Origin of the sequence: Nodularia spumigena CCY9414, from assembly GCF_000340565.2 — a bacterium.
GTDB lineage: Bacteria > Cyanobacteriota > Cyanobacteriia > Cyanobacteriales > Nostocaceae > Nodularia > Nodularia spumigena.
The window spans coordinates 1699545-1814887 of sequence record NZ_CP007203.1 but is presented as its reverse complement, the minus strand read 5'-3'; the positions used below and the strand labels follow the sequence as shown (position 1 = coordinate 1814887).

The 115343-nt window shown below is 41.3% G+C and carries 110 protein-coding genes, 1 tRNA gene and 2 pseudogenes (1 of these 113 only partly in view); 65 read left to right on the top strand and 48 right to left on the bottom strand.

Annotation, left to right across the window (positions count from 1 at the left end):
- On the top strand, window positions 1-68 hold the end of the coding sequence (gene csaB, locus NSP_RS08055) for a polysaccharide pyruvyl transferase CsaB (RefSeq protein WP_006194745.1). It extends 955 nt beyond the left edge of the window; the window shows 68 of its 1023 coding nt (coding positions 956-1023); its start codon lies off the left edge, out of view; the stop codon is at window positions 66-68.
- Between the two features lie 330 nt (window positions 69-398).
- Here the strand turns inward: csaB and NSP_RS08050 are convergent, their stop codons facing one another.
- Entirely contained in the window at window positions 399-872 is a 474-nt protein-coding gene (locus NSP_RS08050; RefSeq protein WP_017803969.1) for an ABC transporter permease, read from the bottom strand.
- Window positions 873-918: 46 nt separating this feature from the next.
- On the opposite strand from NSP_RS08050, the gene NSP_RS08045 reads away from it, so the two are divergent.
- A complete protein-coding gene (locus NSP_RS08045; protein WP_006194747.1) occupies window positions 919-1218 on the top strand; it encodes a serine hydrolase in 300 nt (99 codons plus the stop codon).
- A 398-nt stretch (window positions 1219-1616) separates the two neighbouring features.
- Here NSP_RS08045 and NSP_RS08040 read toward each other — a convergent pair whose 3' ends face one another.
- Complete coding sequence (locus NSP_RS08040; protein WP_006194748.1) at window positions 1617-1841, bottom strand: DUF5615 family PIN-like protein; 225 nt, start codon at window positions 1839-1841, stop codon at window positions 1617-1619.
- A 2-nt stretch (window positions 1842-1843) separates the two neighbouring features.
- Complete coding sequence (locus tag NSP_RS08035) at window positions 1844-2059, bottom strand: DUF433 domain-containing protein (protein WP_006194749.1); 216 nt, start codon at window positions 2057-2059, stop codon at window positions 1844-1846.
- A 58-nt stretch (window positions 2060-2117) separates the two neighbouring features.
- Here NSP_RS08035 and NSP_RS26775 point away from each other — a divergent pair, with 58 nt between their 5' ends.
- Window positions 2118-2354, top strand: coding sequence for a hypothetical protein (locus tag NSP_RS26775; RefSeq protein WP_006194750.1), 237 nt, complete (start codon window positions 2118-2120; stop codon window positions 2352-2354).
- Window positions 2355-2463: 109 nt separating this feature from the next.
- On the opposite strand, the gene NSP_RS08025 is transcribed toward NSP_RS26775, so the two are convergent.
- The 4 genes from NSP_RS08025 to NSP_RS08010 all read right to left on the bottom strand — a co-directional run bounded on the left by NSP_RS08025 (window position 2464) and on the right by NSP_RS08010 (window position 3866).
- Window positions 2464-2537 (bottom strand) — tRNA-Pro (locus tag NSP_RS08025).
- A 51-nt stretch (window positions 2538-2588) separates the two neighbouring features.
- Window positions 2589-2954, bottom strand: a complete 366-nt coding sequence (locus NSP_RS08020; RefSeq protein ID WP_006194754.1) for a DUF1818 family protein — start codon at window positions 2952-2954, stop codon at window positions 2589-2591.
- A gap of 62 nt (window positions 2955-3016) precedes the next feature.
- Complete coding sequence (locus NSP_RS08015) at window positions 3017-3604, bottom strand: hypothetical protein (protein WP_006194755.1); 588 nt, start codon at window positions 3602-3604, stop codon at window positions 3017-3019.
- Between the two features lie 22 nt (window positions 3605-3626).
- A complete protein-coding gene (locus NSP_RS08010) occupies window positions 3627-3866 on the bottom strand; it encodes a DNA-directed RNA polymerase subunit omega (protein ID WP_006194756.1) in 240 nt (79 codons plus the stop codon).
- Between the two features lie 146 nt (window positions 3867-4012).
- Between NSP_RS08010 and NSP_RS08005 the strand changes: the two genes are divergently transcribed.
- On the top strand, window positions 4013-4432 hold the full coding sequence (locus tag NSP_RS08005) for a fasciclin domain-containing protein (RefSeq protein WP_017803968.1): 420 nt from the start codon (window positions 4013-4015) through the stop codon (window positions 4430-4432).
- A gap of 4 nt (window positions 4433-4436) precedes the next feature.
- Here NSP_RS08005 and NSP_RS08000 read toward each other — a convergent pair whose 3' ends face one another.
- Window positions 4437-5882, bottom strand: a complete 1446-nt coding sequence (locus NSP_RS08000) for a glycoside hydrolase family 13 protein (protein ID WP_006194758.1) — start codon at window positions 5880-5882, stop codon at window positions 4437-4439.
- 509 nt (window positions 5883-6391) lie between these two features.
- Between NSP_RS08000 and NSP_RS07995 the strand changes: the two genes are divergently transcribed.
- From NSP_RS07995 to NSP_RS07985, 3 genes are all read left to right on the top strand, one after another.
- Complete coding sequence (locus NSP_RS07995; protein ID WP_006194760.1) at window positions 6392-7681, top strand: glucose-1-phosphate adenylyltransferase; 1290 nt, start codon at window positions 6392-6394, stop codon at window positions 7679-7681.
- 59 nt (window positions 7682-7740) lie between these two features.
- On the top strand, window positions 7741-8250 hold the full coding sequence (locus NSP_RS07990) for an AAA family ATPase (protein ID WP_006194761.1): 510 nt from the start codon (window positions 7741-7743) through the stop codon (window positions 8248-8250).
- A 122-nt stretch (window positions 8251-8372) separates the two neighbouring features.
- Window positions 8373-9377, top strand: coding sequence for a DnaJ C-terminal domain-containing protein (locus NSP_RS07985; RefSeq protein WP_006194762.1), 1005 nt, complete (start codon window positions 8373-8375; stop codon window positions 9375-9377).
- 106 nt (window positions 9378-9483) lie between these two features.
- Here the strand turns inward: NSP_RS07985 and NSP_RS07980 are convergent, their stop codons facing one another.
- Together NSP_RS07980 and NSP_RS07975 are read right to left on the bottom strand one after the other, a co-directional pair.
- A complete protein-coding gene (locus NSP_RS07980; protein WP_006194763.1) occupies window positions 9484-10431 on the bottom strand; it encodes a 50S ribosomal protein L11 methyltransferase in 948 nt (315 codons plus the stop codon).
- Window positions 10432-10572: 141 nt separating this feature from the next.
- A complete protein-coding gene (locus NSP_RS07975; protein ID WP_006194765.1) occupies window positions 10573-11439 on the bottom strand; it encodes a bile acid:sodium symporter family protein in 867 nt (288 codons plus the stop codon).
- A gap of 197 nt (window positions 11440-11636) precedes the next feature.
- Between NSP_RS07975 and NSP_RS07970 the strand changes: the two genes are divergently transcribed.
- Window positions 11637-11843, top strand: coding sequence for a type II toxin-antitoxin system HicB family antitoxin (locus NSP_RS07970; protein WP_006194766.1), 207 nt, complete (start codon window positions 11637-11639; stop codon window positions 11841-11843).
- A complete protein-coding gene (locus tag NSP_RS07965; protein WP_006194767.1) occupies window positions 11836-12081 on the top strand; it encodes a type II toxin-antitoxin system HicA family toxin in 246 nt (81 codons plus the stop codon). Before NSP_RS07970 ends, NSP_RS07965 begins: the two co-directional genes overlap by 8 nt.
- A gap of 94 nt (window positions 12082-12175) precedes the next feature.
- Here NSP_RS07965 and NSP_RS07960 read toward each other — a convergent pair whose 3' ends face one another.
- Window positions 12176-13534 (bottom strand): DUF3370 domain-containing protein, encoded by a 1359-nt coding sequence (locus NSP_RS07960; RefSeq protein ID WP_006194768.1) that lies wholly within the window; start codon window positions 13532-13534, stop codon window positions 12176-12178.
- A 41-nt stretch (window positions 13535-13575) separates the two neighbouring features.
- On the bottom strand, window positions 13576-14088 hold the full coding sequence (locus NSP_RS07955; RefSeq protein ID WP_006194769.1) for a pyroglutamyl-peptidase I family protein: 513 nt from the start codon (window positions 14086-14088) through the stop codon (window positions 13576-13578).
- A gap of 58 nt (window positions 14089-14146) precedes the next feature.
- On the opposite strand from NSP_RS07955, the gene hisH reads away from it, so the two are divergent.
- The 5 genes from hisH to NSP_RS07925 all read left to right on the top strand — a co-directional run bounded on the left by hisH (window position 14147) and on the right by NSP_RS07925 (window position 16676).
- Window positions 14147-14782 (top strand): imidazole glycerol phosphate synthase subunit HisH, encoded by a 636-nt coding sequence (gene hisH / locus NSP_RS07950; protein WP_006194770.1) that lies wholly within the window; start codon window positions 14147-14149, stop codon window positions 14780-14782.
- 108 nt (window positions 14783-14890) lie between these two features.
- Window positions 14891-15439, top strand: a complete 549-nt coding sequence (gene rsmD, locus NSP_RS07945) for a 16S rRNA (guanine(966)-N(2))-methyltransferase RsmD (RefSeq protein ID WP_006194771.1) — start codon at window positions 14891-14893, stop codon at window positions 15437-15439.
- Between the two features lie 22 nt (window positions 15440-15461).
- Window positions 15462-15665: a type II toxin-antitoxin system HicB family antitoxin gene (locus NSP_RS07940; RefSeq protein WP_006194772.1), complete on the top strand. Its 204-nt coding sequence runs from the start codon at window positions 15462-15464 to the stop codon at window positions 15663-15665.
- A 288-nt stretch (window positions 15666-15953) separates the two neighbouring features.
- Window positions 15954-16268, top strand: a complete 315-nt coding sequence (locus NSP_RS07930; protein WP_006198429.1) for a hypothetical protein — start codon at window positions 15954-15956, stop codon at window positions 16266-16268.
- Window positions 16269-16274: 6 nt separating this feature from the next.
- Window positions 16275-16676, top strand: a complete 402-nt coding sequence (locus tag NSP_RS07925) for a toxin-antitoxin system TumE family protein (RefSeq protein WP_006198430.1) — start codon at window positions 16275-16277, stop codon at window positions 16674-16676.
- Between the two features lie 127 nt (window positions 16677-16803).
- On the opposite strand, the gene NSP_RS07920 is transcribed toward NSP_RS07925, so the two are convergent.
- From NSP_RS07920 to NSP_RS07900, 6 genes are all read right to left on the bottom strand, one after another.
- Window positions 16804-18201: an AtzE family amidohydrolase gene (locus NSP_RS07920; RefSeq protein ID WP_006198431.1), complete on the bottom strand. Its 1398-nt coding sequence runs from the start codon at window positions 18199-18201 to the stop codon at window positions 16804-16806.
- A gap of 26 nt (window positions 18202-18227) precedes the next feature.
- On the bottom strand, window positions 18228-19091 hold the full coding sequence (locus tag NSP_RS07915) for a polysaccharide pyruvyl transferase family protein (protein WP_006198432.1): 864 nt from the start codon (window positions 19089-19091) through the stop codon (window positions 18228-18230).
- A 79-nt stretch (window positions 19092-19170) separates the two neighbouring features.
- Entirely contained in the window at window positions 19171-19341 is a 171-nt protein-coding gene (locus tag NSP_RS23970) for a DUF4089 domain-containing protein (protein ID WP_017803965.1), read from the bottom strand.
- Between the two features lie 49 nt (window positions 19342-19390).
- The gene (locus NSP_RS07910) at window positions 19391-20914 is read right to left on the bottom strand and encodes an AbgT family transporter (RefSeq protein WP_006198434.1); all 1524 of its coding nucleotides are present in this window, start codon (window positions 20912-20914) and stop codon (window positions 19391-19393) included.
- Window positions 20911-22776, bottom strand: a complete 1866-nt coding sequence (locus NSP_RS07905; protein ID WP_006198435.1) for an ABC transporter ATP-binding protein — start codon at window positions 22774-22776, stop codon at window positions 20911-20913. Before NSP_RS07905 ends, NSP_RS07910 begins: the two co-directional genes overlap by 4 nt.
- Window positions 22777-23144: 368 nt before the next feature.
- Window positions 23145-24320 carry a homospermidine biosynthesis protein gene (locus NSP_RS07900; protein ID WP_006198436.1) on the bottom strand — a complete coding sequence of 392 codons (1176 nt, stop codon included), beginning with the start codon at window positions 24318-24320 and terminating at the stop codon, window positions 23145-23147.
- 205 nt (window positions 24321-24525) lie between these two features.
- Here NSP_RS07900 and NSP_RS07895 point away from each other — a divergent pair, with 205 nt between their 5' ends.
- Together NSP_RS07895 and cobO are read left to right on the top strand one after the other, a co-directional pair.
- A complete protein-coding gene (locus NSP_RS07895) occupies window positions 24526-24999 on the top strand; it encodes a lipocalin-like domain-containing protein (RefSeq protein WP_006198437.1) in 474 nt (157 codons plus the stop codon).
- A 468-nt stretch (window positions 25000-25467) separates the two neighbouring features.
- Window positions 25468-26154: a cob(I)yrinic acid a,c-diamide adenosyltransferase gene (gene cobO, locus NSP_RS07890; RefSeq protein WP_006198438.1), complete on the top strand. Its 687-nt coding sequence runs from the start codon at window positions 25468-25470 to the stop codon at window positions 26152-26154.
- Here cobO and NSP_RS07885 read toward each other — a convergent pair.
- Complete coding sequence (locus tag NSP_RS07885) at window positions 26151-26948, bottom strand: hypothetical protein (protein ID WP_006198439.1); 798 nt, start codon at window positions 26946-26948, stop codon at window positions 26151-26153. The genes cobO and NSP_RS07885 overlap by 4 nt on opposite strands.
- 395 nt (window positions 26949-27343) lie before the next feature.
- Between NSP_RS07885 and NSP_RS07880 the strand changes: the two genes are divergently transcribed.
- Entirely contained in the window at window positions 27344-28585 is a 1242-nt protein-coding gene (locus NSP_RS07880; RefSeq protein ID WP_044482741.1) for an RNA-guided endonuclease InsQ/TnpB family protein, read from the top strand.
- Between the two features lie 287 nt (window positions 28586-28872).
- On the opposite strand, the gene NSP_RS07870 is transcribed toward NSP_RS07880, so the two are convergent.
- Window positions 28873-29856, bottom strand: coding sequence for an RNA polymerase sigma factor, RpoD/SigA family (locus NSP_RS07870; protein WP_006199248.1), 984 nt, complete (start codon window positions 29854-29856; stop codon window positions 28873-28875).
- A gap of 832 nt (window positions 29857-30688) precedes the next feature.
- The gene (locus NSP_RS07865; protein WP_006199299.1) at window positions 30689-31096 is read right to left on the bottom strand and encodes a universal stress protein; all 408 of its coding nucleotides are present in this window, start codon (window positions 31094-31096) and stop codon (window positions 30689-30691) included.
- Between the two features lie 89 nt (window positions 31097-31185).
- On the opposite strand from NSP_RS07865, the gene NSP_RS07860 reads away from it, so the two are divergent.
- On the top strand, window positions 31186-32388 hold the full coding sequence (locus tag NSP_RS07860) for a phosphoglycerate kinase (RefSeq protein ID WP_017803962.1): 1203 nt from the start codon (window positions 31186-31188) through the stop codon (window positions 32386-32388).
- A gap of 170 nt (window positions 32389-32558) precedes the next feature.
- Here the strand turns inward: NSP_RS07860 and NSP_RS07855 are convergent, their stop codons facing one another.
- The 4 genes from NSP_RS07855 to NSP_RS07840 form a co-directional block, all read right to left on the bottom strand.
- On the bottom strand, window positions 32559-32777 hold the full coding sequence (locus tag NSP_RS07855) for a type II toxin-antitoxin system HicB family antitoxin (RefSeq protein WP_017803961.1): 219 nt from the start codon (window positions 32775-32777) through the stop codon (window positions 32559-32561).
- Window positions 32774-33001 carry a type II toxin-antitoxin system HicA family toxin gene (locus tag NSP_RS07850; protein WP_017803960.1) on the bottom strand — a complete coding sequence of 76 codons (228 nt, stop codon included), beginning with the start codon at window positions 32999-33001 and terminating at the stop codon, window positions 32774-32776. The genes NSP_RS07855 and NSP_RS07850 overlap by 4 nt, the downstream gene beginning before the upstream one ends.
- A gap of 157 nt (window positions 33002-33158) precedes the next feature.
- Window positions 33159-35288, bottom strand: coding sequence for a serine/threonine-protein kinase (locus tag NSP_RS07845; protein ID WP_017803959.1), 2130 nt, complete (start codon window positions 35286-35288; stop codon window positions 33159-33161).
- A gap of 195 nt (window positions 35289-35483) precedes the next feature.
- Window positions 35484-37175 (bottom strand): serine/threonine-protein kinase, encoded by a 1692-nt coding sequence (locus NSP_RS07840; protein WP_006197600.1) that lies wholly within the window; start codon window positions 37173-37175, stop codon window positions 35484-35486.
- 146 nt (window positions 37176-37321) lie between these two features.
- Here NSP_RS07840 and NSP_RS07835 point away from each other — a divergent pair, with 146 nt between their 5' ends.
- Both NSP_RS07835 and NSP_RS07830 read left to right on the top strand, forming a co-directional pair.
- On the top strand, window positions 37322-38839 hold the full coding sequence (locus NSP_RS07835) for a phenylacetate--CoA ligase family protein (RefSeq protein ID WP_006197601.1): 1518 nt from the start codon (window positions 37322-37324) through the stop codon (window positions 38837-38839).
- Between the two features lie 134 nt (window positions 38840-38973).
- Complete coding sequence (locus NSP_RS07830) at window positions 38974-39144, top strand: chlorophyll a-b binding domain-containing protein (RefSeq protein ID WP_006197602.1); 171 nt, start codon at window positions 38974-38976, stop codon at window positions 39142-39144.
- A 259-nt stretch (window positions 39145-39403) separates the two neighbouring features.
- Here NSP_RS07830 and NSP_RS07825 read toward each other — a convergent pair whose 3' ends face one another.
- Together NSP_RS07825 and NSP_RS07820 are read right to left on the bottom strand one after the other, a co-directional pair.
- A complete protein-coding gene (locus NSP_RS07825) occupies window positions 39404-39703 on the bottom strand; it encodes an RNA recognition motif domain-containing protein (protein WP_006197603.1) in 300 nt (99 codons plus the stop codon).
- Window positions 39704-40576: 873 nt separating this feature from the next.
- Complete coding sequence (locus NSP_RS07820; RefSeq protein WP_006197604.1) at window positions 40577-41257, bottom strand: fasciclin domain-containing protein; 681 nt, start codon at window positions 41255-41257, stop codon at window positions 40577-40579.
- 484 nt (window positions 41258-41741) lie between these two features.
- On the opposite strand from NSP_RS07820, the gene NSP_RS07815 reads away from it, so the two are divergent.
- From NSP_RS07815 to NSP_RS07805, 3 genes are all read left to right on the top strand, one after another.
- A complete protein-coding gene (locus NSP_RS07815) occupies window positions 41742-42533 on the top strand; it encodes a glutathione S-transferase family protein (RefSeq protein WP_006197605.1) in 792 nt (263 codons plus the stop codon).
- 127 nt (window positions 42534-42660) lie between these two features.
- Window positions 42661-44370 carry a helicase HerA domain-containing protein gene (locus NSP_RS07810; protein WP_006197606.1) on the top strand — a complete coding sequence of 570 codons (1710 nt, stop codon included), beginning with the start codon at window positions 42661-42663 and terminating at the stop codon, window positions 44368-44370.
- 606 nt (window positions 44371-44976) lie between these two features.
- Window positions 44977-46065, top strand: coding sequence for a formylglycine-generating enzyme family protein (locus tag NSP_RS07805; protein WP_373567446.1), 1089 nt, complete (start codon window positions 44977-44979; stop codon window positions 46063-46065).
- Between the two features lie 314 nt (window positions 46066-46379).
- Here NSP_RS07805 and NSP_RS07795 read toward each other — a convergent pair.
- Both NSP_RS07795 and hemW read right to left on the bottom strand, forming a co-directional pair.
- Window positions 46380-46929 (bottom strand): annotated as a pseudogene (locus NSP_RS07795) (REP-associated tyrosine transposase).
- A 246-nt stretch (window positions 46930-47175) separates the two neighbouring features.
- Window positions 47176-48357 (bottom strand): radical SAM family heme chaperone HemW, encoded by a 1182-nt coding sequence (hemW, locus tag NSP_RS07790; RefSeq protein WP_006197610.1) that lies wholly within the window; start codon window positions 48355-48357, stop codon window positions 47176-47178.
- A gap of 244 nt (window positions 48358-48601) precedes the next feature.
- Here hemW and NSP_RS07785 point away from each other — a divergent pair, with 244 nt between their 5' ends.
- Complete coding sequence (locus NSP_RS07785) at window positions 48602-49678, top strand: PIN/TRAM domain-containing protein (RefSeq protein WP_006197611.1); 1077 nt, start codon at window positions 48602-48604, stop codon at window positions 49676-49678.
- Between the two features lie 224 nt (window positions 49679-49902).
- Window positions 49903-51453 (top strand): B12-binding domain-containing radical SAM protein, encoded by a 1551-nt coding sequence (locus tag NSP_RS07780; RefSeq protein ID WP_006197612.1) that lies wholly within the window; start codon window positions 49903-49905, stop codon window positions 51451-51453.
- A gap of 263 nt (window positions 51454-51716) precedes the next feature.
- Here the strand turns inward: NSP_RS07780 and NSP_RS07775 are convergent, their stop codons facing one another.
- Together NSP_RS07775 and NSP_RS07770 are read right to left on the bottom strand one after the other, a co-directional pair.
- The gene (locus tag NSP_RS07775) at window positions 51717-53024 is read right to left on the bottom strand and encodes a vWA domain-containing protein (protein WP_006197613.1); all 1308 of its coding nucleotides are present in this window, start codon (window positions 53022-53024) and stop codon (window positions 51717-51719) included.
- Window positions 53021-54277, bottom strand: coding sequence for a vWA domain-containing protein (locus NSP_RS07770; RefSeq protein WP_006197614.1), 1257 nt, complete (start codon window positions 54275-54277; stop codon window positions 53021-53023). Before NSP_RS07770 ends, NSP_RS07775 begins: the two co-directional genes overlap by 4 nt.
- 381 nt (window positions 54278-54658) lie before the next feature.
- Here NSP_RS07770 and NSP_RS07760 point away from each other — a divergent pair, with 381 nt between their 5' ends.
- The 6 genes from NSP_RS07760 (at window position 54659) to NSP_RS07735 (ending at window position 58718) form a co-directional block, all read left to right on the top strand.
- Window positions 54659-55321 (top strand): ATP-dependent Clp protease proteolytic subunit, encoded by a 663-nt coding sequence (locus tag NSP_RS07760; RefSeq protein WP_006197616.1) that lies wholly within the window; start codon window positions 54659-54661, stop codon window positions 55319-55321.
- A 109-nt stretch (window positions 55322-55430) separates the two neighbouring features.
- On the top strand, window positions 55431-56024 hold the full coding sequence (locus NSP_RS07755; RefSeq protein ID WP_006197617.1) for an ATP-dependent Clp protease proteolytic subunit: 594 nt from the start codon (window positions 55431-55433) through the stop codon (window positions 56022-56024).
- Window positions 56025-56648: 624 nt separating this feature from the next.
- Window positions 56649-57311: a phosphoribosyltransferase gene (locus NSP_RS07750; protein ID WP_006197618.1), complete on the top strand. Its 663-nt coding sequence runs from the start codon at window positions 56649-56651 to the stop codon at window positions 57309-57311.
- Window positions 57312-57380: 69 nt separating this feature from the next.
- Entirely contained in the window at window positions 57381-58010 is a 630-nt protein-coding gene (locus NSP_RS07745) for an HPF/RaiA family ribosome-associated protein (protein ID WP_006197619.1), read from the top strand.
- Window positions 58011-58014: 4 nt separating this feature from the next.
- On the top strand, window positions 58015-58233 hold the full coding sequence (locus NSP_RS07740) for a hypothetical protein (RefSeq protein ID WP_006197620.1): 219 nt from the start codon (window positions 58015-58017) through the stop codon (window positions 58231-58233).
- 14 nt (window positions 58234-58247) lie between these two features.
- A complete protein-coding gene (locus NSP_RS07735) occupies window positions 58248-58718 on the top strand; it encodes a YbhB/YbcL family Raf kinase inhibitor-like protein (RefSeq protein WP_006197621.1) in 471 nt (156 codons plus the stop codon).
- 225 nt (window positions 58719-58943) lie between these two features.
- On the opposite strand, the gene NSP_RS07730 is transcribed toward NSP_RS07735, so the two are convergent.
- Entirely contained in the window at window positions 58944-59396 is a 453-nt protein-coding gene (locus tag NSP_RS07730; protein ID WP_006197622.1) for a pyridoxamine 5'-phosphate oxidase family protein, read from the bottom strand.
- A 246-nt stretch (window positions 59397-59642) separates the two neighbouring features.
- Between NSP_RS07730 and NSP_RS07725 the strand changes: the two genes are divergently transcribed.
- From NSP_RS07725 to NSP_RS07715, 3 genes are all read left to right on the top strand, one after another.
- Window positions 59643-59942, top strand: coding sequence for a sunset domain-containing protein (locus tag NSP_RS07725; RefSeq protein WP_006197623.1), 300 nt, complete (start codon window positions 59643-59645; stop codon window positions 59940-59942).
- 161 nt (window positions 59943-60103) lie between these two features.
- On the top strand, window positions 60104-60604 hold the full coding sequence (locus tag NSP_RS07720) for a hypothetical protein (RefSeq protein WP_006197624.1): 501 nt from the start codon (window positions 60104-60106) through the stop codon (window positions 60602-60604).
- Window positions 60605-60763: 159 nt separating this feature from the next.
- Window positions 60764-63772, top strand: coding sequence for a cation-translocating P-type ATPase (locus NSP_RS07715; protein ID WP_006197625.1), 3009 nt, complete (start codon window positions 60764-60766; stop codon window positions 63770-63772).
- A 39-nt stretch (window positions 63773-63811) separates the two neighbouring features.
- Here the strand turns inward: NSP_RS07715 and NSP_RS27185 are convergent, their stop codons facing one another.
- Window positions 63812-63946 (bottom strand): hypothetical protein, encoded by a 135-nt coding sequence (locus NSP_RS27185; RefSeq protein WP_269454118.1) that lies wholly within the window; start codon window positions 63944-63946, stop codon window positions 63812-63814.
- 11 nt (window positions 63947-63957) lie between these two features.
- Window positions 63958-64122: a histidine kinase dimerization/phospho-acceptor domain-containing protein gene (locus tag NSP_RS26770; RefSeq protein ID WP_269454117.1), complete on the bottom strand. Its 165-nt coding sequence runs from the start codon at window positions 64120-64122 to the stop codon at window positions 63958-63960.
- Window positions 64123-64576: 454 nt separating this feature from the next.
- Here NSP_RS26770 and NSP_RS27585 point away from each other — a divergent pair, with 454 nt between their 5' ends.
- The 3 genes from NSP_RS27585 to NSP_RS07705 all read left to right on the top strand — a co-directional run bounded on the left by NSP_RS27585 (window position 64577) and on the right by NSP_RS07705 (window position 66411).
- Window positions 64577-64762 carry a hypothetical protein gene (locus tag NSP_RS27585; protein WP_006197627.1) on the top strand — a complete coding sequence of 62 codons (186 nt, stop codon included), beginning with the start codon at window positions 64577-64579 and terminating at the stop codon, window positions 64760-64762.
- Between the two features lie 396 nt (window positions 64763-65158).
- Window positions 65159-65404, top strand: coding sequence for a hypothetical protein (locus tag NSP_RS26760; RefSeq protein WP_071839282.1), 246 nt, complete (start codon window positions 65159-65161; stop codon window positions 65402-65404).
- A gap of 11 nt (window positions 65405-65415) precedes the next feature.
- On the top strand, window positions 65416-66411 hold the full coding sequence (locus NSP_RS07705) for a hypothetical protein (protein WP_373567427.1): 996 nt from the start codon (window positions 65416-65418) through the stop codon (window positions 66409-66411).
- 526 nt (window positions 66412-66937) lie between these two features.
- On the opposite strand, the gene NSP_RS07700 is transcribed toward NSP_RS07705, so the two are convergent.
- On the bottom strand, window positions 66938-68101 hold the full coding sequence (locus tag NSP_RS07700) for a PAS domain-containing protein (RefSeq protein ID WP_006197630.1): 1164 nt from the start codon (window positions 68099-68101) through the stop codon (window positions 66938-66940).
- 1368 nt (window positions 68102-69469) lie between these two features.
- On the bottom strand, window positions 69470-70702 hold the full coding sequence (locus tag NSP_RS07690; protein WP_006197538.1) for a glycosyltransferase family 4 protein: 1233 nt from the start codon (window positions 70700-70702) through the stop codon (window positions 69470-69472).
- A 146-nt stretch (window positions 70703-70848) separates the two neighbouring features.
- Here NSP_RS07690 and NSP_RS07685 point away from each other — a divergent pair, with 146 nt between their 5' ends.
- From NSP_RS07685 to NSP_RS07665, 5 genes are all read left to right on the top strand, one after another.
- Window positions 70849-71802, top strand: coding sequence for a glycosyltransferase family A protein (locus tag NSP_RS07685; protein WP_006197539.1), 954 nt, complete (start codon window positions 70849-70851; stop codon window positions 71800-71802).
- Window positions 71803-72078: 276 nt separating this feature from the next.
- Window positions 72079-72921: a hypothetical protein gene (locus NSP_RS07680; protein WP_006197540.1), complete on the top strand. Its 843-nt coding sequence runs from the start codon at window positions 72079-72081 to the stop codon at window positions 72919-72921.
- 54 nt (window positions 72922-72975) lie between these two features.
- Window positions 72976-74976 carry an ATP-binding protein gene (locus tag NSP_RS07675; protein ID WP_006197541.1) on the top strand — a complete coding sequence of 667 codons (2001 nt, stop codon included), beginning with the start codon at window positions 72976-72978 and terminating at the stop codon, window positions 74974-74976.
- A 30-nt stretch (window positions 74977-75006) separates the two neighbouring features.
- Entirely contained in the window at window positions 75007-77622 is a 2616-nt protein-coding gene (locus tag NSP_RS07670; protein WP_006197542.1) for a DNA translocase FtsK, read from the top strand.
- A 153-nt stretch (window positions 77623-77775) separates the two neighbouring features.
- Window positions 77776-78660, top strand: coding sequence for a ParA family protein (locus NSP_RS07665; protein ID WP_006197543.1), 885 nt, complete (start codon window positions 77776-77778; stop codon window positions 78658-78660).
- 311 nt (window positions 78661-78971) lie between these two features.
- On the opposite strand, the gene ileS is transcribed toward NSP_RS07665, so the two are convergent.
- A complete protein-coding gene (gene ileS, locus NSP_RS07660; RefSeq protein ID WP_006197544.1) occupies window positions 78972-81848 on the bottom strand; it encodes an isoleucine--tRNA ligase in 2877 nt (958 codons plus the stop codon).
- A 178-nt stretch (window positions 81849-82026) separates the two neighbouring features.
- On the opposite strand from ileS, the gene NSP_RS07655 reads away from it, so the two are divergent.
- Window positions 82027-83154 (top strand): three-Cys-motif partner protein TcmP, encoded by a 1128-nt coding sequence (locus NSP_RS07655; protein ID WP_006197545.1) that lies wholly within the window; start codon window positions 82027-82029, stop codon window positions 83152-83154.
- On the opposite strand, the gene NSP_RS07650 is transcribed toward NSP_RS07655, so the two are convergent.
- On the bottom strand, window positions 83144-83920 hold the full coding sequence (locus NSP_RS07650; RefSeq protein ID WP_006197546.1) for a DUF5131 family protein: 777 nt from the start codon (window positions 83918-83920) through the stop codon (window positions 83144-83146). The two genes, NSP_RS07655 and NSP_RS07650, sit on opposite strands and share 11 nt — an antisense overlap.
- A gap of 135 nt (window positions 83921-84055) precedes the next feature.
- Between NSP_RS07650 and NSP_RS07645 the strand changes: the two genes are divergently transcribed.
- From NSP_RS07645 to NSP_RS07625, 6 genes are all read left to right on the top strand, one after another.
- Window positions 84056-84283: a DUF4926 domain-containing protein gene (locus tag NSP_RS07645; RefSeq protein WP_006197547.1), complete on the top strand. Its 228-nt coding sequence runs from the start codon at window positions 84056-84058 to the stop codon at window positions 84281-84283.
- An 86-nt stretch (window positions 84284-84369) separates the two neighbouring features.
- On the top strand, window positions 84370-84621 hold the full coding sequence (locus tag NSP_RS07640) for a hypothetical protein (RefSeq protein ID WP_006197548.1): 252 nt from the start codon (window positions 84370-84372) through the stop codon (window positions 84619-84621).
- Window positions 84618-84779: a hypothetical protein gene (locus NSP_RS26240; protein ID WP_006197549.1), complete on the top strand. Its 162-nt coding sequence runs from the start codon at window positions 84618-84620 to the stop codon at window positions 84777-84779. The genes NSP_RS07640 and NSP_RS26240 overlap by 4 nt, the downstream gene beginning before the upstream one ends.
- A gap of 292 nt (window positions 84780-85071) precedes the next feature.
- Window positions 85072-85443 carry a type II toxin-antitoxin system VapC family toxin gene (locus NSP_RS07635; RefSeq protein ID WP_006197550.1) on the top strand — a complete coding sequence of 124 codons (372 nt, stop codon included), beginning with the start codon at window positions 85072-85074 and terminating at the stop codon, window positions 85441-85443.
- A 104-nt stretch (window positions 85444-85547) separates the two neighbouring features.
- Window positions 85548-85883, top strand: coding sequence for a DUF433 domain-containing protein (locus NSP_RS07630; protein WP_006197551.1), 336 nt, complete (start codon window positions 85548-85550; stop codon window positions 85881-85883).
- Complete coding sequence (locus tag NSP_RS07625) at window positions 85873-86235, top strand: DUF5615 family PIN-like protein (protein ID WP_006197552.1); 363 nt, start codon at window positions 85873-85875, stop codon at window positions 86233-86235. The genes NSP_RS07630 and NSP_RS07625 overlap by 11 nt, the downstream gene beginning before the upstream one ends.
- Before the next feature lie 67 nt (window positions 86236-86302).
- Here the strand turns inward: NSP_RS07625 and NSP_RS07620 are convergent, their stop codons facing one another.
- Both NSP_RS07620 and NSP_RS07615 read right to left on the bottom strand, forming a co-directional pair.
- Window positions 86303-87037, bottom strand: coding sequence for a Ycf66 family protein (locus tag NSP_RS07620; RefSeq protein WP_006197553.1), 735 nt, complete (start codon window positions 87035-87037; stop codon window positions 86303-86305).
- Between the two features lie 53 nt (window positions 87038-87090).
- Complete coding sequence (locus NSP_RS07615) at window positions 87091-87699, bottom strand: VWA domain-containing protein (RefSeq protein WP_006197554.1); 609 nt, start codon at window positions 87697-87699, stop codon at window positions 87091-87093.
- Between the two features lie 678 nt (window positions 87700-88377).
- Here NSP_RS07615 and gndA point away from each other — a divergent pair.
- Window positions 88378-89808: an NADP-dependent phosphogluconate dehydrogenase gene (gene gndA / locus NSP_RS07610; RefSeq protein WP_006197555.1), complete on the top strand. Its 1431-nt coding sequence runs from the start codon at window positions 88378-88380 to the stop codon at window positions 89806-89808.
- A gap of 333 nt (window positions 89809-90141) precedes the next feature.
- Here the strand turns inward: gndA and patX are convergent, their stop codons facing one another.
- The 3 genes from patX to NSP_RS07600 form a co-directional block, all read right to left on the bottom strand.
- Entirely contained in the window at window positions 90142-90351 is a 210-nt protein-coding gene (gene patX, locus NSP_RS23950; RefSeq protein WP_071839281.1) for a heterocyst-inhibiting protein PatX, read from the bottom strand.
- 107 nt (window positions 90352-90458) lie between these two features.
- Window positions 90459-92234, bottom strand: coding sequence for an FAD-dependent oxidoreductase (locus NSP_RS07605; RefSeq protein ID WP_006197556.1), 1776 nt, complete (start codon window positions 92232-92234; stop codon window positions 90459-90461).
- Between the two features lie 145 nt (window positions 92235-92379).
- On the bottom strand, window positions 92380-93771 hold the full coding sequence (locus NSP_RS07600) for a protein kinase domain-containing protein (protein WP_006197557.1): 1392 nt from the start codon (window positions 93769-93771) through the stop codon (window positions 92380-92382).
- 173 nt (window positions 93772-93944) lie between these two features.
- On the opposite strand from NSP_RS07600, the gene NSP_RS07595 reads away from it, so the two are divergent.
- From NSP_RS07595 to hetR, 6 genes are all read left to right on the top strand, one after another.
- Entirely contained in the window at window positions 93945-94385 is a 441-nt protein-coding gene (locus NSP_RS07595; protein WP_006197558.1) for a helix-turn-helix domain-containing protein, read from the top strand.
- A gap of 19 nt (window positions 94386-94404) precedes the next feature.
- Window positions 94405-94959, top strand: a complete 555-nt coding sequence (locus tag NSP_RS07590; RefSeq protein ID WP_231859590.1) for a PIN domain-containing protein — start codon at window positions 94405-94407, stop codon at window positions 94957-94959.
- Window positions 94960-95015: 56 nt separating this feature from the next.
- Entirely contained in the window at window positions 95016-96062 is a 1047-nt protein-coding gene (locus tag NSP_RS07585; RefSeq protein WP_006197560.1) for a zinc-dependent dehydrogenase, read from the top strand.
- A 119-nt stretch (window positions 96063-96181) separates the two neighbouring features.
- Window positions 96182-97471, top strand: a complete 1290-nt coding sequence (locus NSP_RS07580) for an inorganic phosphate transporter (RefSeq protein WP_006197561.1) — start codon at window positions 96182-96184, stop codon at window positions 97469-97471.
- Window positions 97472-98079: 608 nt separating this feature from the next.
- On the top strand, window positions 98080-100641 hold the full coding sequence (locus tag NSP_RS07575) for an EamA family transporter (protein ID WP_006197562.1): 2562 nt from the start codon (window positions 98080-98082) through the stop codon (window positions 100639-100641).
- 854 nt (window positions 100642-101495) lie between these two features.
- Window positions 101496-102395, top strand: a complete 900-nt coding sequence (gene hetR, locus NSP_RS07570; protein ID WP_006197564.1) for a heterocyst differentiation master regulator HetR — start codon at window positions 101496-101498, stop codon at window positions 102393-102395.
- Window positions 102396-102816: 421 nt separating this feature from the next.
- On the opposite strand, the gene NSP_RS07565 is transcribed toward hetR, so the two are convergent.
- Window positions 102817-103452, bottom strand: a complete 636-nt coding sequence (locus tag NSP_RS07565) for a hypothetical protein (protein WP_006197566.1) — start codon at window positions 103450-103452, stop codon at window positions 102817-102819.
- Between the two features lie 187 nt (window positions 103453-103639).
- Between NSP_RS07565 and NSP_RS07560 the strand changes: the two genes are divergently transcribed.
- Window positions 103640-104293 carry a hypothetical protein gene (locus NSP_RS07560; RefSeq protein ID WP_017803952.1) on the top strand — a complete coding sequence of 218 codons (654 nt, stop codon included), beginning with the start codon at window positions 103640-103642 and terminating at the stop codon, window positions 104291-104293.
- On the opposite strand, the gene NSP_RS07555 is transcribed toward NSP_RS07560, so the two are convergent.
- Window positions 104280-105275 (bottom strand): CHAD domain-containing protein, encoded by a 996-nt coding sequence (locus NSP_RS07555; protein WP_006199271.1) that lies wholly within the window; start codon window positions 105273-105275, stop codon window positions 104280-104282. The genes NSP_RS07560 and NSP_RS07555 overlap by 14 nt on opposite strands.
- 536 nt (window positions 105276-105811) lie before the next feature.
- Here NSP_RS07555 and argJ point away from each other — a divergent pair.
- Entirely contained in the window at window positions 105812-107104 is a 1293-nt protein-coding gene (gene argJ, locus NSP_RS07550) for a bifunctional ornithine acetyltransferase/N-acetylglutamate synthase (RefSeq protein WP_017803951.1), read from the top strand.
- Window positions 107105-107394: 290 nt separating this feature from the next.
- Here argJ and NSP_RS07545 read toward each other — a convergent pair whose 3' ends face one another.
- The 3 genes from NSP_RS07545 to NSP_RS07535 all read right to left on the bottom strand — a co-directional run bounded on the left by NSP_RS07545 (window position 107395) and on the right by NSP_RS07535 (window position 109968).
- Entirely contained in the window at window positions 107395-107778 is a 384-nt protein-coding gene (locus NSP_RS07545; RefSeq protein ID WP_006199266.1) for a GxxExxY protein, read from the bottom strand.
- Window positions 107779-108190: 412 nt separating this feature from the next.
- Entirely contained in the window at window positions 108191-108520 is a 330-nt protein-coding gene (locus tag NSP_RS07540) for an EVE domain-containing protein (RefSeq protein WP_269454135.1), read from the bottom strand.
- Window positions 108521-108534: 14 nt separating this feature from the next.
- On the bottom strand, window positions 108535-109968 hold the full coding sequence (locus tag NSP_RS07535) for a hypothetical protein (protein ID WP_017803950.1): 1434 nt from the start codon (window positions 109966-109968) through the stop codon (window positions 108535-108537).
- 532 nt (window positions 109969-110500) lie between these two features.
- On the opposite strand from NSP_RS07535, the pseudogene NSP_RS24705 reads away from it, so the two are divergent.
- The 7 genes and pseudogenes from NSP_RS24705 to NSP_RS07495 all read left to right on the top strand — a co-directional run bounded on the left by NSP_RS24705 (window position 110501) and on the right by NSP_RS07495 (window position 115045).
- A pseudogene (locus NSP_RS24705) lies at window positions 110501-111510 on the top strand (IS701 family transposase).
- A 284-nt stretch (window positions 111511-111794) separates the two neighbouring features.
- Complete coding sequence (locus tag NSP_RS07520) at window positions 111795-112022, top strand: AbrB/MazE/SpoVT family DNA-binding domain-containing protein (RefSeq protein ID WP_006195957.1); 228 nt, start codon at window positions 111795-111797, stop codon at window positions 112020-112022.
- Window positions 112019-112411 carry a type II toxin-antitoxin system death-on-curing family toxin gene (locus NSP_RS07515; RefSeq protein ID WP_006195958.1) on the top strand — a complete coding sequence of 131 codons (393 nt, stop codon included), beginning with the start codon at window positions 112019-112021 and terminating at the stop codon, window positions 112409-112411. The genes NSP_RS07520 and NSP_RS07515 overlap by 4 nt, the downstream gene beginning before the upstream one ends.
- A gap of 66 nt (window positions 112412-112477) precedes the next feature.
- On the top strand, window positions 112478-112768 hold the full coding sequence (locus NSP_RS07510) for a nucleotidyltransferase family protein (RefSeq protein WP_006195959.1): 291 nt from the start codon (window positions 112478-112480) through the stop codon (window positions 112766-112768).
- Entirely contained in the window at window positions 112758-113117 is a 360-nt protein-coding gene (locus NSP_RS07505; RefSeq protein ID WP_006195960.1) for a HepT-like ribonuclease domain-containing protein, read from the top strand. The genes NSP_RS07510 and NSP_RS07505 overlap by 11 nt, the downstream gene beginning before the upstream one ends.
- Before the next feature lie 36 nt (window positions 113118-113153).
- Complete coding sequence (locus NSP_RS07500; RefSeq protein WP_006195961.1) at window positions 113154-113495, top strand: type II toxin-antitoxin system HicB family antitoxin; 342 nt, start codon at window positions 113154-113156, stop codon at window positions 113493-113495.
- Between the two features lie 344 nt (window positions 113496-113839).
- Window positions 113840-115045 (top strand): IS1634 family transposase, encoded by a 1206-nt coding sequence (locus NSP_RS07495; protein ID WP_086000857.1) that lies wholly within the window; start codon window positions 113840-113842, stop codon window positions 115043-115045.
- Window positions 115046-115343: the final 298 nt, after the last annotated feature.

Here is a 115343-nt window from a genome sequence, read left to right as displayed (position 1 = left end):
ATCCGCTATCATCTGACCAAATTCAATCGTTAGTAGATCGCGCTTTAATGCACAAAGATATTTTATAACGGTATGCACTCGAATGAAATCTATCATAGCCCCCTCCTCGCTTGCCTACCGTGTACACACAAGTCGGGAAATCCCACCTAAAGCTTGGTTTCGTCGTCTGTCGTTCTAGCCTGTCATTGCGAGGAGGAACGACGAAGCAATCACAACGACCAGGGGACAATGCGATTACTTCGTTCCGCTATCGCTGCACTCGTAATGACAGTTTAAAGGGTTTAGAAAGCTTGAAACCTTTGCGGACTTTACTTGTGTGTACACAGTGGTTCCTCGCTTGCGGGTTGGGGGTGGGGTCTTTGTATCTCACTTAACTGATAACCGCTCTATTCAACTATTCAAAAAATATCTTTCCGCTTTTGTAAACTAAATGCAACTGTTAAATAAACGACTGTATGCAAGCACAACATACCCCAATTTAAACCCAGATTTGACCATGTTGGCTCATAAACAGATGTGACTTCAAATGGTTGCGGAACTATACTACCGTTAGCTAGTTGCATTGGTTCAGGAACTAGCCCATTCAGATTAACTAAAGTCCCATAAGCACCAACTGACCAACGACTTAGCATTAACCAAGAAACGACACTTACCGCATTTTCTATTTTAAATAAAACACCAGAAAAAATAATTTGTGGGAGTAAAAGCAGGGGTAAAGCACTATTAGCTTGACTAATATTCTTAACAAATGTTGAAACTAATAAACCTAGACTCATACTTGTTAAAAGTGTGAGAAAATTAGTAATTAACAAACCCAATTGCCAAGGAATCAATTCTGGTTGTGGTGATTTAAAACAAATTAAAATAACCATAACTATTAATACAGCTTGCAAAAAAGCCAAAGCCGATAGTGAGAGAATGGCAGACTGGTTATCAATAGATGCTGCTACCAGAATTGAGAAAAGAAAAGAGCAAAATCCTAATGTGTTTAACCCGGTACGGGGTTTTTTCAGCGAGTCATTACCCACAGATGTTTACTTCGGTGGTAAAGCTGGATGGACCTCTGGTTCTCGTCAAGAAGCTGCATACATAGCAACCAGAGATGGATCTGCTGCTTACATCCTGGTTGTGTTTGGAGAAGATCGTGCTTATGCTTATGATTGGAAAATATTTCCCAAGATATCTAATTTAGTATTGGAACGTATGTCAAAAATGTGAATTAGGGCATCAGTGGAATCTCATAACCGCATGAAGATAAAGTAAATCGGCTCATGGAAGAATTACAAATGCCAGGATAGGATTTAGCCAGTTTACCAGATAACCCCAATCTAATGAGTTAGGACTTACGCACAAGTTACGGAAATTACGGAATAACGAACCACACCAGACGCAGAGGACACAGAGTCAAGAGGGTTTGAGAGGGTTTTTGCGTAAGTCCTGTGAGTAAAACTTGGCTTTAACATTATACCAATGGAGATCCGCTATCATCTGAGCAAATTCAGTCTTTAGTAGATCGCGCCTTAATGCACAGAGATTTCTTTATAATCACAAAATTCAGTGTTATTAATAATAGAACAAATTTTATCAACTTGTGTCCTAATTTTTGGCCATGAAGTTCACAGTAAAACTACAATTGTAATTTGACGTTCGCTCAAATTCTGTTGATAACGCAAATTCTTATCCGTTGTAACAAGTATTTGATATCCTTTATTTTCAGCAGCTTTTAATAAATCTCCATTTGATAAATTAGACCATCCTTCTTCATAAGCTGTTGTTACAGAATGTTCTGTTAAATATTTTCGTAGTGGTACTGGAGTTCCCTGATCAAAAAGAATTTTCATATCTAAGCAGCTAACGCTTCAAGCTCATAATTAAGTACAGCTTCAATTTGTGATCTTTGCACAGGTGGAAACCACTCCAAAAATTCATCTACTGTGGCACCATCGCGCAAATTTTCAAATAATGCAGTCACCGGAACTCTTGTTCCTCGAAATACCCATGCTCCACTGACTTTATCAGGTTGTCTTTCTATTGCATCTAAAGTTTCCCATCCCTTCATGACTGATTCCTCTTTGGTAAATGGAAAAGTTACACTTGCATCAATTATAAACTAGCAATTGTCAGAATCAGGATATCCAGGATTTAAGGATTTACAGGATAAAGATTTTGTAGGGTGTGTCAGATTCGATGATTTGGTAATAATGAAGAGATTTTTAACATCTGACGCACCGGCTGATGATTTTTTGTCTGCATCAGGATTTACAGGATTCAAGGATTTTGTAGGGTGTGTCAGATTGGATAATATCTTGCTTATGCTTATGATTGGAAAATATTTCCCAAGATATCTGATTTAGTATTTCAACGTATTTCAAAAATGTGAATTAGGGAATCAGAAGAATTTTAAACATTGAAAAGCCCGCTAATCTTTGAGTTAAAGAATAGCGGGCTAGGGTCTTTTGTCTATCGGAGCGGCGGGATTCGAACCCACGACCTCCACTACCCCAAAGTGGCGCGCTACCAAGCTGCGCTACGCCCCGTCTCAGAATTTCCATTGTACTGCAAAGTTTTAAAATAATCAAGGGGTTAATTTAAAAAACTTTCAGCATCCCAGATGCTTGTAGTAACCCTGGTACTGCGGCAGCATCCCATTTACCTTCTACGCCTCTGCCTGTATTCAGAATCAAGCGCAAACTGTAAGCGTGAGCATAGCCTTCTACCTCTAGCCATAATAAGTCGCTTTCAGCTTCACAGGCAATTTTCTCTTCTGCCATTAATTCGGCTGCGAGTTGTTTCATGGTGTCTGCTAATTGTGCCAGTAGTCGGCAAAAATCGTTTAATTCGGCTTCTGTTAGTTCGATAGCCCAATCTTCTGTTCCTATTAATCCTTTGAATTCGGGTGCGTTGGGGTTCGAGCCAATTCGCCAACCCAGTCCATTTTTTATGAGTTGTTCCATGAGTTGAGTTTTGAAACGCAAAGGTGCGCGGAGGTTAACGCAAAGGGGCGCAGAGAGGTTTTTTATTTGAGAAGTTCAGCGCTACCTCTTTGTTGGGGTGGTTGTGGTGTGCTGGGTGTGGGTGTGGTCTCCCGTTTGGGTGTTTGGGTGTTCTCAGGGTTGGGATTAAAGATATCGGCTAAAACTTGCACTAGGGCGTTTCTCTGGTGGCGGTTGAGCCGGGAAATGGCGGCGCGATCGCCTGCTAGCGGATTTTGCTGTAATGTATCATTACCCGGATAGGATTGATCATATATCATCTCATTCGCTTCTAAATAATCAGCCAGAGTCAGTTTCCAATCTAGGCGATAGTTGGGGGCGCGTCCTTTTCGATAAATGTGATAAGTAATTAGGCGACTTGCTAAGGTGTTATTCTCGGCAACCTCTCCCGTGTTTTTACTTTTATATTGATTTTCTTTAGGAAAGTCTGGCAATTGCTGATATACTTGCTGCCAAACATCTCCAGGGCTAATTAGTTGAGCTTTAGCAGGTTGAATGCCAAACAGGTTTGTTTGTATTAATTTAACTTTCCCTGAACTCAACAGCACTACACCCACCACCATAAAAGCAGTGAGTGTTTGCCAAGGCTGGAACGATAAATTTTTGCTCATCCTCACCTGTGGAAAAGTCTGATTATAGTTCGCCAATGATTTCTGGCTGAGTCAGTTCATCGGACATTTCGATAATTGCCCTCAGCACTGGCTTCATCATAATATCTTCCGATGGGCTATCAAAGTCTTCATAACGCCGACGCTTGGCACGGTTCGCCACCTGAACTGTAATGCGGTAGCGATTGGAAGCTGCACTAATCAAATCTTCAGAACGGTGCATGATTTGAGACTGAGTGGTCTCGAACTTAGAACGCTTTAGCATAGTCAGTGGTTCATGAGGTCATCCCCCAGTTTAGCAGTACTGAGAGTTTATTGCTTGGTATTTTTGTCTCTGTTGATAGAGGCTAGCAGCTTTTTTTGACTTTATAACTATGTTGTGTAAGCAAATTCATGAATAAACTTAAGTTTATGGCTGATATTGTTGAAACTGCGATTAATGCCGGAAATTTCCAGGCTCTACTCAAAGCGGCTACCACCGCAGAAATCATCGAAACTCTGAAAAGTCCCGGTTCTTTGACTCTTTTTGCACCCACAGACGATGCTTTTGCTCAATTACCACAGAATACTTTAGATTCACTACTGCAAGACATCCCCACGCTGAAAAAGATATTAATGTATCATGTCGCTTTTGGGGATGTCAGGTTTGAAGATTTGCAGCAGATTTCAGAAGCACCAACTCTGGAAGGATCAGTGGTGGCGATTGATTCTGATCAAGGTGTGATTAAAATCAATGATGCTCATGTCCTCGTAACTGATATAATTGCTGACAATGGCGTAATTCATGCGATTGATCAGGTATTGATGCCCGCAATGGTTGCAAAAGGATAGAAATCTAACCCAGAATACAGCCACTGCGTGGGGGAAGAGTTAAGGAAAGTTGTGTACTATCCCACTCAAATTCGGCAACGCCATATAATAGGGCGTGGGGTTGAGTATGCAAACTCGCTGGATCTATATTTGCTGTTGCTAAGGCTGTACCAGCGTTAACGGCAATAATTAATTCTTCTGTCTCTAAAATCCGGGTAAAAATATACAGTTCTCCCTGGGCGAACAGAACTTGGTAAGCTCCTGTACGCAAAGCTGGGTATTTATGGCGCAGAGCAATTAATTGGCGGTGAGTTTTGAGGATTTCTTGATTCCAATGCGCTTCCAAGGGAAAACCACGCCGGGAGTCGGGATCTATCGCCCCAGGTAAACCAACTTCGTCACCATAATAGATACTGGGCGCACCGGGAAAGGTGAGTAACAGTAAAGTTGATAATTCCACACTAGCTTGATCGTCGCCAGCAATGGTAATTAATCGGGCTGTATCGTGACTTGCTAATAAATTCAGTTGCGTGAGTTGAATTTCCCAAGGATAAAGTTGCAGTAATTCCTGGATTTTGACAGCGTATTCAGCCGCAAATAATGGTGGGTAGGGTTGATAGTCACGGGTTTGCACTTGTTCTAAGACTACGCGATCGCCTGCGGTAAAGGCAACAGTCGGCGCGGTAAATAAGTAATTCATTACCCCGTCAAATTGCGTACCATCGAGCCATTCACGGGAATCTCCCCAAACTTCTCCCACTATATAAGCTTCGGGGTTAATGGCTTTGATGCGATCGCGGAATTCTTCCCAAAAACCCGGTGTTTTAATTTCAAATGGCACATCTAACCGCCAACCATCAATACCAAATTTCAGCCAATATTCGCCAATTTCCATGATATATTCCCGCACTTCCGGATTATCATGGTTAAAAACTGGTAAAGCGCGATTACCAGCCCAACCCTCGTAATTTGCTGGTAAATCTCCTGTATAAGGCGCAAGGGGCCAATCCGTAATTTTAAACCAGTCCACCCAAGGAGAATGAGGTCCATTTTCCAGAATATCATGAAAAAAGAACAAGCCGCGACTAGCGTGATTAAATACTCCATCCAGCACCACTTTGATCTTGCGTTCATGGGCTGCGTCTAGCAATTCCCGAAAAGCCTCGTTACCACCCAACAACGGATCAACCTGATAATAATCGTGGGTGTGATAGCGGTGATTACTCGCAGATTGAAAAATAGGAGTAAAGTAAATCGCATTAATCCCTAAGCCCTGAATATAGTCTAATTGCTCAATAATACCCCATAAATCCCCGCCTTTGTAGCCTTGGAGTGTAGGCATAGCCTCCCAAGCTTCCCAACGCGCATCACGTAACAGTCGTTTGTGAGGCTGCTTGCTTCTGGCAAAGCGATCTGGGAAGATTTGGTAGAAAACAGCGTGTTTAACCCAGTCTGGCGTTTGAATTTGCATGAAATTTTTAGACCCTTATCAGTGATTGTGGCAAATATTCGTTAATTTACATCTCTGACTGATGATAGAAAATTTTTCCGTTCTTCTGATTTTCTCAGGTTTTTGGGGTGTTTTACAGTATGCGCTGCGCTAATGTCAAAAAAATAACTATGTATAAAGATAGGTAATCAAAAGTCAAAAATTTGATAACTTGGTTGTAGGCTGGCTGAAAAATTGCCTCTGAGTGCAGTATCGGTTAAATATCTCCAAAATTAGTTGTGGCTATTTTGACCAAAAAAATATTTCGCAACCTTTCTCTAAAGACTTTGTGGGTATGTACTGAAGAATAACAGGAGCGCCGATACTATGGAAAGATGAGTCAAATTTGCTACTGTTATCTCGGAGATTCATCCATTACTAAGAGCATTCTGTCAATTTGGCTAATTATTAATCTGTGATCCCCCCTTACCAGTGGTCTCAGACAGTCCTAAACTGAAGGTGAGAGTTGAAAGGCAGTTGGGAGAAATCTTGTGAAAAAAGTATTAGCAATCATTCTCGGTGGTGGCGCGGGTACTCGTCTGTATCCGCTTACAAAAATGCGTGCTAAACCAGCCGTACCAGTTGCTGGTAAGTACCGTTTGATAGATATTCCTGTCAGTAATTGTATCAATTCTGAGATATTCAAAATCTACGTCTTGACACAATTTAACTCAGCATCCCTGAATCGCCATATAGCCCGTACCTATAATTTTACCGGTTTCAATGAGGGGTTTGTGGAAGTGCTAGCGGCACAGCAAACGCCAGAAAACCCGAACTGGTTCCAAGGTACGGCTGATGCTGTGCGTCAGTACCTATGGCTGTTAAACGAATGGGATGCTGACGAGTATTTGATTCTTTCAGGAGATCATCTATACCGCATGGACTATCGCCAGTTTATCCAGCGCCATAGGGAAACAGGCGCTGATATTACCCTTTCGGTTATCCCTATAGATAAAAGCCGGGCTTCAGACTTTGGTTTAATGAAAATAGACCAGTCTGGGAGGGTGATTGACTTTAGCGAAAAGCCCAAAGGTGACGAATTAGACCGGATGCAGGTTGATACTAGCGTGCTGGGATTATCGCCAGAACAAGCGAAATTACAGCCATATATCGCCTCGATGGGGATTTATGTCTTTAAGAAAGATGTTTTGATCAAATTGTTGAAAGAGTCTTTACAAAGTACCGATTTTGGTAAAGAAATTATTCCTGATGCGAGCAAAGATTACAATGTCCAAGCTTACTTATTTGATGATTACTGGGAAGATATTGGGACAATCGAAGCTTTTTATCATGCGAATTTAGCTTTAACTAAACAACCTTTACCTCCTTTTAGTTTCTACGATGAGAAAGCGCCAATTTATACGCGTCCACGTTATTTACCTCCGAGTAAACTCTTAAGTTGTCACGTCACAGAATCGATTATTGGCGAAGGCTGTATTTTGAAAGATTGCCGCATTCAGCATTCGGTTTTGGGCGTGCGATCGCGCATTGAAGCTGGCTGTGTGATTGAAGAATCACTACTCATGGGGGCAGATTTTTATCAACCTTTTGTAGAACGTCAATGTAACTTAGAAAAAGGTGACATTCCCGTAGGTATTGGTACGGATACGATTATTCGCCGTGCCATTATTGATAAGAATGCCTGCATCGGTCATGATGTGAAAATTATCAATAAAGATAACGTCCAAGAAGCCGAACGGGAAAATCAAGGCTTCTACATCCGGAGTGGAATTGTTGTTGTCCTCAAAGGTGCTGTAATTGCTGACGGAACTATAATTTAGTCATTAGTCATTGGTCATTAGTCATTGGTTAATAATAGTTAAAAACTGACAGATGGCAAATGACTAAACTTCAGTTACTAATTGGCCTTCCTGGTAGCGGTAAGTCAACTTTGGCGAAACAATTAGTCTCAGAATGCCCCCAAATGCTGCTGATTTCAACGGATGCCATTCGGGGGCAGCTTTTTGGTTCGGAAGCAACTCAGGGACATTGGGGGCTGATTTGGCGAGAAATAGCAGGGCATTTTCAACAAGCAGTAGCGGCTGATCAAACAACTATTTTTGATGCTACTAATGCCCAAAGAAGCCAGCGCCGGGAAATTATCGCCTTAGCCCGTGAGGTGGGTTTTACTCACATTACCGGGCTATGGGTGCGAACTCCTGTTTGGCTGTGTTTAGCCCGCAATCAACATCGTCAGCGCCAAGTTCCCCCAGAAATCATCTTGCGGATGCATCGTCAACTCCGGGATGCTCCCCCCAGCTTAGAAGAAGGAATAGACCACCTGATTTGTTTTCCCGAAAAGAGGGAGTACGGAAATTGCGCTGGTGCAGTGAGCAGGAACCACACTTGAATTGCTGTAATGTCTGTTAATTTAAAATCAGAGTTTTTTCTGGTAGAGATTTGAGTCAGGAAAACACTAAGTTCACATTTTACGAAAAAAACTTAACAAAAATTTTTATAGGAGGCTGGTAGATGGCTGCAACCGACTTCAAAGACTATTATGCAATTTTGGGAATCAGTAAAACTGCCAGTCCAGAAGACATTAAACAAGCTTTTCGGAAACAAGCCCGTAAGTATCACCCTGATGTTAATCCAGGGAACAAGCAAGCTGAGGCTACTTTCAAAGAGGTGAATGAAGCCTACGAAGTTTTGTCAGATGTTGATAAGCGCAAGAAGTACGATCAATTTGGTCAATACTGGAAACAAGCTGGTGAAGGTTTCCCATCCGGTGGCGCTGGTGTGGATATGGGGGGCTTTGATTTCAGTCAATACGGCAGTTTTGATGAATTTGTCAACGAGCTATTAGGGCGCTTTGGTGGTCCTAGTCCTCGTGGTGATGGTGGACGACAAAGTTATTCTTATCAGCGTAGTTCCGCCGGTAGACCCAGTGGTTATAGTGGCTTTAATGATTTTGGTTTTCAAGATGTAGGTTCGGGTACTGCTCCAGACACGGAAGCTGCGATCGCTTTAACTTTTACTGAAGCTTTTGCTGGTGTGAAAAAACGCTTTAGTTTAGGTAACGAAACCATTGAAGTGAGTATTCCCTCTGGGGCTAAAACTGGTACTCGTCTGCGGGTGCGTGGTAAAGGTCAACTCAACCCCATGACTCAACAACGGGGTGATTTATATTTAAAAGTTGAGCTTCAGCCACATTCATTCTTCCAATTTGAAGGTGATAACCTCGTCTGTGAAGTTCCCATCACTCCAGATGAAGCTACCTTGGGAGCCTCAATTGATGTCCCGACACCCGATGGCTCTGTGAATGTCAAGTTACCTGCGGGAGTGCGTTCTGGTCAATCTTTACGGTTGCGGGGTAAGGGCTGGCCTTTAACCAAGGGTGGACGTAGCGATCAGTTTGTGAAGGTGGCGATCGTTCCACCCAAAGACCTCAGTCCACAGGAGCGGGAATATTATGAAAAAATTCGGGCTATACGTACTTATAATCCCCGCAGTCATTTACAACAATTCAAACTTTGAGCTTCCCTAACTAGAGACGTTTCGCCCAAACGTCTCCAATACATACCTATTTACGGCACATCTGATCTGAGTCGGTGCAAGGCGGGCAGGATGCCCACCCCACGAATTACGAATTACACTGATGGGTAAGGGCAACCCATTCGTTTAATCGTTCACAATCGATTACTTCAAATCCGGCTTCTGTCAAGGCTGTGGTGACACTTTCTTCATGATCTGTCGTGAATCCAGCTGTAATTAATAGTCCTGGTTGTGCTTGATTTTGACGTAAAGCTTCCCTAAAATCATCAGCTAGGGCAATATGTACCCGTGCAAATATATTGGCAACAATTAAATCAAATGTGTCTTTTGCTTCAACTTTTGACACATCATTAACAGTATTTACACCCATCCAATGCCCTAGTTCACTGCCACATCCCAGGCTACCTTGGATCACCTGTACTTGCTGCTCTACATTGTTCAGAGATACAGTTTCCTGAGTCGCTGCTACCGCCACACTATCATTATCTAAAGCTAAGACATTCGCCCCTAGTTTCGCCATAGCGACACTCAAAATACCCGAACCTGAACCAAAATCCAACACCTGCATTTGAGGCGTTATGTAGCGTTCTACCAGTCGGAGACTAACAATGGTAGCTGGATGTAAACCACTACCAAAGGCAAGGGTTTTTTGCAGTTTTAATGTAATTTTATCTGCTATTTCAGATTGAGGAGGTGTATCAGAATTGACTATAATAAATCTTTCCCCAATGGGATGCACAAGCGGTTTCGGCGCATCTGTGATTTTATTTTCAACAATATTTGTCTGAATTGCTGTTGTCATTCCAGTTCGATGCAAAGGCGAAAGCAGATTTTCAATTTTTTCTACACCTGTCCGCGCGCTGACATCGTAGGGTAAATATAACCGCATGGTAAATGTCCAATCAGAATTAGCCGAATCTGATTCCGCATATTGTGTAATATAAATATCATTGATATCAATAGTTTCGGCTAGTAAGGTACAAACCCAATCTACAGCCTCATGGGTTGTATCTAGACTTAATTCCATCCAAGACATATTATTTTCCTTTGAGCTAGCGCTGCTTCCCTACAACTCCTTGTATTATTCTTTATTACTTTGCGCCTAACGCACTTCGTGCTAGAGCTTACAGCACGCTACGCGAACGCTTCGCTGATGCGCCTACCCTGCACCGAACGCCTAACGGCGAATGCGTGAGACAAAAAATGCAAATCCAACACCAGTCACAAACATGAGCAGACTATAAATAGCTGCTGGAACAGCCATTGTAGAATTATTCAGCAGTGTGGGGGAAGATGCGATCGCGATCGCAAGAGTTCCATTTTGAATACCTACTTCTACTGTAATTGCCCTAGCGCGTTTTTCTCCTAATTTTGCTAAAGTAGCGATCGCAAAACCTAATGTCATTGTCGCCACATTTAAAACCAGAGTTACCCAGCCCACAGCCATCACAGAAGGAATCAAATTATCTCTTTCTTGCAGCATTATCCCAGTCAGCACCACGGACAGGAAAAATAGAGATAGCCACTTTACAGGTTTATTGGCCTTTGCTGCAATTCCAGGAGCATATCGATTAATTCCCATCCCCATTGCTAAAGGTAAAAGCGTCATCACCGCAATCTGCAAAACTGTATTTAAAACAGGTAACTGTAGTGTTGTCCCTGCTCCCAAAAATGTCTGCATTGCAAAATTGACAACCAGAGGAATAGTAAAAACCGTAATTAAACTACTGATAGCTGTGAGGGTAACAGAAAGAGCCACATCTCCCTCAGCTAAAAACGTAATCATATTAGAAGTTGCGCCACCAGGACAGGCGACTAAAATCATCACGCCTACTGCTAATTCTGGGTTGAGGGGAAACATCGACGCAATGCCAAAGCCCACAATTGGTAACATGACTAACTGCGACACCAAGCCAATTACCACCGCTTTGGGATATATTAAAACTCCCTTATAGTCGTCTAGGGTCAAGGATAACCCCATGCCTAGCATGATTATAAATAGAGCCAAGGGCAGAAAAACAGCCGTGAGAAAATTTCCTTCCATCCTTAACCCGCATTAGTGAAAGTAAAATCCCTTTGGATATTAACATATTCAGGGATAAATTGGGATTATTGCTGACTATTCGACTATTTTTATCAAATCTGCTATTGATAATCTACAGATCCAGCAAATATAGAGAAAGTGGCTGCTATTATTGAGTTGGTCATCCTGGGGCGATCATCGCGCCATAAAATTGGATTATGAATCGCACATTTACGGCAATTGTCTATTGGGAAGAAGATGTTTACGTCGCTGAATGTCCAGAAGTGGGAACAGCTAGCCAAGGGGAAACCATAGAAGAGGCTCTTGCTAATCTCAAAGAAGCAACTGAACTTTATCTAGAAGAAGTTTCCCTTCCTCAAACAAATCCACGTTTGTTAACTACATTTGAGGTGATAAGTGCCTAAGCTACCACGAGTACCTGCTGCGGAAGTGATTCGTGCATTGGAACGCTTAGGATTTGTCCAAACAAGACAACGAGGAAGTCATGTCATCTTAAAAAAGCAATTAGTTGATGAAAATGAAAATTCCACTGAAATAGTTTGTGTTGTCCCATTACATAAGAAAACCTTAGCAGTGGGAACACTCAAAAGCATTTTGAATCAAGGGGATATTTCAGTGGAAGAACTTTTAGATAATTTGTAAAATTTATTACTTTATGGCCAAATAAAACCAAGTCATATATGTAGTTAAACCCACAGTTTTTAAAGCTGTGGGCGTTTTTGCTAAATCTGTATATTTACTCTTGAGTAGATACAGTTAATACCTGCGGTGGTGTCGCATCTGGGGGATAGATCAAGTCTACTTCTACTAATCTGCGATCGCCTGGTTGCATATTCAATAAAACCAAGGGTTCTCCCTGTTGACCTCGCCGTTGCACTAAATGAGTAAACTGAGTTTTGGCGTGACCTTGGTCATCTGTGTAACGTACCCGCACTGACCCCCGGAAAAATACTTGCGGTGCTGTGGTTGTAAAAAAGCGTAATCCCTGTTTTACCAAATTATCTTCCTTAATTGGCGTTTGCACAGATACACTCACGCTTTGATTTTTTTCAGTATTATTATGTAGTGGTAATTGCAAACTATATTGAATGCCATAGTTACCATGAGCCATATAAGCGGTATCAGGATAACGTACCAGCATGGGCGCAGTCTGAATTTGCTTTGTGCCTAAAGTGCCACCATGTAGGCTACTTAAAGGATAGGAAAATCCTTGACCAGCTTGAGGAATGGTTAAATATCTCGCTTCGGGATTATCCACAACTAAAGATTTCCACTGAGAACCTTGAGCAACTCCGGCGACACGTCCATAAATTCTCCCTTGATTAGTTGCTTCTAAAGGTGTGGGAACTTTATCCCGTGGAGTTGACAATTCACCACTATTAACTAAATTTTCCCATTCTGCTAAAGTCGGGGCGCGTTCACTACCATCGGCATTCTGACGGGCAAATAAAGCCATACTAGCTGCATAAACAGTACCATTACTCTGCAACCGCATCAAAGTAGAGCGACCATTTAAAGGTGGTGTTAATTCTTTGACAGGAATGGGTAAATTTAGCAACATCTGATTTTCCCCTGGAGGAATGACAATTTGGGCGGGGAAATTTTCTTGTCGTCTTCCTCTTAAGATATCAGACACAGCGCGATCGCCTGGCCCTGCAAAAATATTACCTAAAATATTCTGACTTGTAGCTGGTAACTGAATAAATGGTGCATCAGGTTGACTTAAATAACTTGCTGCTTGCAATATATTCACCGTTACTGGTTCGGTTCCAGGGTTATGCAGCATAATTCCTAAATGCAGCGACCTTAAATCCTCTGGTGGTTCAGCCTTAGCAACGTGGTGAGCAAAAACATCAAATCGCCCGTTAAACGGATAATTCAAATGCGCCTCTGGAACCTGTTTACCATCTGCGGGAAAAGTAGAGAGTAAAATACCTTCTTTTAAAACCAATTCTGGACTATTACTGTTAAAAACAGGCACATTATCCAGTTTTCCTGGTAAAGGGCGAACTTCTTGAGATTTTACCACTTCTTCCGGGGGTGGGGTAGCAGGTGCTGATTGGCCGAGTAGGAAATTTAGTAAAAATGACAACATAATACTGAGAAAATGGCTTCACCTAAGAGACGCTGACGACTTTATGAAAGTGCCAAATTGTTAATAATTAATAAGAAATCAGCCAAGACGGTGGGCAAATTTTCCGAATTTAACACTGGAACATGGACAAAAATACATGGTGTTGGCAGTTGATTTTGGCACAAGTGATTTAAAACGGCATAATACAAACCCTCACAAACAAATTTACCGCAGTCGTGGCTAATCTCAATATTTGTTGCACCTGTTACTAATTTTTCCAAATTAACAGATGTAGGCAAAACAGTTGACTCGAAGCTAGCAACCGCTTCCAGACTTAGTTTTGTCCTGCTAGCAGCCATGCCAGAACAAATAATATAATCAGGTTGCAGTTCCGAGATTTTTTGAATTACTTGGGAACTAGCCAGATGGATATCTACAGGTAAACGCCGCAAAAATTTCAAATCATGAGGGAGCGAGTCAAGTTTGATCACTTCCAGTAATAAATCATCAGAAGAATTTGACAGTTGATCGCTCAACCAAACTTCAAAAGAAGTTAATAGTATTCTTTTCGCCATAAGAAATATTATTTAGAATAGAAACACCCTCCATAATAAACTTACAAGGAGCAGGTCAATGCCAGTCATTGCAGTTGTAGATTACGATATGGGAAATTTGCACTCAGTCTGCAAAGGTTTAGAAAAAGCTGGAGCAATTCCTCAGATTACTCATTCTGCTAAGGATTTAGAAAGGGCAGATGCTGTAGTCTTGCCAGGAGTGGGAGCATTTGATCCCGCAGTCCAACACCTGCGATCGCGTGGTTTAGAGCAACCCATTAAAGATATAATCGCATCTGGTAAACCCTTCTTAGGCATTTGTTTGGGATTACAAATTTTGTTTGAATCCAGTGCCGAAGGAACTCAACCAGGGCTAGGAATTATCCCCGGAAAAGTGCGACGATTCCGACCAGAAGCAGGGATTACTATTCCTCACATGGGATGGAATCAACTAGAGTTCACACAACGAAAAAGCATTTTGTGGGAGCATTTGCCAGTTGATCCTTGGGTATACTTTGTGCATTCTTACTATGTTGACCCAATTGATCCTGAAGTTCGAGCCGCGACTGTTACCCACGGTTCTCAAAATATCACAGCTGCGATCGCGCGTGATAACTTGACAGCAGTGCAGTTTCACCCGGAAAAGTCTTCTAATATAGGGTTGCAAATTCTATCTAATTTTGTTGCACAAGTCCGCGAAAAAATTGCCGCATAATCCCACTTTTAATTTGAAATTTTGTCGTTTGTTGTTTGTCCTTTGTCGTGGTTTTTCCCCTGACTAATGACCAATGACTAATGACCAATGACCAATGACTAATGACCAATGACACTGAGAATTTACGGGAATCGCCAAATTAAAACTTTATCAGGGCAAGCTACCAGACCCACCAGTGCCAGGGTCAGGGAGGCAGTGTTTAATATATGGCAGGGAGAAATTACTGGGTGTTGTTGGCTAGATGTGTGTACTGGTAGTGGTTCAATGGGTGCAGAGGCTTTGTGTAGAGGAGCCAGTTTAGTAGTAGGGATAGAAAAATCAAGCCAAGCGAGTGCCATTATTCAACAAAACTGGCAACAAGTGGCGCATGGTGAGCAAAAATGGCAACTCTTGCGAGGAGATGTCATGCAGCAATTAAAAAAGTTATCAGGAAAGCAGTTTGACAAAATTTACTTTGATCCACCTTATGCTAGTGGATTATATCAGCCTGTTTTAGAGGCGATCGCACATTATGATTTATTAGCTGTGCATGGTGAAATAGCTGTAGAACATAATCCCCAAGGTTGGACACCGCCGGTTATACCCACTTGGGAAATTTGCCGCCAAAAGGTTTACGGTAACACTGCGCTGACTTTTTATAGAATTATCAGCGATTGATCTTAGTACGGAGCATAATTAAGTGAAAATTAAAGCAATCATTCATCCAGCTGACGAAGGTGGCTATTGGGCAGAAGTACCAGCGCTTCCTGGTTGTATTACTGAAGGAGAGACAATGGAGGAAGTGATAGCTAATTTAAAGGATGCTATTCAAGGTTGGCTTGATGTTGCCAATAGTTGTGATGTCATTGATGCAACAGATAAAGTTGTAGAAATTGCTGTATGAAATCTATTTCTGGCAAACAGCTGTGTAAGATTGTAGAGCAAAAGGGTTGGATTTTAACAGGACTTACGCAAAATCATGAAAAAACGAACCACATTCGCGTAGCGTCTCCCCTTCTCCCAAAGGGAGAGGCTAGCGCCAAGGGAGAAGAACGCGTTGGCGCGTAGCCTCTCCCCTTCTCCCAAAGGGAGAGGCTAGCGCCAAGGGAGAAGGACACGAAGGAAAGAGGGTTGCAGAGAGTTATTGCGTAAGTCCTAAGATATAAACATTATCTAAAAGTAAGAAGTAATAATGACAACTCAAGCAGAAATAATCAATCAATTAAAAGCTCTTGAAGCACTTTCTCAACAAGGAGGATATAGTGATATCTTGGCTTCATCACTCAGAAAGATTATCAATCAAGAAAGAGAAAATATTCAACAGCAAATTAAAGAATTAGAAAATGATTTACAAGCATTTGAACAACAGTATCAATTATCATCTACAGATTTTTATCAACAATTTAAAACAGGTCAATTAGGAGATGAAGCAGATTTTGTGGAATGGAGTGCTTTTTATCAAATGTGGTCTGATTTAGAAGCTCGTTTAATGTTACTTCAATCTTAATTGAATATGATAGTTCAGGATTATTTAACAGAAATAAAAGCTAAATTAATTACCAGTTCGATAATTGATAAGATTGTTATTGTTAAAGAAAGAACATTATCCGATCAAGGTTATTTTCGGGCAAGATTGAATTTAACGAATGGTGATTTTTTAGAAGTGGTGGAATTTTTTAAAGTCAAGGGAGATCAATGTATTACAGAAACCTATCGTTATCAATGGATGGATGGTACTAGAACCCAGTTAAGAAAAAGATGGGATAATGTAGAGCATTTTCCTAATTTACCAAATTTTCCTCATCATGTCCATATTGAGGAAGAATCTCATGTTTATGCAAGTGTTTGTAGGAATATTTTAGAAATTATTGATTTAATTAGTCAGGAAATTAAAGAGGAAGTATTAAAGTTCTAAACCTCACATTATTCATTTCGGCGATTTTCTTCAAGAAGTCGGAAATCTCTGGTATCAAAGGCAAAAATGCCATGTCTGGTGTTGACACGGCTAGAGTTTAATAATATTAAGCGGTGGTGAAATAAATTTAACTAAGGCAAGTCCCTGATTCACCAGTAATCACACCTTGGGATTCCAATACAGCTGCAACTCGTAAAATTAAGGCTTCATTGTAGGGTGCGGCGATGATTTGCACACCCAAAGGTAAACTATCAGGAAGCTGAATTGGGACTGATAAGACGGGTAAGCCAATGAAAGATAATGGTTGTGTGAATAAGCCTAAATGAGGACGCACCGAAATTTCTTCACCATCTAAAATCATGGTTTTTTGACCAATTAGCGGTGCAGAAATCGGTGTGGTGGGGGCGAGAATTATATCTACATTTTGCCATATTTCTCGCAGGCGATCGCCATACCACCTTCTAAACCTTTGTGCTTGTAAGTACCAACTACTCGGTATTAATGCCCCAGCTAAAAAGCGATCGCGTGTCGCCGGATCAAAATCCTGGGGACGTGATTTTAATGACTCTAAATGCAGATTTGCTCCTTCACTAGCTGTAATCACAAAGGCTGCTGCTCTGGCGCGGTGGGCTTCTGGTATGGTTACATACTCAGTTACACTTAAAGCCTCTGCTACTTTTTGTACTGCGGCTAAGGCTTCTGGTGATGCACTTTGAGTAAAATAATCATCGGCTACGGCTATTCTAATTTGAGAGATATCTTGATATAATTGTGGTACACATAATTCGGGAGAGCGTTTTGTACAAACAGGATCACGCTCATCTTCACCTTGCAGCACATCAAAAGCAGTAGCAATATCCTCCACCGAACGCGCAAAAGTGCCAACATGGTCAAGACTGCTAGAAAATAACGCCACCCCAGCACGAGACAAGCGCCCATAAGTGGGTTTAAAGCCCAACACGCCACATAAAGCCGCCGGAACCCGAATTGAACCATTCGTATCAGAACCCAGCGTCAGGGGGACTAAACCCGCCGCTACAGCCGCAGATGAACCACCAGAGGAACCGCCAGCTATGCGTTGTAAATCGTGGGGGTTGTGGGTAGCACCGTAATGAGAGTTTTCTGTAACAAAGCCATAGGCGTACTCATCCATATTTAAAGCGCCTACCAGCACCGCACCGGCTTGTTTTAACTTGGCTACTGCTGTCGCGTCTTGGCTAGCTGGGGGATTTTCGGTATTGATTTTTGACCCGGCTAAAGTTGTTAAACCAGCAATATCATAGAGATTTTTCACTGCAAAAGGCACACCAGCTAATAAACCGGGATTTTTACCTTGAGCAATTTTCCGGTCAATTTTAGCTGCATCTATTAAAGCAGTTTCCGCCGTTATCGCCGTAAAACAGTTGAGTTGAGGATTTTGTGCAGCAATTCGTGTTAAAGCAGCCTGGGTAACTTCCACCGCGCTAACTTCGCCTGTACGCACAGCAGCAGCTATGGATACAGCATCATCTGAGTTAATATTCATGGATAAATCGGGTTGAGTTGGGAAATTTAGGCATATATTCCTTGGGAAACATCCTGTTTAAATTCCTCAAGTCTGGCGTTCATTTCCTCGGTGAGGTTTTCTATAGATTTATCACTACTTAAACTCGGCGGTGTAGTCTTGGTAATCTGAAGGAATTCTGATTTAAATTCTTGTAATTTTAGCCAATCACGAGCTTTACGAATTGGAGTTAATATATCTCGTTTTTTATTGGGATATTTTAAAGGTTTTATATATGATGGTTTATATTCTACACCTATAGATTTACACCAATCTTGCCATTTAAATTCCAAAATAGTTGAGTCAGTTTTTATGGGTATCCAAGGTATCCGCAATGCGTCAGCAATAATTGCACCATGCATCGCCTCTGCTAATAAAACTTCTGTTTGGCTCATACATGATAAAACTTTTTCTATTGACCAACATGGATCAATATATCCAAATCCCAGACTATCACAAATTAAACGCCAATTTTCTCCCGCTAGCCGATGATGAGGCATATAGGAAAATTTATAGACCTTCTTTTGATTTTCCGGTTGAAAAAAGTTTCTAATTAGAATTGCGCCATCTGTAACTGCTAACTTTTCAGAAACACCTAAACTTTGGGCTGATAGCGGACCACGAAGACAATAAATTTTATATGAATCATCTAATGGTGGTAATCCTTTTCCATAACCTACCCCCGTACTAAATATAACTCTCAAACGAGCGTTTTGTGTCCTCATTGGTAATAGGTCATTAAAAAGAGTACCTATACCGACAAAAGTATTTGTTTCGTCATTATCCAGGATACCTGGGATTAACTTTTGCCATAACCAAGGATTAAGTTGATCACCAAAATTATTGCCTGGTTCGTAATAAAAAAGCTTCATATTTTTGGACTTGCTATTTTTTAATTTTTATATAATACTGGGAATACTCAAAAATCTCCAAACGGAATAGAACACGTTTTTATTCTGGTTCAAACATTGGCGCTGGTTCAACATCTTCCGGTAAAGGAAACTCATTCACTAATTGAGCGATCGCCTTAATTATCTCAAAATTCTGCACCACCCCATCAACATATTCATCCCCAAGCTGTAACCCCAACAACAAAGCCATTTCCTCAACATAACTCCTCATTTCTCCTCCTGGTGCGTTCTCTGCGCCTCTGCGTGAAATAAATCAATGCTTAAATCCTCATCAAAGCCCCAGGGCCCAGAGGTAAACCCAAAACAAACCAGATAATTAATAGAATAGACCACCCCAACAAAAAAGCGATCGCATAAGGCAACATCATAGCTATTAACGTCCCCATGCCTAAATTTTTATCATACTTCTGCCCAAAAGCCACCACCAAAGGAAAATAAGGCATCAACGGCGTAATAATATTAGTAGTAGAATCACCAATGCGGTATGCAGCTTGAGTCAACTCCGGAGAATAACCCATTAACATAAACATTGGTACAAACACAGGAGCCATAATAGCCCACTTTGCCGAAGCAGAACCCACAAATAAATTCAGCAGCATACTAACTAAAATAAATAATATCAATAATGGTGCGCCAGTAATGCCCGTAGACTTGAGAAAATCTGCCCCATTTATCGACATAATTGCACCCAAATTACTCCAACTAAAATAGGCAATAAATTGAGCCGCAATGAATGCTAAAACGATATAATATCCCATAGCAATCATGGAATTACTCAAAGCTTTAGCAACATCTTTATCATTTTGAATAGTGCCAGCAACCTTACCATAAAAGATACCCGTAATCAGAAACGCTAAGGCAATGATAAACACAATACTATCCAGAAAAGGTGAAGGAATAATTGTGAAAGTTTCTGGATGTCTTAAAATTCCTTGGGGTGGTAAAACCATCACCAGTAAAAATGCCAGGAATGCTAATAAAGCATAACCAGCCCGTCGTAAACCTTTATTTTCAGAGGCGCTGAGTTGTTCCATTTCAAAATCAACTTCTCCCACATAATTACCCAATCTTGGTTCCACAATTTTCTCTGTGACAAACCAACCAATTGCAGTAATTAAAAAGGTGGAAACTGCCATAAAATAATAATTAGCAGTAGCATTCAGTTGATAACTAGGATTAATTAATTCGGCTGCACTTTGGGTTAATCCAGCCAGCAACGGGTCAAGGGAGGTAATGAGTAAATTTGCACTAAAACCACCAGAAACCCCCGCAAAAGCCGCAGCTAACCCAGCTAAAGGATGTCGTCGAAAGGCTAAAAAGATAATTGCTCCCAGGGGTACAAGTACCACTAAACCAGCATCAGCCGCAATGTTTGCCATGATACCAGCAAATACCACCACGGGACAAATAAATTTACTAGGGGCAATTAACACTATTTTCCGTAGTAATGCGGAAATTAACCCAGAGTATTCGGCAACCCCTACACCCAACATAGCCACCAATACAACCCCCAGAGGCGGAAAATCGGTAAAGTTTTTGACAGCAGAAGTGAAAATGCGGCGGATACCTTCAGGGGTAAGTAAAGATACTGCAAGGATGGTTTCACCGTTTCCGGGATGGATAACAGAGAGGTTGAGAGCTTGCGCGATCGCACTAACTCCAATTACCATTAAAGATAAGAGGAAAAATATCGTCAGTGGGTCGGGGAGTTTATTTCCGACAAATTCAATGAAGGTTAAAGCTTTTCCCAACCAAGCAAATTTGAGACTTTTTTGAGAATTCATAATGTCCGTAATTGTCTAGCGCGTACCCGTTCAGCACTACCAGTAGGAATGGAAGCAATTAATTTTTGGGTATATTCTTCCTTGGGTTCGAGGTAAATACTTTCGGCTGTACCTTGTTCAACAATTTGACCACGATTCATCACTAAAATGCGATCGCTCATAAATTTGACTACACTTAAATCATGAGAGATGAAAATATAAGTCAGTTGAAATTCATCTTGTAATTCCTTCAGCAGATTTAACACCTGCGCCTGTACAGAGACATCTAACGCCGAAACAGACTCATCGCAGATAATAAACTTCGGATTTAAAGCCAAAGAACGCGCAATACAAATTCGTTGGCGTTGACCTCCAGAAAACTGATGGGGATAGCGGTGTATTGCATCTGCACTTAAACCCACCCGTTCTAACAGTTCCACCGCACGTTCTCGGCGTTGTTGCTTGGTTTTCCCCACAGAGTGAATTAACAACGGTTCCATCACCGCATCCCCAATTTTCATGCGGGGATCTAGGGAACTAAAAGGATTTTGGAAGACAATTTGCATTTCTCGCCGCAATTTCTGCAATGCTTCGCCTTTGAGGGTAGTAATATTTTGACCCTGGAAAATAATTTCCCCACCCATCGGTTCAATTAAACGCAGCAAACTTCTACCCAAAGTAGTTTTACCACAACCAGATTCTCCCACCAAACCCAGTGTTTCCCCTGGCTTGACATCAAAAGAAACATGATTAACCGCCATGTTGTAGCGTTTTGTCCGACCAAATACACCCCGCACCGGAAAACCTACCTGGAGGTCGCGAATTTCCAATAAAGGTGATTTAGCATTGAGGTTTTCCCATCTTTGAGATATTTCCTCAAGGCTGATTTCTGGGGGATGTGGGGGTTCTTTCCCCTGAATGATTTCCTGACCATTTGGCGTTTCTTCCACAGTCATATAGTCAGAAACGGTCAGCAATTTATGAGGACGGCGGTTGAGTGTGGGGCGACAAGCTACCAAACCTTTAGTATATGGATGTTGAGGACTGTGAAAAATCTGTTCTGCTGTACTGTATTCGACAATTTTACCTTTGTACATTACCGCTACTTGGTCAGCAATTTCCGAAATTAGTCCCAAGTCGTGGGTAACAAAAATCATCGCCATTTCACGGCTTTGCTGCAATTCTGACAACAACTCAATAATAGTTGCTTGCACTGTCACATCTAAAGCCGTAGTTGGTTCATCCGCAATTAACAGCAAAGGGTTACAAGAAATCGCCATTGCAATCATCACCCGTTGTAGCTGACCTCCAGAAAGTTGATGCGGGTAACGTTCGAGGATAGCTTCTTTGTGCTGTTTGACTAATTTAGCCAAGTTGAATTTATTTGAATTACCGGAATTTTCAATACACTGCTGTTGTATAATCTCATCATTAGGTAAAAGTTTGACTTCTTGTAAAAGAGCGATCGCAATGCGTTTGGCTTCAGCTGCTGAGACATTCTGATGTCGCATAATCGCTTCAGCTAACTGAAACCCAATAGTATACACCGGATTGAGCGAACTCATTGGTTCTTGAAAAATCATGGCGATATCGCCACCTCGGTGTAGTTGCATTTGTGCAGACGGTAATTCTACCAAATTAATCGGTTTAGCACCAGGCTGGGTACGAAACCAAACTTCACCACCGCTAATTTTACCCGGACTTTGCAACAAACCCATCACAGCCAATGATGTCACCGATTTACCACTACCCGATTCCCCCACTATACCTAGAGTTTCACCGCGATTAATCTCAAAAGATATATCATCCACAGCTTTGACACAGCTACCATCACTGGAAAAATCAACTTGTAGATTACGAACCTCTAGGACAGTTTCTTTCATAGGAATCAGGTGATGAATATTTAGGAAAAATTACTTGGATTTTAGCAATACTTGTGATGTGCGATCGCCTTCGGCAGGGCTTTGCCCATCGCCAAAGTGAGAATTTGTACCCAATCTTATCGCAATTTCATCAAATCACGTTAGTGCAACCACCTTTCCAGACAAAGAACAGCTCCTTCTTCCTTCTTCCTTCTTCCTTCTTCCTTCGTGTACTTCGTGTACTTCGTGGTTCGTTCCTCATAAATCCTCAGTCCCCTAGTCCACAAACTAAATAATTCCCCCCAATTCCTCACATTCGCTGACGTGAACCAGAAAAACAAAATTTTTACTCCCTCTCCTTACTAAGGAGAGGGTTGGGGTGAGGTTCTCTAAGAATTATGAGGAATCACTCTACCGCAGGGATAAGTTGCTACCTCTTGGGATATCATATCAGCGACAGCAGCCGGGACTTTATCTGATGGCTGTGCTAAAGCTGCTAAGTAATCTGTTTGTAATTTCGCAAACATTGCTTCTCGTCTGTCGTATAACCGCTTAAGAGTCCGAGGTTGACACTGATTGAGAACATAAGCTGTAACTAACGGTAAAGCGATCGTGCTATCTGTATAACAAACAATGGTGCTGGGTAACTCTTCCGGGTCAATTTTACCCCAGCTGACAGCTTCCGAGGGAGTTGCTCCTGATAAACCACCGGTATCTGGTCGCGCATCAGTAAACTGGATAAAGTAATCATGTCCCCGTTCTTCCAGTCCTAATACCTCGTGAATCTGCGGTTGTGTTTGTAGCAAAAAGTTTTTCGGACTCCCACCGCCGATAATTACAGCCGCACTTTTCCCTTCTGATTCTCTCGCAGCATAGGCGATCGCCGCCGTCTCATTCACATCAATTGAAGGATCTATAACTAACTTGGAACCTTCCAAAGCTAAAGCCGCCACATTCATCCCAATAGAACTATCACCAGGAGAAGAGGTATAAATGGGTACGCCGCACTCATAAGCCGTCGATAACAAACAAGAATGCTTAACTCCCAACTGCTTTTCAACTTCCCAAACAGACTTACCTAAAAGATAGTGAAACTCAGCCGTTCCCATGCGTTTTTGAAACGGTTCAGCTTGGAGAATCTTACGGATAAAAGCATCAGTTTCCAGCAGGACATCATAGCCAAAGATAATGTCATAAATCCTAATAGTACCGTCTTGGCGCAGCTTGACATCATCCAAAAACGGATTTCCGGCAAAAAGTTCAAAACCCAACCCATAGTGCATATCATGGTAAAGATTTGCACCTGTACTAATCATCCAGTCAATAAAACCATTGCGAATCAAAGGTGCGAGTGCAGAAACCCCAAAGCCGGCTGGTGTCATCGCACCCGAAAGGCTAACTCCTACAGTAACGCCATCCTTTAACACATCGTTAGTCATGAGTTTGCAGATTTCCCGCAAACGGGCTGAATTGTACGCTGTGAAGTAATTATTAATTAAATCCACCACCCCGATATCCGTTGACATGGGTATAGGTGAGATTTTTTGACCTACTTGTTTAGACATTTTGGCACTCTGTGAATGATAAACACGCCGAATCTAATGTTATCTAGATTTCAGGCAATTCTGACATTACCCATAGGGAAGAATTACCCACAACCAACACAAATTATACTCATGTAACAATAGAAATTTTGCTGGTGCGTTCTATTGGAAAATGGGAAAACTATCTAAGTAGGTAGAGCAGGCTAAACAAATCAGTATATACAAGATGAATAAAAACAATTTTGTCGGAACTTGGAAGCTAGTATCTTGGGAAACTAAATCTACAGATGGTAAAATTATTTACCCATTTGGGAAAAATCCTATTGGTTATATTACATACACCGAAAACGGTTATATGTCTGCAACAATTATGAAACCCCATCGCCTCAATATTGAGGTTTCCTTAGCAGACCTGATGAATGCTAGAAGAATATTTTTAAAACCCTGGCTTTTAGTCACTGCTTTTAAGTATATTAAAGCAATTATCAGATATGTTCAAGCATCTGCTAACTATGTTTCTTATAGTGGTAAATATGAAATCCAAGCAGAAACAGTAATTCATCACGTTGAAGTTAGCCTTATACCTGATTGGGTGGGAACAAAGCAAGAACGTAAATTCCAATTCATCGGTCATAGGCTGGTCTTAGTCACGCCTCCCATAGGTGGAAATCCTCAATCTTTGACCTGGGAGCGCCTCTAATATCAAATTGGGAGCGAGGATTTATCATCTACAAAGCTTTGTCAGGATTTGCTCAAAACTTAAATCAAGCTTGGCGAGAATTTTGCTTTGGTGAGGTTCTCGAAACATTCAATTAATAAAAACCTCCTAAAATGTAGACAATCAACATTTTTAGCGATCTCAAAGCCATATTATTGTAAATTAACACAGCATTCCTAAATTATTGGTAATAAATGAGAAACTTGGTATTTTGCAGATACCGAAAGTTTGAGATTTTTGCCAGTAAATAGGATTTGTCTAGTTACAGCTAACTTAGAAAACGATGAGTTTTTTTTGTATGTTTAGAAAGCGAAATCAAATGAAAACAAACTTGGTATCCTACCTAAACAAATCCAATCTTCTCAATCCTAACTCTCCGCGCCTCTGCGCCTCTGCGTGATAAATTTCCATATTTTACTGATTGCAGCAGTTATTTTTCAGGTAAGGTTGATGAAAAGTGATACACCATTCGGGTTAGACTCAGATAGAGAAATTGAACGCTTAATAGACGAAGTTATGTCCTCAACCCTAACTGACTTAACTGATGAACAGTACCGCAAAAAGATGCAACGGCGAAAAGAAGTACAGGATCGCCGGATATCACAGTCTGTACCTGAAAAAGGTTTAATTATCGTCAATACTGGTAACGGTAAAGGTAAAACCACTGCGGCTTTGGGAATGGTGTTGCGATCGCTCGGTCATGGTTATAAAGTAGCCATTGTCCAGTTCATCAAAGGTGCTTGGGAACCATCAGAAAAACAAGTTTTCAGCCTTTGGGAAGACCAGATCGAATTTCACGCTATGGGCGAAGGTTTTACCTGGGAAACTCAAGATCGCGATCGCGACCTCGATAAAGCCAGCGCCGCTTGGGAAAAATCCTTAGAATATATCCGTAATCCCGACTTCCAGCTAGTGCTGTTAGATGAAATCAATATTGCCCTGAAAATGGCTTATTTACAAGTAGAAGACGTTTTAGCAGGTTTGGCACAAAAACCACCAAACAAGCACGTAATTCTCACAGGTAGAGGCGCGCCAGCTGCTTTAATTGAGAAAGCCGATTTAGTCACCGAAATGACTCTAATCAAACATCCTTTCCGGGATCAAGGCGTGAAGGCGCAACCAGGGATTGAGTTTTAATTAGCACCACTGTAAACTTCTTTACACATTTCCAAAATGCGTTGGTCGTTAGTGCTGATGGAGTTGAGCTGATGATAGTCTTGCAATGCTACAGAGTAAGGATAGCTGACCATCTGATCATCACTGTAGCTAGGTATTTGGAATTGATTACCTGTAGCTAGTTGATTTGTCCCAACTTCACCAGGAGAAGTAGTAACTGTCATCGCCAATTCTCCTGATTGGTCTATAGCACCTTGAAAGCAACTAAACTCCGATTGTGGCATATACAACGCACCGGTTATTCTACCGTCGCGGTTCTCAAATAAAACATAGGCTTGCCCAATCTGGTTCGCTACTGGCGATTGTCCATAGAGATAAGTCCCATCTTTAGTGGGGAAATTTGCTCTGACAGATTCTGGACGGGTAAATAGAGAGGTGGGTTGAGGTGCGGTATTTATATTATTCAGTAATTTGGCAGAGGATACAAATCTAGAACGCTGTTGAACTTGACTGTTGTCAGTATTTAAGCTATCCGGTGGCGATTGTTGAGGATTTTGGCTATTTTGACGTTCAGCAGCCATTTTCTGGATGAGATTTCTTTGTTCTCGAACTTGTCTCAGGCGAGATAATACAGGCGCTTGATTACTTGATTCGGCAAAATTAGCATCTACTTCCATTGCTCCAGATGCTGTTTCGATTTGGTTACTCCATACAGGTTTAGTTTGTTCACCCACAACCCCTAGTGTGAGCAGTAAAACAAGAATGGGAAACCTCCACTGACGCGCAGTTAAAAATTTAGTAATGTTGTTAAGCACCCGATTTCTCCTGTTAAAAAATTAACTGTTTCCTCTGCGACTTACTTAAACCATAACCAAATACTGATTGTTCAAGGCTCTGTCAAAGGTTTGATATATATATCTATTGTCTAGAATAAAAACTTCCGAAAACTTCAGTTTTTATCTAATTTTAACCTAAAATTGCATATTAATATTATTTAAGCCCTTCAGACTTCCCCCAACAGGTTCATCCTTTGGGAAGATGAAAATAAAAAAAGCATATTTTTCATAAGACCTTGCGGTAAGCGGGCAACTCAGTGGCTTTAGCCCTGAGAGGGAAGCGAGACGGGCGATTTTAATCGCCGTGGCGTTTCTATGTCTTGACAATTTCCTGGAAGTTTCGCTAGGATGACTACAGTTACAGCGAAAGTCAAATGTATCTGACTCAAAAAAATCAAATACGGGGGCTAAAAACCAATGAATTTACAGCGTTGAAAGAACTCTGTAGGCTGAGTAAAAATCTCTACAATGTAGGACTTTACACAGTTAGACAGTATTACTTTCAAGAACGGAAGCATCTGAAATATGAATCCAACTATCACCACTGCAAAGGAAATGAGAACTATCGAATGCTTAACACCGATATTGCTCAACAAACGTTGAAAGTGGTTGACAGAACTTTTCGCAGTTTCTACCGATTGATTACCTCAGTTAAATCTGGGTCTTACAGCCGCAAAGTCAGACTACCTCATTACTTGCCCAAGGACGGATATTTTCCTTTGATCATGCCAAGAGTTCAGGTCAAAGATGGGAAATTGCGGATTCCTATGTCTGCTGCCTTCAAGGCTGAATATGGTGAAATCTGGATACCATTCCCTGAGCGATTAAACCAAGAAACTCTCAAAGAAGTCCGCATACTCCCAAAATATAATGGGCGATTTTTTGAGGTGGAATTTATCTCTGAAGCTGAAGAAACACCGATTGAGACTAAACCAGAAAGTGCTATTAGCATTGACTTGGGACTTGATAATCTAGCAACTTGTGTTGATACCAATGGGGCATCCTTTATTTTGGATGGCAAACCACTTAAATCTTTTAACCAATGGTTCAACAAAGAAAATGCTAGACTGCAATCTATTAAAGATTTGCAGAAAATCAAGGGGACTACCGAGCGCCAAGCTAGACTGGCTATTAATCGTAATGCCAAAGTTCGAGATTATTTGAACAAAGCGGCTAGATATGTTATCAATCACTGTATTGAGCATCGTATTGACAAGTTGGTAGTTGGCTTCAATATTGAGATGAAACAATCCATCAATATTGGTTCTCGCAATAATCAGAACTTCGTACAGATTCCCCACAGCAGTTTTAGATTTAAACTGAAAGCTCTTTGTGAACGATACGGAATCAAATACGTAGAACAAGAAGAGTCTTATACCAGCAAGGCTAGTTTCTTGGACAATGACACTATTCCTGTTTTTAATGCTGACAATCCCAAGAAGTATGAGTTCTCTGGTAGACGAGTTAAGCGGGGACTGTATCGTACTCAGCATGGGATTTTAGTGAATTCAGACTGCAACGGTGCGGCCAACATTCTCAGAAAAAGTAAGCACAATGCCCTAAGCGGAGTGTCTAGGGGCTGTTTGGCACAGCCTTTACGAGTGAAAATCTCTTAAGAATCTCAGTGTCTTTAGACCTGAGAGTGTCAAAATGTTGTCATATAAAAAGCTACAACAGCAAATATGCCGATTCCGCATGAGTGCAGATATTCTTTTCATACAGCAACCGCCCACTCCCCAGAAGAAGCAGGGGCGCACCGGAGCAGGGAGCAAGGGGGAATTTGAAACAAAATGCATTTATAGCTATAGCCCCCTGCCCCCGTTCCTCTTCTCCCCACTCCCCAGCTATACCAAAAAAATCGCCCCCTGAGTTCAGGAGGCGCGTCACCGAAAGCGATCTGCTTTTAGCTAGCAACGTACTCTTTAACATTGGCGCGACGACGACGTAAATGAGCAAGAGCCTGATGTTCTAACTGGCGAACGCGCTCACGGCTAAGATTTAAGCGTTCACCCACTTTGGCTAAAGACATTTCGTTACCGTCTTCTAAACCAAAGCGCAGGGCTAAAACTTGTCGTTGTTGCGGGGTGAGTTCGGCTAACAAGTTATTCAGGTCTTGACGCAAGAATTCTTGGGTGGTGTAATACTCTGGAGATGGTCCTTCATCTTCGAGCATTTCTTGCAATTCTGTATCCTGATTATCGCCGACTTTCACATCTAACGACACTGGTTGACGAGCCATGTTTAGATACTCGCGAATCTGCATCGGCTCTAGTTCTAGCTCGTGAGCAATTTCAGTCGGTGTCGGCGATCGCCCAAATTTTTGCGCTAGTTCTCGCTGTACTTTCTTGATTTTGTTGAGTTTCTCGGTGATATGAATCGGTAAACGAATGGTGCGTCCTTGTTGAGCGATCGCACGGGTAATCGCTTGGCGAATCCACCAGTAAGCATAGGTGGAAAACTTATAACCCCTTGTGGGATCAAACTTCTCTACACCCCTTTCTAAACCTAGAGTTCCTTCTTGGATTAAATCCAAAAACTCCATGTTGCGCTTTTGGTATTTTTTAGCGATCGCCACAACCAAGCGCAAGTTCGCTTCAATCATCTTTTGCTTGGCTCGTTTACCTTGAGCCACAATCTGTGTCACCTCTTTTTCCGGTAGGTTAACCTGCGCTGCCCATTCTGGTAAACTAGGATCATGATCTAGCTCCTTGGCTAAAGCCTGTTTAGCATCGAGAAGCGTCATCATTTGTTGTACCTGCTTCCCAAAAATAATCTCTTCATCTCGAGTTAGCAAGGGTACACGACCAATTTCCCGCAGATAGGTTCTTACCATATCGGCCGTGAATTTGGTATTCAGATTTTCAGTTTTGGTGTTAACAATAGCCATTGGTGCGTTGTCCTCTACTCCGTAAACACGACGGATCTTTAATAACTAAATCTGGTCTGGAAAGGTAGTACACATATCACGGAACATAGGGCGCTACCAAAAGAAGTCAATTCATACACCGCGTATGGAAGATGAAGATGCATCCTGTGATATAGGTTCCTTTACCTTCCCTAAATTTTTGAATCTCTTAGAAGCACACTTAGTTATTTGTGAAAATTTTTGTTATCCTCAGTCGCTATCTGCAACCGTAAAATATGAAGTCGATATGAGTTCTACTTATTCTATATTAAGACAAATCAACAAGATAGTAAAGTATCTTAGACAAATCTCTCAATTATAATCGAAAAGTGTTCCGTTAAAAAAAAAAAAAATTCCCCCAATTTCACGAACTATATCTATAGTGACGCTAAAACCCCCTCCTCAGTTGCTGATAAGTAGCCGGATAACCGAACTGTGTCGCCTGTCAAGATGGAGGGATGTTACGAATCAGTTATTCAGTTATCAGTTATCAGTTATCAGTTAAATCCCTGCTGAAACACCACCGCAATTGCTGGTAAGCGTTAGTGATGAGTCGAAATCCCCATAAGGGCAGGTTTATTCATCACCAGAGGGATGTTTGATCATATCTGTAAACCCGCCCCTACCGCCTGATATAGCAAAAGTCAAAAGTCAAAAGTCAAAAGTCAAAAGTAGGGGCGGGTTTACTCATATCCTCGTTGATATTGAATGATATCTATGAACCCGCCCCTACGGTAACTGGGTTTTAGGCTTTTGCCATGTCCTAACAACCTTGGCGGTTGCTATAACTGTTCACTGATAACTGTTCACTGATTTAAGGCACAATCAGCACTGGGCAAGGCGAAAGATTAATTACACGCGTGGTGACGCTATCACCTGCTCCCTCTTCAGTCAAACCTAACCCTCTACAGCCCATGATAATTAAATCTGCCCCAATGTCATCAGCAACATCACAGATAGTAAACGCTGGTTTGCCCTCTCTTTCGAGAATCTCAGCTTGAATTCCTTGTCCAGAAAACAAAGATTGGGCATTTTCCAGCAGTTTAGCCACAACCTCTGATGACACCATTGGATCTGCACTAGGCGCATCTGCGGGCGATTCTTCCACCACAGACAGCAATACCAAGCGACTACCATACTTCTGCACAACATTGGTAACAACGTCAGCAGCTTCCCGCGCTTCCCGGCTTTGATCAATTGGAAATAGGACTGTTTTAAACATCTCTCTCACCTAGCACCCCTGACTCCGGTAAAATCTTGATGGTTCTACTTTCAAAACAATAACAAAAAGGCAATCAGGAGAGTCTATCTATGTCCAAAAAAACTTTAGCAAATTTATCTGCTGCTGATATCTCAGGTAAACGCGCCTTAGTTCGAGTTGATTTTAACGTGCCTGTGGATGACAACGGTAACATCACAGACGATACTCGCATTCGCGCTGCACTGCCCACCATTCAGGATTTGATGGAAAAAGGAGCTAAAGTAATTTTAGCTAGCCATTTTGGTCGTCCCAAGGGTGTAGATGATAAGTTGCGTTTGACCCCAGTTGCTCAACGTCTCTCGGAATTGCTCGGTCAAGAAGTCGTCAAAACTGATGACTGTATCGGCGATGCAGTTACTGCCCAAGTTGGTGCTTTACAAAATGGACAAGTTCTGCTGTTAGAAAATGTCCGATTCTACAAAGAAGAAGAGAAAAACGACCCAGAATTTGCGAAGAAATTGGCAGCTAATGCTGATTTTTATGTAAACGATGCTTTTGGGACTGCACACCGCGCCCATGCTTCCACTGAAGGTGTAACTCATTATTTGAGTCCTTCTGTGGGTGGATATTTGATTGAGAAGGAATTGCAGTATCTGCAAAGCGCCATTGAAAATCCCCAACGTCCTTTAGCTGCGATTATTGGCGGTTCTAAAGTTTCCAGCAAAATCGGTGTGATTGAAACACTGCTAGATAAGTGCGACAAGCTAATCATTGGCGGTGGAATGATTTTCACCTTCTACAAAGCTCGCGGTTTGAGTGTTGGTAAGTCTTTGGTGGAAGAAGACAAACTAGAACTAGCCAAGACTTTGGAAGCTAAAGCCAAAGAACGTGGTGTGGCTTTACTGTTACCCACAGATATCGTTTCAGCCGATAAGTTTGCCCCCGATGCCAATGCTACCACTGTCAGCATTGAAAATATTCCTGCTGATGGCATGGGTTTGGATATTGGTCCCGATTCGATCAAAGTGTTCCAAGCAGCTTTGGCTGATTGCAAAACCGTGATTTGGAACGGCCCAATGGGTGTATTTGAGTTTGATAAATTTGCCGCAGGTACTGAAGCGATCGCTCATACTCTGGCGGAAATCGGTAAAACTGGTACAACCACGATCATCGGTGGTGGTGACTCCGTAGCGGCTGTGGAAAAGGTCGGTTTAGCTGACCAAATGAGCCACATTTCTACTGGTGGTGGCGCAAGTTTGGAACTGCTCGAAGGTAAAACCTTACCTGGAATTGCTGCTTTAGACGAAGCGTAATCAGTTAACAGTTAACAGTTAACAGTTAACAGTTAACAGTGATCAGTCTGAAACTTTGATGGCTGATCATTGTTAACTTTAATACAAAGTACCGTCTTTGTGTGTGAATACAATATGTCCATATAATTGCTTGAACATCAATCGCAGTTTACCCACTTACATTACGATGATCAGGCAACTTGAAGCGTTATAGGTTCAGGTATAGGCTCACCTTCTGCTTGCCAAGCTTCTAAGTACATTTCAATAACTTCTTCACCGTTGTGAATTGCTTCTTCACGGGTTTTTCCGTGAGTACAAGGCATCACAACTAGATCAGAAAATTCTGGGATTGTCACTAGGAAAAGCTGATCTTCATCAGACCATTGAATAATCATGCTATATCGACTCATAAATTTTCGCCCTCCTCTTTTAACACTTCTAGTTCAGTGAGTAACTTGTCTAGTTGTTTTTCTAGGTAGAGTGGGACATCATCTCCATCCTTGCCGGGGATTGTCAGTGTTTTTCTCAGCAAAGGATGCCGCCAACGCTCATGACTGCCCTTGCCACGCTTGGGTAAGTACTTGAATCCTTCACGTGCAATCTGAGCTTTCAACTCTCGAATTTTTCTGGGCATGAATTATGATCTTGGGACTCTACTCTATTTTCCCACTTTGACACCGTAAAATAACTGAAACTAAAGCACTACTGTGAAAATTCAACTTTTAACTTTTTGGGTCTGGTGTAGTTGTATTGCTTGAATTTCGATCATCAATTGTTCACCAGATTCAATTTTAGTTGGATTGAATATCAGTAGGTGTTGGGGTTTCTGTGGGTGTGGGTGTAGGTGTGGGTGTGGGTGTAGGTGTGGGTGTGGGTGTAGGTGTGGGTGTGGGTGTAGGTTCTGGCGTAGGTTCTGGTGTAGGTTCTGGTGTAGGTTCTGGTGTAGGTTCTGGTGTAGGTTCTGGTGTAGGTTCTGGTGTGGGATTTTCCGCCGCAATGCTGAGTTGATAACTGAGTGGTTCTGATGCAGTGGAAGTAATCACAAACTCATAAAATCCCGATTCTGGTAATTTAGCTGATAAATTACGTTCTGTAGAATCTTCTAAAAATTTGACTTGTCCAGAAGGAGAATAAACCGAGAGCAAAACTTGAGAATTTGCTTGTAGCTTCACTGTCATCAATTGATTCTGCGCCAAGTTAGCAATGAAAACTTTCCCACCAGCCGGGTGAACAGCCTCTTGCAAATTGCCACTCACTGTTTTACTGGTAGCACCTGAATCAAATATAATTTTTTGGAAAGCGGTACGCGATCGCAAAGCATTGAGTTTATCGCTAACAAAGCCGTGCCAAACTTGCCCAATGGGTTGATTCAGAAAATCTTGGCTTCGCTGTTCCGGAAATGTGTTGAAAAAGGCAGCGTCACCTAAATCATATAAAGAAGTACTACTAACATTGATTTGGTTAACTTCAACTCGCCACCGTTCGCGTTCTGCTGCTGCGTAAGTACCCAATTGTCGCCGCGCCCTACTACTCAATGGAGCCAGTTTTTCTAGTAATTGGGCGGCTGTTTTATCCCATTCTGCCCGCAAACTCTCATCTTGGGGTTCATCGCTGACAGTGCTTCCCCGTAAACTGGGGTTATTGTTCCAAAAGACTTGATTTACCAAGTTGACGTAAAATCTCAAGTCAATACCCAATTGTTCACGGCGATTTTCTAATCTTTGTTTGCGCTGACGTTCTGCTGCGGAAAATTTATCTGAGGAATCAGTCGGTTGCTCAACTGTGGGGGTGGGTGTGGGTTGAACTTCTCCAGGATTGCGATCGCCATTACCGAATCCCCACCAAATTCCGCCCACAGTACCCACAACTAACAGTACTGCTACCAGGCCTGTTACTGGTGTCAACCAGGATGTTGGGGGCGGTGATGAGGGATATGTGGACGATGGCGATGGGGAAGATGGAGGCGCTGGAGGCGGTGGAGAAACCGCAACTGTGGCCGATGTTGGGGGTGGGGTGGTGGGATATTGCGTTGGGGGATAGCTGGCTGGTGGCTGGTTGAGGGCTTGCAATACGTGACGCGCTGATTGATAGCGATCGCCTGGTCTGGGAGACAACATTTTATCCAATATCTGTCCCAAAGCCGGATTCAGACTCACTTCTTTTCGCCATTGCCAAGTCAGATTATAATTATCAATTAGTTGTTGCGGCTGTTTACCTGTTAATAAAACTAGCATTGTCACAGCCAAGGAATACAAGTCGCTGTGAGTAGACACCAAACCCGTTTGCATCTGTTCTGGAGGTGCGAATCCGACTTTACCTAGTAAGGTGGGTGATGGACGAGATGCATATTGTTCCGGTTGGTAATATTCCGAAGCCACCGTTGCAGCTACCTGTTTTACACCGCCAAAATCAATTAATATGGGTAATTGGTCAATGGTGCGAAGAATTAAATTATCTGGTGAAATATCCCGATGAATTACCCCCATTGAGTGGATATATTCCAAAACTGGGAGAATTTGTAGTAATAATTGCCTAACTTCCCACTCAGTAAAACGCAACCCTTGCTGTTTACGCGCATCTAATAAGGAACTGTAAGTTTGTCCTTCGACATAATCCTGCACCAAAAACAGGTATTTTTTACCTTCTAAGTTAATTCGCAGCAGTTCCCGAAAGCGGGGAATTTGGGGATGTTGCAGCTTGTAGAGAACGCTGGCTTCTCGCTCAAATAATTCTTCGGCTTTTTGCACAACATAGTCGGTTTGAACTTGAGGGGAAAATTCCTTTAAAACACAAGGTTCACGAAAGCGGTTAGTGTCTTGGGCTAAATAAGTCCGTCCAAAACCACCTTGACCAATTTGACGGATAATTACATAGCGATCGCTTAAAGTTAGACCCGGTTGAATACTATTATTTATATACATAAGTTATTGGTCATTAGTCATTGGTCATTGGTCATTGGTCATTGGTCATTGGTCATTAGTCATTGGTCATTGGTCATTAGTCATTAGTCATTGGTCATTGGTCATTGGTCATTGGTCATTAGTCATTAGTCATTAGTCATTAGTCATTGGGGAAATTATTTCACCAATCAACCGTCAACCGTCAACCGTCAACGATTATTTGATTTTTACCTTGCTGACTTGATCAGCTGCGATCGCATACCACAATTGACCGAAAGTTTGCTGATTCAGTTTCCCACGGTCTTGTCCTGGAAACAACTGATCAAATTTTTCATTTGTATCTTTTTTCAGTTGGTCTATCGTATAATTCCTCCATTGTCCGGCTCTAGCTTCTTGTCTCCAAATTCTCTCATTTTCTGAACTATATCCTCCCAATTGCCGACGAGCTGCTGTACTCAGATTAGCCCGTTCTATTTGAGTTAATAACTCCCCTGCTATCCCCCCCCATTCATCCCTTAATTCAGCGTCGTTTTGCCCCGCAGTCAGTCTGCGTCCATTTAACTCTGGTTTTTGAGCATAAAATAAATTATCCACAAACTGGATAAAAAATGTCTCTGGGACTTCTAGCTGTTGGCGACGTTGTAAAATTTGGCTGATGTCATTAGAACCTCTGTCACTGACTGGCCTCCCCAAAGGATTGGGTAAAGCAGGGATTTCAGGTAGGGAAATTGAGGGTACGGTAATTGAAGAGACGCTACGAATGATTGAATTTACCACAGCCCAAGTACCAGCGCCAGTTAAAACCACTAAAGCTGTTCCCCCAAGACTGATCACAAAAGGGCGCATCCAAACTGGTAGAGTAATATTTTTACTAATTATTTGCGTTTGATTGTGGAATTTACTGGCAATAGCATTGGCGCGTTTTCTGCCAGGAGCAACCACCATTGTTTTCAGCTTGGTAACGTATGTATTTTGGGGTGTGGCGGTAGTGTTAGAAGATAAATCTTGCAGTATTTGGTCTGCTCTTTCATAGCGATCGCTCGGCTTATAAGCAAGCATTTTTTTTAACACAGACTCAAAATTACTACTGACTCTAATTTCCTTTCCCCAGTACCAAATTCCCTGATAGCTGTCATAGAGTTTTTGAGGTTCCTTACCTGTCAGCAACACTAAAACTGTAACCGCCAAAGAATATAAATCGCTATTAAAAAAAACTTTACCTTGTCGTAGCTGTTCCTCTGGTGCGTAGCCCTTTTTACCTAGCAAAGTGTTATTACCACCCAAATGAGTCAACCAAAAACCTTGAGCCGCCGGTAATTGCTTCACCCCACCAAAATCAATCAGCATCGGCATATGATCAGAACGTCGCCAAATTAAATTATCAGGAGAAATATCACGATGAACCACATCTCCTGAGTGGATATAAGACAACACAGGTAAAATTTGTTCCAATAAAGTGATTATTTCCCCTTCGCTAAAAGCTGTTCCTTGACTTTGGCGCTGCTCTAACAATTGGTCATAATTAATACCATCTATATAATCCTGCACTAAAAAGAAAAAATCTTTACTTCCTATCTGCACCTGTAACGAAGCGTGAAAACGGGGAATTTGGGGATGTTGGAGTGTTTTGAGAACATTAGCTTCCCGCTCAAATAATTCTTTAGCTTTGTCTAAATCCTGCTGTGCTTGCACTTGGGGAGCGAATTCCTTCAACACACAGGTTTGCTGGGATTTATGGTTATCTTCCGCCAAATAAGTCCGCCCAAAACCACCTTGACCTAATTGACGGATAATGCGATAACGATTATCTACAACCGTACCTAAAGCCAGAGGTAATGGCTCACCACAGTGAATACAAAAACGGTTCCCACCGATGTTTGTGTGTTGTTGACTGCAATATACCTGCATCATGCTTAAGGCTCAACTAAGATTTTATTAACTTACTACAACGAATGCAGTGTCAATTACGGTGATGATTCCGCAATTTGCCTGCTCAAAAGTTTGAAGAAATCAGATAATGGCTAACATACGGGTAACAGATAACAATAAACGTCATGAAAGACAAATCACAAACAACGCGAGCTATTAAGGCATTTGAAGATTTTGTCTCTACTCCCTTAGAAACATTACTACAACAACATCAAAAAATTCCCAGCCAATCAACAGCCTTAAATTTATTTCATGCTGTAGCTACCAATGTACCTGCTTACAAAGCTTTTTTAGCAGCACAAGAAATTGATCCCACCGCTATCCAAACATTTGCAGACTTTCAGAAACTACCAGTAATTAACAAAGAAAATTATATATCCCGTTATCCTTTAGCCCAATTGTGCCGTTACGGAAAGTTAGAAGCCTGCGATATGATAGCAGCTTCCTCTGGTTCCACAGGTAAACCCACATTTTGGCCGCGGTTCTTCACTGATGAACTGCAAATTGCTACAAGATTTGAACAGATTTTCCATGATAGTTTTCATGCAGATATTAGACGTACCCTAGCTATAATTTGTTTCTCATTAGGCACTTGGGTAGGTGGAATGTTCACCACCAATTGCTGTCGCTATCTTGCCAGTAAAGGGTATCCTCTGACTGTAATTACCCCCGGTAATAATAAAGCAGAAATTTTGCGGATTGTACAGGAAATCGGTGCAGATTTTGAGCAAGTCGTATTACTCGGATATCCGCCATTTCTCAAAGATGTGATTGATACTGGTACTGCCCGTGGTGTGGAGTGGCAACAATATCAGATTAAATTAGTAATGGCGGGAGAGGTATTTAGTGAAGAATGGCGGAGTTTGGTGGGTGAGAGAATTGGGGCGCAAAATCCCTGCTACGACTTTGCTTCACTTTACGGTACTGCGGACGCAGGTGTTTTGGGCAATGAAACACCCTTGAGTATCTGCATTCGTCGTTTTTTGGCAGAACATCCAGATGCAGCTAAAGCTTTATTTGGCGAATCTCGTTTACCTACATTATTACAATACGACCCCAGTAGTCGCTTGTTTGAAGTTGAAGATAATACATTGCTATTTTCAGGAGATAATGGTGTTCCCTTAATCCGCTATAACATCATGGATACTGGGGGAATCATTAGTTACGATACCATGCTTGAGTTCTTGGCTGAGTGGGGATTTGATCCTGTGGCAAATCTGCGTTCTCAGACTCAGGAGTTACCCAGAGGAATTCATCCCTTACCTTTTGTCTATGTTTTCGGACGCTCTAACTTTACAGTTTCCTACTTTGGCGCGAATATTTATCCCGAAAATGTCACAGTGGGATTAGAACAAGGCGGAATTACAGAATGGGTGACAGGGAAGTTCGTGTTACAGGTGAAAGAAGATGCAGATAAAAACCGCTTTTTATCTATAGTTGTGGAGTTAGCGCCAGGGGTAGAAGGTGGTGAAGAGCAGCGACAAGCCATTACATCCTCAATTCTTTCCCAACTGTTGCGCCTCAACAGCGAGTTTGCTAATTATGTTCCTTCAGAATATCAAACCCCACAAGTTACATTAGCTTCAATGGGTGATTCTGAATATTTCCCCATTGGCGTGAAACATCGTTATACACGCCGATAGTAGTTGAAATTTGCGATCGTATACGGTAATTACTGCAATTAATATTGGGTTTTTGTATTGCATTTTCGTAAATGTCTGTTACATTAGTTTACATAACCGCAATTTTTGCCAGATAAAAACTAGGAATACTAATTATGCCAGATACTAAGAATGCAGCTTCAAATGATCCTAATGCTTTACGTTGGGGATTCACTTCTCAAAGCGAAAACTGGAACGGTCGTTTTGCAATGATTGGTTTTGTATCGGCTATTCTTTTGGAAGTGTTCTCTGGTCAAGGCTTTCTCCACTTTTGGGGTATCCTATAAATTTATATAGGTTTTTCCCATTTTACGTAAAAAATAAAAAGCTCCGAACAAGGACTAGTCCTCGTTCGGAGTTAAAGTATTTAATCCCAGGTTTGAAAACCTGGGAATTAGGGAATGGGGAATGGGAATTAGGGAATGGGGAATGGGGAATGGGAAGTTTTTTCTCCCCTACTCCCTACTCCCTACTCCCTACTCCCTACTCCCTACTCCCTACTCCCTACTCCCTACTCCCTACTCCCTACTCCCTACTCCCTACCTCTTAATAGCGGTCACGAGAGCCACCACCACGGCCACCACCAAAGGAACCGCCTCTATCTTCTTTGGGTTTAGCTTTATTAACTTTCAAGTCGCGTCCCATCCATTCAGCACCGTCTAAAGCCTCAATAGCTGCTGCTTCTTCAGCATCTGAACCCATTTCTACGAATGCAAAGCCACGTACACGACCTGTTTCACGGTCAGTAGGTATTTGAACCCGTCTTACAGTACCGTACTCTGCAAAAACACCGCTTAGAGCGTCTTGGGTAACGTCATAAGAGAGATTGCCTATATAAATTGACATTGATAGTCTCCAAAATCGCAAATGTGTAGAGATTTAGATTTCGGAGAGAAGTCTGTAAATACCACAAGGAAAAAGCCTGTCAATACTAAAAACAAACGCTGTCGCCGAATTAATTCTCAAACTGATTGTGACACATAATTTCAACTATCAGGGGGGGAGCTAAAAAAAACTGTTACAAAAAGTTATGTTAAGTGAATTTTTATTCATTTTTTTTAAGTCTACCCCCTTTTGGTAGATATTTCCGAATGACAAAACAATCCCGACCAGAATGAACATCTGAACGGGATTTATAGCAACGGACAGGGCGCTTAAGATATGACAAAATTCCCAAACCAATTCACAGTGAGCTTTTAACTTTTGAGCAATAGTTCCTTAATGGTACAAGCCCCCAGATTTATCTGTGGAATCAATCGAAAATCCCAAATCTAAAATCCTCAAGCCCGTAGATTTATCTGTGGGGTCAATCTAAAATCTAAAATCTAAAATCTAAAATTGTTTGACAAAACAATCCCGACCAGAATGAACATCTGAACGGGATTTATAGCAACGGACAGGGCGCTTAAGATATGACAAAATTCCCAAACCAATTCACAGTGAGCTTTTAACTTTTGAGCAATAGTTCCTTAATGGTACAAGCCCCCAGATTTATCTGTGGAATCAATCGAAAATCCCAAATCTAAAATCCTCAAGCCCGTAGATTTATCTGTGGGGTCAATCTAAAATCTAAAATCTAAAATCTAAAATTGTTTGACTTTTGCTATAATACCCCTACCTAGGAAATGTTGAGGTAGGGGTAAAACGGCTAAAAGCGTAGCACCCTATGACTCTAGCTAGAATTTTAGTTGGGGTACTGATTGTACCTGAGCCTCAAACCTATAAGTCAGGAGGCAAAATTACCTGATCAATGGCGTGTATGACACCATTACTACCTTTAATATCTGCCTGAACTACGTTGGCATCATTTACCATTACACCATTAGAACCGACTTTAACGGTGATTGCACCACCTTCGAGGCTTTGCACTTCCCCAGAGGACAAATCAGTAGATAAAACTGTACCATTGACAACATGGTAAGTTAACAGCTTCAGCAAAATTTCTTTATTCTCTGGCTTTAACAAATCTCTGACAGCATCTTGCGGTAATTTGGCAAATGCAGCATCTGTAGGAGCAAAAACTGTTAGTGGATTTTGACCTTGCAATGCGTCTGTTAATCCGGCTGCTTTTAAGGCTGCTGTTAAGGTTTTAAAGTTAGGGCTAGACTCTGCCAATGATAACAAGGTTTGGTTTTGAGTTCCAGGTGTCCCTACTCCCGGAGGAGTTGTGCGGGGTGTTCTTGGCGTGGGTGTAACCGAAGGTGTACTCCGAGTACCACGGTTATAGGGAGGTTCATTGAAAATACTGGGTCGAGGATTTAGGACTCCACTTCCTGTCTGTGCTATTAAATTATTAGTTGTCTCATTGGCTGTAGATGGTAAAGTGATCAGGAGACTCACGCTCGCTAACCCGACTACGCCTGCCAATTTGGTCAACAATTTGCTGTAATTTGTCTTCATAAATTTTGTTTGTCTTTGAGTTTATACAGGTCACATAAAGATTTATAACACTTCGCTATGCAAAATATCTAAATCAAGCCTCTCGATTGTTGGTGCAAAGGACTATGTACGGTTAGTAGTTATGTTTTCAAGATTTTAATCAATTAGAAAATAAGTTTTTGATCATAGGACTTACGCACACTGTACATTTTCTTGGCGTTCTTCTACCTTGGCGCTAGCCTCTCCCTTTGGGAGAAGGGGAGACGCTACGCGAAGGCGGCTTGGCGGTATGCGCTTCGCGCAAGCTACGCGAACGATAAATCAAGATTTTTGGCAATTATTGCGTAAGTCCTGGATCAAAATCACGTAATTGCCGACAATTACCTAATAAATTACCTATTTTCTCTATCACTTTTGAGATAAATTGCGGAATTTCTCAGGAAAATTACTCGAACTAAAGATACAATGAGAGCGTTGTGCAATTCATCTGTTAAAAGTATAGATTATGTTGGAATTATACCAATGGGAATTATCTCACTACTCAGAGAAAGTTCGGTTAATCTTAGATTATAAAGGGCTAGATTACCGTAAAATAGAAGTTACACCGGGGATGGGACAAGTAGATTTATTCCGGCTGACTGGTCAAAGACAAGTGCCAGTTTTAAAAGACGGGAGTAGATATATTGTTGATTCTACGGAAATTGCTAAGTATTTAGATTTAGAATATCCTGAGCGCCCACTCATACCTCAAGATTCTAAGCAACGGGGTTTATGCTTGTTGATGGAAGAATGGGCAGATGAGTCTATCGGTGTCAAAGGTAGGAAGGCTCTGTTTTCGGCTATTAGTCAAGACCAAAATTTTCGCAAATCTTTGTTACCTAATTCTACACCTGATGTCTTCAAAACTCTCGTGGCTGGAGTCCCCAGTGATGTGTTGACTGTTTTGGGTTTTGGGGTGGGTTATAGTCCAGATGTGATTAAGTCCGCGATCGCTGACTTGAAACAAGACTTAGAATCGTTAACACTAATATTGGCGGATAGTCCCTATTTAACCGGCGATGAGCCAACTTTAGCTGACTTAGCTGTGGCGAGTTTATCTATATTGCTGAAGTTCCCCGATGTCCCTTATCTCGATTTACCCGCAAGTCTGCTAGGTAAAGGTGTCCCAGGTTTGGCAGATAATCCTAATTATGAACTATTCTTTTCTTGGCGCGATCGCCTTTATGCTCAATTCCGGAAACCATTAATCGGTACACCTACAACTGGATCAGCCCCAACTTCTATTCAAATTGAATAGATGATGAGATGATGGAGTGAGGGGATTTTTAAGAAGTTATCAACCACAGATGTAGACGCGTTAGTGGCTTACCGTAGGCTACACAGATGAACACAGATAAATACAGAGAACTTTGTCACTAATTCAAATGAATTCGTCACAACCATTAGGTTCGGTAATAGAAGGTTCTCTGACTGGGGGACTAGAAGTACGACTACACCCGGATATTTCTGTTGAGGATATGCGGGTGGGTAAATTTTTAGTTGTGCATGGACTGCGATCGCACTTTTTCTGTATGCTGACTGATGTAGCATTGGGAACGGCGAATGATCGCATTATCGCTAGTCCCCCTAATTGGGAAGATACTTTTTTACGCGAGGTTTTAGCCGGTAGTGGTACTTATGGTACGATCAACCTCTCACCGATGTTGATGTTCACTCCTGAATCTGATGAATCTTTATCGTCAAGGAATGGTAAATCAGCTAATGGTTTAGCGTCATTTCAGGCTCAAACCAGTACCACAATGGAATTACTACCGGTTAAAACTATTCCCAGTCATTTTAGCCAAGTTTACGAAGCCACTGAAGAGGATTTTCGCCGCGTATTTGGTTGGGAAGATGACCCCCAAAGGCGAAATTTTTCTATCGGTAAACCCTTAGATATGGATGTGCCAGTTTGTATCGATTTAAACCGCTTTGTTGAACGGAGTAATGGAGTATTTGGTAAATCTGGGACTGGTAAATCCTTTCTCACCCGCTTACTTTTAGCTGGGGTGATTCGCAAGAATGCGGCAGTTAACTTGATATTTGATATGCATTCAGAATATGGCTGGGAAGCAGTCGCCGAAGGTAAAAATGTTAATACTGTTAAAGGCTTAAAGCAACTATTTCCTGGTAAAGTAGAAGTCTACACTCTTGATCCTGAATCTACAAAGCGTCGGGGTGTGCGTGATGCTCAAGAACTTTATCTGAGTTACGAGCAAATTGACGTGGAAGATATCAAGTTATGCAGTCGAGATTTAGGACTGTCGGATGCAGCTTTGGATAACGCCAATATTTTGTATAGCGAGTTTGGTAAAACTTGGATTGTCCAGTTGCTGAATATGACTAACGAAGAAATCGAAACTTTTTGCAACGAAAAGCGGGGAAATAAATCTTCAATTATGGCATTGCAGCGTAAACTGATGCGTATGGATAGCTTAAAGTATATGCGAGCTGCTTGCCCCCATAATTATATCAGTAAAATTGTGCAGTGTTTGGAAGCTGGGAAAAACGTAGTTATCGAATTTGGTTCTCAGTCTAATATGCTTTCTTATATGTTGGTGACTAATATGATCACCAGACGGATTCATGCACATTATGTCAAAAAAGCCGATACATTTTTACAAAGCAAGAATCCATGCGATCGCCCCACGCCATTAATGATTACAATTGAAGAGGCGCACCGTTTCCTAGACTCAGCAGTGGTACAAAGTACAATCTTTGGAACTATCGCCAGGGAACTGCGAAAATATTTTGTAACTTTGTTAGTTGTAGACCAACGCCCATCAGGGATAGATAATGAAGTTATGTCTCAAATTGGGACACGGATCACCGCTTTGCTCAATGATGATAAAGATATTGATGCTATTTTTACAGGTGTATCTGGTGCGGGTGGTTTGCGGTCAGTATTAGCCAAATTAGATTCAAAGCAACAAGCCTTAATTTTAGGTCATGCTGTCCCCATGCCAGTGGTTGTGAAAACTCGTCCTTATGACGCAACTTTCTATGCAGAAATCGGAGATGCTGCTTGGGAAGAAAAACCAGATGCAGAAGTATTCGCTGCTGCTGAACTAGCAAAAGCTGACTTAGGTTTTTAGGTGTTTTGTTTTATCTATGTAGGTTGGGTAGAGGAACGTTAACGTAGTTTGCCGAAGGCGTAACCCAACATTTGGGAGGGTGTGTTGGTGTTGGGTTTCACTGCGTTCAACCCAACCTACAATCTGCAAAACTAATTGACTTAAAAACAAGATTTACAGCGATTTTCAGCTAAATGAACCACATCTTTATATCTCACGCAAAGGCGCATCAGCGTTCGCGTAGCGTGCCGGAGGCTCTAGCGAAGCACGAAGTGCGTTAGGCGCAAACGAAGAAAGAAAGACAGATATCGGCGCGTGTTTTAAATACCTGAAAACTGCTGTAAGCGGAAATCTAGTTCCCCTCCTCGCTTGCACCGGAGGGGTTAGGGGTGGGGTCTTATATGTGTGTACACCGTAGCCCAAAGAAAGACGCTAGCGCCAAAGTGGTTCGTTTCATAAAAATGTGAAAACAGGAAAATTTTATCTGGTAACGGTTTTAAAATGTGTTTCTTGAGAGTATCGCGTTTGCAGTAGCAAGGTAGCTAATAACACTCAAATTTTGTGTATAATGCTTTTGGGTAGCAAAATATCACTACCCTGACATCCGAACAATCCTCACCCCCAGACATGATGAACATGATCTACTGTCTGAACCCAGACTGTCTGCACCCCAACCCCGATAATTTTAAATACTGTCAGAAATGCGGTAGTAAGTTAGTGCTGACAGAAAGGTATATACCCCGATCAATTAAACCTTCTTCTCCCCCAAGTATTCAAACTCCACCTCCTTCTCGCCCAAGTATTCAAGCTCAAACTCCTTCTTCCCCAAGTATTCAAACTCAGTCTTTTGAATTTGATACGGCTACCATAACGGTAATAAGTAAAAGTTTTTTAGGTATAGTGAAAAGCTATGAAATTAACCGCAGTCGGCGAAGCGGCGAGTTTTTTACAGAAAACTTGGGTAATGGTGTAGTTCTAGATATGGTGAAAATTCCTGGGGGTAAATTTCTCATGGGTTCGCCAGAAAATGAGCCAAAACGATTTGAGAATGAAAGTCCTCAGCACAGCGTCACCATTCAACCATTTTTCACGGGGAAATTTACCATTACTCAAGCTCAATGGGCAGCAGTTGCAGCTTTTGATAAAGTAAAAATTGATTTAAATCCCGACCCATCCAATTTTAAAGGTGCTAATCGACCTGTAGAATCGGTTTCTTGGAATCATGCGGTTGAGTTTTGCGCCCGAATATCTCAAAAAACTGGAAAAACCTATCGTTTACCCAGTGAAGCAGAATGGGAATATGCTTGTCGGGCGGGAACGACTACGCCGTTTTATTTTGGTGAGACACTTACCACGGATTTGGCTAATTACGACGGCAATTACACTTATGGTTCTGCACCAAAGGGTGAATATCGAAAGCAAACAACCGATGTAGGAAAATTTTCTGCCAACCCCTTTGGTTTATATGATATGTGTGGTAATATATGGGAATGGTGTCAGGATGAGTGGCACAAAAATTATGATAATGCACCAGCAGACGCTAGAGTTTGGTTAATTAAGAATGATAATCCTTTTCGGCTGCTGCGCGGTGGTTCGTGGTACGACTTTCCTGGGGACTGTCGTTCTGCCTATCGCAACAACCTCTACCCAGACCTCGCGTACGGCACTTTCGGTTTTCGGGTTGTGTGTGGTTGTGGTGCTGCGAGGACTCTTTAGCCCTTTGCACTTTTCCACTCTGCACTCTGCTCTTTTTTCTTTGCCCTTCTTACCGTCTCGCGCTTGGCGCAATCAAAATATTTTTTTATTTTTGGATGAGTAATTAATATAATACATAATCCCAGCCATTTAATCAAGTAGGGTGTGTTAGCGACAGCGTAACGCACCGTCTCGTCTGGTAAGCATAACGCACATCTGGTAAAATTACGGGCTATTCTGCTGACACCACATAGCATATTTAAGAGGTGCGTTACGGACTATCGTCCTAACACACCCTACTAATACGAATATGAGAGATAGCAAAAGCATGATATCTATTCAAACCCCACATTACTAGGTATATTTGGTACGGCTTCACTACCCCAATCTTCTGGATAAATTCCTTGTGCAACAAATCGATGAAAACTGGAAAACTCCCATTGATTTGGAGCTTGACAAAATCCATGTTTCACCGGATTGTAATGTATGTAATCACAATGGGCGGCAAAATCAGCTTCATCTCGTAGCGTGTTCCCAAAATCGGCGTTGCCATAAGTTACTTTCCCGGCGTTTATGGCGTGAATCGGTTAGTTGTGATTCAATTGCCAATTTTTCGCTACATTGTTTGGTCACAAAGGTTTTGATTAGTCGCCAACGAGTTGTATAGTTAGTATCGCCATCGGGTAAAGTCCAAATACAATGAAGATGATTTGGTAATAAAATCAGCGCATCAATTGAAAACGGATAGTTTTGACGGACATCGTTAATTGCTTTACGCAATGTAAAACGACCAATATCGCTACATAACCAGGGGCGACGTTGATAAGTCACTTGGGTGAAAAAGTAAGTCCCGCCTGGAATTATGAGTCTTCTATAATTAGGCAAAGAATTTTATTAATGTAGATGACAAGGTTAGTGTACCCATTTGGGGTGTAATGTTGGTGCGTTAGAGATGTTTTCGGTGCGTTACGCTGTCGTAAATTTATCAGGTTAGTCTACCTGTTTGGGGGGTGTAATTTTGGTCAATGCTCGTTTTAGTGAGATGTTTTTGGTGCGTTACGCTGTCGCTAACACACCCTACTGAGGATTTATTGTCTTTGCGTCCTTTGCTCCTTCGTGGTTCGTTCCTCTTCAACCCAACTTTTCAAACAAATCAGCCAACACCACATTAGAAAACAAAAACCCTTGGGGATCAGATAAACGCAACCTTCCCCCAAAGACTTCTACCCAACTGTTTTCTAAATAAGGTTGTAAACATTGGTGAATTTCTTTTAATTTTTCTTCCCCAAACTTCTGGGTTAACATTGCCAAACTCACACCCTCAGCCAAACGCAACCCCAACATTAAAGTTTCTAATAATACCTCTTTCGGTGGTGTGACTTCACAATCAATTACACCCCCAGCTTTTACCCACTGGTAATACTCCTGAGTTTTGCGCGGACGAGTGAAGCGCTTCCCTTCTATATAACTCGCCGCACCCATCCCAAAAGCATAATAAGGGCGGTTTTCCCAATACACTCGATTATGCTGACATTGATGCCCAGGACGCGCATAATTAGAAATTTCGTAATGTTCATAACCCGCACTTGTCAAAACTTGCTGTGCGGTTTCGTACATTTTGACAGTGGTTTCATCCGTTGGTAATGGCTTGTCCCCCGGTTTGTAATAACGACCAAAAGCTGTCCCCGCTTCTATGGTAAGGTCATAGATAGATATGTGAGTAGGCATCAGCGTTACTGCTTGCTTGAGAGAATCCTGCCATTGTTCCAAAGACTGATGCGGCAAACCTGAGATGAGGTCTAAGCTAAATTCGGCAATTTCTACTTGGTGAATTAACTCCACTGATGTGAGAATATCTACAACAGAATGCGATCGCCCCGCAACCTGCAACAATTCCTGTTGAAACGCTTGTACACCCAGACTTACCCGATTTACGCCCACGCTACCATAGCCAGATAGATGTGCTAAATCAAACGTACCTGGGTCTACTTCCATAGAAATTTCTGCACCAGCAGCAATACCAAACTGTTTTTCCAGGGTTACTAATATCTGTTGTAACTGTTCTATAGATAGTAAAGAAGGAGTCCCACCACCAAAAAAAATCGTTTTCAGAGGTTCACCAGATGCTGCCGTCATGGCAATTTCTTGGCATAGCACCTCTACATATTGAGAGATTGTACCAGATGTTTCTCCCCGGAGGCGATCGCCCACCACATAAACAGGGAAATCACAATAAAAACACCGCCGTCTGCAAAAAGGAATGTGGACATAAGCAGAACTGACAATACCAGAAATATTAACTTTTTGACTCATTATGAGAAAGAATTAATTAATTTAACTGAAAAATTAAAACAGCGAAAATAAGAAGTTTTTTGACAAAATTTTAGCGTTTTACAACAAAATCATGAAAAATATTAAGAGAAATCACTTTGGTTATAATATTTGCAGATATTCCCTGCTTCAACGCCTAGTCTAAGTCAATATTGATCAATCGCTCTAACCGATGAAAAATACTTGACTTTATAGGATCACACAATCGCAGGAAAACCACAAAACTATGCTTGATGCCATTATCATTATCTCATTCATCCTAGCTGCTGCGGGAATAGGGTTCTATAGCATTGAACTACTACCCGATGGCTCCCTAGACGCGGTAACAAATTTAGAAGCCTTACGCTTAGTTGTAGCCGTCTTTGCCGCTATTATTGGCGGTGCAATCGGACTGAGTTTCCAAACGTCATATCGGCGCTTAGAAGTACAAGTCCGAGAAATGCCCCTAGAAATGATTTTAACTCGTGCTATTGGCTTGGTAATTGGGCTATTGCTAGCTAACTTAATGCTAGCCCCATTATTTTTGCTACCGATTCCCACAGATTTTGGCTTTATCAAGCCATTGGTAGCAGTGGTGGGAAGTATATTACTAGCCGTCACCGGGATGAATTTAGCCGATACCCACGGGCGGGGTTTATTGCGGTTTATTAATCCCAACACCGTAGAAACAATGGTAGTGGAAGGAACACTCAAACCTGCCCATACCAAAGTTTTAGACACCAGTTGCATTATTGATGGTCGCATTGAAGCCTTACTAGAAACCGGATTTCTGGAAGGACAAATTTTAGTCCCACAGTTTGTCTTGCAGGAATTGCAACAAGTAGCCGATGCGAGTAAAGACCAAAAGCGGGTACGGGGACGGCGCGGATTAGAAATTCTCACCCGCATTAAGAAAGAGTACCCAGAGCGCATCTTGATTAACCCCGTTGACTACGAAGATACTGCCACAGTCGATGCTAAATTAGTCCGTTTTGCCCAAGAAATCAACGGTACACTACTGACTAATGACTACAACTTATCGAAAGTAGCCAGCGTGCAGAAAGTGCCTGTTTTGAACGTCAATGACTTAGTGAATGCTGTACGTTCTACTTACTTGCCTGGTGATAATCTTGACCTGAAGATTCTCAAGGAAGGCAAAGAACCCAGTCAAGGAGTTGGCTACCTAGACGATGGCACAATGGTTGTGGTTGAAGAAGGTAGTAATTATGTCGGTGGCGAACTGCGGGTAGTCGTCACCAGTGCTTTGCAAACCTCCGCCGGACGGATGATATTTGCTAAACCCCAAGCTTCAGCTTTGGCGTGAGGTAAATGTTAGGTGCTATTAGAGTTAAAATGTGCGATACTAATGACAAAGGATAAATGACGACTCTATCCTAGTGGAGACGTTACGCGAATACCAGTTAACTTTATTAACGCCCACTTACTTATAGGCATTAATTTGTTTAGAGCAGCATTTCAGTTCACGAGCAGATCACTTTGGCTATTGATAGGTGTTCGAGATACGAGAAGTTTTGCAACCAGGATTTTATGAAAGCATTATTGCTCTACCCTCAGTTTCCCCAGTCCTTTTGGTCTTATGATCGCTTCATGGAAATCGCCGGACTTAAAGCCGTCCTGCCGCCACTAGGAATTATTACAGTTGCAGCACTATTACCCCAGTCCTGGGAAATTAAATTTTGCGATCGCAACGTCAATCTGGAAACAGAAGCTGATTGGGAGTGGTGTGACCTCGTAATCCTTTCGGCAATGCTAGTACAAAAACCAGATTTTCATAGCCTCATTCAAAAAGCAGTGCGCTTAGGCAAAAAAGTGGCAGTCGGTGGCCCTTACCCCACATCAATCCCACAAGATGCCCTGGACTCTGGAGCGCATTATTTAATTTTAGATGAGGGAGAGCTAACAGTTCCTAAGTTTCTGGAAGCCTTAAAAGACGGAAAAGAACAAGGAATCTTTCGCTCTCAGGAAAAACCTGATGTCACCCAAAGCCCAATGCCCCGTTTTGACTTGTTGCAACGGAATGCCTACTTGATGATGGCTATCCAGTTTTCTCGCGGTTGCCCCTTTAACTGCGAGTTTTGCGATATTATTACACTCTACGGTCGCAAACCACGCACAAAAGAGCCACAACAAACCATAGCCGAATTACAGGCTCTTTATGATTTAGGCTGGCGAGGGTCACTGTTTATCGTTGACGACAACTTTATTGGCAATCAGCGTAATGTCAAACGCCTCCTGCGTGAGTTGATTCCGTGGATGAAGCAGCACAACTATCCCTTCACCTTCATCACTGAAGCTTCTGTAAATTTAGCCGAAGATGCAGAACTGTTGCAATTAATGAATGAAGCTGGTTTCTATGCAGTTTTTCTGGGTATAGAAACTCCTGACCAAGACAGTTTGCAAGCAACACAAAAACTGCAAAATACTCGAAATTCTCTCGTGGAAGCTTGTCAGAAGATCAATGAAGCAGGAATGCTGATTTATGCGGGGTTTATCCTCGGTTTTGATGGAGAACGCCCAGGAGCAGGAGAAAGAATCCAAGCTTTTGTTGAACAAACTAGTATTCCTCAACCGATGTTGGGCATCCTTCAAGCTTTGCCCAATACTGCTTTATGGAACCGTCTGCAAACAGAGCAGCGTTTATTGGCGAGTCAGGGTATTGATGGCACTCCAATGGGAGACCAGAATACCTTAATGAATTTCATGCCCTCTCGCTCTATCGATGAAATCGCTAAAGAGTATGTAGAAGGCTTGTGGACATTATATGAACCCAAAAATTATCTCAGACGATGTTTTCAGCAATGTCTGAGTATTGGCTCCTTAGCGCAGCGAAAGCAAACCATGCAATTTTCTCCAGGTCAGGGTTTGCGGCTCGTTGCTCAGTTAATCTGGCATCAGGGCTTACAGCGACCTGAAATTCGTGGGCAGTTCTGGCAACAACTATGGCAAATTCTGACCACAAGGCCTCAAGTTCTCAATATGTATTTAGGACTATGCGCTGCTGGAGAACATTTTTGGGAGTACCGCGTTTTAGCTAGACAACGGATTACTCAACAACTAGGTTACGACCCAATACTGTAAAGTTCAGTCTCATCCGCCGAAAATGCTATGTATCAGCAATTACCCACGCTGACTTTTATGATTATTTTTCATTTATAGCAAGCGCCAAGGACGTTAGGACATAAACTGAACATAAAAGTTAGACACCGAAAGGCTTTTACCCCACTCCCCACGGACCAGCTATAAAGGGCAGGCAAGACTTGTACTGAGCTTGCCGTAAAGCCTACGGCATAGCTGCGCTTACCGCGTAGCGTGGCGTTAGCCATAGTATGCCCACCCTATACTTAGGAATCTTGTAGAACTGTTTTTGATACGATGCGAGTTTTTTTGAGGTCGGCTTCTGACAGTTGTTCTCCTGCTTGTAGACGGGTGGCGGAGGTTTGTAAGACTGTGGCTGCGGCTTGATCTCCGATTTTTAAGGCGGTGTTAGCAGCAGTTTGTAACATTGTCGCAGCACCAGAGCGATCGCCTTGTTGTAATTTCGTTTCGGCTAACTGTGTTTGTCGATACTTAGCTAATGCCAAAATAGACTGCTGCACTGAGGGATTGGGTGCTGGTCGATAGGGTTTGACCACATCTGCATATATGGCTACCATCGGTGAAACTAATCCCTGTTGATTTACAGATGGATCATCGTAGCGGATTTGTAAATGTCCGATGACTTGTTTACCTTCTGGCAATTGTCCCAGATAAATATTCGCCAAAACCACCCTTTCCATATCTTGCATTAAATCACCCAAGCGCACGGCAAAGCCTCCATGAGTTTCTGTTTCCACTGGTAATTCAATGGTGTCTGGGGAAACTTGGGCTATGGGTTTCAATTCTGCGAGGCGGACATGAGGAACAAAAGATAGCAACAGGTAGGCATTGGTGAGCCTCACAGACTGGATGCGCTGCAATAAATGACGAAACTGCTCTAATGCTTGTTCAGGTCGCTCAATGTAGGCTAGAGTGCCACCTCCTGCATCAGCAATTTTTTCCAATAAATCCTGGTTCCAATCATTACCAAAACCAAGGGTGTTAATAGTTAGGTTGATTTTTGTGGCTTTGTGGGCAAATTCTAGACAGCGCTTATTGTCATCTTTGCCAATTTCAAATTTCCAAATCTTTAAACTGCTTTCACCATGACCATCTGTGAGCAGAAATGCTTGGGAAACTGCTCCTTTTGTCCCTTTCATCAGTTCTGTGATTCCCAGTTGTAAACCTTCGGCAATTGCTGTACCGCCGCTAGCTTTGAGTTTCTTGTGAATCTGGGCTTTAATACTGGCGGTGTCTTGGAGGGTTTGGTTGGGGATAATTACTTGGGCTTCCCCAGCAAAGGCTACAACCGAAATGCGGTCGCCAGAGGTGGGCGTTTCGCTATCACTTGGCTGTAGCCGATCTAATAATTGCTCTACGGCCTGAATTACTGTGGCGATGGGTTGACCATGCATGGAACCACTTTTATCTAGAATTAAGCATAAGTTGAGTGGTAAATGCTGGGCAAGTTCATCGGCGATCGCAGAAATTGAAATAGATAGTTGACGTTGGTTGCTCGATTGAGCCGCATCAACATTAGTATCATTTAAGGCACAGAGCAATTGAACTTTCATTGGTGAGGAGTATCTTGCAACACGGTTTTTGAGACAATTCTGGTTTTCTTGCGATCGCTCTCTGATAATTCACCACCAGATTGAAGTTGTGTAGCTGAAGTTTGTAACACTGTCGCCGCACCTTGATCTCCCATTTGCAAAGCAGTTTTCGCCGCAGTTTGTAGCATAGTAGCTGCACCCGCGCGATCGCCTTGTTGTAATTTCGTCTCAGCTAACTGGGTTTGGCGGTATTTGGCTAAGGCCAAAATAGACTTCTGCACACGAGAATCTATCTGTGGTTGGTAAACCCCAGTCACATTGGCATACACTGGGATATTATCTGTTAATAAACCCATTTTATTTTGAGCCGGGTCATCGTAGCGGACTTGGACTTGAGCGATCGCCTGTTTACCTTCTGGTAACTGTCCCAGATAAATATTAGCTAATATCACCCGTTCTGCATCTTTCATTAAATCTCCCAAGCGCACAGCAAAGCGTCCATCTGCTTCTTGCTGTATGGGTAACTCAATGGTGTCTGGGGCTACTTGGGCTATGGGTTTGAGTTCCGCTAGCCGGATATGAGGTTTTAGGGAAATGAGTAAATAAGCATTGGTTAATCCCACCGTTTGCACTCGGCTGAACAGGCGGTTAAACTCATCTGCGGCTTGTTCTGGTTTTTGAATGTGGGAGAGGCTACCTAAGCCAGCATCAGCGATTTTTTCTAAAACATCCTGATTCCATTTGTCACCAAATCCTAATGTGTTCAAAGTCAAATTATAGCCAGTCGCCAGTTGAGCAAATTTCAAACAGCGTTGATTATCACCGTGTTCATTTTCGCCATCAGTTAATAAAAAGGCTTGAGAAACAGTTTCTTTTTTGCCCTTGGCTAATTCCTCAATTCCCAAACGTAAACCTTCATCAATGGCTGTTCCACCATCGGCGGTGAGGCTGTTAATTTGTTTTTTAATCTGTCCTGGGTTGGTAATCGTTTGATTAGGGACTAAAACTGTGGCACGGTGGTCAAAAGCGACAACACTCAGGCGATCGCCCGGCTTGAGTTTATCAACCAAACCAATAGCGGCTTGCTTGACAGTTTCTAGGGGTAGCCCGTGCATCGAACCACTATGATCGAGAATTAAGCAGAGATTTAGCGGAATATTGCGGTCTTGAATTTCTGCGATCGCCGAAATCGAAACAGCCAACTGACGTTGACTACTCGGTTGATGCGCGTCCAAATTACCATCATTCAAGGTAGGCTGCAAATTGACCTTCATAACCCAAAATTCCTATTTAGCATATTTATATAAATAACTTCAAAACGCCACATCAGCACTACGGAAAAATTAGGAGTGGGGGAGAAGAGTCAGGGGGGCAGGGTGCAGGGTGCAGGGGGGAAAGAGGCAGGGGGGCAGGGTGCAGGGTGCAGGGGGGGGAAGAGGCAGGGGTGCAGGGTGCAGGGGGGAAAGAGGCAGGGGTGCAGGGTGCAGGGTGCAGGGGGGGGAAGATGACCAATGACCAATGACCAATGACTAATGACCAATGACCAATGACTAATGACCAATGACTAATTAGCGAGAAATCCACACTTGATGTAGGTTAGCATCGCGTTAGGATGTATTACAGTTAACGGCATAGTTTCAGGCGATTCAGTTGCTATGGACAATTCCCCCATCAAGGCTGTGCAAGCCCCTTATCAAGGTGATAGTTTTTACCGGACACCGCCGCCAGATTTACCTTCCTTATTAATGAAGGAAAGAATTGTATATCTGGGAATGCCATTAGTGCCGGCGGTTACGGAATTAATTATCGCCGAATTGCTTTATTTACAGTCCGACGACCCCGAAAAGCCCATTAAAATCTACATCAACTCAACGGGGACTTCCGGCTACAGTGGCGAACCCATTGGCTTTGAAACCGAAGCCTTCGCCATCTATGACACCATGAAATACATCAAGCCTCCCATCCACACCATTTGTATTGGTTCGGCAATGGGTATGGCCGCGATGCTACTCAGTGCTGGTACAAAAGGTTGTCGCGCCAGCTTACCCCACTCCTCTATTATCCTGCATCAACCCAAGAGCTACGCCCAAGGTCAAGCAACGGATATTCAAATTCGGGCTAGGGAAGTTCTGATCAACAAAGCTTCCTTAGTTGATATTCTGGGTCACACCACAGGACAAGCACCCGAAAAAATTACCAAGGACATGGATCGTCTGTTATACATGACTCCTTATGAAGCCAGGGACTACGGTTTAATTGACCGAGTTTTTGAGAAAGAAGAACTCGCCAATCCCCCATTACCTGCCAGTGTTCTCTAAATACAGTGGATAGTCATTATGCTTTGGGAAATTCACCAATGACTAATGACTAATGACTAATGACCAATGACCAATGACTAATGACTAAATTACAAGCGGAGTAACGAAGATGCCTATAGGTGTTCCTAAAGTTCCTTACCGGATGCCCGGAGGACAATATACAGATTGGATTAGTATTTACGATCGCCTTTACCGGGAACGAATTATTTTCCTGGGACGAGATGTTGATGATGAAATTGCTAACCAAATTATCGCTGTCATGCTGTATCTGGATTCAGATGATCCAGGTAAGGATATTTATTTATACATAAATTCTCCCGGTGGGATGGTGACATCCGGCATGGCAATTTTTGACACCATGCAACACATCAAATCAGATGTGGTGACAATTTGTGTAGGTTTAGCCGCCTCAATGGGTTCATTCCTGTTAGCAGCCGGCACCAAGGGTAAACGCATGGCATTACCTCATTCTCGGATTATGATTCACCAGCCTTCCGGCGGTACTCGTGGACAAGCCAGCGATATCGAAATTGAAGCCAGAGAAATTCTGCGGATTCGTCACCAGCTAAACGGTATTTATGCTGAGAAAACTGGTCAGGACATATCTAAGATTGAAAAAGATATGGATCGTGACTTTTTCATGTCTGCTGCTGAAGCCAAAGAATACGGTTTAATCGACCGTGTAATTGAAGAGCGTCCGTAGAATCATGGGAGTTAGGAGTAGAGAATCGCAAATTTCCTCACTCCCCATTTCCCAGACAAAACCCTCAATTAAATAACCTGCAAATCTGGTTTTTAACCTCACCCCGTTTTTAACTTGCATCAAAGCCTCCCCTCTCCTTAGCAAGGAGAGGGGCTGGGGGTGAGGTTCTATATTTTATTAAATCCCCACACCGTAGCTAAATATTTGCTAACTATAGGAATCATATTTGATTTATGAAAAAAATAAGTATTGTAGGGTGCGTTAGGATGAAATCCGTAACGCACCATTATTAAGGGTTTGGTGCGTTACGCTACCGCTAACACACCCTACGTGTTTGTTCAATAATCAAATAGTAGTCCTATATTATTAACTAATATTGACTCCCTGCACCCTCCCCCCTGCCCCTTTTCCTCCATTAGATAGATAGATAGATTGATCATGTCGCCTCGTTAGTCAGAGGTTATGCAACGTATTGCTTTCTATGATCAATTTAGAAGCAGTAGCAGAACTTAGTGACTGGTATTAGTAACCATCACCAGTTGAGCGCGCAAATAAATCTAGAGGAAAAATACCCGTTAATATCTAAAACCTCATTTTTGAGACAAATACCAGGAGAGTGATACCATGCTATTCAAAAATCGCACAATAGCAGGTCAAATTTTAGCCGGGGAATTAGCAGATTATACTAATCGTTCAGATGTGATCGTATTAGCTCTACCCAGGGGTGGTGTACCCATCGCCTATGAAGTGGCAAAAGCCTTAAATGCTCCTTTAGATGTGCTTGTGGTGCGTAAATTGGGTGTACCTGAGCAAGAAGAATTGGCAATGGGTGCGATCGCATCTGGCGGAGTCCGGATTATTAATGAACATATTACCAACTTGGGGAACATCTCCGAGGACACAATTGCCAGAGTAGCAGCACAAGAAGAACGAGAATTAGAACGTCGCGAACTTCTTTATCGAGGCGATCGCCCATTCCCCGATTTAGAAGGACGCATAGTCATCTTAGTAGATGATGGTTTAGCTACAGGCGCAACCATGTGGGCGGCGGTAGCATCTGTGCGGCGACAAAACCCCGCGAAAATTGTCATTGGTGTACCCGTGGCTGCTAGCGCCACTTGCCAAGAGTTACAAGTTGCAGTGGATGAAATTGTCTGCGCTGCCACACCCGACCCCTTTTATAGTGTGGGTTTATGGTACGAAGACTTTCCCCAAACGACAGATGATCAAGTTCGTGAGCTGCTAGCAAAAGCCCAAACCAGCCATGAACCATTAACTCTTACCTAAACAAGCTTTGGCCTTTGGGAATATCAAGATTGATTTTTGCCAATAGCCTATTTGGAATATCACAAAAATATGAAAGTACCACCAGAAATTACTTATCGCAATGTCGAGAAAACAAATGCGATTGATAACCTAGTGCATGAAAAAATCGCCAAACTAGAGAATGTTTGCGATCGCATAAGTAGCTGCCATATATCCATTGAAAAGATACATGATCGCCCCCGTAGTGGTTCACCTTACCGTGTGCGGATTGATATGACTGTACCCCCCGGTCACGAACTCGTAGCAGAAAGAAATCCCGCAGAGAGTAATCAATACGACCCTTTAGATGCAGTGATTCGGGACGCTTTTAATGCGGCTCGTCAGCAACTAGTTAAACTCAACCAACGACAACACGAAAGCCAGCGCCCTCAAAATCAAGAACAAGCCGAAGAAACAACGGCACTTGTCACCAAACTATTTAAAGATAGGGGCTATGGCTTCTTAAGAACTTTAGAAGGTCGAGAAATCTACTTCCACCGTAATAGCGTGTTACATCATGACTTTGAACGCTTAGAAATTGGTACAGCTGTGCATTTTGCCCTAGAAATGGGTGAAGAAGGCCCCCAAGCTAGCACCGTCAAGATTGTTGATAAGCCAGGTGTTCGCGCAGGTAAGTCTGAGCAGACCTTAATTGAACCACCATTAGAGTGGAGGGAATAAGCCTGTGAACTCACAAGTTAATGAACTCAAACAAACGGCATCGCAACTATTAGCCGCCATGCTATCCAACCCCCATATTTACCCAAAAGTCAGCGATGAAGGTAGCAGTGGACGCATGGAACAGCAATTAATTCTTGTCGCCGTGGAGATGGCTCAAAGTTTAAACCAACACATAGAAAATCCTCATCCCCAAGGTGCAACCCAACTAAACCAAAAAAACTGAATTATTCATCGCTTATGGAACTTCAAAGCCTAGCTTTTTTCATCGGCAGTACAATTCCCTTCAAATACACCTGCGATGGCGAAAATATTGCCCCTCCCCTAGCTTGGGATAGCCCACCCGCAGGTACTGTAAGTTTTACATTGGTAATGGAAGATCCAGATGCCCCCAAGGAAACTTTCACGCACTGGGTAATTTACGATTTACCTGCAAATCTGCGCCACCTACCAGAAGGGATTACAAAAGAACCTCATTTACCTCATGGCGGTGTGCAAGGGGTAAATGATTTTGGTGAGTTGGGTTATGGTGGCCCCTGTCCACCTGATGGAACCCATCGCTACTTTTTTAAACTCTACGCTCTTGATCAATTATTAGGGTTGCCACCAAGGGCGAGTAAAACTGAGGTACTGGCAGCTATGAAAGGTCACGTTTTAGAGGCTGTAGAACTGATGGGACGCTATAGCAGGGAAGCTCCTGTGAATGTTTGAATCCCCTATGCGTTTATTCCCAATCCTTTTTTTGTAGGGTGTGTTGTCGCGTAGCGCAACGCACCATCTTAAAATATCGGTGCGTTAGGACTAAAGTCCATAACACACCCTACCTAAATGAAAGGTTTTTAGACTTGTGTATACAGTAGGTCATAGTGTGGGGAGGATTTCAAATCAATTCAAAATTCAAAAAAAGTTAAGCAGTTTGATATTGTGAATATAGATTTATCTGGAATTAACTCCAATGGTTTGGGGGTGAATGCTGGATGGACTATCCCAATAATCAACTTTGTGAATATTCACTTTGAGTAAAACCAAGTCGGGTTCGTCTAGTCCTTTGGGTAGCCAAGTTTGAAGTTCTGGCTGCCATTGTTCTTGCATTTTGTTACGGTCTTTAACGAGTTCTGCTGTACCTGAAACAGAAACATATCTCTGTTTATCAGGTGAGGTGAAACTAACGTTTACTTGCTGATTGCGTTTAATATCATCCGCTTTCTGAGTATTGGCGGAGGTAAAGAACCAAATTGCGCCTTCGGAGTTAATGTCACCACTTTTGTACATGGGACAACTGTGCAAACGGCCATTTTGATCAATTGTGGTTAACATCCCACAACTAATGTCTGCAATCAGTTCACGCAGTTTTTGGATTTGTTGACCTCGGTCTGTAGAAGTTGTCATGACTCTTTTATGTATCTAACTTTTCTAGACTAATAAGCAGTGAATTTTAAAATCTGTTGCTTGATTTTGGATAATTGCTCTAAGTTGTTCTTATTATTAACGATGTTTATGATTAATTACGTGACTCTAGAGGTGGAGTTATATGAAATTTCTTTCTTTCATGTATACCTCTAGAGGTAAAATATATATGATTAGATGTATTACAGGTTGAAAATAAATTCGCTGAAATTCTTATGAGGTTATTTTATGGAACCTGTCATCAATAAAAGTCTAGGGTCAACTGTTTTTATTATGGGGATTGTGGTTGTATTGGCGCTTTTGACAATGAAGTCTAGTCCTCGTTCTTCTGCCTCTGTGATTGCATCCATCAAAACACCAAAATGCACTATCAAGGGCAATATCTCTATGAAAACAGGTAGTAAGATTTATCACCTTCCGGGTATGAAATATTATGAATCCACAGTTATCAATCCAGCCGTTGGAGAAAGGTGGTTTTGTACAGAGTCAGAGGCGATCGCAAATGGTTGGCGTAAATCACGCAGGTAGCATAGTAAAATTTATTTTATCGCCAGGTGGGGAAAATTACTGTTTTTTTGCCTCGGAGAAATTCCATAGGATCTGATTTTGCAACTTTAGGCTGATGTAAATAAAGGTAAATTTAATCAATCTTGATATACAAAGGCCCTACTTTCGGAGAAAATTTGCAGATGACATCTACCTTCGACTGGCAAAAAGTTAATGTACCTGAAATTGTCGATAGTCTCACGACAATAATTTTCTCTCCGCTCATTATTCCTGTTGCTGAAGCTGTTAAACAACCTGTAATCAGGAATACCATCAAAGAAGGTATGGCTTTATCTCAAAGATGTCAGGAAGTCGTTAACGAAGCAATGGAGAGATTTGAAAATAGGGCAGCAGAAGTAAATACCCAAGACTATCTGACAGATGGTAGATCATCTGTGGCTGAGGATTTTGTCAATGTCATGTCTGACCTCAATGCCGATGTTGATAGAATGACGAACGGTGTTGTGGATTTAAGGTTGCTAGTCCCTCTAGCTTTGAGTATACTTGCTATCCGACAATTGTTGAAACAGGGTCTAAAACTTGAAGAAATTCCTTGGTATATATTAGCATGGTTTGCTTTTGATAGCTTCGTAAAACTTAACGATAAAGACGAAATTAAGTTAGTTAACTTACCAAAAGATTAGGGAAGTATAATAGAGGTATATTACCTTTATTTTTTGGATCTTTGCAAGTCTTAATGGTAGACTTATTCATTAGCTTGCTTTTGGCAACTATAATAATGATCGAGCATAGAAATTAGAATCTGATTAGTTATTAGGGGCGCTACAGGAGCAAAACTTGCTGTGATTCAAGCTATACACAAGAGAGTTAAAGGGAGAGCTAGATACAAAGTTAATCAACTTTATCGTTCACCATCTTTAGCCAGATATTTGGAGCGATCGCTTGCAAATTACCCAGAAATATTGTATGTTTCGGCTAATTCATTAACAAGCAATATTCTCGTCTGTTTTCAAGCTGAAAATAGCTGGCATGACATCGGCTTACTCATTGACAAAGCTGTAAAAGATTATCAGAAATTTCCTAATTTATCTCCAACAGAAAAAGTATCAAAATCTTTAAAAAAACAGAAGTTAGCTGTTAACAATGCCCAAGACCAAAAAATAGAAAATTGGCATTCAATCACAGCAGATACAGTTATAGATATATTAAATACTTCCAAAACATCAGGATTATCTAGTGAGTCTGCCACAATAAATCTGACTAAATACGGTTCTAATATTTTATCGACAATACCAACCCGTTCCCCTGTAAATATTTTAATTGATCAGTTTAGATCTCTGCCAGTGGCTTTACTGGGAGCGGCGGCGGGAATTGCCATTATTACTGGCGGCGTGGTCGATGCTGTGGTAATTATGGGTGTTGTTGGTTTAAATGCGGTGATTGGATACATCACAGAAAGCCAATCAGCCAAAATTATTCAATCTCTCCAAAATCGGGAACAAATATTAACTTGGGTAATTAGAGAAAATCAGCAGGTGGAAATTCCTACAGAAAATGTGGTTGTAGGAGACATTTTATTTCTCAAACCTGGTATTTATATAGCAGCAGATGCCCGACTCATCGAAGCGGATAACTTGAGTGTAGACGAATCTGCTTTGACTGGCGAAAGTATTCGGACTACAAAAACTACTGCGCCTGCGTCTGATGAAAATATCCCCTTAGCTAACCGTTTGAACATGGTTTATAAAGGGACTTTTGTTACTAGCGGTGAAGGATTGGCTGCGGTTGTCGCCACAGGTAAATTTACAGAAATGGGCAAAATCCAACAACTTGTGAATGAGGCGATTTCTACAGAAACTCCCTTAGAAAGACAACTAGATCAGGTGGGAAGTCAACTGGTTTTAGTCGGTATGGGAATTTGCAGTTTTGTCTTTGGTTTGGGAGTGCTGCGGGGATATGGTTTAGTGACAATGATGCAATCATCTATATCCCTCGCAGTAGCTGCGGTTCCCGAAGGTTTACCCACAATTGCAACCACTACCCTCGCTTTAGGTATCCGTGCAATGAGGAAAAATAATGTCCTGGTTCGCAGTCTCAGTGCGGTGGAAGCTTTGGGTTCTGTGCAGACAATTTGTTTGGATAAAACCGGGACAATTACCGAAAATAAAATGTTAGTGGTGGAAATCCGGACAACTACTCAACAAATTACCGTGGGTTCAGAAAATATTAATCCCTATACTAACGATGAACTGTTAAAGCTGATGCATATATCGGTTCTCTGCAATGAAAGTGAAGTCAGTCAACAGGAGAATGGTGAGTATGTGGTTACAGGTTCGCCCACGGAAAATGCTTTGATTAATTTGGCAATTAGTGCTGGGGTGGATGTTATACAACTCAGACAAAAGTATGCACTGATAGAAACCAACCTGCGAACCGAAAACCGTAACCTCATGAGTACAATTCATGAGACTAATAATCACCACAAATTGATTGCAGTTAAAGGTAATCCCGCCGAAATGATTGAAATATGTCAATGGGGGATGAAAAATGGAGAAATATTGCCTTTAACAGCAGAAGACAAGCGGGCGATCGCAATAGAAAATGACCGTTTGGCGGGAAAAGCACTGCGAGTCTTAGGAGTAGCCTACAGCCATATTCATCATGATCACAACGGCAATAATCATGAAACAAACCTCACCTGGCTGGGTTTGGTAGCGATGACAGATCCAATTAGAGTGGGGGCGAAAAAATTGATTGGGGAGTTTCATCAAGCTGGAATTGATACAGTGATGATGACCGGCGATCAAAGTTCAACTGCTTATGCGATCGCGCAAGAATTAGAATTGAGTCGAAATAACCAACTAGAAATTCTCGATGCTACTAACCTTGATCATCTCACACCAGAGGCACTAACAACAGTCAGCGACAAAGTTAACGTTTTTGCCCGCATCAGTCCTAGTAATAAACTGCAAATCGTCCAGGCTTTGCAAGCAGCCGGAAAAGTCGTGGCCATGACCGGGGACGGAATCAATGATGCACCGGCACTGAAGGCGGCACAAGTGGGCGTTGCGATGGGTAAAGGCGGAACCGATGTAGCCCGTGAAGTTGCAGATATAGTCCTCGAAGATGACCGACTAGAAACCATGATCATTGCAGTCAGTCGGGGGCGGACTATCTATAACAATATTAGAAAATCTGTGCATTTCCTCCTGTCTACCAACCTCAGCGAAATCATGGTAATGACAACCGCTACAGCTGCTGGTTTAGGCGAACCCTTAAATGCAATTCAACTGCTGTGGCTAAATTTAGTCACTGATATTTTCCCTGGTTTATCCCTAGCAATGGAAGCACCAGAACCTGACGTATTGAGTCAACCACCCCGCAATCCTGATGAACCCATCATCAAAGATTCTGACTTTGGTAGAATTATGTTTGAATCAGCCACAATTTCTGTCAGTACCTTAGCAGCATACAGCTATGCCCTCCTCAAATATGGCATTGGGGCGCGCGCCAGCACAGTTGCTTGTATGACCCTAATAACGGCACAATTACTACATACAATTAGCTGTCGTTCTGAAAATCACAGCATATTTAGTCAAGATAAACTACCCAATAATCCTTACTTAAATACTGCCATTATAGCTTCTTTTGCCATTCAACTATTAGCTGTAGCCATCCCCCCACTGAGGAACATGTTAAAAATTACCCCCATTAGTATGATAGATACTGCTGTCATCGGAAGTGGTGCTTTATTACCCTTCCTCCTCAACGAAGCGACAAAAACAAGCGATGAAAATCAAAAAGCAAATCTCTCCAACTCTTCCTCTCCGCGCCTCTGCGCCTCTGCGTGAAACACATCCCTCCATATAAAATCGAAATTTCTCAAATATTCAGGGATTATCCTTTAAACTTAAATGCCTTTCCAGATTTTCAATTCTTTGGCGTTGATGGGTGATTGTCTCTAGATGGTTATTCGATTCATTTTCTAGTTCTGCAATTCTGCCCTTAGATATAGAAATCTTCAAATTTCGTTTAATCACACTAGGCAATGATTCATTAATTTAGCTGAAGACTGAATCCGGTAGAGATTTTTTACCGGCTGCTCATCTACCACTTCCTTCAGAGTTTCACTTAACAATTGAGACGACAGCAAAATAATACTCAAAGGTGTGCGAAATTCATGAAAAATCATCGCAAACAAGCGCAGTTTTAACTCACCGAATTCTTTTTGTTGAGCCAGAGAAACTTCTAAAGACTCAATTTGATCGCGTTTTACCCATTGACGATCAAAAAGACACTTTGCATCAAGTATAAACCGACAGCAAAGTGTCTAAATTAAAGCCAAACTTCATCCTAAAATATTTCTCAAGGTAGATTATAAAATCATTTTTATGTTGTCTGGTAAAAGTATACAGCCTGTCCTAGTACCGCAAGGCGGAAGTCAAAAGTCAAAAGTCAAAAGTCAAAAAGCTTATAAAATGGGCTTTTCAGGGATTTTGAATGGTCTGTTTATTTACGCCGTCTTGTACTAGTCTACTAGGGACTATATTATCTGTGTTTATCTGTGGTCGAATAATTCCTGTAGGTGGGAGCTATATCTTTAACCAAAGAGATGCAGTTAGGCGTTAGCATACATAGCACAGATATGCTGATTTGTGAACATTATTAAAATCAGTGAATCTGAAGTCAAAACCCCTGGTGGAATAGTCATACCTGACACAGCTAAAGAAAAACCCCAAATGGGAGAAGTTGTGGTAATTGATCAGCCTGAGCTGCAACACAAAGCGGCTGTCTCTCCTGGTGCTATGATGGGAGAGACATTTGGCTATGAGACAATATAATCTAAAAATCAAATATCTGTCTTGGGTGAACCTTTGTAGAGACGTTGCATACAACGTCTCTACATTCTTGATCACCAGATGTCTATGGCATTTTCACAAATAGCATAAAAACCCATAATCTTAAGTGCAATATGAACACTCCAGCCAATTTGTCATAAATTTTCCCGAAAATCTGTCTAATTTCTATATTTAGTACCCCAGAGGTATAGAAGCAATAGACACTTGAATGGTGATAATTAACTATATGTATCTCAAAAAGATCGCCTATTGGTTACTCCAAGTTACTCTGAGCCAAAATCAGTGATTTGAATAAAACTTACAATTGAACATACACGGATCACATTTCATTTGCTTGAATAGCTATATTGATAGAAACAAATTCACTCTTCACCGATTATGACTAGTAAATACATTCATGTTAGGGAATATACTGTCCGGGCGCATAAAAGACAGATTCATACTCGTGTTTTCCATTTTGTCTGTAAGCAATGCGACCAAACTACACAACGCGAAACTTTTGGGCCTCGTCCATTATATTGCGAGCAATGCCGACCACCGCAAGCCCCAAAGAAATCTCATCAGTCATCTCAAAAGGCAAAACCTAGAGCCATGACTTACAAAAGTGATATCGATTTAGGATGATTTTAAGTTTGATGAATAATCTATTACCATTGGAACCCCCTGAAGCTTTTATCTCTCCACTGTTAGAGTTACGAGACTACTATGCTAGCCTCGTCAAAGAGTATGAAAGCTTATACAGACAGGCGCGATCGCAACTCGATCATGTAGATGCTTTATTGTCTAACGGCTCTTCTTCGTCAGATACTAACGGTAATCTGGCAAAGTTTAAGATGCTTCCACAGGTTTCCGCTTCATATCAAGAAGATTCATTATTATCCGTAGCTGATGAAACTCTTGATTCTACCCAGTCTGAGTTTCCAGAATCAGACAACTTGGATATAGATAATTTCGCTGCGACAACTACAGAGATTCCAGAGTCGTCAACATCAACTGACGCTCAAGATCAATCAATCAAAGTGCCAGATATTCCCATGCTACCTGAGTATCAACATGAAAGTCGCATGGAAGCTATCAAGAGTCTTCTGCGCGAACATCTTGGTACTGTTTGTCATATCGATTTTATTGTGCGATCGCTTTATGGAGAATTAGAGCCAGCCATCTTCAAAGTCGTCAAAGGTAGAGTCCAATCCTCACTGACACAAGGTCGAGAAAGGCGTGTTTGGTCAGGTATTCCTGACGAACCTGGTTGTTACACTCTGAATTTAAGTTTAGTCACCTCCAACAAAACCAAAGGTTACTCTCAAGCCGGGAAATACAAACAGAAGAAACCGCAGACAATCTCCCAGACAAATGTCGTCCCCATGCTTGCAGAATTTGAGGGTTTATTTTTAATAGATGCTCTTTCTGATTTCTTAGAAAAACATTCGGGGAGAATTTTCAGTGTTGCTCAAATCATCACCGGTCTTTATGGAGAACTAGATGAGCAGGAAGTTCGAGAGGTGAAAACCAAGGTGCTAAATGAACTATCACGAGGCTATCGCACCGGGCGATTTTCTAGAGTCCCTGAAAAAATTGGCTACTACACTTGGGATTCAAAGTTGATGTTAGAAACCAGCCGAGGGAGATGAAGTGGGGAGGTGGGGAGAACTATAGCAAAAGTCAAAAGTCAAAAGTCAAAAGTCAAAAGTAGGGGCGGGTTTACTCATATCCTCGTTGATATTGAATGATATCTATGTAGCTTGCGTGGCGTAGCCATACCCGCCCCTACGGTGACTGGGTTTTAGGCTTTTGCCATGTCCTAACAACCTTGGCGGTTGCTATAGCTGCTATCGTTCTTCCTTCTGCTATATAAAACCTAGACAAAACTAGACTTTACTTTCTACTTCAACGGGAGCATGGGAGCAGTTATCCCTCAGTAGACTTTCACGCCTTAGCCAGACGCGATTGTGTTCCAATTAAGTTTCTGAAAAAGACTACCACCATCATTGCTTGGTTTTCGCGTCGGCAATAGTCTCAATTCAATACTTGATATCACCGTATTATATATCAAGTAGTTGATTTTTTCCTAAAATATATATTGATTTTTGTCAATATAAGTATAGTTTTGTCTATGAAATTGTCAACTTAGGACTTGCTCTCCCTTCTCGTCCTGACTCACTCCTTCAAAATAATATATTTTTTGGAGTCAAAACTAATTAAACCTTGTTGTTGTAACTTTCCCATCAATCGGGTAATTGTCACTCTGGTAGTACAGCACGCACTAGCGATATCTTCATGAGTTAAACGAACACTTAAGCGAATTCCTTCTGGTACAGGCTCACCAATTTGCTGTTTTAAAAGTTGCAAAAGATGGTATAATCTTTCCTCAACCCGCCGTTTGCCAGCAATAACTAAAAAAGATTCTGTCTGTTGTAACCGTTGATTGATTTTTGGTAACAAAATATGGCTCAACATTGGGTTAACTGCTATTTCTGCTACGTAAATTGAGGATAATTCCACATCGCATAGGGCTGTGGCTTGATAAATGGGTAGAGAAGTCATGTTAGAGCCAAAAACCATATCTTGTGTCGCTAATCCAATCAATATTTCTTCGCCAGTTTCACAAAAAGTATTCAGCTTAACTAACCCCTGGCGAACATACCAAACTACTAAAGGATTGAGGAGAATAGTTTCTCCTTTAGTATGTTTATGTACAGGGCGCTCCTCAATTAAATCACTGTTATTATTGATTAATTCTGTTTTCTTTTGCTGACGTTCATTGATGTTACGCAGCAACCAACGCAGAGAGTTGGCGTTACCCTGTTGATTACGCACCACCGCCACAGTAAAAGCTGCGTCAAAATCCTCGCCATTATTTTGTTGCAGACGCACTACTAATTCTCTCACTCTGTCCGATTGGCGTAGCTGGTTGAGTTCACTGCGAAAGGGTTCTCGTTCTTCCAGGCGGACAAAATTAACTATTGGTTTACCTACGAGTAATTGTCTGGAAACGTTGAGCAATTGCGCTGCGGCTAGATTAGCTTCTTGGATGATTCCTTCGGTATTCGTGACTAAATAGCCATCTGGTGCAAACTCGAATAAATCTTGGTAGCGTTGGCGTTCGGTTTCTAGCCAATTTCGGGTTTCAATCAGTTCCTCATTTTGCAGATAAAGTTCCTCGGCCGCTAATTGCACCATTTTGGAGGTGCTATAGAGTTCCTTAAAAGCTTGGGGTAGCAGTTCCGGGGGAATCCAAGGTAATACGCTAGCTGTTTGGTACAAATCTGCTAAACGGCTGTGCAGTGCTTCTGTGCTTTGAATGAATTGTTCTATGTTCACCTTAAATTCCCGCTACTTGCTTGCAGAGGTTGAGCAAAAAAAGTCCACTAGATCAATACTGGGATCAATTGCACCACTCTTGAAGATGCCCAATGATCAAACTTTGAATCAGCTGCAACTGCTGCCCAAATCAACCCTGAATATCTACATATATATACTCAGGACTTACGCAACAATTGCCAAAAATCTTGATTTATCTAACCGCCTTCGCGCAGCGTATGCCCCCAGGGCTTTAGTCGCCCGCGCGCAGCGATGCCCGCAAGGGCTGTAGAACGCCAAGAAAACGTAAATTATGCGTAAGTCTTAATACTAATTCTCCAAGCTACCACAAAATCGGTATCTGGTGAACTTGCGGAATTACTTAACTGTTTGCAATACTTTAGCCATTTTTGGTAGTAGGGGTTAAGCGACAGCACAACCCAAGGCATTTGTTGGGTTTCATGCTTCAACCCAACCTACGAATCAAGGCTTTTTTCAATTTGGCTCAGGTATTGTGTTTGTAGATGGCATATTATCTTTATTTACATAGTTTTCTCCACTTCAAAGTTTACATTTTGTGATGAAAAGTTACTTCTACCTTTGGTGAGACAATAAAAGGCTAATTAATAAGCCAATTAACAGTAAAAAGTATGGTGGTTCGGGAAGTTTGAATAATACAAAGTCTTGGAATTGTTGTAGGTTTTTAGACCAGTCCATAATAAATATGCCGTCAATCAGATTTTTACGCTATTTAAGGGTTTTTCAGCAATTTAATTTGTGTTTCTCTATATCTCAGGCTCGAAAAATTGACTCTTGGTTTAACTGCTTTGTATCTAATCTTTGTGATGATTATTGCCTTCATTTATGACGGTAACTGCCTTTTTTGTCTCTAACGTCCACCGTAGGAATCAGTCTGTTACTAACTTAGGTATAGGGTTAATTTTAAGTTTTCTTGTGTTCGGGAATACAGTTCGGCTCCCTTTGTTTGTCCCAAGGAAAGAAGGAGAGGGTTGGGGTGAGGTTTTAGAGGATGTTTTATAAAAATAAGATAAGCTGTTGAGCATTCAACTTGCACAATTTGGACGGGCAAGATGCCCATCCCACAAGAGTTGTATCTAAATATGTTGTGCAAAATAAGGTTTTTTCAGCTTATGATAAATTTTGTAGTTTTTACTACAGTGATTTTATCAAAAATTAAAATCTGAATTTTGTATAGTCAATCACGTAATTTATTAACAATTATTAGCGACTTTAGTTAGATAAAACTTAATGATTAATTTGGTGTATTTGTAAATAAGCATAACAGCTTATCAACGCGCGAGGTTAAAGGAGTGATGGCGGTGGTATAAATATGATATGATCGCTGCTCACTCCTCTTTTTTCCATTTTCTATCCTTGATGATTAAGTCCCAAACAAACTTGTTCATAACGTTTTCCGGCGATCGCCCAAGTGAATTCGGTTTCTACAAGTTGTCTAGCGTTATGAGATAATTGATCACGCAGTTGGGGACTGTCAAACAGTTGACTAATGGCGGCGACGTATTCAGCAGGTTTGTTGGCGCGTAATGCGCTGATTGGCTGCTCTATAGCGAGTCCTTCTAAACCGCGATCGCTAGCCACTACCGGCACACCAGCAGCCATTGCTTCTAAAGTTTTATTTTTAATCCCAAAGCCAGTGCGTAGGGGAACTACGCAAACAGTGGATTGATGTAGATATTCTACCATTGAGGGAATCCGACCAGTAACGATGACTCCAGGAATGTTTTTTAGTGCTAAAATTTCTGGTGTTGGTCTGGCACCGACTATACTAAATGTGGCATCAGCATAAGTTTTTTGCAGTTCTGGTAGCACTTCTAACGCACAAAAACGCGCCGCATCTATATTATGGGATGCATCCATCGCTCCCACAAATATTAACTTATGTCCGCCTGGATCTTGGTCACGATAGGGAAATAATTCTAAATCTACACCGTTGGGTATGACTTGAATTTCCATTTCAGGACGAAGTTTGAGAAATTCTTGGCGGTCGTCTTCTGTGGTGACAACTATGTGAGAAAATTTATTGCAGTAACGTTTTTCGTAACGTTCTAGGATGAAGGCTAGATACAGGCGATCGCGTAATGGATTTTGAGAAGCACCCATTTTTAAATGGTCGTTAGTCCAGCTATAAACTGAACTATGAATATCTACAACTGTATTGATATTTTGGCGAAATTCTGGTCTAATATATATTTCATTCACACTATGTTCACAGGTGATGACATCAAACTTTTGCCCTTGAATGTAATTATCTACTAAGGTTTGAATCTCTGGTGAATAGCGATGCAACACATTAGCTGGTGTCGCTTTAATTACTGATTCGGCAAAGCGTCTTATTTTCCCAAATATTTGTGCGACAGGCTTTTTTTCCGGTATTTCCGGCGCTAAAGGAAAAACCATCAATTCACTCACATATTTTCGTAATTCCTCTACTTCAGTCGCCGAAACCCCCTCGTGCTGCTGCGTGACTAAAGTCACAGAATGGTTTTGCTGTAAATATTTGAGCAAATTAAAAGTTCTAATTTCTGTTCCCCCTCGACTCGGTGGATAAGGAAATGTAGAAGATAGCATCAGAATACGCATATAATTCTGCTGATTTTTTTAGTTATTCGTAAAATTATTCCCAATATCAGTCTCAGGAATCAAAAAGCTAGACTAAAATCGGTACAAATAGCATAATGGATAAATTCCAGTAAATAACATTATTAAAAATTGTGTAGATATCACACATGAATAATAAACCATTACTATCTATAGTTACGGCTACATTAGGTAAATTTTCCGATTATTGGCTAGAAAACCTCTTAAATGTGGAAGGTGCTGTCCAATTTGTTTTTATTTATCCTCCTCAAGTCAAAATTAAACTGATCGATGATCCTAGAGTCACAGTTATAGTTAGTCCTTATAAAGGCGAATGGCTGCAAAGATATGTAGGTTTTCTCAATGCTACCGGAGAATACGTTTTAGCTTTGGATGATGATGATTATGTTCATCCGCAAGTATGTGAATTAATAACTAAATACTTTAACATATTTCCTGAAAGCTGGATTATCAGGTTGCAAAAACTGAACATAGACATCAACGATGAACCGCGAATTAAGCAACCTTGGGCAGAAATTCCAGATATTGACAAACTCCAAGTGTGCAAAAAAACACCTGAAAATCCTTTTCCTTACGAAAATGGTAACTTTCAAGGTTTGTTAGAGGTTCCCATTGCTCCCTTACAGAAAAATTTTGATTTCCGTTATTTAATTTGGCCTTTTCTCACCAGAAGAGATAATGAAGGTTATCATTTTGAAAACTTTAATAATATTGTTTGGAGAAATGATTTAATTCAGCAAGGTTTACCAGAACTTTCACGAGCCACAAAAGTGTTAGGAGCAGTAACCTGGATACCAGCAATTGGTTTGGATAGATTAGCTGGGTTATTTATCCAAGCTCAATTTTTTCAGCCAGATGCTATTATTGGTCATTGGATGCCAAAACCAGAACAAATTAGATACATCGATAAAGATCCTGCATTGAAACCACCGCGATTTCATATTTTTTCCGATATTCTCTTGATCAAGGTTTTTCCCCAATATGGTTATTTTTGGAATCTGGCATTTAATAAATTATATGGTGTTCCGAGAACTTTGGCTAAATTGCTCAAACTCAAGTTAATCAAAAAAGCACAGCAGTAATATTTATCTAGTACACTGCGGCGTAAATATGGATACCCTTTCAAAAGGTTCAAAAGCCCAACATAAAAGCTTTTTGACTTTTGACTTTTGACTTTTGACGAACGCCTTGCGGTACTAGTTTCTTAACTGGGTTGGTAATTCAGGTGTGGGAGGATATAGAGGCGCATAGCTGGCTGTAGCCAACATCACAAAATCTAGCTATTATAGGAAATATGTGTAAATTAGTGCCATTCAAGCTACAGTATTTCTGAGTTATGTACAAGCAGGCTGACACGCATGGATACGAATGAGTTAAAATTCCTCTTAAATTTGTTGGGGTGTGCTAATTATCGCTCAAGTCTGGGTAAAAAACCCTTGGAAGGTTTGAGTGGTAGGAATACAAGTTGTAAAAAATTAGGCGATCGCGAGCTGGTAGACTATTCTCGTGAGATAGCCACGGTTAAAATTTTACCTCCAGGTCAGGCACTGCTGAAACTTGATTCGGCTCAAGTACCCATCACAGTTAAAGAACTCAAGGTACTAGACAAGATAAGTAAAGCTTCAGGTATCGCCCCCAGCAAAATCACCTCAGTCAAAGCAGCAGAACGAAACGCGATATTGAAAGCGCTGAGTGATAGGGGCTTGATTTCATCTGAAGAGAAAATGAAAAGGACACAAGCTGAGGTTTGGCTAACCCAAAGAGGAATTGAGTATTTGCGGGATGAATACACCCCCGAAGGAAAAGCAAACATCAATCTGAATCTACTCAATAATTACTTGCGGTTTTTGCGTCAGAATTTCCGAGTGAAGCCAGAATCAGCCCCTATTTCATCACCTGTTAGTGAAAATTCTGCTCCTGAAACGATTCTCAATGTCAGTGATCAAGATATCTTACAAATGATTGAGAAATTAGATAAAGAACTAGGTACAGAGAATTATTTACCCATTTTTCATTTACGTCAGAAGCTACAACCGCCCCTATCACGAGATGAATTAGATCAGGCGCTGTATCGCTTGCAAAGAACTGACAAAATTGAATTGAGTTCATTGTTAGATCCTACACCTTACACTACAGAACAAATTAATGCAGGAATTTCACAAAATGTTGGTGGTTCGCTGTTCTTTATAAGTGTTATCTAACAATAGATAAATTAGTTTTTTAAAATTAAGTTTGCTCTCTCACAGTAATTAACTATGGCATCTATCGACGACATTATTAAGCGCGAAATTAACCCCTTTGACCGAGTAAATTCAAGGACAGGTAATTTTTGGGTCAAAGACGAAGATAAAGAAGCTATAGTTGATTCAATTCATCAAGAAGCCATAGCTGAAATTGAAGAAGTTCTCAACTTAGTAACTACAGATAATTTAAGTAGAACTATCTTACTTGTTGGTGATTCAGGTTCTGGCAAAAGCTATCTTTTAGGTAGACTCAAACGCACCCTTAATTCTAAAGCTTTTTTTGCTTACATAGGACCTTGGGTTGATGATGAGTATATCTGGCGACATATCTTGCGTTATACAGTAGATAGTTTAATTCAAGTCCCAGATGGACAGCAAGAATCTCAGTTAATTCTCTGGCTTAAAAGTTTATCCGCTTTCACAAAAAATAGCCTGAAAAAGAAACTGTTTAATGATAATGTTTGGGATTTATTGCTGGATAATCGTCAACAATTTATTAAACATCTCAAGCAAAACTATCAAACTTCGAGTATTTATAATCCTGACATTTTTTTTGGCATTATACATTACCTCACAAATCCAGAACTTTATCCCCTAGCCTGTGAGTGGTTACGAGGAGATGATTTAAGTGAAGAATCCTTGCAAGCTTTAAAAATCAAAAAGTGCATTGATACAGAAGATGCAGCTAAAAACATATTAGCAAATTTTGGCAAAATTTCTACTGCAACTCAGCCAATTGTTTTATGTTTTGATCAGGTGGAAAGTATACCAAATTGGTTGTCTAATCCACAAGCAATATTTAATATAAACACTACTCTTCACAATGAAAATATCCAGAATTTTCTAATTATAATTACTATAGTCACAGATCCTTGCAGGCATAGTTGGAAATATATTCCACAGTCTGATAAAGCTAGAATAGATAAATTAGTTAGTCTTAAAAATATTAACTTAAATCAAGCGGAAGCGCTTTGGCAGTATAGATTACAGCCAATACATCAAGCAGCTAAACCTCAACCAGAATCTCCTATTACTCCTTTAAATCGCCAAATTTTAGAGAACTATTTTCCAGGGGGTAAAACCAACCCTAGAAATGCATTGCTTCTAGGTAAGGGTGAGTATCAAAAATATAAAAATAGTATTATAGGAAATGGTGGCGGAGTAAAAGTAGACGTTGAAGCAGAGTTTCAATTACTATGGCAGCAAGAATATAAAAAAAATCAGCAAAAATTTCCTAAAATTTCTTTGCTATCATCGCCTGATTTAATTAGGATGTTGCAAGTGGCTTTAGAAGCATTAGAAGTACAGTTAGTAAAACCTAAACTGATATCAGGCAAATATACTGGCTATTCCTTGAGTTATCAACAACCTAAACAAAGAGAAAGAATAGGAATAATCTGGACAGAAGATGCCAATATGACAAGTTTTTTTCATGTGATGAATGCTTGTCAGAGAGCAATTCAAGAAAATATTTGCCAAAAACTTTACTTAATAAGAATTGGTAATGTAGGAAACGTAAAACTTGCAGGTTATAAAATGTACAGCCAGATTTTTTCTAAGATTCAGAACACTCATATCAAACCAAATCTTCAGTCAGTTCATTACTTAGCTACTTACCATTCCTTAGTTAATTCTGTATTAGCTCAGGAATTAGTTATTGGATACAAAACTATTAATTTGCAGACATTACAAACTTTAATCCGTCAGTCTGAACTTTTGCAAAATTGTACTTTGTTGCAGGAATTAGGGATTGTTAATAAATCTGATGAGCCTAGTGAAAATGGAAAAAGACAAAGAGATTTAAGACCTGTCAAAGATTTTTTATTAAACCTAGTCACAACCCAAAAGTTTCTCGGTGTTCTTATTTTAATTTCAAAAGCAGCCGAACAGTTTCCGGATGTAAAAGAAACTGACATTCAACACTTAATTGACCTATTATCTCAGGAAAGGAAAGTAAAAATTATCGACCCCAAAGCTAAAGTTGAAGACCAATTAATTTGTTTGATGGCTTAAAGTTAATTATTTCTTATAAATTTTCAGTCAATGCACTACCTGACAACAGCAACAGAAATCCGTGGGTTCATCTCCACATTAACATCTCACAAAACTCTGTGGTTAGATACAGAAATTGCCGATTTTACTACTCACTATCCCAGATTATCGCTGATTCAGGTATTGGCTGATCCTACAGATTCCACAGGTGTATCCGCTTACCTTCTTGATGTATTAGATAAACCTGATTTGGCAGAATATTTCATTAACCAAATCATGATTAATCCCAACATTGAGAAGGTTTTTCACAATGCTGGTTTTGATCTCAAGTATTTAGGAAAAAAACTCGCACAAAATATTACTTGTACATACCAAATAGCTCGAAAAATTACTCGCGATCGCCTGAAAGTTTCCAATTTAAAACTTAAAACTTTAGCAGCAGAACTTTGTCATTTTGTCAATGTCGATGCAGATGAAGGCAGCAGCGATTGGGGTAAGCGTCCCCTGAGCGACAAGCAAGTAAAATATGCAGCAATGGATACGGTTTATTTAGCTGCTGTGCATAGAAAGTTACTAGAAATATCCGAACCTCACGCTGTAGCAAATATTTTTAATATGGTAAATCATATCTCACATCCAATAACAGCAAAATCTGTAAATTCACCTTTAAATGTTACTAAAGTTAGAATTGCTTTTGAGTGCGCCCGGCTGTTTTATTTAAATCATAAGTTTGGTGACAAAGCTATATTTTTTCCACCAAATAGTGCTACTGGTATTGGCAACCCATTTCATAAATTAGCAGATGAATTTGTAAAACTAGCGCTGATTGAACCACGATTCAAAGCTGTATTAAAGCCAGCCGCAGAACAGCTAAAGCTAGAGGAAGTTTCCTCGCAAATGCAACAAATATTTTATCAATTAGAATTTTTTCCCTACCTGCAAACAGCAACGAATAAAAACCCTAGTCACGGGCAAACTTTACTCCAAGTTTGGCAAGGGTTACAAGGACTAATTAAACGCTTTGCCGAATTGCTGATTATTAACCGCCAGTATTGCAATGCTGAAACCGTTATTAGTAACACTTTTATATCTCAAGAACACAGTATTGAGTATGACTTTACTTTACCTGATGGTACACAGCAACTGGTAAGAGGAGAATTTGATTGTTTAGTTTTTAACTTTGCTCAAAATCGGCTGTGTATGATAGAGTTTAAAACCTATCAGCCTGTAGACCCATCATCACAATTAGCCCAGGTTTCACTTTATAGTTATATGCTATGGCAAAAGAAGAAAGTACCTGTTGATTCGGCGGTTTATTGTGTTTTACCAGAGTTTAAGGAATATAAATACTCTTGGGAACAGCTAGAAAATACAGTTAATCAACTGATTCCCCACAAATTATTTCAGATGCAGCAATGGCTAAGTTGGGAACCACCACAACCCAATACGCCACCACCCACAACTCAATCTTATCTGTGCGAAATTTGCCCCCAGCAGGAAAAGTGTCAAACTTTTTTTACTGCGCCTGTTGCAGATGAGGTAGATAATTTACTCTCAGAAAATAAGAGTATAGATGCAAATTCTACTCAAGATATTACACACAATACAAGCAAGGAAGCAGAATCTGTAAATGCTGATTTTATCGGTGCAGAATTGGTGACGACTCTGCAATCTTTTAATGTTGGTGTTGACTACCTGGGGGCTACTGTGGGGCCAGCTTTTATCAGAGTTAAGCTTAAACCCCATCGGGGTGTGAAAGTTAATGCCATCATTAAATTATCAGCCGATTTACAGGTGCAGTTGGGGTTAGAAAAGCCGCCTTTAATTGCTCCCCAAGCTGGTTATGTTAGTATTGATTTGCCACGTCAAAATCGGCAAGTTGCTAGTTTTGAAGCGTATATTCAGCCGCAATTCTTACCGCCTACAGTACCTGTAAAAATTGCAATGGGGGTGAGTATAGAGGGGTATTTGCTAGAGGCTGATTTATCTGATCCGAATACTTGTCACTTTTTGGTTGGTGGTACAACTGGAAGCGGTAAAAGTGAGTTTTTGCGATCGCTCCTTCTCAGTTTACTATATAGTCATTCTCCCCAACATCTCAAAATTGCTCTAGTTGATCCTAAGCGAGTCACATTTCCAGAGTTTGAAAAAATGCCTTGGTTGTATTCGCCAGTGGTTAAAGATTGCGATCGCGCGGTCGAACTTATGGAACAATTAGTTGCAGAGATGGAATCTCGTTACCAAAAATTTGAGAACGCTAAATGTGCCGATTTGACTAGCTACAATCAAAGTTCCTCTCATATTTTACCACGAATTGTCTGCATTTTTGATGAATATGCCGACTTTATGGCAGAAAGAGAAGTTCGCAAAGTATTAGAATTAAGTATAAAACGTTTGGGAGCAATGGCAAGAGCCGCCGGTATTCATCTGATTATTGCCACACAACGCCCAGAAGCCGGAATTGTCACCCCCATTATTCGTTCCAACTTACCCGGAAGAGTCGCCCTGCGAACTGCTAGCGAAGCCGACTCAAAAATTGTCCTGGGAGGTACAGACACATCAGCCGCCTATCTCTTAGGCAAAGGTGATTTACTTTACCAAATGGGCGCTCAAACACACCGCTTACAAAGCTTATTCGCTAAAAATATTAGCATACCTTCAGTCTAAATAAAACCGTACTGCTATAATCTAACTGCCTCAAGACAGACAAAGCTAACCTTCAAGGTTGCGGAAAATATTAAATTTAATAGAAGTTTTAATTATTCAGCACAGGTGTACGCTACCTAAATATGGGAATGCGTCAACAAAGGACTTAACCAAATGGGAAATGTAATTGCGACTGCAAATATGAAAGGTGGCGTTGGTAAAACCACCCTCACCGTCAACATCGCTACTTGTTTAGCCCAAAATCATGGTAAGCGGGTGCTTGTCCTCGATTTAGATAGCCAAATCAGCGCTACACTTAGTTTAATGTCGCCCTTAGACTTTGCCAAGCGTCGCAAACAACGCAAGACATTTCGATATTTGATAGACCAAATTATCAATCCTGAACCAGAAGCAAAACTGACAATTCATGATATTATTCAATCTCCAGTTTGTAATCTGCCTGGACTAGATTTATTACCCGGAGATATTGACTTATATGATGAGTTTGTAGTCTCAGAAATGCTGCATCAACAAGCAACTGCTTTGGGTGAACCGGATTTTGAAACTGTTTGGAATCGCTTTGAAAGAGTCTTGATTAATAATATTATCAAACCAGTGCGCGAGGAATATGATTTCATCATTCTAGACTGTGCGCCTGGCTATAATTTATTGACTCGAAGTGCTTTAGCAGCCAGTGATTTCTACATTCTTCCTGCTAAACCCGAACCTTTATCTGTGGTGGGTATTCAGCTATTAGAAAGACGCATTGCTAAATTAAAGGACAGTCACGAACATGAAGCTAAGATTAATATCAAAATGTTGGGAATTGTCTTTAGTATGGCTAGTTCTAATCTGTTAAATGGCAGATATTACAGACAAGTTATGCACCGGGTTGTGGAAGATTTTGGTGTTGATAAAATCTGTAAGGCACAAATACCTGTTGATATGAATGTGGCTAAGGCTGTTGATAGTTTTATGCCGGTTGTGTTAACTGCACCTCAATCATCTGGTTCTAAAGCATTTACTCAATTAACTCAGGAGTTGTTGCAGAAGTTGTAGGGGAATGGGGAATGGGGAGTGGGGAGTGGGGTAAAAGCTTTTCGGTGTCTAACTTTTATGATCAGTTTATGTTCTAATGTCCTGGGCGAATTTGAAATCATAAGACCCCACCTCTAGCCCCTCCGGTGCAAGCGAGGAGGGGAACCGGATTTACAGTGAAATTCGGGTTTTAGGGTTGAAAACTCTTTTTTAATCAGGATGTGTGTACACCGTAGGACAGCGAGGAGGGGAGTAGCAAGTATTAAACTAGACTTGATATTCTCCCCTCTCCTTAGTAAGGAGAGGGGCTGGGGGTGAGGTTCTGTATTTTATTAAAACTCTCCCGCTAAGGCTGGAACGCAGCGTTCACACAGCAGGGGATGCTCTGCTGATTCTCCCACATGGGTGGAGTAATTCCAACAGCGATCGCACTTTTTACCCTCTGCATCTACTACCGCAATTCCCCAGCTATCTGACTGCAAATTATATTTCAAACCTTGCAAAGCTTCCGCAGAGTCTAATACTTCCACTTGGGAGGTGATAAATAAATACCGCAGTTCATCGATACCATTGCCAATTTCAGGATTTCGGGCTTTTACCGCAGAACGCAATTGCTCATCCTTGACATATAGCAGGATTTTTGCTTCTAGGGAAGAACCAATCATTTTTTCTCCCCTGGCTTGTTCTAACACTTTATTCACATCATCGCGAATTTTGCGGATTTGTTGCCAAAATTCTGCCAATTCCGGATTAAGCCATGTTTTATCTACCTGCACCCAACCAGCTTCAAACACTGATTTATATGGTGTTTCGTAAGGGATAAATTGCCAGATATCCTCAGCAGTGTGACACAAAACAGGTGCGATCGCTCGTGCTAAATTCTCCAAAGCAATTTGCAAAACTGTTTGACAACTGCGACGACGGAAAGCATCCGGGGAACTGATGTATAATCTATCCTTGGCAACATCTAAATAGAAGTTGGATAAATCCACCACGCAGAAATTCAGCACAGTTTGGAAAAAGCGGAAGAATTGGAAACTGTCAAAAGCTGCGGTAACTTCCTCAAACACCTCGGTCATGCGGTGTAACATATAACGGTCAAGTTCTGGCAAATCTGACAAAGGTACTGCATCCTTTACCGGGTCAAAATCATCCAAGCTACCCAACAAGAACCGCGCTGTATTGCGAATCTTGCCTCTAACATCATTCATTTGCTTGATGATAGTACCACCCAGACGCACATCAGAAGAATAATCTACCGACGAAGCCCACAACCGCAGGATATCAGCACCATAAGGAGGTTCTTTTTTCTGGTCTTTTCCGCCATTAATTACAATTTGGGGGTCAACCACATTTCCCACAGATTTACTCATTTTTCGCCCTTGTTCATCTAAAACAAAGCCGTGAGTTAATACAGTTTTGTAAGGTGCAATGCCATTTACTGCTACACTGGTAAGTAAACTGGACTGGAACCAACCCCGATGTTGGTCGGAACCTTCCAAATACATATCAGCCGGATAGCGTAACTCTGGACGCTGTTTCACCACAGCCGCCCAAGATGAACCAGAATCAAACCAGACATCCATTGTATCTGTACCTTTGCGGTAAGACTTGCCATTATGGCGGTAAGACTCTGGTAATAATTCCTCTACCGACATTTCCCACCAAGCATCAGAACCTTTCTCAGCAATAATTCCTTGGACGTGGTTGATACTTTCCTCATTCAGTAAAGGTTCCCCAGTGGCTTCATCGTAGAACACCGGAATGGGTACACCCCAAGAACGCTGACGGGAAATACACCAATCAGAACGTTCTGCAACCATTGGTCTGATGCGATTTTCACCTTGGGCTGGAATCCATTTTACACTAGCGATCGCCTTTAAAGCCTCATCCCGAAATCCAGCCACAGAAGCAAACCATTGTTCAGTCGCCCGGAAAATCGTCGGCTTCTTCGTCCGCCAATCATAAGGATACTTGTGGGCGTAAGCTTCCTCCTTCAACAAAGAACCAGCCGCAGTCAAAGCATCAATTACCGCCTGATTTCCATCACCCAAAACATTCAACCCAGCAAACTCACCCGCCTCCTGAGTAAAATCACCATTATCATCCACAGGCGCAAGAATCGGCAAACCATAACGCTGACCAACAATGTAATCTTCTTGACCATGACCAGGTGCAGTATGTACCAACCCAGTACCCGACTCAGTAGTGATATAATCACCACCCACCACCACCGGACTTTCACGGTCAAACAAAGGATGACGATAAGTAGAATGTTCTAAAACCTGCCCCTTAAACGTAGCCCTCACCGCCAACTCAGCATCCAAAGTAGCAGCCAACCTTTCCACCAAATCAGTAGCCACAATCAAAAACTCACTCTGCGCCTCTGCGTCTCTGCGTGACACCTCCACCACAGAATAATTCAAATCACCATTCACCGCCACAGCCAAATTCCCCGGAATCGTCCAAGGAGTAGTAGTCCAGATAGCGACACCCAAATGGGGCAAAAATTCACCCAACACAGGTTTAGCAGCCTCAGACAGCCCTGTAATGGGAAAAGCCGCATAGATACTTCTCGAAGTGTGACCCTCTGGATATTCCAATTCTGCCTCAGCCAAAGCCGTTTTAGAACTAGGACTCCAGTGAACCGGCTTCAAACCACGATAGATGTATCCTTTTAACACCATCTGACCGAACACACCGATTTGTGCCGCTTCATATTCCGGCTTCAAAGTCAGATAAGGATGCTCCCAGTCACCCCAAATACCGTAGCGTTTAAAACATTCCAGTTGGTCATCTACAGTAGCTAACGCAAACTCTTTAGCTTTTTGCCGCAATTTTAAAGGCGTTAAACTTTGCCGTTCTGCTGACTTCATATTTTGCAGAACTTTCAACTCAATGGGTAATCCGTGACAATCCCAACCCGCCACGTATCTAACTTTACGCCCTTGTAGTAATTGGTAGCGGTTAATAATATCTTTGAGAATTTTATTTAAGGCATGACCAATATGCAATGAGCCGTTGGCGTAGGGAGGCCCATCATGGAGTATAAATAATTCGCCGGGGTTTTCTTGGGACAGGCGATCGTAAATGTTATTTTCCGCCCAGAATTTTTGGATTTCAGGTTCCCGCTTGATAGCGTTAGCCCGCATATCGAATTTAGTCTTGGGTAAGTTTACCGTATCTTTGTAGCTTCCAGGTTCTGTCACAGTCTCATGCCTAAGATTATATGTGCAGGTTATCCGATCAATTATAAGAGATGGGATGAAGGCTAGTTACAGCGATGTGCGATCGCTTAAAATTAGCTCAATGCTACGCTCAGTTGCATTTCTAGACATTCAGTAATTTATAAATTAATATACTTAGAATAACATAGAGTAATTACGTATGGCTAGTGATTCCTTCTTTGATGAACAGAAAGAGCAATCTTTAATAAAAGCTAGAATTGTTAAAAAATATTTTTGGGCTTGGGCAAATGTAATTATACCAACGGCTAAAAAAGCAGGTAATAAAATTGCCTACATAGACCTTTTTGCTGGTCCTGGTCGATATAAAGATGGTTCAAGCTCGACACCCATAAAAGTTTTAGAAACGGCAATTTCTGATCCAGATATGCGAAATATGCTGAAAACATTATTTAATGATGCTAATTCCGAACATACTCATTCCCTTCAAGATTCTATAAATTCAATTCCTGGCATTGAAAATTTAAAATACAAACCTAACGTAATCAATTACGAAGTTGGCGAAAATATTGTCCAAACATTTAATCAGCTAAAATTAGTTCCGACATTATTTTTCGTAGACCCTTGGGGATACAAGGGATTATCATTACAACTTATAAACTCAGTTGTCAAAAACTGGGGCTGTGATTGCCTTTTCTTTTTTAATTATAATCGGATTAATATGGGTTTAGGTAACTCATATGTCAAAGAACATATGAATGCGCTGTTTGGAGAAACACGAGCAGATAGCTTACGCGAAAAACTGCAAGAACTGAAACAAGAAGAACGGGAGTTAACAATTGTAGAGGCTATTTGCGAAGCTCTGCAAGAAATGGGTGGCGAATACGTCCTACCTTTTCGTTTTAAACATGAAAACGGAAACCGTACTAGCCATCATTTAATTTTCGTCAGTAAGCACTTTAAGGGCTATGAAATTATGAAAGAGATAATGGCTAAAGAGAGTTCTGAGCAAAATCAAGGTGTACCTTCTTTTGAATATAACCCAGCTACTTCTATGCAACCCTTGCTGTTTGAACTTTATCGTCCTCTAGACGAATTAGAAGCAATGCTACTAGATACATTTGCAGGACAAACAATAACTATGAAAGAAATTTATTTACAGCATAATGTTGGTAAACGCTACATTAGCAAGAATTACAAAACTTCCCTGAATAATCTTGAAGGTCAAGGTAAAATTACGGCAGAAAAACCTGCTCATCAAAGACCAAAAAGGAAGGGTGAAATTACTTTTGCAGATTCAACTAAAGTGACATTTTCACCTAAGCAGTAAGCCCCAAAGTTTCTTTTTTAACTCTTAATTTTCGCGGAGATGCGCCCCATTTCTTTTGATGTTGTTGCCAAGCATCAGGCATTTCATCCCATATTTTCCCATCTAGCAACCTACCACCAGCTTTAGAAGTTCTACCACCAACTTGCTTGAAGAAAAAAGCTACTTCTGCTTTTTGACATTGGTCACGAATATCCTCAACCCACTCAATTGACATTGGACGATGTTTTTGACCAGACTCTCCCCCAACTATAACCCAATCAATATTTTCTAAGTTAAGATTCAAGGAACCTAACAATGGTTCACAGGACAGAAAACGCACCGATGCAGGAACTTGGCGCAGGAAATCAATCCGATGAACATAGTTTTGATTTTCAACTGATACACCCAACCAAATATTTTTATGAAATTCTAAATTAGGTGCTAACTCAACTAAGCGTTCAGGTCTTTTTGTTAATATTTGATATATATGCCAAGGTGTAACTTGAATAACTTTGAATACATTTTGAATAAAATCTAGCGGAACTTCTTCATGAAAAAGGTCACTCATTGAATTCACAAAGATTCTGCTGGGAGTTCGCCACTTCAAGGGTTCTGTCAACCTTTCTGGGTGTAAAGTTAAATCAAACCCATTTTTGAAATTATTAGGAAACCGTTTAGTAAGAGCTTCTGCATAGCAATGTAAACACCCAGGACTAATTTTGTTGCACCCAGTTGTGGGATTCCAAGTTTTATCTGTCCACTCAATACCTGTGCGTATACTAGACATGATTATGTAACCTTAATAATTATTAATTTTGTAAATTATTGTCAAATTCTATAATTCATACGTACTATATTATATCAGACTTTTTAATAAAAAAATCACTGGAACTATTGTTGTCATACATCAAGATTATACAAAATGACTCAGAATACACCAAAGTTACTAGATGTAATAGCACTCACAGCTGATATCCCTGAATATAATTTGTTGCGTGGTCAAGTTGGTACAATAGTCGAAATATTAGGCGATGGTGCTGCGTTTGAAGTAGAATTTAGTGACAAAAATGGACAAAGCTATGAATCTGTTGGTTTAACTCCAGAGCAGATTATGGTGTTATATTTTGAGGCGATCGCCTACCCTCATTGAGCTAAAATTATCCTAGATGATGCGATCGCTCAATGCCTGAATGCTACGATCTGAAAATACAATATTCACTAATCGGGATGAAGTTGATGAGTCTATCACTTCAAAAAATGTTCAGCGAGATTGACCAACTTACCCCAGAAGACCAATTGACAGTAATGGGGTATTTAGTAGAACGGATGAAAAAGCACGTTATTCCAGCACAGTCAAAACGCAAATGGAGTGATTTAAAGGGTATGGCCTCCTATCCGCTATTGGATAAAGATGCTCAAGAGTGGGTTTCTCAGACTAGACGTGAAGGAGATGAGCATCGGGAAGGTTTGTTAAAAGCAGAAGAATGAAGATTAGCGAGGCATTGGTAGGAGTTTACCATATATTTATTGATACAGCGCCAGTCATCTATTTTGTAGAACGCAATCCGCAGTTTGTGAATTTAGTAGACCCAATTTTTGAACGATTGGAAACTGGTATGACCGAAAAACGAGACGCAAGCCCCTGACTTTAGGCATGGGGAGAAGGCGGTAAGAACTTTTAAGTTCCGTCAAACGATTGCGTGGCTTTAGCCACAGTGTTAAAATAGATTAGCGAGAAAACAAGTAGGAATAACCTTCAGCGCATTGAAGTATCCTAGTACGGAGCAATCCCGGCAACGGACATATCCGACTCGATTCGGAATAGTTAAAGGGCGAATAATGGCAGGATATGGAGCGTTCATCTTTAAAATATGAAGGACTCAGAAAGTATGCGCGAATGAGAGCAAAAGCTCTTTGAGTGAGTAGAGGGATACTTGAATGTCCCGTTGTCGCCTTTTTCAGGTAGGCAAGAATCCCCTGGCTTTAGACGTGGGGAGGTTCAAAGCAGTAGTATCTCCCATAACATTGTCTGAGTGTTTGGTCGGTGCTATGCGTTCGGGTTTAGCGGATTTAGAGCAAGCTTTTCTCGATGTGTTGCTCAGTAATGAAGTAGTTTTTGTGGATATTAATGCTGCGATCGCACAAGACGCTGCGAGAATAAGGTTACTTTACAACCTTCAGTTACCTGATGCTTTACAGATTGCGATCGCTTTAACAAGTAACTGTGATGCTTTTTTGACTAATGATCAGGCTTTGAAGCGAGTCACAGAGTTGAGAATTTTGGTGGTAAGTGAGTTAGAGGTGGATTAATGCGATCGCCTGACCTCATTGAGCTAAAGTTATACTGATGCGATCGCTCAAGTTGCCTCAATGCTACGATCAAGGAATACATATATTATGAGCCTCAGCTAACTATGCAACTTGAAGAATACTTTAACTTTCTAGCGCCTGATGATATTCGGCTGAAGGGTACACGAGTAGGAATTGAAACCATTTTGTTTGACTACCTCTTCCGTGCTAAAACTCCCGAAGAGATTGCCAAAACTTACACCTCATTGACTTTAGAACAAGTTTATGCAACTATTCTTTACTACCTACACAATCAGCAAGCAGTAGATGCTTATATTACAGATTGGCTAGAGTGGGGCGATCGCATGAGAGAAGAACAACGCCATGACCCGAACCCAGTTGTAGAAAAACTACGTCAATTAAAAGCTGAAAAAATGGCGATTCCATCTCATGGCGCTTAAGTATCTCATAGATGAGAATGTTGATCCGATTTACACAATTCAATTACGCCGCTTCCAGCCTGATTTGTTTGTCATGGCAGTTGGAGATTTAACTACTCCACAAAAGGGAACATTAGACCCTGAAATTTTGCTTTGGTGTGAAGAAAATGATTTTGTTCTAGTCACTAACAACCGCAAATCTATGCCAGTTCACTTGGCAGATCATATAGCTCAAAAGCATCATGTGCCAGGAATATTCATTCTAAGTCCAAAATTAAGCGTTGGTGAAAATCTAGAACAGTTACTTTTGATAGCAGAAGGTTCACTTGATAACGAGTATCAAGACCGCATAGAGTTTTTGCCTCTGTTTTAAGAAAATGGAGTAATTGCTATTAACTAAAACCCAACGCCATATTAAATAACGCTGGGTTTCATCCAAGTCAACCAGCCTGATCATTTGGTGGGATTTTTTCCGGTGGCGCTTCTGCTGGAGGAGCCAGAGCAGCATCCGGAGCAATTTCCTCAGCCGGAATCGGTGGTTTTTCTTCAGTCTCAGCCTCAGCTTGGGCTGCTTCTACCACTTCAGCCGGTGGGGGATTGGGTGGAGTGACTTCCTCAGCTTGAGATTCAGTTGCAGTAGTAGCAACATTTTCCTCTGCTGGTTGTTCTGGTGTCGCAGAAGTTTTATCAATAATCTCAACAGCAGGTTTCTGAGGGGGTACAGAGGTCGTTTCCTCCGTTTTGGGAGTTTGCGGTGTTGTCTTGGTTATCGTCTGTTGCGCCTTGTTTTTCGCGCTGCTCAAGATATTACCCATACTTCCTTGCACCTGACCTAGCCTATCCTGGAGAGACAACTTATTCATTTGCTCCTGAATGCCAGTTTTTACCGTCTCAGGACTGGGGACTGGGGTTTGTTCGGTTTGCGGGGTGAGTTGGCGACGTAACGAAAGAGTTTGCCAGCCAAAGGAAATTAACAGAGCGACGCTAGCCACATGACCGAGCAATAAACCTCCAGAAATGCGGGGCGCAAACACCCATAAGACTAAGGCATAGAAAAGTCCGACACCACTCCAGATAAAGTCATTCTTACGGTGGATTTCTGGGAAAAAGAAAGCTGCAATGTAAATGGCTAAACTACCAACTCCGACCACAAAAGCTAGAACATATGCCAGCATTTTTTGGTTACTCCTTATTGCATCATTTGACGAGAAATTGGGAATTAGAAATTTTAGTCAACGATCGCTTTCTCTAAAGCTGCGGCAAATCCGATATCTTCTATTTCATCAGCAGTTGTCACGTCAGCAATATCAAACTTTGCACCGGCGTTGGTCAACTCATCGTCTATTGTCCGCAGAAACTTAGTAGCCCCTGGATCATCACCAATTTGAAAGAATAGCACGGCTAATTCTTCATCACTATCTATTTTGCGACTGGCTAAAATAATCTGCTCATACACAGGCTTACGATCATCAGGCTCACCATCGGTAACAACAATAATTGTCTCACCGTTTGGCGTTAAACCTTGTTCTCTTCGCTTGAAAAAGTCATCAAAGGCTGCTTGCAGTACGCCGCCTAAGTTGGTGCTTCCCGCCGGGTGATTTTCTTGGAATATCTGCTGAACTTTACTCGCAGTCACCTCGGAGTAAAATTTGTGTCTGCCAGAAAACAGGTAAACGTTGATACCATCTGGGTCTAGCTGGTCACACTTGCGCGCTAACGCTAAGGTGTTCTCTTGCATAGTTTCCCATCTGGTTTTGCCTGGAAGGTCGCCTGGGCTTTCCATGCTGCCGGATTTGTCTATGATTAGAGTGTATTGTCTGCCCATAATTTCTGTCATTTTTTCCTTAGTATGGTTATTTTTTTGGCTGCTATCTAAATTTTAGACAAATCTAGATATTTATTTCTGACTTCAATAGGAGCAGTTATAGCAGCCGCCAAGGTTGTTAGGACATGGAAAAAGTTTAAAACCCAGTCACAGCAAGTATTTGACTTTTGACTTTTGCTATATCTCTGAGTCAGCTTACAGGCTGTAGCCAAATGCGATAAATTAATTATCATGATTCTTCTGAGCGATCGCCATACCCACCAGCAACACCAATAACGGTAACGCCTGCACAGATTCATTCATCTTGGCTTTCCTGCTGCACCTTTGTTTGCCCACCTTCCACTATGTCTAAAGCAGTGGAGACAGTGAAATCATCCTCTAATTGACAGAAATTACAGCAGTTTTCAGGTATTTAAAACACGCGCCGATGTCTTTCTTCCTTTCTTCCTTTGCGCCTACCCTACGGGTTCCGCCTTAGCGGTATGCGCCTTTGCGTGAGATATAAAGATGTCATTCATTTAGCTGAAAATCGCTGTAATTGCATAATTAAACTTGCCACAATTAATTCTTTGTGCTAATTGTAAATTTTTGCAGTTTATTCAAGTCTTAAGGTCTTCTTTAGGAGAGAAGCCAAAATCTCGGTCTACCCTAAAGATAAAAGGATCTGCAAGAGTTAGCCAAACATAATTTATGACACTACAAAGCTTTGGTGTGATTGGATTAGCCGTAATGGGCGAAAATATAGCGCTCAACGTTGAGCGTAATGGCTTCCCAATTGCAGTTTATAACCGCTCCAGAGAAAAAACGGATGCGTTTATGGCGCAGCGCGCCCCAGGAAGGAACGTCAAAGCCGCCTTTACCTTAGAGGAATTTGTCGCATCATTGGAACGTCCCCGCAAAATTCTCGTGATGGTGCAAGCTGGTAAGCCAGTGGATGCGGTGATTGCCCAACTCAAACCCTTGTTAGATGAAGGTGATATCATTATTGACGGTGGTAACTCTTGGTTTGAAGATACAGAAAGACGTACTCAAGAGTTAGAACCTGCTGGATTGCGGTTTCTGGGTATGGGTGTCAGTGGCGGTGAAGAAGGCGCTCTCAATGGCCCCTCACTTATGCCTGGTGGTACTCCCAGTTCTTATGAGTACCTGTCTCCCATTTTCAACAAAATTGCTGCCCAAGTTGATGATGGCCCTTGTGTAACCTATATTGGCCCTGGTGGTTCTGGTCACTATGTGAAAATGGTACACAACGGTATTGAGTACGGCGATATGCAGTTAATTGCAGAAGCCTACGATTTGCTGAAAAATGTCGCTGGATTAAATGCAACTCAGTTACATGAAGTGTTCACGCAATGGAACACCACAGATGAACTCAATTCGTTTTTGATTGAGATTACATCGAATATCTTCCCTTACGTTGACCCCGAAACCAAAAAACCCTTGGTGGATTTAATTGTTGACGCAGCCGGTCAAAAGGGAACTGGTCGTTGGACTGTCCAAACTGCTTTGGAATTGGGTGTAGCAATTCCCACAATTACCGCCGCAGTTAATGCCCGGATTATGTCTTCTATTAAGGATGAACGGGTAGCAGCTTCTCAGAGCTTGACAGGCCCCAGTGCTAAGTTTGATGGCGATGTCAAGGACTTTATTAACAAGGTTCGTGATGCTCTTTATTGCTCCAAAATCTGTTCTTACGCTCAAGGTATGGCGCTGTTATATACAGCTTCTAAAACCTACAATTGGGATTTGAATCTGAGCGAGATGGCGCGGATTTGGAAGGGTGGTTGTATTATTCGGGCTGGCTTCTTGAATAAGATTAAGAAGGCTTTTAACGAAAATCCTGCATTGCCTAACTTGTTATTAGCTCCCGAATTTAAGCAGACTATTCTTGACAGACAAGATGCTTGGCGGGAAGTAATTATGACAGCAGCAAAAGTGGGAATTCCAGTTCCGGCTTTTAGTGCATCTTTGGATTATTTTGACAGCTATCGCCGCGATCGCCTACCCCAAAATCTCACCCAAGCACAACGCGACTACTTCGGCGCACATACTTACAAGCGTCTTGACAAAGAAGGAACATTCCACACTGAGTGGGTTCCCATTGCTGAAGCTAAGAAGTAAACTTTCATGCCGGAAAATCGGCAAATTGTGAAAGTTGCAACTGTTTAGGTTAGAGGTTTAAAAGTGACTCTGATATTCAGAGTCACTCTCTTATAGATAAGCGTTTCATCACATTATTGCATGGGATATGCGCGTACCGAAGGCAGCGAAGCCATCGCCTGATAAGTCTGGAATGAGTTTAGCGATGCAACAGTGCTGATTTGGTGCAAATGTACCGTGAATATTTAAGTTTTATATCTCTGCTAGAGACGCAGTTCTGGATTCCCTGACAATTATATAACTGCTGACTCTACAAAATATTGACATGACACGAAGAGATGCCCTCTTTTGAGGTTAAGCATTAGCACCAGACTTTTCGATAACGCTTCTGCGTCCACTACCCCGATGTAGTATTGGGCTTTCTGGCTCGTTCAGTGAGTGTAACTGTTGCGAACCAAAAGAAGATAGCAACATCTGAGATAAGCGATTTACCTTTGCTGGGCAGTTAAAAGCTAAGGTAGTGAAAACCAAACTCGAAACTAAAAGTGAAATCGTAGCTCGCATAACAGATGTTTATTTTAAAATTCTCTTGTCTACTGCTACTGGTTTTTTGGGAGTTTGTCCGGAATATTGAGAAAAAAGTAGTGTGTTTTACTGAAAAAAAATTACTTTTACGATATGTCAATCTCTGACGCTAGTAACCAATGTCCAGCATGATTTAAGTGACCCCAAATCGTTAGCTGTTGCTCATGTACAGCGCTTTGTAGTTGCTCTTGTGTGTGCGATCGCAAAGTCACAACCTGCCAAGTTTGACCATCATATGCATCTGGTGCAGTGATAGTGAAACAGTAATCTTGCTGATTTATCCGCCGGAAAATCCCTGTGAAACGGTCGCCTCTACGTGGTAATACTTGACTATCATTTAAGTGATTATACGTATCGGGCGAAGAGCCAGGATAATTGCCATTAAATGGATAAATTTGCGGGTTATTTAAATAATACAGTTGCCAATTCAGCCATTCCGGATTTTTAGGAGATATATCTAAGTTAAATAAAGGTACAAGTATTGCCGGATATGGTAAAGAATTTAACAAAGCATTTTGTAATTGCTTGACAGGTAAATCCCTCGGCTGACAGTCCAACTCAACGCACATCGCCGCAGCCATTCCCGCAGCTTGACCGATACCCATAACCACAGGTTGTAATCTCGTTGCGCCATTAGCAATATGAGATACAGAAATATTCTTTTCACACACTAAAAAACCATCTGTTTCCGCAGGAATCAGGGAACGGTAGGGAATAGTAAAGGGTGTACCAGTCCAACGTCCCCCCCAACGCATTGATTTCGGTTGCAATGGTAAGTTGAACCCAGGATAATGATGGTCATTGGCATAGTTACCCACAGCTATGGCATCGGGGAACAGAGACGCTACCCTACCCCCAGCCATTGGCAAAATATCCTGTTCTCGCACAGTAGTTAGTCCCACCAAGCGGCGACTCTCGCGGTAATAAGGATGCAATGCCAAAGCACCAGCTTCACAGGGAAAAACTGACTCAGCTAAACCATAGCGTCTACCCAAGTTTTTTTGGATAAAATGGGCGAAATTCTGGCTATGCCAGCGTGATTCTTGCAAAAATTCCTTTTTGGCTGCTTCTGACTCGATTAATCGCCCTACACCTTCGCCATAGTCGTTACCACATATCGGCCAATTAATCATAAATCGACCCCCTGGTAAACGTCCATAGTTCAAGAATTTCTCAGCCCCATAGTTATCCCACGCACCTGCAAACAGGGAAGGATCATAATTAGGCGCTGGTGGAATTTCTGGAGTAACATCTTCACCAAAATCTTGCATCACCACGACCCAAGTAGGGGCTTGCACTGGATAACTTTGTGTGATAGCATTATAATCTGCTGGGGCGCTATTTTCTCCCCACTCAGATTGCAACTCCCAGCCCCAACGGTGAGGTATTTCCCCCAAAGCCAATAAATCACCTAATTCTGTACCGTCGAGAATAATTTTGGCTGTAACGGTGAAGTCTGCAAACCGCACACCAGTTATACAATTACCCTGTTGCAACACTTCTAAAGGCACTTGTCCAGAAATCCAATGCAGATTTGCTAATTCCTGCACCCAGTCGGCAAAAATCTCGGCTCCAACACGGGGATCATAACTAAAGAAGCTCACCCAGCTATTATCTAACCCTTCTGGTTGACGTTGCCGTAGTTCTTGTAAAAATGCTCCCCATAATCCGGTTTGAAATGCCATTAATTCATTACCATCCGGTGCAGATACTCCAGCAGAGGTGAGCATTCCCCCTAACCACGGAAATTCACTCACCAAGATAGTTTTTGCTCCCCGTCGCGCTGCTTGGATGGCCGCAGCTGTTCCTCCGGTTCCTCCGCCAACTACTAAAATATCTGCTGTGTATGTTTGTTTGGTCATTTTGATATAAGTCTCTAAAATAGTTGAGAAGAGGGAATGAGAGGGGATTTTTTAAACGCAGAGGTACGCTAAGGTTAGCGCAAAGGTTCGCTGAGTTTTTGTTTGAGTTTAGGGTTGCTGGATCAGGTCTGTGGTTGGGCTAACTCTATGAGGCATTTTTGGGATTTTTTAAGAGGTATACTAATACGATTCCTGAGAAAATACCGCCGAACAAAAAAAAGAATGGGACGGAATTAACTACGATCCACCAGTAGGCGCGTTTGACAAATGGTCGCATGAGCCACCATTGGATTATTCCCACTATCACTCCTCCGAACATTGCGGAAAATCCTACGGCTGTATCGGTATCAACAAAAATGATCAGGGCTACCGCATAAGGTATAAAAGTACCTAAAGTAGTTCCCAGCAGCCACCAGTATTTAGAGATAGGGATGTGTCGTCGCAGGACTAATAATTGCATGAAACCGATTGTTAAGCCCCAGCAGCCAATCAAAACTAAAACAAGTCCCCCAATTGAACCCAAAACATTTGCTAATACCCATTGGAAATACAAACCTATCCCTACGTTTGGACTTTCGGCAGATACAGCAGCAGGTGCAGACTTTTGGGGAATCTCTTGACGATATTGGGCGGGAACCTTGGGCGGTGGCGAATACAGGGGAGGATCAGAATTAATTGGTTTTCTGGGATGGGTTGATGGTTGTGTGGGTGCATAAGCATTCCCCAACTGTTGCACTGCGGCTAAAGCCTCCACAGCCGACTTATAGCGTTGGCGAAAGTCGTAGCGTATCATCTTGTCTAAAATATCTGCTAGGGGTGGGCTGACTTGTACTAAGTCCCGCCACTTAATTTCCGCCGTTTGTTCATCTTCTTCTAGTTCCTGGGGCATTAATCCTGTTAAACTTTGAATACCAATTATCCCCACCCCGTAAATATCGCTGCTTAATTTGGGAATACCCCGACTTTGTTCACTGGGCATATAACCAGGCGTACCAATACCTACAGTCATTTTAGTTACACCCTGTCGAGTTACCACCTGTGTACTAATTTGTTTCACCGCCCCGAAATCAATGAGTACAATTTTGCCGTCACTATTGCGGCGAATCAGGTTTGGCGGTTTGATATCCCGGTGAATAACTTGATTTTGATGGACAAAGGCTAATGTTTGCAGAATATTCTGTAATAAGGCAATGGTATAAGGTTCACTCAGCCGTTTTCCGGGGGTGAGTTCATCACTCAGGGGATGACCATCAATGAATTGTTGGACAAGAAAGAATTCCTCGTTTTCTTCAAAGTGCGCCAATAGTTGGGGAATTTGGTCGTGAGTGCCTAACTTGTGTAATAGCTGTGCTTCTGATTCAAATAACCGTCTCGCAACCTGTAATGTCATGGGATCAGTTGCCATCGGTTTGAGTTGCTTGACTACACAAAGACTGTGGTACAGTTTAGTATCTTCAGCAACGTAGGTTCGTCCAAAACCACCAGCACCCAAGACTTTAGTGATTTGATAGCGTCCGTCTAGTAACTGACCTAACATAAAGGCGATCGCATCTTGAAGAATGTCTGTATTTTAACTTGACTCTTACAGATACTGATAGAGGCTAGAGGCGAAACTTTTATATTTTGTTTTTCGGATATTTCGTTTATGTCGTGTGTAGTATAAGATTGTAAATAGTATCTAACGACGTAAGAAAGGAACAAATAACCACTATGTCTAGACGTGTACTTTCAGAGTCTGTAACGCCTCAAGAACAAGAAGCACAATCTATCAAGGAACTGGAGCGCATACTCAGAAGTGAAGGTTCCCAAGCAAAACTGATAGGTAGTAATCAAGAAGAAATTATGATTCCTGATTCGGTCTGTCAGGTATTACTCCAAGTTTTACAGGCAATGGCATTAGGTCAAAACGTATCTATAGTTACGCATAATCCGGAAATCACAACACAACAAGCGGCTGAATTGTTGAATGTCTCACGTCCCTATTTAATTAAATTATTAGAGCAGGGTGAGCTTCCGTACATTATGGTAGGAACTCATAGACGGGTGAGATTTGAAGATTTGATGAAATATAAGGAACAACGGGATATACAACGTGATAAATTTTTGACCGAGCTAACTCAAATGAGTCAAGAAGCAGGATTTTATGAATAGGAGTCATTAAACCTTGAAAGTGGCTAGGCGATTGGTGGTATTAGACTCTTGTGTTTTGTTTCCCATGTACTTGCGCGATACTTTGCTTCGTTGCGCTTGGGGTGGTTTATACATACCCTGTTGGTCACAAGAAATTTTGGATGGTGCAACTCGTAATCTTGTACTCACAGGTAAGATGCAACCAGAAAAAGCCAAGAACCTTGAGACACAAATAAAAGTCCACTTTCCAGAAGCTATGGTTGAAGTTCCATCTGCTTTGGTTGAAGTGATGACAAATCACCCAGGCGATCGCCATGTTCTAGCTACTGCTGTATCGGCTAAGGCTGATATAATTGTTACGTCAAATCTAAAGCACTTTCAAGATCACGATTTAGCTCCTTGGCAAATTATCGCCCAATCTCCAGATGAATTTCTAACTGAACTATACAACCTCTATCCGCAACAAGTAATTGAGGTATTACAGCGACAGTCTCAAGGTTTGCAAAAGCCACCGATGAGTTTTGAGAATCTTCTAGAATTACTCAGTAGAGAAGTACCAACATTTGCAAGCAACATTAAATCTCAAACCTCTTAACCTAAGCTTACCCGCTAAATGTTACATCTAATAACAATGAGTGGGGAAAAACCAAAGTGAAAGCACAGGTATTTAGAGGCGTTAATCAACTGTCTTACGAAGAAATCCCAGTTCCGACCCTGGAAGCAGATGAAGTGCTGGTACAGGTGGGAGTTGTGGGATTATGTCAGTCAGATATTAAAAAAATTCGTTATCCTCTGTATGAACCACCACGCATATTTGGACATGAAACGGCGGGAACGATCGCAGCCATCGGTTCTGAAGTACAATCTTGGCAAGTGGGACAACGGGTGGCGGTAATGCACCACATTCCTTGTATGCGTTGCGCTTACTGCATGAATGATAATTTCTCGATGTGCGATGTCTATAAAAATATCTCGACCACAGCCGGTTTTAATGCTAGTGGTGGCGGTTTTGCTGAGTATGTCAAGGTTCCCGGACATATTGTCCAGAATGGGGGGTTAATTCCTATCCCTGATCATATTAGCTTTGAAGAGGCGAGTTTTGTGGAACCAACTAACTGCTGTCTCAAAGCCGTGAAAAAAGCTCAAATAGCCCCCGGACAAACTGTTTTGGTGACTGGTGCGGGACCAATTGGCTTAATGTTTGTGATGTTAGTCAAGCATTTTGGGGCGAAAGCGATCGCCACTGATTTACTACCATCGAGAGTAGAGAAAGCCTTGAATGTCGGTGCAGATGCGGCTTTTGATGCGCGTGATCCTGATTTATCTGCCAAAATTCAAGCCTTGACTGGGGGAATGGGTGTTGATGTCACGCTGCTAGCTGTTCCCAGTGATAAAGCTTTTTTTCAAGCTCTGGAATGTACCCGCAAAGGTGGTAAAATACTGTTTTTCGCGGAATTCCCCGATGAAGTGGAAATTCCCATTAATCCCAATATTCTTTATCGTCGGGAAATTGATTTGATGGGTAGTTACAGTTCATCCTATCGGCTTCAGGGTCTCTCGGCGGAGATTGTGTTTAATCGCAGTATCGATGTTCAAGCCTTGATTAGCGATCGCTATCCATTAGAAAACTTATCAGCAGCTGTAGCCCAAGCGATCGCACCAAATCCCACAACATATAAAATTTTAATTTATCCGTAATCCGGGCAAACAAGATAACAGTAGAAAATATTTATAGCGCTTCTCGATATTTTACGATAAGCCCTTGCTTTTGATTTATCTGAGAACCGCTATTTTCTTTCCATCTACCCCCCCGCTCAATGTCCATAACATTAATTTTAGTCGCCCTACTAGCCTTTTACGTCGCCTGGAATCTCGGCGCTAACGATGTCGCTAACTCAATGGGAACCTCTGTAGGTTCCAAAGCTATCACCCTGAAACAGGCGATAATTATTGCTGGGATTTTAGAGTTTACGGGTGCGGTATTATTTGGGGAGGAAGTATCCCAAACCTTAGCTACGAAAATCGCCAATCCGATTTTATTCGCTGCTACACCAGAAATTTACGTAACTGGTATGGTAGCAGTGTTAATTACCTGTGGGTTATGGTTGCAAATCGCCACCTCGCGCGGTTTACCTGTAGCATCATCTCATGCAGTTGTCGGTGCGATCGCTGGATTTAGTTGGGTAGCGGTGGGAGTAGATGCAATTAATTGGTCATCCATTGGCTTAGTCACCATTGGCTGGATTTGTACGCCGATTATTAGTAGTGCGATCGCCGCTTTATTCTACAGTCAAATCAAGCACTGGATTTTAGATCAACCAAATCAAGTCGCACAACTACAACAATGGATTCCTTGGCTGAGTGTAATTCTGCTAGGAATATTTGGTGTAATTGTCCTACCTTCCTTAACGCAACCCCTCACCAATTACTTGAATCACCGCATTGGTTTAAACTTACCTAATTATGACATTCCCCTGTTCACAGGTGCAGTTGCAGCCATTGCACTCACAGTCATTAGTTGGCGACAGTTAGAACAAGTAGAGAATACAGCAGACAAAGAGCAAATACTCCCCACTCCCCACTCCCCACTCCCCACTCCCATTGAACGCCTATTCGGTCGGTTTCAAGTTCTCAGTGCTTGCTTTGTCGCCTTTGCTCATGGTTCTAACGACGTTGGTAATGCGATCGCTCCTTTAGCTGCGATCGTCTATACTAATTACACTGGTAGCGTACCGATCAATGGCATTACTATCCCCATCTGGATTTTAATCCTTGGTGGTGCTGGTATTGTCGCTGGTTTAGCCGTCTGGGGTAAAAAAGTGATCGCCACCATTGGCGAAAACATCATTTCTTTACAACCTAGTAGTGGATTCTGTGCCGAACTTGCAACCGCCACCACCATCCTCCTAGCCTCCCGGTTAGGTTTACCTGTCTCCACCTCCCATGCTCTTGTTGGTGGTGTCGTCGGTGTTGGACTGGTGCAAAATTTCAAATCAATTAAATTTCAAACTCTACAAGGTATTGGGCTTGCATGGCTGATTACACTTCCCGTGAGTGCAATCCTCAGCGCTACCATCTTTAGCACAGCCAGAATTTTATTCCTCTAAAATTTATTCTTTATGTATCCTAATAAATTCATATTTCTATAGCTGTTCTCTGAAAATCAGACTACTACTCGACCAAAACCAGAGTCTGTTTTTGCAGAATAGCAGTTAATTCATTAAAATAGTTGACAGGGGATAGTCATACTTGAAATTTCTGCGGAACATTAGTTTAATACCTATTAAGAATGTAAACTGTCACACAAGCTACATTCTCCAAAAATTGACATACAAGCCCATAACTTTGATAATCCTGTTGTGGCAATAAACGTATTTATAAGCTTTTGATAAATACTGCTGCTATTAAAAAAACAGTATTGATATTAGGTATGATGTTTTTTTCCTCATCCACTCTCACCAGAGAACCGTTAATTTAAATACGTCTCAAGGCAGACAGTTCTGTGATGCTGAAGATCAGACAGTATAGTAGGGCTGTTATGCAAATAAATTAGATACTTTGCCAACCTTGTACTCAGCATGACAAAATTACATTTATGTACGCAATTCCTGCCAAAGTTTTCCGCTTATCTGACAAAATACAGGAAATCTGTATGAGTGCCAAGCAAGTTTACACAAAGCAGCTTTATCTTCCAGGTGTTAGAGGTTAAAAGCTAATGGGGCGATTTGAGAAGCGACCAGACAACCCGCGAGTCAGAGGCGATCTATCCAGAGCAGCAGAGACAGCTTTATGGGCTGTAGTGGAGGATTTAGAAAGTCTCCAGCAAAATGTGCTGAGATCCTTACAAGAAGAAATAAAACGGCTTCAGGCGGATAAAACTCGTTTATCTGACGAAATCCAACAGTTGCTAGAGGAAAAGGAACACTTACAACAGGTACGACAAATCACTGAACAGCAAGTGTTGATTCGTCAGCTGTCAGAAGCCTTAGCCAAGCATATATCTTCCCAACTGCAATCATCACTAGCAAGTTTAGCCAGCAAATCAGCAGAAGGTAATTCCCAGGAACGCTCTGCTATGAAGTCAGCAGGGGATAAAAATCACAATGCTGAACAAATGCTTGGTAGTTTGGATGATACTCTGACCATTACCTTTAACTCTTTACAACAGGAACTGAAGAATTATCAAAATAATCTTTCCCAACAGTTGTCTCGGATGCAGAGCCAACAGCAGCAGGGGGAAGCAATTGTAGAGGAATTTATTAATCATCTACGCGGTGAACTAGAAAAAACAACAAAAGAAATTTCACCAGCAATAGTCACAGCACCACCATCTACTATTTTGCCACCTACGGAGCAACAACCGCCCCGTTCCTCTCAGACACATTTACAATCAGGAGTCATCAAGACCAGCACCACCGAGCCAAGTTCTACAACTACTGGAGAAACTACTGGAGACGTATCTGAAAGCAACAATACTGCTCCTTTTACAGGAGGGTTATCCTCCGAGAAAATACGGTCAATAGCCACTGAACCAATTTCAGTCATCGGTAGTGGCTTTGAAAGCGAGACGAAATCCCCACTAGAGCCAGGAAAAGTAAGTCAACCCAGTTCATTACCCAGCAGGGAATCTTTTGAACGCGAAACTAAATTCTCATCCGATCAAGGAAATGCTCCCGAACCAATTTCTGTTATCAACAGGGAATTTTCTGAAGGTGAAACCAAATCCCCACCAGCACCGGGAAATGCTCCCGAACCAATTTCGGTTATCAGCAGTGAATTTTCTGAAGCTGAAACCAAATCCCCACCAGCACCGGGAAATGCTCCCGAACCAATTTCGGTTATCAGCAGTGAATTTTCTGGAGGTGAAACCAAATCCCCACCAGCATCGGGAAATGCTAAGGAACCAATTTCGGTTATCAGCAGTGAATTTTCTGAAGGTGAAACCAAATCCCCACCAAAGTCGGGAAATGCTCCCGAACCCATTTCGGTTATCAGCAGTGAATTTTCTGAAGGTGAAACCAAATCCCCACCAAAGTCGGGAAATGCTCCCGAACCCATTTCTGTTATCAACAGGGAATTTTCTGAAGGTGAAACCAAATCCCCACCAAAGTCGGGAAATGCTCCCGAACCCATTTCTGTTATCAACAGGGAATCCTTGGAACGCAAGACTAAACCCCTAACTTCTCAACCAGCAACCAAGGAAAAAGCAAAACTTGCATCATCACATTCACCTAGCTCCCGAACCTTTTCGCCCATCCAGATAGGTTTCTTGCTGGTTGTGTTGTCAACGGTTGTATCATCGCTGTATAACATAGTCATCAAGGGGATGTTTTTTAAAGCTTACGACAATTTTGGAGTTTTAGAGATAGAGGGAATTATTTCGCCCACACTGGGTAATATCCTGTTAATTTTAATGCTTCGGTTGCTCGTGGTTGTGCCACTAATGTTACTCTTGGCTCCCATGATGCATCCACAAGTATGGCAAGATATGCAAAATATTTTGAAATCATTAGGTGGTAGTTCTACTCCCAATAGTAGTGTCAAGAAACAAAGAATTTTACAGTTGTCTATCGCCAGTGGTTGCTTTTTGTTTTTATCTCAGGTGCTGATCTATGTTGCTATTGGTCAGGTAGCAACTGGAATGGCGATCGCTTTGTTCTTTGTCTACCCCATGATGAGCGGACTTCTCTCGTGGTTACTGTTTCGCGATCGCCCTAATGGATTCCGCTCTGCTGCTATGGGTGCTATTTTCTGCGGCGAATTACTGGTTTTAGGCGGTTCTGCAAGCCTTGGTTTGGCTAATTTCTCCCTGGGAAGCAGCACAGCCATCTTCGCTGGCGTAGCTTTTGCTTGCTACGTGATTTTGACGCGGGTATGTGCTACTAAACTGCATCCCGTCTCTTTTACGGTAATTAACTTTACCACCATGCTGGTGTTGAGTTTTATCTGTTTGATGCTTCCCTTACCAAGCAATTTGAGTTTTGCTGTTCAGCAGTCGAATTGGCTCGAACTGATTTTGAGTGCTTTTATTTTGGGTGTTCTCACCCTAGTAGGCTATGTGCTGAACAACGTTGGGATTCGCAAATTAGGTGCGTTACCCTCGGCGATTATCGGCGCAGGAGTCCCCATCTTAACCGTAGTTTTTGCTGGTTTGATACTTCAGGAAACCTTGGAAGTGGCGCAAGTTATGGGAGTAGTGTTCGTAAGTTTTGGGGTAGCGGCTTACAGCTTTGAGAAAATGCGAACTCAGGTTAAACCTTCTCGCTCGGAAAATTAAATCACCATTGGGGAATTTTGCCAAGGAGCAGAGCGACTTGACCACGCCTGTACATTCACACAATTAAATCGGATTGCTATAGTCTTTGAACTTTAACTTTTAGCTATGTCTTGCTTCACCTGAATTATTGAGTGATCATACCACTTGACAGTATACCCATAAACGATAAAACTTAAGAGTAAAGCAGTTTCATATGCATCAAAAGTTTCTTTGCCATCCTGTCAAGACCAAAGAACTAATTAAACTTGAACTTATAGTCTTTGGTGCAACATCAGAGAATCTTAATAAATAGTTGCATATTAAGAATTTACATGGTAATCATGGAATTATTGCCAACAGTTTACTTTATAGAAAATTAATAAAAAAACGAGCAAAAATAGAATATCATATTGTAAGAAAATAAAAGGTATTTTGAACTTGAAATTATCCGCCTTATTTCAGGTAGATAATTGTCCCTCCAGTCAACTGCCTATACTGCCAAAAAATTCCCGGAAGTTGTAAGCAATATATTGGTTTACAAATTCTGGCTAAACCCGCCAATGTTCCTGATTTCAGTAGGTTACCTACTCCTAAATAACTCCCAACCATTGCCGGAAATCTGTACACAACCAACAGTTCTTCAAAGCCTAATAAAAAGTAATTCTTTTAGAAAGATATACTTCTTGTTAACGCCACCAGACAGTTGTTGCAGTCAGACCCCCCCGCTCAAGAGTAATGATCATGTTTGACTCCCGATCACCTCGGAGTTAAAAGATAATCAGGTTGGATTAAAGACATTGGCTTCAATTGGGTGTATACTACTTACTTCTGTGTGAGTAATAAATCTGTAAACGTGCTATTCAACTGTCTGTAATATGAGTAACGACATAGATCTGATCAAGCGTCTTAGCCCCAGTGCAATGGATCAGATCATGCTTTATCTGGCTTTTAGTGCCATGCGGACGAGTGGGCATAGGCATGGAGCATTCTTAGATGCAGCCGCAACGGCAGCTAAGTGTGCGATATACATGACCTATCTAGAGCAAGGACAAAATCTGCGGATGACCGGTCACTTGCATCACCTAGAGCCAAAACGGGTAAAAATTATTGTTGAGGAAGTCAGACAGGCGCTGACAGAAGGCAAATTGTTGAAGATGCTAGGTTCTCAAGAACCCCGCTATCTAATTCAGTTACCTTATGTCTGGATGGAAAAATTTCCTTGGCAACCAGGACGATCTCGTGTACCTGGTACAAGTTTGACCAGTGAAGAAAAAAGACAAATCGAGCAGAAACTACCCAGTAATCTGCCTGATGCTCAATTGACCACTTCTTTTGAGTTTTTGGATCTGATTGAATTTCTGCACAAGCGATCGCAAGAAGTCTTGCCACCTGAGCATCAAATGCCCTTAAGCGAAGCTTTAGCAGAGCATATCAAGCGTCGGCTACTCTACTCCGGTACAGTAACCCGCATTGATTCACCTTGGGGAATGCCCTTTTACGCCCTTACCCGTCCTTTTTATGCGCCCGCAGACGATCAAGAGCGGACTTACATCATGGTAGAAGATACCGCCCGGTATTTCCGGATGATGAAAGATTGGGCAGAACGGCGACCAAATACCATGCGAGCCTTAGAAGAGCTTGACATTCCCGCAGAAAAATGGGAGCAAGCAATGGCAGAACTAGATGAAATCGTTCGCGAATGGGCAGATAGATATCACCAAAGCGGTGGTATTCCCATGATTTTGCAGATGGTGTTTGGTAGAAAAGAAGACTGATAGTTCAGGTGTTATACCATTAACACCTTGTACTAATACAGCAAAATGTCAATAGAACGACCATACCCCACAAAAAGCCGGTTCTGTGAACCTGCAAAGACGCGAACGTGAAAGGGTTTAGAGACTGATAAATAAAAAAAATAGCCCATTACCTAAGATAGCGGGACAAGGAAAACAAGGAAAACAAGGAAAACAAAGAGAAAAAAGTTGTGTTGGATGTGTCAGTTGGAAAACTTAATTCAGGGAAATCCCCTACAGAACAGTGAAAAAGCTCAGAATCAAAACCTTTTGACTTTTGTCCGGGCATATTGCAATATGCCCCTGCTGACTTTTGTTATATCAGCCTTTTTTTGCACACAAAAGAATAGGCGGGCTGTAAGCCCAGCCTAGAGAAAATTAATTAATTTAAATACGTGCTATTTTATTGACTTCTGACATTCCCTGGCATTGGAGTCACCTCAAAAGAGGGACTAAATTGTGTGAAAACTCGATCTTGTGGTGCAGATGCAGGTGAAAAGCCACTAACAGAATCACTGGCATCGATACAAGTATCCATTGCCTGGGTAGGTGGAATACTAGTATCACTACTTAAACCCACAACACACTGAGCGAAACGCTCAGGCAACAAACTACGGCCACAATAATTTAAAACTGTGGTGTGAACAGCTTCTGGAGCATTGCTGGCAATACCAGCTACACAAGTAGATAAATCTTGAGGTCTCCGGGCTTGCCCACAGGAAGAGAGAGCATCGACGGCACTAATTTGAGTTTGCTGATTAATTTTCACCACGCAAGAAGACAAGTCTCTCGGACGGAGAGCTTTTGCACATCCTTGTGATACCGCTTGTTTTGTGATGCCCAAATTCAACAGTCGAGCTGTACAGACACGGTAATCGTTGGCGTAAGAGTTCGTTACAGCCATACTTGAAGTCATCATTGCCAACCATCCGGCTATAGCCAAAACTGGCGTTGTCAGCCGAATCGTTTTACTCTTAAATATTTCGACAGCTGAACTGCCTTGTTGGTTCCCAACTTGACTCAACTTTTTTTTGCTCATCGCCTTTCTCCAAACACCCAAGGTTATGCTAACTCAAATTTAAGGCAACTCTTCTACCAAAAAACCAGGAAATTTAGGCTTTTTGTCCAGAATGATAAGTCTTATTGATAAATCTAGACCTATCTTTTTTGACTATAAGTTGCTGTATCCTTAATTTAATAAGCATTTGAGGCTAGTTCTTCGCACCATGAAAATGCAAATGTTATTCAACCTTACCTATTCTATTTATTTGTTAGGTTTCATCACATTGCCAGCTAGCGCTCAACCTGTTCCTCCTCAGCCTACTGGGCAATCTCAAACCCAAGCAGTTAGTGAAGATATCACAATTCCTCAAGATACAGCAATTATTGTCAAATTTCCAGCATCCGTGACTATTGATGTTGGGCAAAGCAAGGCTTATCCTCTCACCGTTCCTTTAACTAATGCTATTGAAGATAATCAAGGTAATATTATAGTGCCTAAAAATGCCCCTGTAACTATTAACCTCAAACCTACAGACGGGGGTGTGAAAATTGTCGCTCAATCTTTGGTAATTAATGGTCGAATTGTTTCTATTAAAGCATCGAGTCAAACAATTCCCGGTACTACTATTACCTACAAACGAGCTAATGATAAAGCTGTGGAAAATAGTTCAATTTGGAGCCAAATTGGTGGGGATACTTTGGGCTTTTTCAGCCAAGGTGATCCAAAACAGTTTGACCGGGGTGCAATGCTGGGCAGCATTGTGGGGTTCCTCACTGGCTTAGGTTCGCCAGAAAATACCCGTGTTGTGCAGATTCCCCAAAGTAGTATTTATGTGTTATCCCTTGAGGCTCCTATCAGCTTATCTACTCGCCGCTAAGATGATTATTTAATGGCATGGAGTTGAGTATTGTTAAATGAAAATTGTGTCGGTGTTCAGCTTGCAAATAGCGCTCTTGCAACGGTTGCCATTGCTGCCAAAACTGATAACGATTTTCCTTTAATACAGTAGCAAGGGTTGGCAGATCAGCATCAATTTCTGATTTGAATATCTCTGCAAGCCACTCACCCATAACTACACTATCTTGCATATTTCCTAATATGTCTTGGATGCTTTTCACTTCTCCAACATAAGCCGCGTAAGACTCACCATATAAGTCACTAAATAACTCCATTTGGTAACGCACACGTTTGGCTTGTTTCCTTAAATTATGAATGCTTTCCCCTTGAGTTGTCAATTCTTGTTCTATGTTTTCTGGTTGCCAGTTTGTGCAAATTTTTACCTCGGAATCGACAACAGCAGTTCCCACTAGCCACCCTGGATGTAACAAAAAATTACTCACTTCAGGTAAAAGTAAATCTGGTAGCACTTGTTGAATGGGTAGAGATGCCAAAGGCTGATAAATGGGTTTATCTAACCAAACTTTTAATGCTTGTTTGAGAGATTTGTAAGCTTCACTTTGTAATGTTGTCTGTGTCTTGAATAATGCCTTTTCGCGTTGTTTATCTAAAGCATCGAAAGCTGTTTGCAGAACTTTTTGTTCTTTTTGAGGTAAATGTGGTTGGTAACGGTTTACTAAAGTTTCTTTGAGTACATCTATGTCTCTCAGATTGCCTAGAAGACGAGCAATTTTACCGATTTTTTTATCACTGGCTGGCTGCGGTAAATCCAATACTAAATTAAACCTACTGATTGCAGTTCGTAGGCGACGCATCCCGACTCGCATTTGATGCAATGCTTCGGGATCTTCATCTTTCTTAACTTGTTTCTCCCATTTTACGGTTTTCTTGAGGTGTTGTTGAATTGCTTGGTAAGCGTAGTCTTTGAGGCTTTTTATTGGGGTTTTTACTGATAATGTCATACTGGAAAACGAAATACTTAGTCTAATGATTGTATACTAGCATTAGTTAAAAAATTATATCTTTTGAGCAATGCTCAATAAGTTACGAACATTAAGATCCCCGACTTCTTAAACAAGTCGGGGATCTTAGCCTCTGGGTGAATAAACTCGGATTGCTATATATATCTTTATAAATAGAAATAAATATTACTGTTGATACTTAAGAGTGTTGCTCAGAAAGAATTAATATATTATTTAATATTATATTAAGCAATAAAAAATAATTGAAATAGTTTCTTAGCAAGTGGTTTTAGCCATATTTTGAAGGGTAGGGTCGTTGAGGGCTGAAGAAGATTTATCCCAAAAATAAATAATGGGTATTACACCTCACGGCAAAAATGCTATGCTGTGCTATGTAGATGATGCACCCTGATGATCTGGAGAGCTGCCCATGTGGCTGCTCTCCTTATTTCATGCTCGGCGAATATCTGGCAGTTGTGAGTGAAGACTTGGTATAATCGCCAGTCAAGCAGCTAACAGTTGTGGGGAGAAGAAAAATGGCAGATTGGCAAGAAATATCTGGTGGTGTGACAGCACCAAGAGGTTATCAGGCTGCGGGAATCACCGCAGGGCTAAAGCCTTCGGGATTGCCCGATTTGGCTTTGATCTGGTCAGATGTAGAGGCGATCGCAGCTGGTGTATTTACCACTAGCCAAGTAAAAGCCGCCTGTGTGGATTATTGTCGTCAACGCTTGCAAGCAAAACACAGCGCTCGTGCAATTCTCTGCAATGCTGGACAAGCAAACGCTTCCACAGGGATGCAAGGTTTACGTGATACCGAAGAAACTGCGGAAATATTAGCGCGGGAGTTGAATATTTCCCCGGAATCGATTTTGCTGGCTTCTACGGGTGTAATTGGTCAACGGATTAAAATGGATGCCTTACGCAGTGGGATTCCCAAGGTAGTAGCGGCACTTTCGGAAACGGGTTCAGATGCCGCCGCCGGGGCAATTATTACTACAGACTTAGTAACAAAATCCATTGCTCTAGAAACAACTATAGGCGATGCCTCCGGCGGGCTGCGCCAACGCCCTGTCAGAATTGGTGGTATTTCCAAAGGTTCGGGGATGATTCATCCCAATATGGCTACTATGTTGGCATTTGTCACCTGTGATGCAGCAGTTTCATCTCATCTGTGGCAACAAATGTTAAGTAGGGCGGCTGACCAAAGTTTTAATGCCATTACCGTAGATGGTGATACCAGCACCAATGACAGTTTAATTGCTTTGGCTAATGGTCAATCTCGCACCCCAGCAATTACCGAAATGGGTGCAGAAGCCGAGAAATTAGAGGCGATGTTAACAGCAGTATGTCAGCATTTAGCTAAGGCGATCGCCCGTGATGGCGAAGGTGCAACCTGCTTAATTGAAGTGCAAGTCACTGGCGCTTATGATCAAGCTTCCGCCCGTCAAATAGCCAAAACCGTTGCTGGTTCATCTCTCGTTAAATCTGCGATTTTTGGACGCGACCCCAATTGGGGACGTATCGCCGCCGCCGCCGGACGTGCAGGTGTGAATTTTGAACAAGACAACCTGCAAATAAAATTAGGCGATTTCTTATTATTAGAAAATGGTCAACCAGTACCATTTGACCGTGCAGCAGCCAGTGCATATTTAAAACAAATTGCGGCTGATTCCTCTGTGGTGGCTAATGGGATGACAAAAGGTCAACGTGTGGATAATCCTGTGATTATTGCCGTTAACGTTGGGAATGGTCATGGTTTTGGTAAAGCCTGGGGCTGTGATTTAAGTTATGACTACGTGAAAATTAACGCAGAATATACTACTTGAACTACTCCACCCTGCCTTAGTCTGAGGGTGTCGCTTCCCTACTCACAGGCGAACGGCTCAAGTGTGGGGAAGCAGTTAAGTTGGTTTTGAGTAACGAATTATACTAATCTTGAGAGCGATCGCCTTTCCAACTTCTCCTGAGTAAGCCTGAGTGAAATGTGAATAGCTAAAAACAAGGTAAGAATCGCGGATTTTACGGATTAAAGGATTTCACAGATTTTGGTTATCTTAGCAAATGAAAAAAATCTGTGTAATCAGCGTAATCCATATAATCCGCGATTCTGACTCTTTTATTTGTTACTTAATACTAATCTCTTAAATGTCAAACTTTTACTGCCAAAGTTAATCAATAATCCAACTTCGAGTTTATATACTTTGAGATAGTTTAATGCTTGGGCTAGGTGTACGTCTTCGAGTTGGATTACTGCTTTGAGTTCGACTAATACTTTTTCTTCAACCACAAAATCGGCGCGGCGTGTACCAATTGGTTCGGGTAGGTTTTTGTAATAGATTTGTTGTTCAATTTCTCTGGCAAAGGTTAATCCTGCTTGATGGAGTTCGTAGGCAAGGGCGCGTTGATAAATTACTTCTTGAAAGCCGTTACCTAGAAATTTATGGACTTCAAAGGATGCGCCGATAATTTTTTGGGTGATGTCTTGGTATTTTAAGTCCATAGGTCTGAATCACGGATTTAGACAGATTAAAGGATTTCACGGATTTTAATTATCTGTCACTGTATCAGATAATCTCATCCGCATCACTGATTAGACAGATTAAGGGGTTTCACGGATTTTAATTATCTGTCACTGTATCAGATAATCTCATCCGCATCACTGATTAGACAGATTAAGGGGTTTCACGGATTTTAATTATCTGTCACTGTATCAGATAATCTCATCCGCATCACTGATTAGACAGATTAAGGGGTTTCACGGATTTTAATTATCTGTCACTGTATCAGATAATCTCATCCGCATCACTGATTAGACAGATTAAAGGATTTCACGGATTTTAGCATCTGTTGCTATCACAAATAATCTAATCCACGTAATCTGTGTAATCCTTATAATCCGCGATTCTGACTTTTTATTTTGCTAATTTTATAATCAACTCAAACTCAGATTTAGTTAATGGCATCACAGCAAGTCTAGGCTGTTTGACTAAGCCGATATTTGCTAATTCTGGAGTTTCTTTTATCTGGCTTAATACGATAGCTTTCTCAAAGGTTTGCACTGGTTCAAAGGTGGCGCTTAACCATTTAGGATCGTTGGTGGTTGGGTCTTGATGGGCAGTGACGATTACTTTCATTTTACCCATGATGCTGTTTCCTTCTTGGCTGTGGTAAAACAAGACCTCATCGTTTAGTTGCATGGCTTTGAGGTTATTCCGTGCTTGGGGATTGCGAACGGAATATATTTCAAATTTACCGTTTAAATAAACAAACTCTCATTCACCATTTCCTGAATCACCTTACGCGGCGTGTAATAGCTCCCTGTCTGCTTACGGATACTCTTGATCGTACTCTCTTCCAAATTTGGATCAAGTTCTGCCAATAGGTTCTCAAACACTAAACCCAACAACTCAGGATCTAAAGCAATATCTTCGTCATAGGGCGTATTCTCTTCCAAAGTGAACTTATAGGATTTAAAAATTTCATTCAAACCCTTGTGGTAAACCTTCCTAACTTCAATTTTCTTGGCCTTACCCTTAGCCACATTCTCTTCTGTCTCAATCCCATAAAACAGAAAGTTAGGCACACGCATCACCGTATCTTCAATACTTTCCTTCGCATTATCTTCATCCAACTTGTCAAAAATACCGCCATTCAAATATGGAATCGTTGTAAACCATTCAACCTGAAAATCTGAATGTAAATACTTTGTCCATTTAAAATCTTTGAGCGATTTTTTCTCCTTTTGATTCAACGAATTAAAAAAGATATTTTGCAAAACGCCACGATAATAGCTATTTGACTCTAAAAAGTTCTCATCCTCAAAGTCTCTAACCAAAGGATAAACCCGACCATCCCAATCTCTAAGCTCCAAAATTTCAGGCTTAATTAGTCCCTTTTCCTTGATAAACCAGCAAAACATGGTTCGAGCAAGCAACCGCACCAAAAAGTTTTTGATATTCTCCTTTTCTGGAACATAGTCAGGTTTGAAAGGAAGATTGATCTCTTGCGACGCATAGTAAAACCAGTCTTGCAAATCTGCATAAAACTGGTCGTTTAAAGCTTGTAATGAAAATACTGTTTGCCAATAGTCATACAGCTTTTTAAAACTATTGACCTTACTCGTATCAATCTTTAAACCCTTAAAATTCTTATCCCCAAAAATAATTTTTTCATGTGCTGCGTGAATATTGTTAATACTCACATCCCTTAATAGCGTTACTTTCCCAGCTTTCTCCCCTTCCTGATTCCGCTTGTATTTCAATCTCTCCGTATTCGCAAATGCTAGATACTCGCCATACCTAAACACCACGACAACAGGCGTATAACAAAACTCCCGATTAAAAGCCCGTGCTATTTCCGCCAACTGCGATCGCGTTGGCAATAAACCATTTAGGCGATCATTCAAAGTTATCCCAAAAACCAAAATTCCATCATAATCTGAGTTAATTTGGGCGATTTCTAAACTTTGATTCCCTCTAAAAGCTGCATCATCAACTAATCCAACAAAATAAACGTCATTAATTAACCTAAAAGACTCATTATCCTTATAAGTATACTGTAATATATTTTTTACCGAAGTCGGCTTATCATCTACATAATTAATCGGTACATTTAGCTCACTAAAAAAACCTTTTAAGGCAGGTAAAAAATCTATTTCATTAAATCTTGTTAGTTCCATAGTTAGTTTCATTGTTAGTTTTATAGTTAATTTTATCCCACATAAGTCAGAATCGCGGATTAGATAGATTAAGGGATTTCACGGATTTTTAATCCAAAAATCCGCGCAATCCTTTAATCCGCAAAATCCGCGATTCTGACTCTTTTCCCATACAACTGCAATAGGACTTACGCAATTGGCACAGGCGATGCCTGCGGCGGGCTACGCCTACGCTAAATTAAAGTACATTTGTATTATACAAGTGATGCAACTGGGACAGGGCGATGCCTAGTACCGCAAGGCGGAAGTCAAAAGTCAAAAGTCAAAAGTCAAAAAGCTTATAAAATGGGCTTTTCAGGGATTTTGAATGGTCTGTTTATTTACGCCGTCTTGTACTAGTTTAGTTGATAGTACAAAGGTATGAATAAAACGGGATTCCGATAGCGTAGCGTGGCGTTAGCCATAAGCTTTGTTTTTGCAATAGAAAGTCGCTCTCTGGGAAAAATCATGAAAATATTCATGAGAAAATAGGTAGAAGATGTAAGAGATAATTTTGGTGATCAGCATGAGCTTTACAAAGCTTAATTACTGCCAATACTTGTTAAGCAGTCAAATTAATTACACGATTACCAATTTAGCAGAGCATTTAGAGCATATTAGCCATGATGCAATTAATTATTATTTGAAGAGAGAAAAGTTAACACCGAGGTTACTATGGGAAAATGTGAAAGACGTAATTGAACTTGATGCCAATGGTTACATAATATTTGATGATAGCATTTTAGACAAAAGATATTCTAAAGAAATAGAGATGGTGAGGAGCCAATATAGTGGGAACGAACATGGCATAATCAAAGGAATTGGTGTAGTCAGTTGTGTATATGTAAATCCTAAAGTGCAAAAATTTTGGGTAATAGATTACCGCATTTTTAATCCTGATGTGGATGGTAAAACCAAGATAGACCATGTGAAAGATATGCTGCAAAACCGTATCAAAAGCTTTTACCCTTTGATACGGTTTTGATGGACACGTGGTATGCGGTACACAGTTTAATGCTTTATATTGATAGTCTAGAGAAAGTTTATTATTGCCCTTTAAAAAATAATCGGTTAGTTGATGATACATTGGGTAAAGAAAAATATAAACGAATTGAATTGTTAGAATGGAGCGAAGAAGAATTAGAATGTGGTAAAATCATAAAAATTAAAGGATTTCCCGCCCAGAAAAAAGTGAAACTATTCCGGGTTGCTGTTTCTACCAACAGAACGGATTATGTCGCCACTAACGATTTATCTCAAAGTTCCACGAATGTTGTACAAGAGGTGTGTAAAATTCGTTGGAAAATTGAGGAGTTTCACCGAGAGATTAAACAACTAACTGGCATTGAATCTTGTCAATGTCGTAAAGCTAGGCTTCAAAGAAATCATATTGCTTGTGCAATGTTGGTTTGGATCAGATTAAAAAATTTAGCCTATCAAACTGGACAAACTGTTTATCAAATCAAGCATAATTTGCTGTCTAATTATTTAATTCAACAACTCAAACGCCCAAGTATTCCTATGTGCTTAGTTTAATTTAATATGTGCTTGGTTTAATTTAAATTGTCGCGTAGCCGGGCTACGCCCGCTCCCTATTTGTGCCAGTTGCATCGCTTGTATAATACAAATGTACTTTAATTTAGCGTAGGCGTAGCCCGCCGCAGGCATCGCCTGTGCCAGTTGCGTAAGTCCTAATTGAGTTAAAAGACTTAAATCAGGAAGCGGTGGAATTAGCCAGTGCGATCGCTAAAAACTTTGAGGAATTGGGAATTTAAGGTTAAGATAGTAGTTACACTCGTAATTACATTAGGGAAAGTTTCATGATCCAGACCTTAAAGTTACGCAAAATTGGTAATTCAGTAGGGGTGACATTTTCTAAGGAGTCGTTAGAAAAGCTCAACCTTTCCGAAGGTGATACTTTATTTGTGACGGAAACTGAACATGGACTCCAGCTTAGTCCTTATGATCCTGAGTTTGAGAAAGCGATGGCCATTTATCGGGAAGGTAGCCAGAAGTTTCGTCATGCGTTGAAGGAACTCGCTAAGTGAATGAACCAACTTGGCTGACAGAACAGATGGTGCTGGCTATCCATGAAGGTTTGATTTGTCAGTATGGCGGTTTATCTGGGGTAAGAGATTCGGTGTTGTTAGCAGCGAGTTTAGCCCGTCTTCAGCATAAATTTTCTGTTCAGTCGGAGGTTTCGCTCTGGGAATTGGCGGCGGCTTATGGTTTTGCTTTGTGTCAAAATCATTCCTTTGTGGATGGTAATAAGCGTACAGCTTTTATGGCAATGTATGTTTTTTTGGGGTTGAATGCTTATAGTTTCAATGCACCAGAACCGGAAATAGTATTAGTGATGGAAGGTTTAGCTTCTGGGGAAATTGACGAAAATGCTTTGCAGGTTTGGTTAGAAAAATATGGTGATGAATTGCTATGAATGACATGATGTAATATCAGGATTATTTCTGGTTTATTCCCTGAAAAATGGTTGACGATTAAAAAAATGAAACGAGAAAAATTAATCGCTTTTTTAAAAGCTCATGGGGCAGAAATTCGTGGTTATGGTGTAAAATCTCTGGCTTTATTTGGTTCTGTAGCGAGGGATGAAGCCACGGCTAAAAGTGATATTGATTTATTAGTGGAGTTTGACGGTAAGGTGACGTTTGACTGTTACATGGACTTAAAGTTTTTTCTGGAGGATAGTTTGGGATGTCCCGTAGATGTAGTTAGCAAGAAGATGTTAAAGCCTCAAATTAGAGATGTCATTGAAACAGAGGCTATCTATGTCTCGTAATCTCAGACTGTATTTTGAGGATATTTTGAATAGTTGTGACAAGGTTTTGCGTTATACGGAAGGTATCAGCTATGACCAGTTTTTTGAAGATGAGTTGAGGTTTGATGCTGTGCTGCGAAATCTGCAAATTATCGGGGAGGCAATTAAGCAAGTACCGACGGAAACTAGAAATCGTTATCCTACGGTAGAATGGCGGAAAATAGCAGGTTTAAGAGATATTTTAGCTCATGCTTATTTCAGTCTAGAAAATGAAATAATTTGGGACATTGTGCAAAATAAAGTTCCACTTCTGCAAGAACAAATTGAGGTTATTTTTCAACAAGAATTTGGTGATGGTAAATTTTTTTGAGGAATTGGTGATTTAAGATGGGTAATAAATGACATAATGCAATACAAGGATTATTTCGGTTCTATTCACTATAGTGATGAAGATAAAGTCTTTTATGGACAGGCGGAATATATCCGCAGTTTAATCAGTTTTGAGGGGGAAGATGTGGCTAGTCTGAGGGCTAGTTTTGAGGAAGCAATTGATGATTATTTGGCTTTGTGTGAGGAAAAAGGTATTGAGCCAGAGAAGGCGTTTAAGGGAAGTTTTCATGTGCGTGTAGGTAGCCAACTTCATCGTCAGGCGGCTTTATTTGCCCAACAACGGGGGGTGAATCTCAATAAGTTGGTCACGGATGCACTGGAACGTTATCTGAAGGGGGAATCGTTAAAAAATGCTTGAGGAATTGGAGATATGAAATATGCTCACGATTGTAAAGAAGTTTATCTTAGATCACTAGGAGAATTTATAAACGGCGTTAATTTCAACCCACATTCCGCACCCTCAACTGTCACACATCAAGAAAAGAGCGCTAAAGTAGTACATAAGAACTAAACTAAATTAAGAAGAAAGAGGCTTAATAAGAATTAGTCTTAGAAACCTAAGCAACTGCCAATGAGCAAAGCTTTCAGGTAAAAACCTGGATTCCAGGAGAAATGCGAAAATCCCGAAAAAGTTTAGAAAAATTAATTGTTAACCAAAATAGAAATGAGAAAATCAAAACAGAATTCATGGAGAATCCTGTTGTGATGTTGAATGTAAAAGAAATCCAAATCCAAAATATAGATCATTTAGGCATAGTAGCAGGAATGGTAGATGCCATTGGGTTGGTAGAAATCATTAATGATTTAATAGGTGAAGAAAAAGGAGAAAAGGTCAGCCCTGGTCATGCGGTCAAAGCCATGATTTTAAATGGGTTAGGATTTGTATCTCAACCACTATATATGTTCCCCAAATTTTTTGAAACAATAGCTTGTGAACATTTGATAGGAGCCGGAGTAAAACCAGAATACCTAAACGATGATAAATTGGGTAGAGTCATGGATAAACTCTTTATTAAAGGACTAGATACAATATTTTTGGTAATTGCCTTAAATGCGGCGGGATCGAATTTAGCCGATTCGGAATTTGTCGAAAGTGAATTATCAGGATATTCATTTAAAGAAAATCAAATAACTTACGGGGACATAGAGCAAAGATGGTTGGTCGTACAGAGCCAAGTGAGAAAAGAATCAGACCTGCGTAAGCTTTCACAAAAAATTATCAAGGCTGAAGAAAAAGCTGTTAAGGAATTGAAAAAGTTATCACAAGATAAATTTGCTTGTGAGGCTGATGCTATCAAGGCATTATTAAAAATATCGAAACAATTTAAATATCACCAAATTGAGCAGAGTAACGTCAGTGAAATCACATCAAAGAAAAAAGACAACCAACCAGAGAAATTCTACCAAATATTCGGGACAGTATCCAGGAATGAAAATCAAATTAACAAGGAAGTACAGAGTGCAGGTAGATTTGTAATTGCCACAAATATTTTAGAGTCTAGTGTACTCAGCAATGACTCAATGTTAAAGGAATATAAAGCACAACAATCATGTGAACGGGGATTTGGTTTTCTCAAAGACCCATTATTTTTTGCAGATAGTATCTTTCTCAAAAGCCCTGAGAGAATTGAATCTCTAGCAATGATTATGGGTTTATGCTTGCTGGTATATACCCTGGCACAAAGACAAATACGAGCCGCTTTACGAGAAAATCAATCAACAATTAGAAATCAGTTAGGTAAACCAACTGCAAAACCTACTGTACGCTGGATATTTCAATGCTTTCAGTCAATTCATTTAGTTACATCTAATGACCAAATTCAAATCTCTAATCAGAATAAAGATAGAGATTTTATTCTGAGGCTTTTACCATCAGATTGTCTTCATTACTATAAATTCGTTACCTAACTATTCTCGTAATTGCGTATTTAATTAGTTATTTTATTTTTGATTAACGGGCTAATTAATTTAACAATTAGTTCTCAATTAATATGTTTAAAATCTAGGTTTGTCGCTTGTATATATTAGTAAAATTGCGAATTTAGAGATTTAGCATAGACATTTATCTATCAAATCACATAAATTTAGTTCTCGTTCTTATTGCTCCTTATTGACAATACATTCTGATGCCATTTTGTCAGATTAATGACTGCTCAAAATCTTTTCTCCCTATAAATGTCTGATTTTATTCTTTGCTTACATTTTT

Coding starts and splice junctions, on each gene's coding strand:
- NSP_RS08050 (WP_017803969.1), bottom strand. CDS start 872: ATGGTTATTTTAATTTGTTTTAAATCACCACAACCAGAATTGATTCCT.
- NSP_RS08045 (WP_006194747.1), top strand. CDS start 919: ATGGCAGACTGGTTATCAATAGATGCTGCTACCAGAATTGAGAAAAGA.
- NSP_RS08040 (WP_006194748.1), bottom strand. CDS start 1,841: ATGAAAATTCTTTTTGATCAGGGAACTCCAGTACCACTACGAAAATAT.
- NSP_RS08035 (WP_006194749.1), bottom strand. CDS start 2,059: ATGAAGGGATGGGAAACTTTAGATGCAATAGAAAGACAACCTGATAAA.
- NSP_RS08020 (WP_006194754.1), bottom strand. CDS start 2,954: ATGGAACAACTCATAAAAAATGGACTGGGTTGGCGAATTGGCTCGAAC.
- NSP_RS08015 (WP_006194755.1), bottom strand. CDS start 3,604: ATGAGCAAAAATTTATCGTTCCAGCCTTGGCAAACACTCACTGCTTTT.
- NSP_RS08010 (WP_006194756.1), bottom strand. CDS start 3,866: ATGCTAAAGCGTTCTAAGTTCGAGACCACTCAGTCTCAAATCATGCAC.
- NSP_RS08005 (WP_017803968.1), top strand. CDS start 4,013: ATGGCTGATATTGTTGAAACTGCGATTAATGCCGGAAATTTCCAGGCT.
- NSP_RS08000 (WP_006194758.1), bottom strand. CDS start 5,882: ATGCAAATTCAAACGCCAGACTGGGTTAAACACGCTGTTTTCTACCAA.
- NSP_RS07990 (WP_006194761.1), top strand. CDS start 7,741: ATGACTAAACTTCAGTTACTAATTGGCCTTCCTGGTAGCGGTAAGTCA.
- NSP_RS07985 (WP_006194762.1), top strand. CDS start 8,373: ATGGCTGCAACCGACTTCAAAGACTATTATGCAATTTTGGGAATCAGT.
- NSP_RS07980 (WP_006194763.1), bottom strand. CDS start 10,431: ATGTCTTGGATGGAATTAAGTCTAGATACAACCCATGAGGCTGTAGAT.
- NSP_RS07975 (WP_006194765.1), bottom strand. CDS start 11,439: ATGGAAGGAAATTTTCTCACGGCTGTTTTTCTGCCCTTGGCTCTATTT.
- NSP_RS07970 (WP_006194766.1), top strand. CDS start 11,637: ATGAATCGCACATTTACGGCAATTGTCTATTGGGAAGAAGATGTTTAC.
- NSP_RS07960 (WP_006194768.1), bottom strand. CDS start 13,534: ATGTTGTCATTTTTACTAAATTTCCTACTCGGCCAATCAGCACCTGCT.
- NSP_RS07955 (WP_006194769.1), bottom strand. CDS start 14,088: ATGGCGAAAAGAATACTATTAACTTCTTTTGAAGTTTGGTTGAGCGAT.
- hisH (WP_006194770.1), top strand. CDS start 14,147: ATGCCAGTCATTGCAGTTGTAGATTACGATATGGGAAATTTGCACTCA.
- rsmD (WP_006194771.1), top strand. CDS start 14,891: ATGACACTGAGAATTTACGGGAATCGCCAAATTAAAACTTTATCAGGG.
- NSP_RS07930 (WP_006198429.1), top strand. CDS start 15,954: ATGACAACTCAAGCAGAAATAATCAATCAATTAAAAGCTCTTGAAGCA.
- NSP_RS07925 (WP_006198430.1), top strand. CDS start 16,275: ATGATAGTTCAGGATTATTTAACAGAAATAAAAGCTAAATTAATTACC.
- NSP_RS07920 (WP_006198431.1), bottom strand. CDS start 18,201: ATGAATATTAACTCAGATGATGCTGTATCCATAGCTGCTGCTGTGCGT.
- NSP_RS07915 (WP_006198432.1), bottom strand. CDS start 19,091: ATGAAGCTTTTTTATTACGAACCAGGCAATAATTTTGGTGATCAACTT.
- NSP_RS23970 (WP_017803965.1), bottom strand. CDS start 19,341: ATGAGGAGTTATGTTGAGGAAATGGCTTTGTTGTTGGGGTTACAGCTT.
- NSP_RS07910 (WP_006198434.1), bottom strand. CDS start 20,914: ATGAATTCTCAAAAAAGTCTCAAATTTGCTTGGTTGGGAAAAGCTTTA.
- NSP_RS07905 (WP_006198435.1), bottom strand. CDS start 22,776: ATGAAAGAAACTGTCCTAGAGGTTCGTAATCTACAAGTTGATTTTTCC.
- NSP_RS07900 (WP_006198436.1), bottom strand. CDS start 24,320: ATGTCTAAACAAGTAGGTCAAAAAATCTCACCTATACCCATGTCAACG.
- NSP_RS07895 (WP_006198437.1), top strand. CDS start 24,526: ATGAATAAAAACAATTTTGTCGGAACTTGGAAGCTAGTATCTTGGGAA.
- cobO (WP_006198438.1), top strand. CDS start 25,468: ATGAAAAGTGATACACCATTCGGGTTAGACTCAGATAGAGAAATTGAA.
- NSP_RS07880 (WP_044482741.1), top strand. CDS start 27,344: ATGTATCTGACTCAAAAAAATCAAATACGGGGGCTAAAAACCAATGAA.
- NSP_RS07870 (WP_006199248.1), bottom strand. CDS start 29,856: ATGGCTATTGTTAACACCAAAACTGAAAATCTGAATACCAAATTCACG.
- NSP_RS07865 (WP_006199299.1), bottom strand. CDS start 31,096: ATGTTTAAAACAGTCCTATTTCCAATTGATCAAAGCCGGGAAGCGCGG.
- NSP_RS07860 (WP_017803962.1), top strand. CDS start 31,186: ATGTCCAAAAAAACTTTAGCAAATTTATCTGCTGCTGATATCTCAGGT.
- NSP_RS07855 (WP_017803961.1), bottom strand. CDS start 32,777: ATGAGTCGATATAGCATGATTATTCAATGGTCTGATGAAGATCAGCTT.
- NSP_RS07850 (WP_017803960.1), bottom strand. CDS start 33,001: ATGCCCAGAAAAATTCGAGAGTTGAAAGCTCAGATTGCACGTGAAGGA.
- NSP_RS07845 (WP_017803959.1), bottom strand. CDS start 35,288: ATGTATATAAATAATAGTATTCAACCGGGTCTAACTTTAAGCGATCGC.
- NSP_RS07840 (WP_006197600.1), bottom strand. CDS start 37,175: ATGCAGGTATATTGCAGTCAACAACACACAAACATCGGTGGGAACCGT.
- NSP_RS07835 (WP_006197601.1), top strand. CDS start 37,322: ATGAAAGACAAATCACAAACAACGCGAGCTATTAAGGCATTTGAAGAT.
- NSP_RS07830 (WP_006197602.1), top strand. CDS start 38,974: ATGCCAGATACTAAGAATGCAGCTTCAAATGATCCTAATGCTTTACGT.
- NSP_RS07825 (WP_006197603.1), bottom strand. CDS start 39,703: ATGTCAATTTATATAGGCAATCTCTCTTATGACGTTACCCAAGACGCT.
- NSP_RS07820 (WP_006197604.1), bottom strand. CDS start 41,257: ATGAAGACAAATTACAGCAAATTGTTGACCAAATTGGCAGGCGTAGTC.
- NSP_RS07815 (WP_006197605.1), top strand. CDS start 41,742: ATGTTGGAATTATACCAATGGGAATTATCTCACTACTCAGAGAAAGTT.
- NSP_RS07810 (WP_006197606.1), top strand. CDS start 42,661: ATGAATTCGTCACAACCATTAGGTTCGGTAATAGAAGGTTCTCTGACT.
- NSP_RS07805 (WP_373567446.1), top strand. CDS start 44,977: ATGATGAACATGATCTACTGTCTGAACCCAGACTGTCTGCACCCCAAC.
- hemW (WP_006197610.1), bottom strand. CDS start 48,357: ATGAGTCAAAAAGTTAATATTTCTGGTATTGTCAGTTCTGCTTATGTC.
- NSP_RS07785 (WP_006197611.1), top strand. CDS start 48,602: ATGCTTGATGCCATTATCATTATCTCATTCATCCTAGCTGCTGCGGGA.
- NSP_RS07780 (WP_006197612.1), top strand. CDS start 49,903: ATGAAAGCATTATTGCTCTACCCTCAGTTTCCCCAGTCCTTTTGGTCT.
- NSP_RS07775 (WP_006197613.1), bottom strand. CDS start 53,024: ATGAAAGTTCAATTGCTCTGTGCCTTAAATGATACTAATGTTGATGCG.
- NSP_RS07770 (WP_006197614.1), bottom strand. CDS start 54,277: ATGAAGGTCAATTTGCAGCCTACCTTGAATGATGGTAATTTGGACGCG.
- NSP_RS07760 (WP_006197616.1), top strand. CDS start 54,659: ATGGACAATTCCCCCATCAAGGCTGTGCAAGCCCCTTATCAAGGTGAT.
- NSP_RS07755 (WP_006197617.1), top strand. CDS start 55,431: ATGCCTATAGGTGTTCCTAAAGTTCCTTACCGGATGCCCGGAGGACAA.
- NSP_RS07750 (WP_006197618.1), top strand. CDS start 56,649: ATGCTATTCAAAAATCGCACAATAGCAGGTCAAATTTTAGCCGGGGAA.
- NSP_RS07745 (WP_006197619.1), top strand. CDS start 57,381: ATGAAAGTACCACCAGAAATTACTTATCGCAATGTCGAGAAAACAAAT.
- NSP_RS07735 (WP_006197621.1), top strand. CDS start 58,248: ATGGAACTTCAAAGCCTAGCTTTTTTCATCGGCAGTACAATTCCCTTC.
- NSP_RS07730 (WP_006197622.1), bottom strand. CDS start 59,396: ATGACAACTTCTACAGACCGAGGTCAACAAATCCAAAAACTGCGTGAA.
- NSP_RS07725 (WP_006197623.1), top strand. CDS start 59,643: ATGGAACCTGTCATCAATAAAAGTCTAGGGTCAACTGTTTTTATTATG.
- NSP_RS07720 (WP_006197624.1), top strand. CDS start 60,104: ATGACATCTACCTTCGACTGGCAAAAAGTTAATGTACCTGAAATTGTC.
- NSP_RS26760 (WP_071839282.1), top strand. CDS start 65,159: ATGACTAGTAAATACATTCATGTTAGGGAATATACTGTCCGGGCGCAT.
- NSP_RS07705 (WP_373567427.1), top strand. CDS start 65,416: ATGAATAATCTATTACCATTGGAACCCCCTGAAGCTTTTATCTCTCCA.
- NSP_RS07690 (WP_006197538.1), bottom strand. CDS start 70,702: ATGCGTATTCTGATGCTATCTTCTACATTTCCTTATCCACCGAGTCGA.
- NSP_RS07685 (WP_006197539.1), top strand. CDS start 70,849: ATGAATAATAAACCATTACTATCTATAGTTACGGCTACATTAGGTAAA.
- NSP_RS07680 (WP_006197540.1), top strand. CDS start 72,079: ATGGATACGAATGAGTTAAAATTCCTCTTAAATTTGTTGGGGTGTGCT.
- NSP_RS07675 (WP_006197541.1), top strand. CDS start 72,976: ATGGCATCTATCGACGACATTATTAAGCGCGAAATTAACCCCTTTGAC.
- NSP_RS07670 (WP_006197542.1), top strand. CDS start 75,007: ATGCACTACCTGACAACAGCAACAGAAATCCGTGGGTTCATCTCCACA.
- NSP_RS07665 (WP_006197543.1), top strand. CDS start 77,776: ATGGGAAATGTAATTGCGACTGCAAATATGAAAGGTGGCGTTGGTAAA.
- NSP_RS07655 (WP_006197545.1), top strand. CDS start 82,027: ATGGCTAGTGATTCCTTCTTTGATGAACAGAAAGAGCAATCTTTAATA.
- NSP_RS07650 (WP_006197546.1), bottom strand. CDS start 83,920: ATGTCTAGTATACGCACAGGTATTGAGTGGACAGATAAAACTTGGAAT.
- NSP_RS07645 (WP_006197547.1), top strand. CDS start 84,056: ATGACTCAGAATACACCAAAGTTACTAGATGTAATAGCACTCACAGCT.
- NSP_RS07640 (WP_006197548.1), top strand. CDS start 84,370: ATGAGTCTATCACTTCAAAAAATGTTCAGCGAGATTGACCAACTTACC.
- NSP_RS26240 (WP_006197549.1), top strand. CDS start 84,618: ATGAAGATTAGCGAGGCATTGGTAGGAGTTTACCATATATTTATTGAT.
- NSP_RS07635 (WP_006197550.1), top strand. CDS start 85,072: ATGTCCCGTTGTCGCCTTTTTCAGGTAGGCAAGAATCCCCTGGCTTTA.
- NSP_RS07630 (WP_006197551.1), top strand. CDS start 85,548: ATGCAACTTGAAGAATACTTTAACTTTCTAGCGCCTGATGATATTCGG.
- NSP_RS07625 (WP_006197552.1), top strand. CDS start 85,873: ATGGCGCTTAAGTATCTCATAGATGAGAATGTTGATCCGATTTACACA.
- NSP_RS07620 (WP_006197553.1), bottom strand. CDS start 87,037: ATGCTGGCATATGTTCTAGCTTTTGTGGTCGGAGTTGGTAGTTTAGCC.
- NSP_RS07615 (WP_006197554.1), bottom strand. CDS start 87,699: ATGACAGAAATTATGGGCAGACAATACACTCTAATCATAGACAAATCC.
- gndA (WP_006197555.1), top strand. CDS start 88,378: ATGACACTACAAAGCTTTGGTGTGATTGGATTAGCCGTAATGGGCGAA.
- patX (WP_071839281.1), bottom strand. CDS start 90,351: ATGCGAGCTACGATTTCACTTTTAGTTTCGAGTTTGGTTTTCACTACC.
- NSP_RS07605 (WP_006197556.1), bottom strand. CDS start 92,234: ATGACCAAACAAACATACACAGCAGATATTTTAGTAGTTGGCGGAGGA.
- NSP_RS07600 (WP_006197557.1), bottom strand. CDS start 93,771: ATGTTAGGTCAGTTACTAGACGGACGCTATCAAATCACTAAAGTCTTG.
- NSP_RS07595 (WP_006197558.1), top strand. CDS start 93,945: ATGTCTAGACGTGTACTTTCAGAGTCTGTAACGCCTCAAGAACAAGAA.
- NSP_RS07580 (WP_006197561.1), top strand. CDS start 96,182: ATGTCCATAACATTAATTTTAGTCGCCCTACTAGCCTTTTACGTCGCC.
- NSP_RS07575 (WP_006197562.1), top strand. CDS start 98,080: ATGGGGCGATTTGAGAAGCGACCAGACAACCCGCGAGTCAGAGGCGAT.
- hetR (WP_006197564.1), top strand. CDS start 101,496: ATGAGTAACGACATAGATCTGATCAAGCGTCTTAGCCCCAGTGCAATG.
- NSP_RS07565 (WP_006197566.1), bottom strand. CDS start 103,452: ATGAGCAAAAAAAAGTTGAGTCAAGTTGGGAACCAACAAGGCAGTTCA.
- NSP_RS07560 (WP_017803952.1), top strand. CDS start 103,640: ATGAAAATGCAAATGTTATTCAACCTTACCTATTCTATTTATTTGTTA.
- NSP_RS07555 (WP_006199271.1), bottom strand. CDS start 105,275: ATGACATTATCAGTAAAAACCCCAATAAAAAGCCTCAAAGACTACGCT.
- argJ (WP_017803951.1), top strand. CDS start 105,812: ATGGCAGATTGGCAAGAAATATCTGGTGGTGTGACAGCACCAAGAGGT.
- NSP_RS07545 (WP_006199266.1), bottom strand. CDS start 107,778: ATGGACTTAAAATACCAAGACATCACCCAAAAAATTATCGGCGCATCC.
- NSP_RS07535 (WP_017803950.1), bottom strand. CDS start 109,968: ATGAAACTAACTATGGAACTAACAAGATTTAATGAAATAGATTTTTTA.
- NSP_RS07520 (WP_006195957.1), top strand. CDS start 111,795: ATGATCCAGACCTTAAAGTTACGCAAAATTGGTAATTCAGTAGGGGTG.
- NSP_RS07510 (WP_006195959.1), top strand. CDS start 112,478: ATGAAACGAGAAAAATTAATCGCTTTTTTAAAAGCTCATGGGGCAGAA.
- NSP_RS07505 (WP_006195960.1), top strand. CDS start 112,758: ATGTCTCGTAATCTCAGACTGTATTTTGAGGATATTTTGAATAGTTGT.
- NSP_RS07500 (WP_006195961.1), top strand. CDS start 113,154: ATGCAATACAAGGATTATTTCGGTTCTATTCACTATAGTGATGAAGAT.